This window comes from Streptomyces capitiformicae (assembly GCF_002214185.1).
GTDB classification, from domain to species: Bacteria; Actinomycetota; Actinomycetes; order Streptomycetales; family Streptomycetaceae; genus Streptomyces; species Streptomyces capitiformicae.
In genome coordinates this window covers 8187987-8303329 of the sequence record NZ_CP022161.1, presented here as the reverse complement: position 1 = coordinate 8303329, position 115343 = coordinate 8187987, and the positions used below count along the sequence as shown (strand labels likewise).

Here is a 115343-nt window from a genome sequence, read left to right as displayed (position 1 = left end):
ATGGGGGATGGGGGATGGGGGATGGGGGATGGGGGATGGGGGATGGGGGATGGGGGATGGGGGTGGAAAGCAGGGAGCGAGGATCAGGAGGCCGTCGGAGCGAACGAGAGCAAGCCGTCCACGGCGGTCGTCAGGCCACGCAGGACCGAGCCATCGGCTGTGAGCCGCACGGGGGCACGGGGGCCAGCGGGTACGGCGTCTCGAAGACGTGCGGGACACGGTGGGGGCGGCCTTGGAACTCGCCCACGATGCGGGGGCGGAGCTTCCAGGGATTGCCGGGGGCGGCGAAGGAGTCGGCGTCAAGGCTCCACGCCGGCTTCGCGGCGGAGCCGGGCGGCCGGGGGCCGTGACCGTCGTACGTGGCAGCACTCGCGGTGCCTTCAGCGCCGGGACCGGCGGTCTTCTCCGTGCCCTTGTCGTCGGCGGCGTCGGAGCGGCCGAGGCCGCACCTCGTGAGCAGCGTCGACGGGAGTGCCGACGCTGCTTCGCTGATCGGCGTGCGGCTGCGTGTTGTGCGCGCACGCGGCTTCGTTACGGCCCCGTTGGTCGGCATCCGACAGTCGTCCCCCGTGATCACGACATGACAGTCGGCTACCTTAGATCATGCCGTGATCTTGGTACGGGGATTTCACGGGACTCCACAGGATCTGCGCGAGAGCGCGGACCGGAGCCGGGGCAGGGAGGCCCTAGTTCAGCTTGAGGGCGTTGCAGTCGGCCTTGTAGTCGGACGTGCAGATCTCCTTGACGGTGTAGATCTCGTCGTCGATGACGGTGTCCTTGATGTTGTCCTTGGTCAGCGCGACCGGGGGGACCAGCTGGGACGGGATGTTCTTGGTGGTGGGGGAGTCGACGCTGTCCTTGGCGAGGGCGTCGAACTCGATGGAGCGGGCCTGGACCTTGGCGACGGCCATCTCGGCGGCGGCGTTCGCCTCCAGCGGGAACGACTTGTACACGGTCATGTACTGGTCGCCGGCGACGATCCGCTGCACCGCGTCCAGGTCGGCGTCCTGCCCGGTGACCGGCGGCACCTTGGAGACCCCGGCGGTCTTGAGCACGTCGATGACGGCACCGGCGATGCCGTCGTTGGCGGCGTAGACGGCGTCGATGTTGTCGAGGCCGAGCTTGGAGACCGCCTTCTGCATGTTGACCTTGGCGACCTTCGGGTCCCAGTCCGTGGTGTCGTACGTCTCGGAGATCGTCACGCTGTCCTGGAGCTCGGAGAGCGCGCCGTCCCGGAACATCGCGGCGTTGGGGTCGGAGACGGACCCGTTCATCATGACGATCTTGTTGGCGGCGCTGTTGCCGAGCTCCTCCACCAGGGCGCGGCCCTGCACCTGCCCGACGAGCTCGTTGTCGAAGGAGACGTAACCGTCGATCGGGCCCTCGGCCAGCCGGTCGTAGGCGATCACGGGGATGCCCGCCTCGTCCGCCGTCTGCACGGCGCTCGCGATGGACTTGGAGTCCACGGCGGAGATGATGATGATGTCGACCTTGTCGGCCACCATCTGTTCGAGCTGGGTGATCTGGGTCTCGGGGTCCTTCTCGGCGTTCGCGTACTTGGTGACGCCCTTGTTGTTCGTCAGCTCGGCGATCTTCTTCTTGATGATCGGGTAGTCGAACTGCTCCCAACGCTGGGCGTCCTTGTCCGGGAACAGCACGCCCACGGTGATGTCATCGCCCTTCGTGGGGCTCGCCTCGGCGCTGTCACCCACGTCCACGACCCCGCAGGCGGCGAGGGAGACGGCCGCGGCGGACGCGGCGAGGACAGTGGCGGTACGGCGCACGGTGGTGCGGCAAGCTTTACGCACACTGAGGGCGTTGCTGGTGTTAAGGGCGTTCACATCAAGGGCCTTCCGGGCGTGGGCGCATCACTGCGACCCATATGGCTGAAAGCCAACGCGGTGATAACCTCAGCGTCAAGGAGTAATCACTTAACGAGATGACAACAGCCTCGTGTGGTCTCGGTGTGAAGAGGGTAAAGCAAGAGGCTCACGGTTTCGCCGCGCGATCTTCACCCTGACACGAGCCAACGGCTGCCGCCGCGAACCGCTCTGCCCGAGCGGCCGCCGCGCGATTGCCCTTCGAGTACAAACGGGGTTCGAGCCGGCGGGGGGGGCGGGCCGCCTGGTCGGGGTCGGCAGGTCAGGGACCACGACCGGGCTCCACGACTAGGCTCCCGGGATGGACGCGGACACGACGACGGAGACCGGGATGATCTCCGTTCCCCCGGGCTCGGTGCCCCTATCCGACCGACGGACCCGACGGCAGTGGGTGGCCGATGTCACTTCCTTCCGACTCGCGGTGCATCCCGTCACGCGCGGGGAGTACGAACGCCTGCGGCGCCTGCGGGGCGGCACACCGACGACCGGAACACCGGCCGACCGGACCCCCGCGGTGAACATCTCATGGTGGGATGCCGTGCGCTTCTGCAACGCATTGTCGGAGCAGGAGGGATTGACCCCGGCATATGCCATAGCCGATACCGATGAGGAAGAGGGCGACTCGGTGGAGTGGTCGCCCTCCGCCGACGGCTACCGGCTCCCCACGGAGGCCGAGTGGGAGTACGCCTGCCGGGCGGGCACCACCGGCCCTCACTACGGCCCTCTCGACGACATCGCCTGGCACCGCGCCAACTCCGGCGAACACCTCCACGAGGTGGGCGGCCGCCGACCCAACCCCTGGGGCCTGCACGACATGCTCGGCAACATCTGGGAGTGGTGCTGGGACCTCTACGACCCCGACGTCTACGGCACCTACCGTGTCCTGCGCGGCGGCGGCTGGTTCGACGAGCACTGGAGCTGCCGGGCCGGCGTACGCAGACGGAGCCATCCGACGTTCCGGGTGGACGACGTGGGGTTCCGGGTGGCGCGGTCGGGGACGGGATGAGCATGTTCGTACCGGGGCGGGGACTATCTGCCGCGGCCCCGGTTGGGGTGGGGGCCGCCCGGTCCTTGTTGTGGTGCCGGTCCTTGTTGTGGTGCCGGTCCTTGTTGTGGTGCCGGTCCTCGTTGTGGTGCCGGTCCTCGTTGTGGTGCCGATCCTTGTTGTGGTGCCGATCCTTGTTGTGGTGCCGGTCCTTGTCGTGGTGCCGGGCGGGCGGGGCCGGTGCGCGGTGTCTCGCCCGGGGCCTGCGGCGTGGTGGGGTTGCCGGGGCGTGGCGTGCTGCGGGAGCGCGCGGCGGCGGCCGCCGAGGTGGGGGACGCCGGTGAGGCCTGGGCCGGTGGGGTGGGCGTGGTCCGGGACGTCGCGGCGGCGGCCGCCGATGTCTGGGACGCGGGTGCGTCCGGTGCCGTCGGGGTGAGCTGGGCGGCGGCCCGGGGGGTCAGGAGGGGGCGGGCCTGGTCCTCGATGTGGGCGAGTCTGGTCGGCCACTCGGGGCCGCCCTGGGCCCGGCCGGCCTCCCGCAGCCGTAGTTGGGTGGCGACGAAGGCATCGCTCTCGGCCGCCGTCCACGGCCGTACGCGCTCGGTGTCGAGGGCCTGGCGCAACCCCGGCGGGCCGGCCCAGTTCCCCGTGTCGTCCAGGGAGTTGCTGTAGCGGGGCTTGCTCTCGCCGCGCCGGTAGACGCTCGCCAGGTCGGCGAGGGCGCCTCGGTCCACCCGGTCGGCGAGTTCGCGGATACCGACGTACGACTCGTCGGCGTTCGCCTGCACGGTCAGCCGTCCCTGGCCGCGGTCTGCGAGCTGCTCGAAGTACCGGTTGACGATGCCCTGGTTGCTCATCGCCTGCGGCACGCCCATGAACAGGGCCTCGACGCGCGCGCCGGACTCCCGGTAGGCGCGCATCTTCTCCTCCACGGCCTGGGCGTTCTGCGAGGTCTCCTGGATGATCGCGTGCAGTCCGTGCTCACGGACGTACGCCTCGGCCTGGGCCATCCAGGCCCGCCCGTCGGCGCGGGTGTAGGCGGCCATGAGGGTGTCGTCCTGGGCCATCAGCCGGGCGTACTCGGGGTGGTACGGCTTGTAGAGGTCGCTGTCGACGTCCACGAAGCCGCCGTGCCGGTTGAGCACGCCGGCCACCATCTCGGTGACCCTGCTCTTGCCGGCGCCGGGCTGGCCCACCAGGAACACCACGGTGGGCGTCTGCTGCCCGACGCGGCCCGCCAGGAGGTCGGGGACGATGCGTTCGCGGAATATCCGCTGGTTCTCGGCGTCGGGCAGCCGGTGCCGCTCGACCTCGGCGGGGTCGATCACGCGAGACCCTCCAGGACTTCGCGCGCGACCCGGGCGTAGTGTGCGCGGGCCTCGGCGATCCGCTCACGATCGGCCGAGCGCAACTGCTCACGTTCCTTGGCCAGTCGGCCCTGCGCGGCCCGCGCCGCCTCGATGACGGCGGGGTCGGGGGCGTCCTTGGCCTCCTCCGCCGCGATGAGCGCGCTGTAGGCGCCGACAGCCCCGTTGACGGCCTCGACCGCCGCCTCGTAGGCGGCGGTCTCCTCGTTCGACCAGTCGTGGGGCTCCAGGTCGTGCGTCACCGAGATGCCGTTGTCCCGTGCGGTCATTGTTCCTCCCGTGTCCCGCTGTGTCCGCCGTGTCCGCCGTTTCCGGTGGTCATTCTGGGGGACGACGGGGTGCGGGGGGTGGGTTCCCGGGGGTGGGTTCCTGGGGCCGGGCCGGTACGTGGGGCTTGCGTGCCGCCGACCGTCCGCTCAGCCCTCGACGGCGCCCTCGGCCCACTTCCGCAGCAGGGCCTCCCGCTCCTCCCGCCCCGGCGTCCCCTCCCCCGCGTGGGCCCGGCCCCACTCCGCCAGGGCGTCCACGTCCGCCGTACCGGCCACGAACCGCTCCAGCAGGGCGACGGACAGGTCGTACTCGGACTGGACGTACCCGCCGATGGCCGGTGCCGCGTACGTGTCCAACTCGACGGTCCCGTCGGCGGTTTCGACATGCACCTCGAAAAGGCCCGGGAGGTCCGTACCGACGCCGACGACGTTGAGCGCCATGTCGACGGCAGTGCTGGCGAACAGCCGGGCGGAGGATCTGGCCCGTACGTCCCGCACGGCGACCGACCGGACCTCCGCCCAGCCCCAGTGACCTCTCTGATCCGTGCCGAGCCCCTCCAGTCCGTCCCGCGTCAGCCGCACCGCACGCGCGTACCCCTCCGGCTCGGCCCCGACGTACACCCCGCCGTCCTCGGCGATCCAGAACAGTCCGACCATGGCCATGCTTGCCTCCCCGGGAGCGGTGCGCTCGTAGACGTATCCCCTGATGAGACCTCGTTTCGGCGCGGATGGTTCAGCGGATGCCGTCAGTTGGGCCGACAGTTGCGTCAGCGGTCGCGGCCCAGTGCCGTCCGCAAGGTGATCCCGTGCCGGTGACGCAGACGTCGTATCTCCCACACGGACAGGGCCGTCACGGTCAGCGGTCCGCCGAGGAGGAAGGAGTACAGGACGGCGGGTGGGGCCGCCACGTCGGGGGTGTCGCCGAGGCTGAGGGCGAAGAGGGACCAGACGAGCAGGGGGGAGAGGAGGGCGGGGAGCAGTTCGTGGATGTCGGCCGTGCGGAAGCACGAGTTCAGGGCCATGAACGTGACCAGCAGGGTGGTGACGATGGAGATGAGCAGTACGACGACGCAGCCGATGGCTCCCAGGACCAACAGCGCCATGATGGCCAGGCCGGTGATCATCGTGCCGGCCGTCTCACCGAAGAACCCGAACGTGAGATCGTACCGACCGATGTCGTCGCTGGAGATGATCTCACCGCGCAGCGCCAGGACCATGAGCCAGCACAGCCCGACCCCGAGGACGATGACCCCGATCACGGTCAGCGGCCCGACGAGACGGCGTGCGTACACGCCCCCCAGCGGGGAGCGCGCCGCGAGGATGAAGAGCGTGATCCCGATGGCCCCGGCCCCCAGCAGGATGCCGCACCCCACCACCAGGTTCTCCAGCTTATCGAGGACGAACTCCTGCCGCCCCTTCCGCAGCGGATAGGCCATCACCAGCCATACGGTGGCGAGCAGCCCCAGCGCCGTACGGGCGCGCTGGAGCCAGGAGATGACCGGGTCCTGGACGAGACCGGGCCGGGACGGGGCGGTCAGCTTCATGATGCCGACGCCCAGGACCACCCAGATGTCGTTCAGCATGGGCCTGCTTCCACTTCTCATTCTCCCCAGGGCGGGCACGTGGCTGTGCGCTCGCCATACGACGACACCCAACCCTAATCGATCATGACCACGTCACACTTGCGTGCAGGGCGCACGCTGATGCAGGGAGGAATGCATTGGCGACAGCCTCTCCATCCGCCCAAGGGGCGCCGCAGGCCCACTCGCCACGACGTCACGAACGGCAGAGCCGACGACATGCGCGCCTCCCCCGACCTCGCCACCCGCTGGTGGGCCACCGCACCGGCGCGCACGGCCTTCTCCGTGGACAGCGGGCCTTGCTGCAACAGGACGATCCGCCGACGGCACCGGTCACCTCCACGAACGAGACGAGCGGACGAACCGCGCCCATCTCTCCCGCTGCCGACTGGAGTTCATGCCCACCCACCCACAACCAACCGATCACGTTCGGAAAGCGGATGACGTCCAAGGGACTTGGTCGCGCGGAGACGCTACTCGATCGCTGCTGTAGGACAACGCCGACGTTCGTCTGCGGGATCGATGTACGACGAGCCGGCGGAGGTGATCGTGCCCGAGATCTGGGCCGGGGGTAGACATCGGCAAGTCGCATCACCACGCCGTGGTGATCGATGCGGAGAGCGAGTGGCTGCTGTCCGTCGAGAGGGAATGCGTGGCGGCATCCCCTCTCGACGCCGGCCAGGATCCGAGAGACGGGGAACAGGACCCGGCGAGTCGCGTCAGCGACGCGCTCTCAGTTGCCGCCGACCTCGACCCCGGGCTCGTAGTTGGTCAGCACGCAGCCCTCGACGCTCGCCTTCTCCACGCGGTAGCCGGCCGGGGCAGAGAAGCCAGGCTCGCAGTTCAGGTAGAGGAACTGGAGCTGGTACAGGCCGCTGCGGACGCTCGGGTCATTGCTCTCCACCGCGATGTTCTCGCCGACGAGCAGCCTGCTCACGGTGGCCTTCAGGCGGTTGTCGTCCTTCAGGTCCTCCTGCTGGGCGGCCTTCGCCCGAGTCTGCAGGAGTTCCATGTCGTTCACCATGTCGAGCCAGTTGAGGTTGCGTGCGCGCTGCGCTCCACCGGGCTCCCCGCAGATCGCCCGGTCCCCGATGCCCCAAAGGCGGTGGTCACCGGTGATCACCGGCTGGTAGTCGATCGACTCGACGGCGAGGGAGACAGGGTCGGTCGAGTAGCTGGTGCAGTCGACGGTGTGCGGGTGCACCAACTGCTTCAACTCGGCCAGGCTCCCCGCGCGCGGCAGGCCGAGGCTTCCCGCGGGGGGCTGGCCCGGCTTCTCGGACTCGCCTTCCGCGTTCGGGTCCTGCGGGGTCTCGAAGTTGGGGCTGCCGTCCCCGCCGTCGCTCGCCACGAAGTCGCTCAGGACGCAGCCCTCGACCAGGGCCTTCTCCCGCTTGTAGCCCTCGGGCACGCTGGCCGTCGGGTTGCAGGTCAGGACGCGCAGGTCCGAGCGGGAGAGCTTGAGCGCCGTCTTGGTCTCGGTAGGCGTGACGGCAAAGTTCTTCCCCACGAGCACGCGGCTGAACAGGCCGTAGTTGCGGTCGCCGGAGGCGATCTTCGCCAGCACGCGCTGCTTGTAGCCCTCCTGGAACGCCTTCATGTCGGAGAACATGTAGAAAATGATCTCGCCGTTCTCGACGCGGTCGCTGCACACCCCGCGCTCGGTCACCGACCACTTGCCGACGGCGGTGAACTCGGTGAGCGGCAGTCGGCTGTCCTTCGGGTCCGTGCTCATCTGCTCACACGAGGCGTACCGCTGGACGTAGACCTGCGCCTGCTCGAGCGTGTCGGCGCCGGCGCCGCTGTCCGCAGTGGGGCTGGTCACGGCAGTCGCGCGGTCGGCGTCGGCGTCCTCGCAGGCCGTGATCAGGGAGAAGGAGGCAAGGGCGGCGGTCGCAGCGATTATCCGCTTGAGATGCATGGTTCGCTTCCGTCGAGGCGGTTTGACACCCGGGCAATGGCGTGAACATGCTAGGCGGAGGTGATCTTTGCGAGCCAACCCAGTACTGCCATTGCGGTTGGTGTGACGAGGCCGCAGGTCGCTGTGGCTTCGTTGTTGTAGTGGCGTGCCCGTGCTTGGTGTTGATGTCGAGGCCACGGATACCTCGACAAGCAGACGGTGCTGGGCACCGTCCCCTCGCTGGCCGACTGGGCGAGCAGGTGGGCAGACGAAGCTGGGCAGACCGCTCTCCCTGGGCGTCTTCGAGTCCGCCGGGCCCTTCTACGCGACCAAGCTCGGCCGCGCCCTGTCCTCCCACTTCAAGGACACCGACTGGATCATCCACCGCCCCGACAGACCGATGGCGTGGCGTACGCCCCAGTCCAGGATCACCGACCCCCTGCAGAGCGTCGCGCAGTCACACGATCGCAACCGCCCGTCGAGCGCCGCAGCTCGATCCATGTCCACGACGGCCCGCCGGAAGCCAGGCCAGGACCGGCCCACCACCCCGGTACGGATCCGCGCCCGGCCGCGAGGCTCGGCGCGGCCCTGATGGCCCCGACCCCCGCTGGGGCCGGGGTAGGCAGCCCAAGGCCCCTGCAACGTCAGTTCCAGCGGACCAGCGTTTCCCGGTGGTCGTCGGAGCCGTCAAGGGGCGGCTCCAGGTCCGCGACCTTCACGGGCTGGGCGACGGGGGAGTCCAGGTCGCCCTTGAAGAGCGTGACGGTGCCACCCTCGCCGCTGGAGAGGAAAGCGAAGCTCTTGCCGTCCGGTGAAGGTACCGGGGTGCTGTTGCTGCGGTCGTTGGCGGGGACCAGTTCCTTGGTCTCCGCGACGGAGGAGTAATCGGATGTGAGGGTGAGCTGCTGCAAGCCGCACACCAGGGTTGTGTCGTCGCGCCAGAACGCCGGATCACAAAGCTCCCGGCCGCTCAGGTCGTTATTGGTGATGTCGGTCAGCCTGTAGCCAGCGCCGCCCCAGCCCGACTTCACGTCCTCCGAGGCCGCTGGTCTCATCACCCAGGACATCGTCACTACCGCCACCGTCCTCGCGGCGAGCGGCTCCCCCCAGGCGCTGACACCGTCCGGCCAGGCCGTCGCCTTCCTGGCGGAAAACTTCGACACCGGCTCCATCGACACCGTACTGAAGCGTGTGAAAGTGAGCGCTACGCCCATCACAGTCCACGTGATCTGCGACAACCTCTCCGCCCACAAGGCGCCGGTGGTGCACAAGTGGCTGCTGGCACACCCCCGGTTCGAGCTGCACTTCACGCCCACGTACTCGTCATGGATCAACCAGGTCGAGCGGTGGTTCGCCGAACTGGAACGGCGCTGCCTCGAACGCGGCGTGTTCTGCTCCCTCGACGAGCTCAAGACTGCACTTGAAGACTGGATCAAGACCTGGAACGAGGACGCCCGGCCGTTCAAGTGGGCCAAGACGGCCGACCAGATCATCGACCGTATCTGCCGCTACTGCGGATCTCCGGACCAGGACACTAGTTCGGCCGCCCCAGTTCGGCGCTCTCGAAGGTCGTTGCAGTCTCCGCCGCATCGATCCCAAAGTTTGGGGAGAGCGCCTGCACCGCAGCCTGGTCGATCGGGTAGTTCGGACAAGGTCTTGAGCTTCTAACGTGCAACAGCGGTCGGCTCACCCGGCGAGCCACAACTCGAACCACACCCCCTTCGCGAACCGCCCCGCCCGCCCGTCCGCGACGCCCCACCCGTCCGCCATCTCCGCCACGAGCGCGAGGCCGCGCCCCCAGCAGGCGGCGCCCCCTCCGGCGGGCCGTACGAGCGCGGGAGGGTCCGCACTCTCGTCGAACACGCTCACCCGCAGCCGAGCGGGAGTGAGGCGGACGCGGAGCATGGCCGTGCCCTTGGTGTACAGGTGGACGTTGGTGACGAGTTCCGAGGTGCACAGGGCTGCGGGCGTGATCAGGTACGCCCGGCCGTGGGTGGAGAGGACGGTGCGGACGAAGTCCCGGCAGAGGCGGGGCGCGGTCGCGTCGGCGGGGGAGAACAGGCTGTATTCGTGGGTGAGTTGGGTGGGGCGATGGGCGGCACGGCGGGCTGGGTCCATGGGGGGCTCCTGACAAGGAGGGATGGGGGGGCGGGTCCCGCTGCTCGGCGATGGCGTCGCCCGCGTGCGGGTGCTCTGTCGGCTTACGGGCAGGGGAAGTCGGACGACTCCGAGGTGTTATCGGAACCGCACTCACCGTAGCGATACGGGGTTCTCGCGAGCAACCTATTCACCGCAGCCGGTGGACTAACCTCCCCCGACGGGGCAGACTTTGGGCCGATCGCCAAGGAGAACCCGTGGGACTGCGCACCACCATCAGTGAACGACAGCGGCGACTCGGCTTCGAACTCAAACAACTGCGCGAGCAAGCCGGATTGACCACGACGGACGCCGCCGATCGAATCAGCATGACGCGCGGGCAGCTGGGCCACATCGAAGCCGGCCGGACCTCGATCCTCACCGAGCGACTACTCGACCTCTGCCGCATCTATGGTTGCTCAGAGGAGCCCTATATCGAAGCGCTGGTCGCCATGTCCGAGGCCAGCGGCAAGGGCTGGTGGCGTGCGTACAGGAAGCACCTGGGGCCGGACCCCCTGAACCTGGCCGAGCTCGAATCAGAGGCCGTGGCGATCAGGACGCACGAGCCGCTGTTCATCCCGGGGCTCTTCCAGACCGAGGACTACACGCGCTCCATCTTCACCAGCCCCGACCTGGGTTTCACCAACATCGGGGAGGCGCTGAGGTTCCGCATGGAACGGCAGCACATCCTGACGCGCGACAACCCTCCGTCTGTGCACGCCGTCATCCACGAGTCCGCGTTGCACATGCGGTTCGGCAGCATCAAGGTCGTCCGGGAGCAGTTGCTGCACCTGATCGAGCTGGCACGGCTGCCGAACGTGACCATCCAGATCTATCCGTTCACGGCCCAGGCACACGCCGCCCTCACCGGCAACTTCGCCCATATCGTGCCCGCCAACCCGAGATTGGGCACCGTCGTCATCGAACAGCTCCTGGGCTCCCACTACTTGGTGGGACAGCCCCAACTTGAGGAGTACGGCTCCCTGTTCGACCGCATCGCGAAAAATGCCCTCGCACCCGTCGACGTATCGTTGGCCCCCGAAACACACTCAGTGAAGGACTCGCTGGCCCTTGTCCAGCATGTGCTCTACACCCTCTGAGGAGGCCATCGGATGCCCGAAGCGCACTGGCAAAAATCGTCGTACAGCGGCGGCCCCGAAGGTAACTGCCTCTACCTCGCCACCACCCCCGACGGAACGATCCGCCTCCGCGAGAGCGACGAACCCCGTGTCATTCTGACGACCGGTCCCCACGGCCTCGCCGCCCTCCTGCGGTACGTCAGGCCCGCTACAACCATTCGCCCCGTCCGGGAGTCGTGATCGTCGGCGGCCCTCGTCCGGTCGTCTTCGACCACGACCGAGGAGACCATGATCCCGGCCAGAGCCACGACTGCCGCAGTTGCCGGTGCCGTCGTGCTCAGCACCATAGGCGGCCTGTTGGCCGTGACAGCCACATCGGCCAGCGCGGCAGCCACGTGCAAGTCCCCTGTCTTCAAGCGGCAGTTCTACGGCAACACCTCCTTCTCCGGTACGCCGAAGAAGACCGACTGCGACACGGCCGTCAGCGAAGACTGGGCGACCATAGCCCCGGCCTCAGGGGTGCCCAAGGACAACTTCGGCGTTCGCTGGACCCTCACCCGGGACTTCGGCTCCGGCGGCCCCTTCACCTTCACGGCCGCCGCCCAGGACGGCATCCGTGTCTACGTCGACGGCGTACGGAAGATCGACCTGTGGAAGAACGTCACCGCCACGCGGAAGAAGACGGTCGACGTCAGTATCCCCTCCGGCAAGCACACCCTGCGCGTGGACTTCGCCCACTGGACGGGCTCGGCGCACGTTGAGTTCGGCTATTCGCCGCGGACTTCGGCCGCTGTCGACAAGGTCGCACCTCTCGCCCCGACCGGCACGTCGGCTACGTACGACAAGGCGACCGGCAGGGTGAGGCTGGCCTGGGCGGGGAACAGGGAACTCGACCTCGCCGGTTATCGGGTCTACAGGCGGGTGAAGGGTGACGACGGATGGAAGCGGCTCGCGCGTGTGACTGCCGCCTCGTACACCGACTCCCCGCCGGCGACCGGAGAGACGTACGTCTACGAGATCCGCGCATACGACAAGGCCGGCAACGAGTCGGCGGGCGGCGCCGACCGGCCGGTCACGACGGTTGACCGGACCGCGCCCTCGGCCCCGACGGGCGTCACGGCGACCGACGGTCAGCCGGGGGTCACCCTGTCCTGGAACCCCGTGCCGGGCGCGGCGCACTACCTCCTCCACCGACGCTGGGAGACCGACGCCATGGACGAACCCGTGGTCCAGGTGGCGAAGGTGACCTCGGCGGCCTGGCTGGACACCACCGCCAGGGAGCATCTGCTCTACAGCTACTGGGTCACGGCCGTCGACGCCGCTGGCAATAAGTCGGCCAAGTCGGAGCCCGGGTTGGTGGACCGGAGCGATCACGCACCCTCCGCCCCCCCGGGCTGACCGCGACGACCAAGGTGGCGACCGGCATCGAGCTGACATGGCGTGCACCCACCAGACCCGTCCCCGAGGACCTGTCGCGCTACCGGATCTACCGCGGCGACCGCCTCGTGGGCGAGGTACGCGCGTCGCAGCGCTCCTACCTCGACGACCGTGTCCGGCACAGCCGCGCCTACACGTACACCGTCACCGCCGTCGACACCATGGGCAACGAGTCCACCGCATCGGCGCCGGCCAACGCCACCGCCCCCGCGACCGGGCTCGCCCCGGCTGCCGTCACCGGTCTGACCGGTGTCGTCGTGAGCACCGACCTCCAGCTCACCTGGCAGCGCAGTCCCGAGGAAGAGAGCGTCGACCGCTACGAAATCCATCGTGGCCAACTCATCGACGGGGTCTGGCAGTACGAACAGTGGGACTCTGTCGGTTACGACTGGTTCGACGAGTCGGTGACGTACATCAGGGATCTCAGCGACGCACAGGGCGAGACCGTCCGCTGGGCCGTCGTCGCCGTGGACACCGACGGCAACTCCCGCTTGAGCAGCGGCGAAGAGTTCTCGTACGTCACGCTGACAGAGCCAAACACCCCCGAGGGCGAGAGCTAGTCACCACCACACGGCCCTCCCCTCCGTAACCGGGGAAGTGATTGGCAGTTCCGTCCCACCCCAGACCCCCGCAGCCCCCGGTCAGCGGCCCCGGAGCCGAGCCAAATCTGCCAATTACCGTCCCACGGACCTGGGGACCCTCAGCGAAGGCCCACAGTCCCATCCCTTATCCTCCCCGCTACGCGCAACAGCTTTCCCAGCAGCCCCACATGCGCTGTAGCGCCCCACTCCCCCATGCCGACACCGTTCGTTTCCGTCGTCCCCATGGGCCGAAAGGGCTGTAGTGATGACCGAGGGTATGACCGAGGGTATGACCGAGGGCTCTTCGAGACAGAGCGCGAGCGAACGCGCGAGGCCTCGGCGGAGGCGTGGCCTCGGGCGGGTGCGTACGACCGCCGTCGCCACCGGCGGCGCGAAGGGCAGCCTGGTGATCCGCGAGTCGTCGCTCCCGGCGGCCATCAAGGCGGCGCCCTACCAGGACTGGACCTCCGGCGGCACGACGTACTCCTGGAAGGACTCCTTCTTCCGCGAGTACGCCAACACCGGCGCCGTCTCGGTCGCCTCGGCCACGGAGAACCGCCCGCAGCTCACCGCCGAGGAGGCCGCCTCGTACGAGAAGGCCGACTATCTGGGCGACTGGACGCCTGACCTGGGCTGACCTGCCCACCCCGGATCACCGACGCGTCCCACGCGTCCCGTACAACCAAACGCCCCCCTCGTGCGTCTGATCGTCACCGGCGGTGTCCCCTCGCCGGTGACGATCGGCATCACGCACCGATCGGCATCACGCACTGAAGGACCTGAGAGACTTCATGACCTCAGCCAGACGTACGACGGCGACCGCAGCCACCGCCGTCGTGCTCGCCACCGCCGGCGGTCTACTGACCGCCGCCACCACGACGGCGAACGCGGCCGTCACCTGCGCCTCCCCCGTGTTCAAGCGGCAGTTCTACGCGAACACCACCTTCTCCGGTACGCCGCAGAAGACCGACTGCGACAGCGCGATCGACCAGAACTGGGGCACCGGCGCGCCCGCCTCCGGGCTGCCGTCCAACAACTTCGGCGTCCGCTGGACCGTGACCCGCGACTTCGGCTCCGGCGGCCCGTTCACCTTCACCGCCTCCGCCCTGGACGGCATCCGGGTCTACCTCGACGGCACCCGCAAGATCGACCTGTGGAAAAACGTTTCCTCGACCGTCTCCAAGACCGTCAACGTCACCATCCCGTCCGGCAGGCACACCCTGCGCGTCGACTACGTCAACTGGACCGGCTCCGCCAAGGTCAAGTTCACGTACACGCCCCGGACCTCGGCCACGGTCGACACGACCAAGCCGCTCACGCCGACCGCCCCGGCGGTGACGTACGACCAGGCGACCGGTGCCGCCAAGTTCACCTGGGCGAAGAACAAGGAGATGGACCTCGCGGGCTACCGGGTATACCGCCGGCTCAAGGGCACCTCGTTCGGCACCAAGCCCCTCGCGACCCTCGCGACGACCACCTCCACGTCGTACACGGACACCACGCTGCCCAAGACGGGAGACATCTACTACTACGAGGTCCGCGCCTACGACAAGGCCGGCAACGTCTCCCCGGGGACGGCCGACCAGGGTGTCACCACCGTCGACACGACCGCCCCGGCCGCGCCGACCGGCGTGGAGGACAACTGGGACATAGGGCTGACGACGGAGGTCGAGCTGCGCTGGGACCAGGTCGCCGCGTCCGACCTGGCCGGCTACCGCGTGTACCGGTCGACCACCTACCCGGTCGTGCTCCCCGAGGCCAACCTGGTGAGCGAGCGCGGGCAGTACGAGTCGTACTACTCGGAGACCCCGCCGGCCACCGGCGACTGGTACTACTACGTCGTCACCGCCGTCGACACACACGGCAACGAGTCGGCCGCCTCCGGCACCGCGATGTTCGAGACATGGGACAGGACCCCGCCGACCGTCGCCGCCCAGGACCTCAAGGCGGTGGACGGCGAGCACGACGTCACGCTGAGCTGGTCCTGGGACCAGACGTGGGGCACGGATACCACGTTCAAGGTCTTCCGGAACGGCTCCGCGATCGGCTCCAGCTACGGCACCTCCTTCGTGGACACCTCCGTCCAGCGCTCCACGTCATACACGTACACGGTCCGCGCCGTCGACGGCGCCGGCAACCTCGGCCCCGTCTCGGCCTCCCTGACGGTCGACCACGTCGGCGACTACACGGCCCCCGGCCCGGTCACCGGACTGACGGCGACCCCAGTGGAGAACGGGATCAAGCTCGACTGGGACGACAGCCCCGCCGCCGACGTCGCCGACTACCAGATCCACCGGGGCGTGTACGCGAACGGCGAGTGGACCTACACCGACATCAGCGACAGCCTCCCCTACGGCACCACGTGGTCCCAGAACCTCGACCGGATGCTGCCCGACGGCGAGAGCTACCGCTACAAGGTCGTCGCCGTCGACGGGGACGGCAACGCCCTCGACGCCGCCTCGGCCGAGGTCCCCACGGTGGGCGCCACCGAACTCGACATGCGGCCCACCGAGGCCACCCCGGGTGACGGGTCGCCGATCGCGTCCATGAACGTCGACGACTACGGCGTCCTCCTCGGCGCCGAGGGCATCCGGTCCATGGGCTGGGACTACAACGCCGAGCAGGACCCGAACGGCCCGGCGGCCCACTTCCGCGTCTACCGCTGGGACCCGGCCACCGCCGCGTACGTCAAGCTCACCGACACGGCGGACGCGAACACCTACTCGTACACGGACTCTCACGCGAAGGCCGGCACGACGCTCTTCTACCGGGTGACGGCCGTGTACGCGGACGGCACGGAGTCCGTGCCCGTCGGCGCCCACACGCTCACCTGACCACCTCACAGAGAGAAAGACCCCAGCGCCCCATGACTCCCGCCAGAATCGCGACGGCCGCCGCCCTCGCGGTCGCCACCGCCGCCGGTCTGCTGACCGCCACCGCCACGACGGCGAACGCGGCCGTCACCTGCACGTCCCCCGTCTTCAAGCGGCAGTTCTACGGCAACACCACCTTCTCCGGGACACCGAAGAAGACCGACTGCGACTCGAAGATCAGCGAGAACTGGGGCACGGGAGCCCCCGCCATCGGCCTGCCGAAGAACTACTTCGGCGTCCGCTGGACCGTGACCCGCGACTTCGGCTCCGGCGGCCCGTTCACCTTCACCGCCGCCGCGCAGGACGGCATCCGGGTGTACGTCGACGGCGTCCGCAAGATCAGCCTCTGGACGAACGTCTCCACCACCCAGAACAAGACGCTCAACCTCACCATCCCCTCCGGCAAGCACACCCTCCGCATCGACTACGTCAACTGGACCGGCGCCGCCAACGTCTCCTTCGCGTACGCGCCCCGCACGTCGGCGACCGTCGACACGGTCAAGCCGCTCGTCCCGACGGGCTTCTCGGTGGCGTACGACAAGACCACCGGCAAGGCCGAGCTGATCTGGCTGAAGAACAAGGAGATGGACCTCCGCGGCTACCGCGTGTACCGCCGCGCGGAGGGCGCTGCCTTCGCCGAGCCCCTGGTGACGACCACGGGGACGTCGTACACGGACGCCACCCTGCCGGTCACCGGCGAGACGTACCACTACGAGGTCCGCGCCCTCGACCTGGCCGGGAACGAGTCGACGGGCACCGCCGACCGGGCCGTCACCACCGTCGACCGGGTCGCACCCGGCGTTCCGCAGGGCGTGGACGTCACCGACGCCTCCGAGGCGGGCGGCATCCGCGTCGGCTGGGCGGCGGTCACGGGGGCGTCGTCGTACCGGGTCCACCGCGCGGCGAGCGCCGACGGCACCTACACCCAGGTCGGCACCACGGACCAGCTCTCCTACCGGGACGCGACCGCCGAGGTGGGCGTCACCTACCACTACCGGGTGACCGCGGTCGACGCGGCGGGCAACGAGTCCACGCCCTCCGCCTCCGTCAGCGGGCGGCGCCGGGACGACACACCGCCCTCCGCCGTCACGGGGCTGACCGCCACGCCGACCGAGTACGGCTTCGAGCTGAAGTGGGACGCCAACCCGACGCCCGACCTGGCCCGGTACGTCGTCTACGGCGGCGAACTCGTCGGCGACGAGGGGGAGAAGATGTGCTACGCGGGCGAGGTGGAGTGGCTGTCGGCCGACACCACCTCGTACGAGTACCAGACCGTCCCGGACGGCGAGGAGCGCTGCTTCTTCATCGACGCCGTCGACGACGACTGGAACTCCCACTACAAGTGGACCGGCGAGGCGAACGTCGTGGTCGCGACCGAGCTGAACACACTGAGCGAGCCGACCGGCCAGTGACGGGACGGTGACCGGGTTCGACGACACGTCCGTGGGCCGCGTCCAGCGGGGTGTCGCCGTGGAACGCGACGCCGGGTGCCCGCGTCCTTCTCATCGACAGCGGCTTTCCCCCAGCGAAGGACCACCGTATGCCGAAGGACCCAGCACCCCAGGCCGAGCCGGTCGTGGAAACCCTCGTGGTGGACGACCGGTTCGGTGAGATCTCCGTGCGGCTGGACGTCGTACGGGGCGAGGTCGTCGTGGCGGGGGAGCGGGTGCCCCGGATCGAGATACGGCGGGCCGAGGGGACCGAGGCGGAGGAGTACATCCCGGTCGGGACGCGGGACGGCACCCTGCTCACCCTCACCGTCGACGGCACGGACGCCGTCATCGAGCCCGCCAAGGGCCGGCTGACCCGGCGTTCGTTCCGCGTCGACGTCCGGTACGGGGAGCACTCCTGGCGTCTGGTCCCCAACTCCACGGACGACAGTGGTCTGTTCCGCGACGCGACGGAGCACATCGGGGACTTCTCCTCCGAGGGCGACGGCAGGGTCGTCGGGGAGTGGCGCGCGGACGCCGAGCCGGAGGCCCTCGACGCCGCCTTCGGCTACGCCCTCGCCGCCGCGTTCGGCACGGGCGCCGAGCCCACGTGGACGCTCACCGCGCAGGGTTTCGGCGACTTGTTCTTCTGACGGGCACACCACGCAAGGGGCCCTGCCGGTACCGGAAGTACCGACAGGGCCCCTTCGCTCGATGCGTCGCGTCAGTCCGACGTCTGCCGCCCCTTCGGCCGCCACACCACCAACGCGCTGCTCTGCTGCATCTCCTGGTACGGCACCAGGTCACGCCGGTACGACGCGTGCACCGCGGCCTCGCGCTGCCGCATCGCCGCGGCGGCGCCGTCGAGCGCGGCCTCCATCTCGGCGACCCTCGCCTGGAGCGCGGCGACCTGGTTCTCCAGCTCGATGATGCGCTTGATGCCGGCGAGGTTGATGCCCTCGTCCTGCGACAACTGCTGAACGGTGCGCAGCAGTTCGATGTCGCGGGCCGAGTAGCGGCGGCCGCGCCCGGCGGTGCGGTCCGGGGAGACCAAGCCGAGGCGGTCGTACTGACGCAGAGTCTGCGGGTGCAGACCGGAGAGCTGGGCGGCCACCGAGATGACGTACACCGGTGTCTCTTCCGTCAGCTCGTAAGGGTTTCTACGGCGGCCGTCCATCACACTCATGCTCCCTTCGCGGCCTGGAACAGCTCCGCCCGCGGGTCCTCGCCCGCGGTCGCCTCGCGATACGCCTCCAGCGCGTCACGAGCCTTCCCCGACAGGTCCTTCGGGACACTCACCTCGACCGTGATCAGCAGATCCCCGCGGGTGCCGTCCTTGCGGAAGGCGCCCTTGCCGCGGGCCCGCATCGTACGGCCGTTGGGGGTGCCCGGGGGCAGTTTCAGGGTGACCGGCGGACCGCCCAGGGTCGGGACCCTGACCTCGCCGCCGAGCGCCGCCTCCGGATACGTCACCGGCACGGTCACCGTGAGGTTGTCGTCCTTGCGGCCGAACACCGGGTGCGGGTCGACGTGCACGACCACGTACAGGTCGCCCGCGGGTCCACCGCGCTCGCCGGGCGCGCCCTTGCCGCGCAGCCGGATCCGCTGGCCGTCGGAGACGCCCGCCGGGATCCGGACCTGCATGGTGCGGGACGACTTGGCGCGGCCCGAGCCCTTGCAGATGTCGCAGGGGTTCTCGGCGATCAGGCCCCGGCCCTTGCAGTCCGGGCAGGGGTCGGTCAGCGAGAAGCCGCCGCCGGAGCCCCGCGCGACCTGGCCGGTGCCGACGCACGTCGGGCACACCCGGGGGGTGCCGTTGGCGTCGCCGGTGCCGGAACAGGCCTTGCAGGGCGACTGCGAGGACATCCTGAGCGGTACGGTCGCGCCCTCGATGGCCTCGGTGAAGCTCAGCGTGACCTCGGACTCGATGTCCTGGCCGCGCCGGGGCTGCACCCGCGTGGTGCCGGAACTGCCCCGGTTGAACAGGCCGCCGAAGACATCGCCGAGCCCGCCGCCGAAGCCGCCCGCTCCCTGGCCGCCCTGGGGGCCGCCGCCGAAGAGGTCGCCCAGGTCGAAGTTGAACGAGCCGGCGCCGGCGCCGGGTCCGGGACGGAAGCCGCCGTTGCCGAAGAGGGCGCGGGCCTCGTCGTACTCCTTGCGCTTCTTGGGGTCACCGAGTATGTCGTTCGCCTCGGAGATCTCCTTGAAGCGCTCCTCCGCCTTGGCGTTGCCCTTGTTGGCGTCCGGGTGGTACTCGCGGGCGAGCTTGCGGTACGCCTTCTTGATCTCGGCCTCGGTGGCATCCTTGGGCACGCCGAGGACCTTGTAGTAGTCCTTCTCGATGAAGTCCTTGGTACTCATCCTCGACGTCCCTCCTTCCACTCACCGTGCACGTCACCGTGCACGCCGTCGGCGTCAGCCCTCGTCCGGGCCACCGCTCTCCTTGTCGTCGGCCGTCTCGGTCTCTTCGGCCTTGACGGTCTGCGCCCCCGGCTGGGGCTCGGCCACGGCCACCCGCGCCGGGCGGATGGTGCGCTCGCCGATGCGATACCCCGGCTGGAGAATCGCCACGCACGTCGTCTCGGTGACATCGGGCGCGTAGCTGTGCATCAGGGCCTCGTGGATCGTCGGGTCGAAGGGCTCGCCCTCCTTGCCGAACTGCATCAGCCCCATCTTCGCCGCGACGGTCTCCAGCGACTCCGCGACGGACTTGAATCCGCCGACGAGTTCGCCGTGTTCCCGTGCGCGGCCGATGTCGTCGAGTACCGGCAGGAGCTCGGTCAGGAGGTTCGCGATGGCGATCTCCTTGACCTGGATCCGGTCGCGCTCGACCCGACGACGGTAGTTCTGGTACTCGGCCTGGAGCCGCTGGAGGTCCGCCGTGCGCTCACCGAGCGCCGTACGCACCTGGTCCAGCTGCGCCGTGAGGCCGGCCACCTGGGCCGCTGCCCCCGCGTCCCCGGCCGGGGCCGCCCCCTCCTGGGGGGCGGCCTTCGGCTCAGCGTCCTCGGAGCCGGAGGGGACGTCGGGCTGCTGCGGCTGAGCCGACTGCGGCTGCTGCTCGTCGAAGCCCGGGGTCTCCTCCGTCACGCGGCACCGTCCTTACGGTCCTCGTCTACGATCTCGGCGTCGACCACGTCATCTTCGGAGCCGCCGGCCTTGGCCCCACCGGCGGTGGCACCCTCCGGCCCGCCCGCGGCCTGCGCGGCCTGGGCGTCGGCGTACAGCGCCTGGCCGAGCTTCTGCGAGACGGCGGCGACCTTCTCGGTGGCGGTGCGGATCTCGGCGGTGTCCTCGCCCTTGAGGGCTTCCTTCAGCTCGCCGACGGCGGCCTCGACCTCGGTCTTGATGTCGCCCGGGACCTTGTCCTCGTTGTCCTTGAGGAACTTCTCGGTCTGGTAGACGAGCTGCTCGCCCTGGTTACGGGTCTCGGCGGCCTCGCGACGCTTCTGGTCCTCCTCCGCGTACTGCTCGGCCTCCTGGCGCATCCGGTCGACCTCGTCCTTCGGCAGCGAGGAGCCGCCGGTGACGGTCATCTTCTGCTCCTTGCCCGTGCCCAGGTCCTTCGCGGTCACGTGCATGATGCCGTTGGCGTCGATGTCGAAGGACACCTCGATCTGCGGGACGCCGCGGGGCGCCGGCGGCAGACCGGTCAGCTCGAACATCCCGAGCTTCTTGTTGTACGCCGCGATCTCGCGCTCGCCCTGGTAGACCTGGATCTGCACGGACGGCTGGTTGTCCTCGGCGGTGGTGAAGATCTCGGACCGCTTGGTCGGGATCGTCGTGTTCCGCTCGATGAGCTTGGTCATGATGCCGCCCTTGGTCTCGATACCGAGGGAAAGCGGCGTCACGTCGAGGAGCAGAACGTCCTTGACCTCACCCTTGAGCACACCGGCCTGGAGCGAGGCGCCGATGGCGACGACCTCGTCCGGGTTCACACCCTTGTTGGCCTCCTTGCCGCCGGTCAGCTCCTTGACGAGCTCGGCGACGGCCGGCATACGGGTGGAGCCACCGACGAGAACGACGTGGTCGATCTCGGAGAGGTTGATGCCCGCGTCCTTGATGACGTTGTGGAACGGCGTCTTGCAGCGCTCCAGAAGGTCGGCGGTCAGCTGCTGGAACTGCGCCCGGGTGAGCTTCTCGTCCAGGTGGAGCGGACCCTCGGCGGAGGCGGTGATGTAGGGCAGGTTGATCGAGGTCTCGGTGGAGCTGGACAGCTCGATCTTGGCCTTCTCGGCGGCCTCGCGGAGCCGCTGGAGCGCCATCTTGTCCTTGGCGAGGTCCACACCGTGCCCGGCGCGGAACTGCTGCACCAGGTAGTCGACGACGCGCTGGTCCCAGTCGTCACCACCGAGGTGGTTGTCACCGTTGGTGGCCTTGACCTCGACGACACCGTCGCCGATCTCAAGGAGGGACACGTCGAAGGTGCCGCCACCGAGGTCGAAGACGAGGATGGTCTGGTCGTCCTTGTCGAGGCCGTAGGCGAGGGCGGCGGCGGTCGGCTCGTTGACGATGCGCAGCACGTTGAGACCGGCGATCTCGCCGGCTTCCTTCGTCGCCTGGCGCTCGGAGTCGTTGAAGTACGCCGGAACGGTGATGACCGCGTCCGTGACCTTCTCACCCAGGTACGCCTCGGCGTCCCGCTTCAGCTTCTGCAGGATGAACGCGGAGATCTGCTGCGGGTTGAACGGCTTCCCGTCCAGCTCGATCTTCCAGTCGGTACCCATGTGACGCTTAACAGACCGAATGGTCCGGTCTACGTTGGTAACCGCCTGGCGCTTCGCGACCTCGCCGACGAGCACCTCACCGTTCTTGGCGAAGGCGACGACGGACGGCGTGGTCCTGGCGCCCTCGGCGTTGGTGATGACGGTGGGCTCGCCGCCCTCCAGAACGCTGACGACGGAGTTAGTCGTGCCCAGGTCGATGCCGACCGCACGTGCCATTTCAATTCCTCCAGCAATGACTTGAGTGGAACGGACTCAAGTGTGCATGACGCCTCCCGCTGGGTCAACAGAGCTGAGCCGAGGGGGCTCAACTCTTATGTTTTGCTTATACGCAAGGGGGGATTGACCTGGGGTTTTGCGTGGACTTCAGCCCGTCACCATCAGCCGTAGCGGAGCTTCTCCTTCGCGTGGAGCTCGTAGAGACCGAGGTCGCGGGCCTCGGCCACCACCGCCTCCACGAGGAGCGCGCCGAGGTCCGAGCCACGGCTGTCGGCCCGCAGGAAGAGGCAGTCCATGTGGAGGTGTTCGCGGCCCTGCCAGGTGGAGAGGTCGGGGCCGGGGTTCCGGGGTGTCGAAGAGGAGCGAGGCGAGGGCCTGTCGTCACATTCCCGTCGTCGCCCGGAGAGCGGCCCCGCGCCCGCCGCGGCAGCGGCTGATGTCCGCGGAGGCGCGTGCTCTCGGCGTGCCGGGCATACACCCTCGTACTGGATGTACTTGGGCTTTCGCCCGGTGCGGCGAGAGTGCATGCCGGGCGGCAGGCGGCAGGCGGGACTTTCGCGACACGCCCTAGGCGCTCTGCAAGGTCGGGGGCGGGCGGGGCGGCGCGTTCGTAGGCGGCGTGTTCGGCGGCCAAGTCGGCGATCCGGGGCAGGTCGGCGGGGCGGGCGGGGCGTACACGTGGGGCGGCGGTCACCGGAGGCTGCCCTCCAGGGTGTCGTTCTGCCAGGCCCTCAGGCGGTCGGCGATCGTCGCTCCGCCGTCGAGGACGTGGCGGGAGTAGGCGTCGCGCTCGTGGCTGATGACGGCGGCCTCCCAGACGCAGGGCGCGAGGCCGGTGCGGCCCGGGCGGAGTTCGTCGAGCCGCCCCACCGGTCCGGCGAAGATCGCCAGGTCGGCCATGAGCCCCTCGATCCACGTGTGGACGAGGACGTAGTCGCCGTCCCCTCCCGCGTGCACGATCAGTACGGCGAGCCCCAGCGACCCGCGCGTACGGCCGAGTCGGAGGTGCGCCTCGGCGATCCTCAGGGCGGCGTCCGCGTCCTGCTCCGTCACGGTTCGCCCCGGCGCCTCCAGGGCGTACACCTTGACCAGGTGACCGGCGGCCTCATGGGTGCCCAGGGGGCGTACGGGGCGATCGTGGTGCTCGTCCGACAGGGCGAGCAGCGCCTTCGTGTCCACCGCCGCGGGAAGCTCGTGATCGCGATCATCCATGCGGCCCATGATGAACGCGACACGCTACGCGGGGCCACGAGTTTGTCCGATACCCGGTCGCCAGCTCCGGCCCCCTAGGGCCTGTCGTCACCTTCCCGTCTGCCCCGCGACGCCATGCACGCTCCCCCACTCTCGACTCCGCTCGAGCGGGAGGGGCCCCCACCGCCGCACCGGGCACACACCCAAGTACATCCAGTACGTACGAGGGTGTATGCCCGGCACGCCGAGAGCACGCACCTCCGCGGACATCAGCCGCTGCCGCGGCGGGGGACATCAGCCGCTGCCGCGGCGGGCGCGGGGCCGCTCTCCGGGCGACGACGGGGATTTGACGAAGGCCCTAGCGATACGGGGCCGGAGCCCGGCGTACGGAGCCCTCAGCACCTCCCGCGCCCCCCGCACGCCCGGACGACATCGTGGACGGCCCCCGCGGCCGGGACATCGTGCGGGCGCCCCCGAGCCCGTACACCGGCACCCTCAGCAGCCCCGCCACGACGACCACCGCGACCCCCACCACCCACCACACCCCGCCCGCCTTCATCCACAGCATGTGGACGGCCACTCCGACGGCCACCGACGCGACCGCGCACACCCCCAGAACGACCACCACCCCCACCGGCGTGAGCCCCAACCGCCGCAGCCGGTGGGCGAGATGGTCGGGTCCGCTGCGCCACAGCTCGCGCCCGGCCAGCCGCCGTGACACCAGCACCAGCACCGCGTCGGCGGTCACCAGCGCGGTCAGCGCGAAGGGCACCGCGACGCCCACCCCGTGCTGCGCGGCGTACGCGTACACCCGTACGGCGCCACCCGCGAGCAGGAATCCCACGAACAGCGCCCCGCACTCTCCGAGAACGATGCGCGCCGGCGGCCAGTTCTGCATCAGGAACCCGGTGAGCCCGGCGGCCAGCACGCTCAGCAGGGCGGCGAGACCGTCGACGACCTCGGCGGCGGCGCACGCGCTGAGTGCGAAGGCGGTGACGACGCCGACGACGCCGAGGACGCCGTCGGAACGGCCGAGCCCCTTGAATCCGTGCACGACGAATACGACCCACACCACGCCCAGCACCCCACCGAGGACCCCGAGATCCTCGTACGGCATGACGTACGCGGCGGCCGCGACCACCCCCACGGCCCGCACCACGAACGGCAGCCGCCACAGATCCCCGACCAGCCCGAGCCCGGCCACCGCCACCCCGGCGACAAGCAGCCGCCCGCCCTCCTCCCCCAACGGCGCGAGCCCGGTCCGCTCCCCCGCCCACGCCACGGCCCCCACCGCACCGACCAGCGCCACTCCCCCGAGCAACGGCACCGGCCGCGCCCGACGCCGCTCGACGAACCCGAACCGCAGCGAGGGCGCCCGTACGACCGCCGCGAGCACGGCGGTGAGCAGCAGGGCGGAGGCGGAGGCGAGGATCCCGTACAGCACTGATGGAGGATATTCCGTTATGCCCAGATATAACGCGAATAACACGATCAGGTTTCACGACCGGGTTCAGGGAGCCCTCTCGCACGATCACGTCACGACCACTCAGGCAACCCTCAGCGACGCAGATCACCGCTCTCCTGACTACAGTGCGGCAAAAGAAGTGGGTAGTCTCAGACGGACTGCATAAGTTACCGCTTAGTAATGAGAAGTCGTCGCCTTCGAGGGAGACTCGAAGACGCACCCCTCGCAGGCCCGAGGAGCCCCCAATGCAACTCGCCGCGATCATCGTGTCGCTGGTTCTGACCGTGGTCGGCGTCGCGCTGCTCGCACGCGCCATCGGTCAGTTCTTCCGGTACTTCAAACTGGGCCAGCCGGTCCCGGCCGGCAGCCGTACCGACAACCCCTACCAGCGGAGCGTCACGCTGGTGCGGGAGTTCCTCGGTCATACGCGCATGAACCGGTGGGGCATCGTGGGCATCGCCCACTGGTTCGTCGCCGTCGGCTTCCTCACCCTGCCGCCGACCCTCGCGCAGGCCTTCGGCCAGCTCTTCAAGGCCGACTGGACCCTGCCGGTCATCGGCGGCTTCCTGCCGTTCGAGCTGTACATCGAGTTCATCGGCGTGATGACGATCCTGGGCATCGCCGTGCTGATGGTCATCCGCCTGCTGAGCCTGCCGTCGCGGGCGGGCCGCAAGTCCCGGTTCGCGGGTTCCAAGTCGGGTCAGGCGTACTTCGTCGAGTACGTCATCCTCACCATCGGTCTCGCGATCTACGTGCTGCGCGGCCTCGAGGGCGCCATCCACCACGTGGAGCACTACGAGGCCGCGTACTTCGCCTCGTACCCGCTGGTCCTGGCCTTCAAGGGGCTGAGCGTCCCGACGCTGCAGACCTTGGTCTACTTCACCGCGATGGTGAAGATCAGCACGTCGTTCATCTGGATGATCGTCGTCTCGCTCAACACCAACATGGGTGTCGCCTGGCACCGCTTCCTCGGCTTCCCGAACATCTGGTTCAAGCGGAACGCCGACGGTGCCACCGCCCTGGGCGCCCTGCAGCCGATGACCTCCGGCGGCAAGCCGATCGACTTCACCGACCCCGGTGACGACGACGTCTTCGGTGTCTCCCAGGTCGAGCAGTTCTCCTGGAAGGGCCTGCTGGACTTCTCCACCTGCACCGAGTGCGGCCGCTGCCAGTCGCAGTGCCCCGCCTGGAACACCGGCAAGCCGCTCTCCCCCAAGCTGCTGATCATGTCGCTGCGCGACCACGCGCACGCCAAGGCCCCGTACCTGCTGGCCGGTGGCGGCAAGACCATGGAGGGCGAGGAGAAGGCGTCGGCCGAGGCGTTGAAGGACGTCCCCGCCGCGGCTCTCGCGGAGGCCGAGCGCCCGCTGATCGGGACCGTCGAAGAGAACGGCGTCATCGACCCCGACGTGCTGTGGTCCTGCACCACCTGCGGCGCCTGCGTCGAGCAGTGCCCCGTCGACATCGAGCACATCGACCACATCGTCGACATGCGCCGCTACCAGGTGATGATCGAGTCCGCGTTCCCGTCCGAGGCGGGCACGATGCTCAAGAACCTGGAGAAGAAGGGCAACCCCTGGGGCCTGGCGAAGAAGCAGCGCCTGGAGTGGCTGAAGGAGGTCGACTTCGAGGTCCCGGTCGTCGGCAAGGACATCGAGGACCTGTCGGAGGTCAAGTACCTGTACTGGGTCGGCTGCGCCGGCGCCCTGGAGGACCGCGCGAAGAAGACCACGAAGGCCTTCGCGGAGCTGCTGCACATGGCGGGCGTCAAGTTCGCGATCATGGGCGGCGACGAGAAGTGCACCGGTGACTCCGCCCGCCGCCTCGGCAACGAGCCCCTGTTCCAGGAGCTCGGCATGGAGAACGTCATGGCCCTGAACATGGCGTTCGGCGAGGAGATGGACGACGACGGCAAGGTGACGGAGGAGTCCCGCAAGCCGAAGTCCGCCAAGAAGATCGTCGCCACCTGCCCGCACTGCCTCAACACCCTCGGCAACGAGTACCCGCAGCTCGGCGGCGACTACGAGGTCATCCACCACACCCAGCTGCTCCAGCACCTCGTCGACGAGGGCAAGCTGATCCCCGTCACCCCGGTCGAGGGCATCATCACGTACCACGACCCCTGCTACCTGGGCCGCCACAACAAGATCTACACGCCTCCGCGCGAGATCATGTCCGCTGTCCCGGGCCTGCGCCAGCAGGAGATGCACCGCCACAAGGAGCGCGGCTTCTGCTGCGGCGCCGGTGGCGCGCGCATGTGGATGGAGGAGCGGATCGGCAAGCGCATCAACAACGAGCGCGTCGACGAGGCCCTGTCCCTCAACCCGGACATCGTCTCCACGGCCTGCCCGTTCTGCCTCGTCATGCTCACCGACTCCGTCAACGGCAAGAAGAACGACGGCAAGGCCAAGGAGTCCATCCAGGTCGTCGACGTCGCCCAACTCCTCCTGGAGTCCGTCAAGACGCCGGTCCCCGACGTGGACGAGGACGAGGGCGAGCCCCCGGCGGGGGCGGCCGAGGCGGAGAGCACGCCGGAGCCCCAGCCGGTGAAGTAACCGACCCGTCTGTTGCTTGCGACGCCCCCGCGCTCGACCTGAGCGCGGGGGCGTCGGCGTTCACCCCGGAGAGGCAGGCGTTCTGGGCCTCATCGATTCAGCGCGCGATAGCGGTCGAACGCCTCCCGCGCGTCCGGTACGAAGGCCCGATCGCGAACTACGTCGACCAGCTCGGCCTCCGTCAGCCAGTCGTGCCAGGCGATCTCCGAGGAGTCGGGAGCCACCGGCTCCGTGACGACCACCTCGTGCAGCCCGAGCCAGTACGGGCTGATCGCCCCCGCGCACCGGTACTTGAACACGAACCGGGGCCGGACACGGACCCCCAGTTCCTCCGCCAACTCCCGTGCGGCGGCGTCCTCGTACGACTCGCCGACCTCCGTCGCTCCGCCGAGCATCCAGTTGAGGTGCCCGGGAAAGCGCGACGCGTCATCGGGCCGGCGGTGTACGAGAACCCGCCCGCCCAGATCCCGGCACACGACCGTCGCGATCCGGTGCAGCCATCCTCGCCGGATCGCCTCACCCCGGTCGACGACACCGAGCACCTCGTCCCGCTCGTCGACGCGTTCGACCAGCTCGATCCGCCCAGCCGACACGCGTCTTATTCCTCGGCCAAAAGTTCGACCAGTGTCCCGTGCACCTTGTCGAAGAAGGCGGGTCGGCCGCTCGCCGACTCCCGTGCCAGCACGTACAGCAGTTTGAGCTCATCGTTCACCTGAGCATCCAGGTGCCTCGATCCCGTTTCCTCTGCCCTCGTCCGGGTCCTGATGCTCTCGCTCTGCTCCTCGCTGGAGATGCGCAGGATGTAGGTGTAGGTGTCGTCGAAGACTCCCCCTTCCTGGATCGAGAAAATGAAGTCGCCGACGGTCGCCCGGTATGCGCCCTCCTCGTACGCTTCCCATGCCAGCCTCGCCGCCGTGGTGGCCTGCACCAGTTGCCCGGCTATCGCGTCACCCTTGTCCACTGCCGCCTCCTTCTCCGTCCCCGTCCCCGTCCTCGTCCCCGTCCTCGTCCCCGTCTCCGTCGCCATCGGCGCCGAAGATCCTCTCCGCCGCGTCCGTGAGGGGCTCGTCCTCAGGACTGTGGACCATGACGGACAGCTCGCTCTCCGGTGATGAACGGACCGCGATGGCGTCGTCGGTGTCGATGCCCTGGATGGCGTACGCCTCGTACACGGGGAGGTCCTCGGACGGGATGTCGGCGTCCGTGTCCTCCTCGCTGCCACCCGTGTCGACGCAGATCGAGTCCCGGGCCGTTCCCACCTCGGCGCCGAGCGTGTAGTCAACTTTGCCCACGTCGATGTACTTGCGGCCGTCGTGCTCCACGGCGAACGCGCAGGACGCCTCGCCTTCCCCGCCTCCGTCGCTCGTCGTGACCACCGTGCAGCCGGTGGCGAGTGGGAACATCACGAGGGACACCAGGGGCAGCACCAGGGTCGCCAGGGTGCCTCGTACGCCGTAATCGCTCATTGTCACGCCTCCTCGTCGTCGGCGGCGGTCGCCTCGTTCCGCAGACGCCGGGCCTCCGGAAAACGTTCGGGCCGACAAGGGAATCGGGCTAACAAGGGAAGAGGGCCCTGGTGCCCCACCGGTTCCACCCGCCTCGGAAATTTCTGGAAGTCCCGTACAACCCTCCCCCACCTCCAGCGGTCTCCTGTTCGCCGACTTCCCCGAGAACCCCGGGCGAACTCTGGGCAAAGCACAGGAGATTCCCGCATGCACAAGCACCTGCGACTCGCCCTCGCGACGGCCTGCGCGGCCGCGTTGACGGGCGGTCTGCTCACCTTCTCGGCCGCGAGCGCGACGGCGGCCGACTCGGTCCACCACCCCGTGGCGGACTTCAACGGCGACGGGTTCGGCGACGTCGCGTACTCCGCCGGTGGGGCCACCGTCGGCGGAAAGCGGAACGCCGGCCAGGTCGTCGCCCTGTACGGCTCGGCGAACGGCGTGACCTCGACGAACCGCACGACCTTCAGCCAGAACACCACCGGCGTGCCCGGCAGCGCCGAGAGCGACGACTGGTTCGGCTGGTCCAGCGCGTACGGCGACTTCAACGGCGACGGCTACGACGACCTCGCCGTGTCCGCGCCGACGGAGGACGTGTCCGGCGACACCGACGGCGGCACCGTCCTCGTCGCGTGGGGCTCCGCGAGCGGTCTGTCCGGCGCCACGACGATCAAGGACCTGGCGCCCTCGTCGCACGACCGGTGGGGCCGCTCCCTCGCCGCCGGCGACTTCGACGGCGACGGCACCGAGGACCTGGCGATCGGCAACTCCTCCAACGTCGTGTACGTCGTCGGGGACGGCATCTCCAAGTCCGGTTCGTTCGGCGACCAGTACGCCGTCAAGCTGGACATCCTCTCCGGCAAGGGCACCGGCGCGATCATGCTCACCGCCGGCGACGCCAACGGCGACAAGCGCACCGATCTGGTCGTCGACGGCTTCGAGACGGACAGCGAGTACGGCTACAACACCAACTGGTACGTGCCCGGCGCGGCCGACGGACTGGGCGCGGACGGCGGTGTGCGCGAGCTGAAGCGCGGCGTCATCACCGGCATCGCCGACATCAACGGCGACGGCTTCGGCGACATCGTCACCGGCCAGGACTGGGACCCGTCGAAGGACGGCAGCCAGCCCTCCGTGCCCGGGTCGTCCACCGGCGGCAAGATCCACATCCTCTACGGTTCCGCCACCGGCCCGGCCACCACGGTCGCCGTGACGCAGGACAGCGGCAACGTGCCCGGCTCCGCCGAGCGCGGCGACTTCTTCGGCAGCGAGCTGTCGCTCGGCGACATCAACGGCGACGGCAAGGCCGACCTGGTGGTCGGCGCCCCCGGCGAGAACCTGAACGGCGTCGTCAACGCGGGCGCCCTGACCGTCCTGTACGGCTCGGAGTCCGGGGTGAACACCACCTCTGGCTACCAGTACTTCGCGCAGTCCACCGCCGGCGTCCCCGGCACGGACGAGAGGGACGACCAGCTCGGCGGCGAGGTGAAGCTCACCGACGTCACCGGTGACGGCAGGGCGGACCTGACGGCCGGTTCGTACGGCGAGAACGACTACAACGGGTCGGTGCTCTACCTGCCCTCCAACGGCACGAAGATCACCACGACCGGTTCCCGTTCCCTCGCTCCGTCCTCGGTGGGCGTCTCCACGGACGCGTACCCGATGTTCGGCGCCAACGCGGCCAACTGACGGGGCTTGTGAACAGGGAGGGCGCGCTGGGGCGCGGCGTGCGAGTCGGCGTGCTGATGGCCGGCGTTCCGGGCATCCCGTGGGCGGTGCTCGCCCTGTTCGTCGGCGTGGTCGAACTGTTCGTGGGATTCGTGGGAGAGGACACCGGGCATGCCGTCCGCGCGCTCCGCTACAGCGGGCTGCTCCTGGGCGGCAGCCTGGTGGCCGGTGTCCTGATGGGCCTGGTCATCGGCGGAGGGCTGGCCCTCGCGTCCCGCGTCATCACCAGCTCATGGGGGCTCGCTCTCGTGGGAGCACTGCTGGGCGCGCTGGTCTTCCCCGCCGAGATCGTGGCCGTCGCGCTGGGCACGGACGCGGCACCCGCCCAGATCGGGGTGACCCTGCTGGCATGGCCCGTGATGGCGGTGGTGGCGGCCGTACACAGCCCCGACATCGCGGGCCGGACCCACGGGTGGGCATGGCTGTGGTCCCCGTGGCCGGGCCGACGGCTTCGGCGACGCTGACAAACCGGTGGCGGCCACCGGTGGCCGCCACCGGATAGCCGCCGTGGCCGCCACCGATCGCCACCACCGGACAGCCGCCGTGGGGGTGCTCGGCTGATCCCACCAACCACACCCGATTTCACCAACCTCAAGAATTAACCGAACACCCGTGCAACCCTCCCGTGCCACTATGGGTCTTCTGCTCGCACACCCATACGGCAGTTGGGCCCGCGCCCCACGTGGCGCGGGCCCTCCTCCCTCCTGGAGAACCCGTTGCGCACACGCCCGTTCCTCATGGCCGCAGGCCTGCTCGCCTCCGGTCTGACCCCGCTCGCGCTGGCCACGCCCGCGACGGCGGCCGTAGCCAAGTACACCGACGACTTCAACGGCGACGGCCACCGCGACTACGCGGCCTTCGCGTACGGCCGTGACCTCAACGAGAGCGAGGGCGGCGGCGTCCTCGTCACCTTCGGCACGGCGAACGGCCCCGGCACGAAGACCCAGTTCGTCTCGCAGGCCAGCGCCGGCGTTCCCGGTGCCGACGAGCCCGACGACTTCTTCGGCGAGGTCCGCACGGCGGCCGACTTCAACAAGGACGGCTACGGCGACCTGGCCGTCTCCGCGAACGGCGAGGACGTCGGCAAGAAGAAGAACAACGGCACGGTCACGATCCTCTGGGGCTCGTCGAAGGGCCTGTCCGGCGGCACCACCCTCCCCGCCAAGGGCGGCTCGGGCTTGGCCCGCGACTTCGCCACCGGCGACTTCAACGGCGACGCCAAGCCGGACCTGGCCCTGGTCCGCGACAGCAAGACGTACGTCTACCGGGGCGCGATCACGAAGTCGGGCGTGAAGGGCTCGGTGACCGTCCTGGACAAGGACGGCTCGTCCTTCTACTCCACAGCCGTGATCTCCGGCAAGGTGAACAAGGACGGCAAGACCGACCTGGTCATCATCGGCGACGTCGTGTACCCGGAGTACATCGCCTCGGACGCCTGGTTCATCTCCGGCGGCAAGGCCAGGCTCTACCCCGGCAAGACCCTGCGCATCGAGTCCGTCAAGGGCAACGGCGGCCAGACCGAACGCGGCGGAGACGGCCTGATCGCCGACTTCAACAAGGACGGCTACGGCGACATCGCCATCGGTACACCCTTGTACGACCGCTACAAGGGCCGAGTGACGCTCTGGTACGGCGCGTCCTCGGGCCCGTCCAAGTCCGCCCGCTTCACCCAGGCCACGAAGGGCATCAAGGACACCCCCGAGCCCGACGACGTCTTCGGCGCGTCCCTCTCCGCCGGCGACGTCAACGGCGACGGCTACCGGGACCTGGCGATCGGCGTGTACGGCGAGAAGCTGGGCACCCACGTCTACGCGGGCGCCGTCCACGTCCTCAAGGGCACCAAGTCCGGCCTGACGGCCACGGGTTCCCAGTGGTTCGCCCGCGACACGGCCGGCGTCCCGGGCGCGCTGACGTCCGACGACGTCTTCGGCGGCACGGTACGCCTCCGCGACACCAACCGAGACGGCAAGGCCGACCTGTACGTCACCGCGAACTACGGCTCGGTCCTGCTGAGGGGTTCCTCGAAGGGCGTGACGACGACGGGCGCCCAGTCCGTGAAGGGCGACATCATCGAGGGGATGCTTCAGCCGTAGCGCAGGGAACGTATGAGGGCGGCGAGCCCGCTGCCAGGTTGTCTGGATGACCGGCCCCGGGCTCGCCGCCTCGAATTGTTCGCCGTAACCCGTGGGGGCAGCCGAACAACCTGGTAGCGGCCAAGACTCGGACCGAGAGAGACCGAGGGACCGAGACGGACGCACACAGGGGGACACCATGACCGTATTGAGCCCGTTGCCGGCGGAGCCGCGCAGCAAGGGCGGTGCGACACGTGTGCTGGTCGCGGACGACCACGATCTGATCCGCGCGGGATTGTCCGCGCTGATTCGTGCCGACCCCCGCCTGCGGGTGGTCGGCGAGGCCGTGAACGGTGTGGACGCGGTCGCCAAGGCGGCCCTCACCGAACCCGATGTGATCCTGATGGACATGCGGATGTCGGAGCTCGACGGTGTGGACGCCTGCGCGCGCATCCTGTCGTCCGCTCCCGTGCGATCCCGGCCCCGCGTGCTGGCCCTGTCGGCCTTCGACACCGACGAGCATGTCCACGCCGCGCTGCGGGCGGGTGCCTCGGGCTTCCTGTTCAAGGACGCCCGCCCGGAGCAACTGCTGTACGCCCTGCACACGGTCGCCGCGGGGTACTGCCTCTTCCCGCCCAGCGTGGCGCGACGACTCGTACAGGCATACGCCCGTACCGGCAGAGACGGCGACGAGCCGCAGCCGGCTCTGGACCGGCTCACACCACGCGAGCTGGAAGTGCTGCGGCTCGTCGCCACCGGCTCCCGCAACAGCGAGATCGCCGCCCTGCTGACCGTGAGCGAGGCCACGGTCAAATCACACCTCAGCCGGGCGATGACGAAGCTCGGATTGTACAACCGTGCCCAGGCCGTCGTCCTCGCCTACGAGTGCGGACTCGTCGCGCCACGCCACTGCTGTCAGGACACGAAGAGCCTGGTCGGCTTCGGGAAGTCGGCCCGGTAGCTCTTGAGCTCGCGGATGTCGGACGGCCTGAGCTTGATGCAGCCGTTGGACTTGTAGTCGCTGTTCCCGTCCCAGCGGTACGGCTCGGAGCCGCCCGGCCGGCCGTTGGGCAGCATCTCGCTGTGGATGAACAGCTCGGTGCGCGGGGTGCCGTTGTGGCACTTGCGGTCGTTGAGCAGCCAGGAGATGCCGTTGACGCCGCGCGATCCGCCGTTGTGGTTGTTGTAGAACTGCTTGATCTTGTATGTCCCGTTGGGCAGCCACCCCGCGTTCCGCTTGCAGGGGTTCGTGCTGCCGTTCCCGGACCCGGCACGCCAGCTGTCGAGCGTGTAGGAGCGCGTGCGATCCGGGCTGATCTGCTGGACGTGGATCAGGCTCAGCCGTGAGTTCGACGGGTTGCTGCTGTTCTTCGCAAGTTGCGGTTGCTGGAGATTCTGAGGTCTGACGCGAGTTCAGACGTGTTGAGCGAGCAGGGCGATCACGGCGTTGAGGGCCATTCCAATGCCGATCCCCCCGACAGTCCAGCCGAGCGCCTTGGCGCTGTTGCGGGTGAACCAGTCGTTGATCCGCTGCAGGACTGGCTCGGCGCGGTCGTGCGCGGCGATGCGGACGACGCCGAGGAGGACTGCCGGGAGGATCATCACGACGCAATACCCGGCCAGCGCCCCGCCGATGACCTGCCAGGTCAGATCGGCGTTCGCGAGTAAGCCCACGGCCGCCAGGTAGGGCACCATGGTGACGATCTCCAGCGCCGTGGCCACCAACGCGAGGCTCATCAGGCCGCGCACGCCTCCGCCCCGCGTGTCCCGGCCGTCCAGACCTTCGCTGTCCGGCACGGCACCCGACATCGCCGCCGCCCGCCAGCGCTGCAGTCGGCCCGGTCTGCCCGCCCGGCTGCGGGCGCGTGCCTCCAGCCCGTAGCTCAAGGCGATGACGATGAAACCGAGGACGAGCTGCCCGATCCGCAGGTGCGTCGGGGCAACTTCGGCGAAGGCCGCCCGGACGGCCTCCAGCAACGCATCGGCCCCCAGCACCAGGAGAACGCCAACGCAAAAGTAGAACGTTGCCACCGTAGCCAGGTAGACGGCGATCCGGCCGGCGCGCACCCGCCCCGGGGTGAGCAACAGCCAGATGGGGATCAGCAGGGTGCCGAAGCTTGTGCTGTCCAGCAGCCCAAGCCCGGCCAGCGCCAGCGCCAGCGCCGCGCTCATCAGTCGAACAGCCGGTCAACGTAGGCGTCCAACGCGGCGATGATGCGGGACGCGTCGAACCCGTCCCCGGTCGCCGCGTGGTGCAGGCACAGCCCGTCCACGAACGCGACCAGCGCCGCCGCCTCCGCCTCGGTGTCGACACCCGCGGCGAGTTCGCCGGCCCGTTGCGCACCGCTCAATGCCTCCTCGACACCCCGCAAGAGCCGCACGGTAGCGTCCCGGTGAATCGCAGCCATGTCGGCGTCGGTAAGCGACGCCTGCACGAAGCTGAGCCAGACCCGCAGCTCGGCGCGCCTCTCGACCGTCAGCGGCAGGAACGTCTCCATCAGCCGCACGACGAACTCCCGGACCGGCGGCTCGACCGGGATGGCGGCGATGCGCTCCTCGGCGCGCCGGTAGACATACTCGATGCCGAACCTCAGCAGCTCGTCTTTTGAGGGGAAATAGCGCTGGACGAGTCCCACGGACACACCCGCCGTCCGCGCCACGTCAGCGAGGGTGGTCCGCACCAGTCCCCGTTCGGCGACCACGCTCATCAGCGCGGAGGCGACCTGGCCGCGTCTCGTGTCAGCGTCGGCGTGTTGCGTCATAAAAAAATAGTACCGCAATATTATTTTTAGGTTCATGGCGGCGATGAGGACGGTGGCTTCGAAACGGACCGCCAACTCTTCGTAGCGGGTGGCCACGGCCCGGTGCCGCTCGAGGCGGTTCATGCCGCACTCGACCGCGTGACGCTCGCGATAGTCGACCGGGTCGAACGCCGGTGGCCCGCCGCCCCTGGGGCCTTGCTTGCTGCGGTTGCGAGCCTGGTCGGCCTTGTCCGGGATGGTGCAGCGGACGCCGCGCGCGCAGGTAGGCACGATTGCGAGAGTGGCCCGGCGTGCTGCTGCACTACCCGCCCGTGACGGTGCACTGGAGCGCCCGTACGTGGCAGGAGCAGATGGTCAGGCGGGGCTGGTCCCTCGGCGTGGACGGGGCCTTCGGACCCCAGTCCCGGCGGGTGTGCCTCGCCTTTCAGCAGGAGAAGGGGCTCACCGTCGACGGGGTGGTGGGCCCGCGGACCTGGCGGGCGGCCTGGCGAGCCCCCATCACCCCCGGAACCGGCGACGGCGACGAGTCCCACAAGGAGGCTCCGGCCCGGCCCGGCGTCCTCTTCACGTACCCGCCGTACACCCGTCACCCCGGCGTACGGACGTGGCAGACCCGTATGCGGGAACGCGGCTGGACGATCGACACGGACGGCGTCTACGGCGCCCGGTCGAAGAAGGTCTGCCGCACGTTCCAGGCCGAGAAGGGCCTGACTCCGGACGGCATCGTCGGCCCCGCCACCTGGCAGGCCGCCTGGACGGCCAAGGTCACCTGACCGGTCCGTGACGCAGGTTCCGTATGAGGGCGGCGAGCCCGGCGGGGGTTGTGGTTATGACCTTGCCGGGCTCGTCGCTTTCGCGGAGGAGGGGGCGGTTCGCTTCGGGGGCGGCGATCTCAAGGCAGTTGGCTCCGTTCTCGTCCTGGGAGAAGGAGGACTTCTGCCAAACGAGCACCTCTGCCATGGGGCACCTCTCACAACTGTCGAGCCAGATCATGGATGAAGTCCCTTGACTCTACGACGCCGAGCGCGGCCTTCTGCACCTCGGCGATCCTTCGCCGGTACGTAACGAGCTGAGCCTCAGCGTCCAGGAAAGCACCCCCGTGCGGCGCGTCCAACAAGACGGTGTCCAACTGGGGAACAGGACCGTCCAGCAACAGAATCGGACTGCTGTTCCGGAAGCCGTCCCGGTCGAACGGCACGACACGCACACTTACTTGAGGCCGCTCGGACTGCTCCAGAAGGTGCAGCAGCTGCCGTCCGGCAACCCCCCGATCAGCCTTCCTGATCCGCAGCGCGGCCTCATGGATCACGACATCGCAGACGAAGTCGTCCCTGTCCAGGACCGCCTGCCGCCGAAGCCGGAATTCCACCCGGAGTTCCTGCTGCTCCTCGCTCATCTCCGACGGGGAGCCCGCGTAGAGCGCTCGTACGAACTCCGCGGACTGCAGCAGCCCAGGCATGTCGACGATCTCGAACGACCGCACGTACAGCGTGTGGTGCTCCAACGCCGCGAGGTCGAGAAACCCACGCCAGAGCAGCCCTCGGTACTCCTCCCACCACCCATGCACGCGCTCGGTCGCCATGCCCGCCAAAGCGTCGACGAGGGTGGCGTCACCGGCCTTGTAGTAGGCGGCCAGAAATCGCACCCGTTCCGCGCTCACACCGAAGCGGCCCATCTCGGTGTTGGAGAGCCTGCCCTCGTTGATCCCCGTCGCCCGGGCGGCTTCCCTCAGACTCAGCCCCGCCCGTTCCCTCAACTTGCGAAGCTCCTTGCCGAGGCGCTCCTGGCGAACAGTGATCACTGCCCTCGCGACCATGTGCCCATCCCTTCCCAGAAGTTGGGTTCACCATAGTGCGGGAACTACTTGCCCCGGATCAAATAGTTCCCCTACTGTCGGTTATGCGACGCACACGCTGCGGAAACACCGGGACGTCCCGGAAGCGCACCGCACCGCCCTGCCATGGCGGGCGCGGCAGAGCCACCGCCTGAGACCACAGCGCTCCCCACTCCTCCGTACCACCCCACCGGGAGACCCCCATGCCAAAAACCCACTGGGAGTACACGCTCTACGTCCCCCATGACCCCCGAGCCGTAGGTATCTGCCGCCGTACCCTCCGTGACATCCTCACCACCCATCACCTCACCGACCTCCTCGAACCGGCGGAACTCCTGGCCTCCGAACTGGTCACGAACGCCCTCCGCCACACCGACGGCCCGGCGGCCATGAAGATCAGACAGTCCGGCCCCGCCTTCCGCCTGGGCGCATGGGACACGGACCCCACACCGCCCACGATCACCACCGCCACCCCCACCAACACCTCCACCTCCGGCCGAGGCCTGCGCCTGGTGAACGCGTACGCGGACGACTGGGGCTGGTTCGCGGTGAACGGCGCGAACGGCAAGTACGTCTGGTGCGAACTCGGCACCAAGCCGGACTAGCGCTTGCAGGCGCACACTGGAAAGAGAAATCCATACGTCGCGAGCCGTGGAGGTGGGCCATGAGCACCCTCGAAAAACATGTCGACGTCGGAGTCCCGATCGACAAGGCCTGGGACAGCCTGCACCACGTGGAGAACTACTCACGCTTCGTGGACGGAGTACGCGACGCCCATACGGACGCGAAGGGCCGGGCGCATCTGTCCATCGAGGCCGGCGACCACACCCGCGAGGTCGACGCCGAGTACGCCGACGGCCCGGACAACCGTGTCCTGGAGTGGCACACCCGAGGCACCCCCGAGCTGATGGGTTCCTTCTCCCTGCTGCCGCTCGACAAGAACCACACCCGCGTCCAGGCGCGGCTGGAATACGACCCGGACACCGTCAGGGACACCTTCGGCGGCCCGAGAGGCTTCGCCCAGGCGAACGCGGTCGAACGGGTGGTCCGCAATGATCTGGAGCACTTCAAGAAGTACGTCGAACAAGGACGGTGAGTAACAGCACCCCTGGCGACCCTGGGGGGATATAACGCTTTGGCAGTGCGGGCTGTTGGTCGCGGGGGGGCGTGGCGAACAACCAGGTCCTGAACTGGAGGCGGGCGGCGCGGCAGCTGTGGCAGCGGCGTGGCATGTCTGCCTCCCCGTTCGATCGACTTGCTGAGCTGGTGAGTTGTGGTCAGCCAGCCGTGGCCGGTCAGTTGTGCCCGTTGAATTCCTGGTCGTGGAGCCGGTCCGGCGTCAGCGGGTTCATGGCGGTCGCGTCGCGCGGGACGATCTGGAAGCTCTGCCAGTGGACCGGCATGGGGGTCTGGTCCTCGTCGCGGGCGATGTGGTGGAAGCCGACGTTGACCCAGACGACGGGGCGCTTGAGGGTCTCGCCGCTCACGAACTTGGCCACGTCGTCCTTGCAGGGCGCGCCCTCGCCGACCGCGTCGACGTTGTCGCTCGCGTACTGCTCGCAGTCGTGCCACTGGGTGACATAGAGGTCGTGCCGGGTCCAGGGGTGCCGTACGTACTTGTCGGTGTGGTGCTGGACGATCTGCCAGGAACGCGGGTGGCCGTCCTTGTTCCGGCCGGCGGTGCTGACCACGCGCCACCAGCGGTCGTTGGTGTTGTCGCCCGCGAACTCCTTGGTCAGCTGCTTGCGGGAGGTGATGAGTCGCCCGTACCCGGTGTCGGCGTCCGTGCCGTTCGGCTTCGTGTCGTACTGCTCGACCTTCGACTTCCAGGACCCGTCCGGCTTGAAGTCGAGCTTCCACAGGACGCTGTGCTGATGGCTGAGCGCCTTCGCCGCGCCGCCCTTGCCGACCGGCCAGCCGGTGCCGTCGGAGGCGTCGAAGTCGCCGGGCGAGAGGTTGCCGGTGGCGCCCTCCTTGGCGGTGATCGTGCCGTCGTCGGAGAAGTTCCACTGGGTGACGTAGTGGTAGTAGGCGACCTTGTTGATCGTGTAGACGACCAGGTCCTGGCCCTGGGCGGAGTCGATACGCGGCCGCCTCTCCTCCACGTCCTCGCTGTGACCGTGGTACGCGAACCCGCGCGGCTGCGTCGTCACGCACAGCCCCTTCACCGTGCGCCGCGCGTCGCTGTCCAACTCCGCGACACGGAAGCTCCGCAGTTCACCGCCGGGGCAGTCGGCCGGCCTGAGCGGGAGCGCGCTGTCGCCGAAGTACTCCTGGGTGACGTCGTTGTACTCCTCCGAGCCGTCGTCGTACGGCACGTTGATCTGGGCGAGGGCCGCCCGGCCCAGCACCTGGATCGGCCGGCTCTCGTGGCGGGGCTGGTACGTGACGTCGGTCAGGACCAGGCCGGAGGTGGGGTTGTTGGCCCAGCACATACGCCAAGTCGTGCCGCTGGGCAGGGTTTTGGTGATGGCGGAGGCTCCGGTGCAGGCCGCGGCCGCGGTGGCCGCGGCCCGCTCAGCTCCGGTCTCGCCCGTCGGGGCGGCGAGCGGCGCGCCCGTGCCCATGACGGCGAGAGCGGCGCCGGTCAGGGCCAGGGTTCGGGTGAGGGACTTCAGGTTGCGGGACTTCGGTTTGCGGCGCATGGCCGGTGTTCCCCTTCTTGTCGTCGTACGTCGGGTCGGTCGTGCAGGCTGCGTGTGGTGGGCCCTCACGGCAGCCGGTGCGCCGTCCGGTCGCTGAGGTCGATCACGAACTGCCGGGTGTCGATCCACGGCCCGCCCGCCACCCGCGTGAAGAGCCGCACACAGCGGTGCGCGCCCGCGCAGTCCGCCAGCTCCTCGGCATGGCGCGGCGGGGTGTCGTACGTCAGCCCCTGAACCCGCAGTTTCCGGTCGTCGAGGAGCGGTACGCCGGTGGCGGCACGGAAGTCCTGCCGTACGCCGTCCCCGACCGGGCTCCCCAGCAGCACCTTGAGCGCCTCCCGCGCCTCCGGCCCGGCGGGCGGCGGCTGCACACCGCTCGCGGATCCGGTCTCGACGACTCGGCCGGAGGTGAGGTCGACGGTCTTCTTGACGGTGCGGTCGTCGCCGTAGTCGTAGAAGAGGAGCGTGACCAGGCGTTCGTCGGCGCCGGCGTCGGCGGACTCGGGCACGGCGGCGGTGAGGAACTGTGGGTCGCCGTCCTGACCCCGGACGTCCTCACTCATCGTGCGCAGGGGGCGGTCGGTGACGAGGGCGATGGCACGAGCACGGTCGATCTCGTCGTCGCTGAGGGGGGACTGGCCGGTTCCGGTGGAGCCGGGGTCCGCGACCGCCAGCGTGCCCTTGCCGGCCCGCTCGTCCCCCTGCGCGTTCATCGGCAGCGTGACGGCGACCATGGCGGCGGTCGAGGTGACGGCCGAGGTGACGGCCAAGGCCGTACCGGCGACGAGGCGACGCAGGGCGCTCCGGCGCGCCCCCTTACGAGCAGACGTCTCACGATCAGACATGTGGTCCCCCGTGGTGTCGTGTGAGTGATGACTCGGACACCTACGAGTTCAGCGACCACGAGGTTGTTCAGCAGGCCCCCTCCACCACGCCGAACAAAAACCGTTCGCGCGCACAGCCGAAAGCCGCCTTGTCTCCCGCGGGACGGCTCCCTACCGTGACCGGATCACGGGGATTACGGGGATCACGGGGATCACGGGGGAACGAGGGGACCGTAGAGCGATGGGGCGTCGAGAGAGGCCGCTGGACCCGACGGCGGGCCCGGTGGCGAGGTTCGCGTACGAGCTGCGCAAGCTCCGCGAGGAGGCGGGCGGCCCCACGTACCGCGAGCTCGCGCGACGGACGGACTACTCCCTCACGACCCTCTCCCAGGCCGCGTCCGGCGACCACCTCCCCTCCCTCCCCGTCACCTTGGCGTACGTGACTGCCTGCGGAGGCGACCCGGAGCACTGGGAACGCCGCTGGCACGAGACCTCGGCGGAAGTGACCGAACAGGCCCTCCGCGAGCCCGAGCCCCCGGACACGACCTCCCCGTACCAGGGCCTCGCCCGTTTCGAACCGACCGACCACGACCGCTACTTCGGCCGCGACTCCCTGATCGCCGACCTTCTCGCCCTGACCCGCGCCCACCGCTTCACCGCGGTCTTCGGACCGTCGGGAAGCGGCAAGTCGTCGCTGTTACGGGCGGGCCTGATCCCGGCGCTCCAGGTCGAGGCGGAAGGCGCGGGCGTGGCGGCCCTGCGCATCCTGACGCCGGGCGAACACCCGTTACGTACGCATGAGCAGGCGCTGAGCCCGAAGGAGAACTCCGCCGGCGACACGGTGATCGTGGTGGACCAGTTCGAGGAGGTGTTCACCCTCTGCCGCGCCACAGACGAACGAACCGAGTTCATACAGAGGTTGCTGTCCGCCCGCGCCCCCGACAGCCGCCTCCGCGTCGTCATCGCCGTCCGCGCCGACTTCTACGGCCGCTGCGCCGAACACCGCGACCTGGCCGACGCCCTGCGCGACGCCAACCTCCTCGTCGGCCCCATGACCCCCGCCGAACTGCGCGAGGCGGTGGTCCGCCCCGCCCAGTCGGCGGGTCTGATCGTCGAACGAGAACTGACCGCGCGTCTGGTGGCGGAGGTGAAGGACGAACCGGGCGGCCTGCCGCTCCTCTCCCACGTCCTGCGGGAGACCTGGCGCCGCAGGAAGGGCCGCGCCCTCACGCTGGCGGCGTACGAGGCGGCGGGCGGCGTCCACGGTGCGATCGCCCAGACAGCGGAGGAGATGTACAAGGACCTCTCCCCCGACCAGGCCGCCCTGGCCCGCCTGATCCTCCTCCGCCTGATCACTCCCGGCGACGGCGCCCAGGACACCCGCCACCCGGTCGACCGCGCGGAGTTGGACTTCGCGTCCCCCGCCGAAGTCACCGCCGTCCTCGACCGCCTGACCCGAGCCCGCCTCCTCACCCTCGACGACAACACGGTGGACCTGGCCCACGAGGCGCTGATCACCGCCTGGCCCCGCCTGTCGGACTGGATCGACGAGGCCCGCGACCGCCTCCGCACCCACCGCCACCTCACCGAAGCCGCCCGCGCCTGGGACGACCTGGGCCGAGACCCGGGCGCCCTCTACCGGGGCACCCGCCTGGCCACGGCGACGGAACACCTCACGGACGACGACTCCCTGACGAGGGTGGAACGCGACTTCCTCACCGCCGGCACCACCGCCCACACCGCCGACCTCCGCCGCCGCCGAACCCTCCTCACCACCCTCGCCACACTCCTCGCCCTCGCCCTCCTCGCGGGCGTCACGGCCTGGCAGCAGTCCCGGACGAGCGACCGCCGTCACGTGGAGGCGGAGGCCCGGCGGATCGCGGCGGTGGCGGACGGGATGCGGTTCGCGGATCCGGTCAAGGCGATGCGACTGAGCCTGGCCGCCTGGGAGCTGGCGGACACCAGGGAGACCCGGTCGGCGCTGTTGGCGTCCGTGGCCCAGCGTGAGCAGGGCTTCTTCACCGTCCCCGACGCCGCCGAGACCACCCCGCCGACCGAGGAGCGGCTGATCGACGACGGCAGCACGGTGATCTCCGTGTCCCGTGACAGCGTCCGCACCTGGGACCTGCGCACCAACCGACTCACGCACACCTACCGGGGCATCGGCTCCCTGCACGGCGACGACGACACGCAGAGCGGGGACGGCGACGTGGTGGTCGCCCCCGACGGCCGTACGCTCGCGCTGTTCAAGGAGGACGGCGTATATCTGTGGGATGTGCGCGCGGGCCGTCTCGCCGGCCGTCTCACCGACCGCTTCGTCGACGATGGAGCCGACGTCTCGACCTTCAGCCGGAGTGGCCGCACGCTCATGATGCCGATCGAACGGGCTTCGTCGATCGCCATCGAGGTCTGGGACGTACGTGAGCGCCGCCTGCGCATGAGACTGACGGACGCGACGGCCTTCAAGTCCCTCTCAGCCCTGGAGATCAGCCCCGACGACCGTCGGCTCGCCGTCTGCACCACCGAACGCGGCCCGGAGATCTGGGACATCGCCGAGAAGCGCAAGCTGTCCCTGCCCCGAGAAGAGGAACTAGACCCGAACGACTGCTCGGACGGCGGCCTCGCCTTCTCACCGGACGGCCGCACCTTCGTCCTGGCCACGGAATCGGAGGTCCGCCGCTGGGACCCCCAAACGGGCGAGGAGTTCGGACCGCTGTCGACCGGGCCGACGGACACACTCCGGTTCAGCGCGGACGGCGAGTTCCTCGCCACATCGAGTGTCGGACAGATCCAGTTGTGGCGCCTGTCGGCCTCGTACGCTCCGGTCTACCGCTACCCCTTGGTCAACGAACGGCCCGACCATCTCGAACTCGACCTCGCCGCCGGGTCCCTGCGCTACCGCGACAGCGATGGCCTGACGGTCCGCTCCCTGTGGCTCGGCCCGTTCGTCACCGCCCGCTGGCGCCAAAATCCCCTCGTCGAAGCCGAGTTGGCGCCGGACGGCCGTACCCTGGCCGTTCGTCCCGGCACGGCTCAGGGGTCGCGGATCCAGCTGCTCGACCCTCGCGACGGCCAGATCGTGGACACACCTTCGGCAGGCCTCTGCTACCCGGTCACCGCCCACGGCATATTCGCCCTGAGCGGCGAGTCCACCACCGCCGAAAGCGGGGATCCCGACACCATCCACGACTGTCTGACAGCGACGGCCTGGAGTGCCGACGGCCGCTACTACGCGTACGGCCGTCTCGAACCCGCGCCCTCCGACTCCCGCAACCGCTCTCCCGACTCCGACTCCGGATCCGATTCCGACACCACCGCAGTACGACAGCGGATCACCATCTGGGACGCCAGAGCTCACCGAACCCACGCGACGCTCCACCTTCCCGCCGACGCGGACGGCTACCCGAACATCGAGGACATCGCACTCAGCGCGGACGGCGGCACGCTCATGACGACCCGGAATCTGTCCGGAGGCACGGTGGAGGTGTGGGACATCCCCAAGTCCCCACAAGCCGGCAAGAACCGCCCCAGAAAGACGAAGACCCTGACCGGCATACCCAGCGGCCTCCTGGCGGTACACCACGACAAGGCTCTGGTAGTCGCCGATTCGGTGATCGCCGACCTCCCCGCAGGTCGGGTGACGGAGCAGGCACTCAACGAGAGAAGCCACGCCGAGGCTGTGGCCTTCTCTTCCGACGGCTCCTACTTCGCGGCCGGCGACGACGCGGGCCGGGTCACTCTCTGGGACGGCGACCTCCGCGAACGCCTTGGAGTTCTGTCCGGGACGTACACCGGTGCACTCGCCGAGACGGGTGAGCCGGTGACCGCCCTGGCCTTCTCTCCCGACAGCCGGATCCTGGCCGTGGCCGGTGACGCCGGAACCGTGCAGCTGTGGGACACAGCGTCCAGCCGCCGGCTCGGCTCGGCCCTGGCCACTCCGGGCGACCCCGTCTTCTCCCTCGCCTTCAGCACGGACGGCGACATCCTCTACGCCTCGGGCGGAAACGTCCCCCTCCAACGCTACGACCTCGCCCCCGCCCGCCTCGTCCAGCAGACCTGCACCCGAGCAGGCGGCTCCGGCCTCTCCCCCGCCGACTGGAAGACGTACCTCCCGGACATCCCGTACCGCCGCACCTGCTGAAGCCCGCCACCCCCGTGAACGCCCCACGCCCCCTGGACAGTCCAAGGACACCGCCCGCACCCTCGAAGGAACCGGAGCACGACACACACGCACAGCCGACCCCTCTCCCCACAGAAGGTGACGCCCCGTGAAGTTCAGCTACGCGATGCTCCCCGACTACCCCCTCACCGATTCCCTGGACTCCATCCAACTCGCCGACGAACTCGGCTTCTACGCCTGCTACGCCGCAGACGAGACCTGGCACAAGGACTTGTGGCTGCTCTTCGCCGCAGCCGCCACCCGAACCCACCGCATCCGCCTGGGCCCGAGCGTCTCCCCGGTGACGCTGCGGGAGCCGACCCTGATCGCCCAGGCCCTGGCCACGCTCGACGAACTCTCCGACGGCCGCGCCGAGGGCGTACTGTCCAGCGGCAACTTCGGCCTCCTGGCGCAGTACCGCATCGACTGGGCCCGCACCCGCCCCCTCTCCCGCGTCAAGGAAGCCCTGCACGTCGTACGCACCCTGCTGGACGAGGGGACCATCTCGTACGACGGCGAGTTCTTCTCCTACGACGGACTGTTCACCTTCGCCCGGCCGGTCCAAGGCCGGCTGCCGCTCAAGCTCGGAGCGATGCGCGGCCCCAAGTCCTTCGAGGCGGCCGGGGAGTTGTCCGACGGCTGCCATCACGCGCTGAGCTACACGCGAGAGGCGTACGACTACGCCGTACGGCACATCCGCGCCGGAGCGGAACGCGCCGGCCGGGACTGGCGGTCCCTGGACATCGGCGCCTGGGTCGTCTTCGCGACCGGCCCCGACTCCGCGGCCGCCAAGGACGCGGCCCGCAGCATGGTCGGCATCTACGCCTCCTCCATGCCCGAGGAACAGCTACGCCGCAACGGCGTGGACCCCGGCGAACTCAAACCGGTCATCGACGCCATCGCCGCCGGCGACCTGGCCCGCGGCATCGAACTGACCACCCCGGACATCGCCGAACGCCTCTCCGTCGCCGGCACCCCGGAGGAGTGCGCGGAGAAGATCCGCCGCGAGATCGCCCCCAGCGGCGTCAACCACATGATCTGCGCCCTCACCGACCGCACCCTCGTCAAGGCCTTCACCGGCCGCGACCTCCCGGAGGCGGCCGACGTGAACACCCAACTCCGCCTCATCCACGACCGGATCATGCCCGCGTTCGCCTGATGGGGATGACCTCGACTGCCCCGGTGGATCCATGGGGTCGGTTCAGGTCAGTGGGCCGCCTGCGGGCCCCGCCTACGGGCCCCGACTACGAGCCCCGCCTACGGGCCCCGCGTGCGCGCGAGCGCACCGGCGAAGATAATTGCTGATATCAGCCCAGCAGGCCCCATACACCCACACAAGGGAAAGTTGGCGATCCCCCATGGCTGAACACCCCCACGCCGCCCTCGTCCGCCAGGGCTACGACGCCTTCTCGCGCGGCGACATGGACACTATGCGCTCGCTGATGACCGGCGACTGCACACACCACGTCCCCGGCGACCACCTGCTGTCCGGCGACTACAAGGGCCAGGACAACTGCATCAACCTGTACCAGCGCCTCTTCCAGGAGACGGACGGCACCTTCAACGTCGAACTGGAACGCGTCCTCGTGGACGGCCGCGGCCACGCCGTCTCCGTGCACCGCTACACCGCCGAGCGCGGCGGCAAGCGCATCGAACAGAACGGCGCCCTCGTGTTCCGCATCGTCGGCGACAAGATGACGGACATCGACGAGTGCCAGGAGGACATGGACAAGGAGACGGAATTCTGGGCCTGACGGTCGGCACCACGACGGCCGGCACCACGACGGCCCGCACAACCTCGCACGATCTCCAGATGTCACACAGGTGAACGAACCAGAACCGAGCAGAACCCGTGTTCAGAACCCGTGTTCGGCCACCGACTTGGAGCCCTCGTGCGCAGACGGACGTACGCCCTGGCCATCGCCACGGCGGCCCTGCCCCTCACCCTGCCCCTCGCACCCACCGCAGGAGCCGCACCGCAACCCACCCCCACCCCCCTCACCAGCGACTTCAACGCCGACGGTTACCCCGACCTGGCCGTCGGCGTCCCCGACGCGACCGTGAGCGGCAAGGCGAGGGCCGGCTACGTGCACGTCCTCTGGGGCGGGCCGAAAGGCCTGGGCCGGCACGGCGGCATCCGCGTCACCCAGGCCACGCCCGAGGTCCCCGGCACCCCGGAGGCGGGCGACCGTTTCGGCGCCGCGGTGGTACTGGCGGACCTGAACGGCGACAGCGTGGCGGAGCTGCTGGTCGGCGCCCCCGGCGAGGACGTCACCGGCCGCGGCAAGGACGCGGGCGTGGTCATCGCGATCGGCGCGAAGAGCGCCACCCAGGGCCGCCCGGGCCCGGGCTCGAACGTCCTCACGGGTCCATCCCCCTCCTCCGCGTACGGCTGGTCGCTCGCCGCGGCCGACCTGACCGGCGACGGCGGCCGGGACATCGTGATCGGCGGCCGCGACAAGGTCGTGCTGCGCGCCGTCGTCGACGGTGGTGAGGATGTCGTCGTCACCACCGTCCTCGCCACCCCCATGGGCGGCCGTGCCCCACTCCTCGCCACCGGCGACTTCACCGCAGACAGCACGGACGACCTGGCCCTCGCCTTCCACACGATCAACGCTCCGTACACGCAGTCGCACGTACGGCTCTGGTCCTGGGACCCGGCCGAGAAGCGCATGGCCAACACCTGGAACTCCAGCAACGGCGCCGCCTCCGCCCTCGCCGTCGGCGACTTCGACGGCGACGGTCTGGACGACCTGGCCCTCGGCGAGTGCCGCGAGATCGCCGACGAGAACATCGACGACCCGTGCGGCCCGGAGTCGTACGCGAAGGGGGGCGGCATCCACATCAAGTACGGAAACGAGAACGGTTCCTTCGGCCTCCGCGCCCAGACCCTCAACCAGGACACGGTCGGCGTGTACGGCGCCGCCGAGGACGGCGACCGCTTCGGCGCCTCCCTCGCCGTACTCGACTTCAACGGCGACGGCCGCGACGACCTGATCGCCGGCGCCCCTGGCGAGGCCATCGGCACCCACGCCCGCGCCGGCGCCGCCACGCTCCTCCTCGGCCACACCACCGGCATCGTCGACCCGTACGGCGAGGCCACGTCCGTCCAGTACCACCAGAACCGCCCCCGCGTCCCCGGCACCGCCGAGCCCTCCGACGCCTTCGGCACGGCGATCGCGACGGGCGACCACGACAAGGACGGCACCCCCGACACGGCGATCGGCACGCCCGGCGAGAACACGAACTCGGGCGGCGTCTGGCTCTTCCCGAAGACCTCCACGACAGGCTCGTACGCCCTCACCCCGGCGAAGCTTGGCCTGCCGTCCCCGACGACGGCGTTGTCGTACGGCAAAACCCTGAGCAGCGAGGGTTCCTCCACCAGCCCCTGACCAGCCCCTGAAATCCCCAACACGCCCTGCTCACGAACCCTTAGGGGATGTCACAGCTCGGCCGCAAAGCCGGACCGGTTGCCCCCGGTCCGGCACACCACTCGCCGGGACCAGGTACGTTCGATGACGTGGCTGGATTCAGGATCGGACGCGGCCGGGACAACGGCGCTCCTCAAGCGCGACCGCAACACCCCCCGTACGGGCAGCAGGCCCCGCAGGCCGGCGGCCCGTCGTACGGCTATCCCCAGACGCCCCCCGGGCCGCCGTACGGCGGCGGCCGGGGCGGCGCCCAGGGCTGGCCCCAGACGAACGGCGGCGGGCCCCCCGGGAACTACGGCACCCGCGGAGCCCACGGGGCCCACGCCAATCACGGTGAGCCGGAGTACTTCGGCGACGACGGTTCGCACCCCGGAGCCGGCGCGGACCCGTACGCGGCCAACAACCCCGGCCACACCCAGGCGTTCTCGGTCGGCGAGGACCCGTACCACCAGAGCGAGCCCTACCGCGCGGGCCAGGCCCCGCCGGCCCCGCTCGGCCCGCGCCTGCCCTGGAAGGCCCTGCTCAAGGGGATCATCACCAGCCCCAACCAGACCTTCCTGGCGATGCGCGACTACGCGGTGTGGGGCCCCGCCCTCATCGTGATGTTCCTGTACGGCCTGCTCGCGGTCTTCGGCTTCGACACGGCCCGCGAGGACGCGATCAACGCGACGCTCTCCAACGCCGTACCGATCGTCCTGGTCACGGCCGTGACCATGGTGGTGAGCACCTTCATCCTGGGCGTGGTCACCCACACCCTGGCCCGCCAGCTCGGCGGCGTCGGCGCCTGGCAGCCCACGGTCGGCCTCTCCATGCTGATCATGGCCATCACGGACGCGCCCCGCCTGGTCGTCGCGATGTTCGCGGGCGGCGACGCCCCCTTCGTCCAGATCCTCGGCTGGGCCACCTGGGTCGCCGCGGGCGCCCTGCTGACCCTGATGGTCTCCAAGTCCCACGACCTGCCGTGGCCGAAGGCCCTGGGCGCGTCGGCGATCCAGCTGATCGCGATCCTGTCACTGATCAAGCTGGGCACGTTCTAACAGGAACGCACGTCTACGAGTGAGGGGCTCCCGGCGGTACGACGCCGGGAGCCCCTCCTCACGTACTCACACAACGACAGGTCTCTCAGGCATCGAGAACCTGCCCGGCCCTCTTGACGACCGGCGATTCGACGGACCAGGGATCGTTGGCCTTATGAGGGTCGTCGCCAGCGGTGAATAACCTCAGGTCAGCGACTCAGCGCACCTTCGGTGCGCGCCGGGGGCATGGTAAAACCCGTGGCGCGCTGGAGGTGCTTCTGTCTGCCCTGACGGCCATCTGCACGGGTGCAGCCTGTCGTCACCGTTCCGTCACAAGTAGTCGCCGCACGGAACCCTGGCGCTCTCCCGCCCTGTCTGCACTCACGTACCACGACCACGCTACCGCGGGGCAACAACCGACGACCGAAACCCGCGGACGAGACGACTCAGGGGGACGACAACATGCGGCACAGCAACGGCATTCGCAGGGCGGCTCTGGCGACGACGGCGGTCACGGCCGTCGCGGCGGCGGTGACCGGCATCCTGCCCGGCACTGCCATGGCGGCGAGCACCACCACCTCCACCCCGCCGCCCGCCTGCCCGGCCTCCGCCCTCCAGGTCAGCGCCCGTCAGGCCGCCCACCCACCCGTCGGGACCGGGACCGGGGCGGCGGTCGTGCAGTTCACCAACGTCTCCAAGAGGACGTGCGTCCTGAAGGGCCATCCGACGACGGTCGCGGGCGCCGGCAACGGCTCCCCCACCCACAACACCCCGCTCAAGATCACCACCACCGGCAGGGCGGCCACCGTGACGGTCCGGCCGCACGGCAAGGCGTGGGTGAAGCTGACCTTCGTCCAGGTCCAGGGGGAGGGCGACGGCTACTGCGTCTCGGGCAAGACCCCGAAGGCGTTTCCGACGATGGTCATCGGGCTGCCGCGCTCCGGGAAGCACCAGGTCGCCCTGAACGACGGGTGGTGGGCCGAGTGCGACAACAAGGTGACCGTCACCCCGGTCTTGGCGGTCAAGCCTTCCTGACCCCACCGTCCCCACAAATCGAGCAGCCTGCACGACGATCGCAACGCTCTGACCTGCTGCTATTTACGCGTAAGCCCCAAAGAAGTCGGGAACAGCGAGAAGGCCCGGCACAAGGGCCGGGCCTTTCCTGCGGACAGCGCAGCGAGGTCAGCGCCACACGGGTTCGATGAGACTCGGATCGAACTTGCGCCTCCCCCGCCCAGCGGGATGAATCAGTACGGCCGACAGGCTGTGCAGGATCAACGCTTGCTGACGCTCGATGGGCAGCGACCGAAAATCCTCGCCGATGTCGGCGGTCAGAGACTCGGCCTGCTGCCGTTCCTTGTTGAATCGCCCACGCTCCAGCTTGAGCTCATCCCGACGCCGCTCAAGATCCGGCAGGAGCATGAGCAGAGTCGAGACGGTGATCTTCTGAGCCTTCGCGGCCTGCGTCAGCTCAGCGAGATCGGCCTCGACGGCGGCCAGCTCTGCTGCTCTCGGCCACTGTTCGGCCGGGGCAACAGCACTGACGGCAGCTCTCTCCCGCTGCTCGGCAAGGACGAGGCTGATGATGAACTCGTCGACGGGGTCACCGACGCGCCCGACCTTGCCGCACCCTCCGTTCGTCACGGAGCATTGGTAGGTGAACTTGGCGGCCTTGGAGCCGGGCTTCCACTTCTGGTTGACCTGCCCTCGGATCTTGGTGTGACAGAGCCCGCACCGTGCGATGCCCGACAACAGGTACTTTCGTGCAAGCGTCCGGCCGGGATCCCGATCATGGCCCCAACGTCGTGCTTTAACGGGCAGGTCCACAGACTGCCCGACGCGCCGGAAGCTTACGGGGCCATGATCACTCGCGCCAAAGCAGCTCAAGGCCAAAGTCGCTCCGCCGACCTCTCGATGGCTGACTTCCGGCGGACCGGATGCGATGCTACGGCGATGGCGAACATCGGATCGATCGTGATGAACGTGTCTGACATCCGCCGTGCATCAGAGTTCTGGAGCCGGGCGCTCGGTTACGTGCCTCGCAACGGTCATGACGCGGTTCTGATGCCCTCAAGCGGCGATGGCCCACTCCTGTGGCTGGACGAGGAGGACAGAACACACATCGAACTATGGGCGGTCGATGCAGAGGAGCAGCGGGCCGAAGTCGAGCGACTCGTCTCGCTTGGCGCCAAGCGGGTCGATTGGAGCTACCCAGATGGCGCCAACTTCGTGGTGCTCGCCGATACCGAAGGCAACCTGTTCTGTGTGATCAACGCTGAGGGCAGCTGAGCAGCAGGCCGTGCCCACGTATGGACCGTCCAGTGCGCCAGTGCCGGGCGTACAGGATGAGTGCCCAACTGCGTGACAACGCAGAAGAACAACGACGGACAAGTACGCACACCTGTGGACCACCGCAGCAGGTGAGAGGCACACCGGCCCAAGGTCAGGCGCCCACACAAGTTGCTTCGGGACGAAGAGGTCACTGCTCAAAAAGGTTGCAACCTGTGAGGGGCCGACCGTTGATTCAGGCCCTCGGTCCAAACAGCCTCGGCGGCCCCAGAGTCACGCGCCCGGCCATCCAGAGTAATCGTCAAGACTTGTGGATCGGTTGATCTCAGTTTTGTTCGGGTGAGTTGATCGCGACGAGTTCGACTTCGAAGCCGTCGTCGTTCTCCATTGGTAGGCGGCGTAGTGCTGTCCGCCGCCGGCATAGGGATGCCGCTCGGGGAACATCAGGTGCCAGCCGTGTTGGGTGGCGCCGGCCGCCAGTCTCTCGACCGTGGTGGCGTCTTCGACGTGGAAGGCCAGGTGGTTCAGTCCCGGGCGGCAGCGGTCGTGCCTTTCGGCGGTGAGGGCCGGCGACTGCTCGATGACCAGGTAGGTCGGCCCGAGCTGCCAGCTGCGGCCGCCGTCCCAGCTCTGGAAGAAGGCGTAACCCAGCGCCTCCAGCAGCCAGCCGAGCGAGGCGAGCGCGCAATGCAGGTCCGGCACCCACAGCTCGACGTGATGCAGCGTGCCGTGCGACGGCCGGCTCATGCGGCGACCGCCTCGGCGCGTTCGAAGCGGGCCCCGGCCCGGACGAGGGCGACGAGGTGGGGTGCGTTCACGGCCCGCCAGCGAACCTGGGCGGACTCGACGAGCTTGAAGACCATGGCGAGGGCGGCGGTGCGGGAGCCGGCGCCGCGGATGACCTTGGTCCGCAGTCGGACGGTGGAGAACGTGGACTCGATGGGGTTCGTAGTCCGCAGTTGGATCCAGTGCTCGGCCGGGAAGTCGTAGAAAGCCAGCAGTCGCTCCTGGTCATCGGTGATCTTCTTGACGGCCTTGGGGAACTTCGCGCCATAGAGCTTGGCGAACGTTTTGATCGCTGCCTCGGCGCGGTCGCGGTCCTCGGCGCCTGTGATGTCCTGGATGGCCTTCTTCGCGCCCGGCTGCGCAGACTTCGGCATGGCGTCCAGGACATTGGCCGTTTTATGAACCCAGCACCTTTGCTCGCGGGTTTCGGGGAACACCTCGGCCAGGGCCTTCCAGAAGCCCAAGGCGCCGTCGCCGACTGCGAGGACAGGGGCGCGCATGCCCCGGCGGGCGCAGTCGCGCATCAGGTCGCCCCATGACTCGGCGGACTCTCGGTAGCCGTCCTTGAGGGCGACCAGTTCCTTGGAGCCGTCGGCGCGCACGCCGATGAGGACCAGGACGCAGGCTTTGGCCTCTTCCAGGCGGACGTTGAGGTGGATGCCGTCGGCCCACACGTACACGTAGTCGACCTCCGCAAGGTCGCGGTCCATGAAGGCGGCGTGGTCGGCCTGCCACTGCTGGGTCAGCCGGGTGATGGTTGCCGGGGACAGCCCGGCCGAGCTGCCGAGGAACTGCTCCAGCGCGGGCACGAAGTCACCCGAGGACAGGCCGTGCAGGTAGAGCAGCGGCAGCACCTCGCTGATCTTCGGCGACTTGCGGCACCACGGCGGCAGGATCGCAGAGGAGAACCGCTTGCGTTCGCCGGTCTCGGCATCGACGCGCTTGTCATTCACTCGCGGCGCCTTCACCTCGACCACCCCGGCCGCGGTGGTGACCCTCCGCGGCTTGTGGTAGCCGTTGCGGACGACCAGGCGCCGGCCCGTCTCATCCCGCTCCTGCTCCAACTCGGCTATGTAGGCGTTGACTTCGGCCTCCAGCGCGGCTGCGAGCATCCTCCTGGCGCCCTCGCGGACGATCTCGTCGATCAGGGAGCCGTTCGGCGTGGTGCCGTCGTCGTTGACTACGCTGAGCACGGGCGTGCCTTCCCGACCGGTGCTGCGAACACCGGCCTACTCGATGACCATCAGTCGATCACTCGGGAAGGTACGCCCTTCGCGTGCTCCCCGAGCTCGATCCACAGACATCCGAGCTTGCTAAGAAGTCAAGCCGCGAGCGTTACCGGCGCCGTGGACACGGCGGGGAACGCCTTGCCGACAATCACCACCGCGGACACACCGCTCTGAAAGGCCAACCACCCGCCAGCCGCGTCCCCAACCTCTCAGGGCAATACAGCTAGCGCTCGCCGGTGCACTGAACCCGGTACGGGCGGCCACATGCCCGTACCCGTCCGGCGCACGGGTACGGGCCCGGGACTCGTCACTCTTCGGCCCGCTCACCCTGCTGTGGTACGGCGTGACAGTGCTTCACCCCGTGCCCCGGCGGGGGCGGTACGTCCAGTGAGGGGTTGCGGTCGAAGAACCCGACCGGCTTCAGCGCGAACCCGACGTACTCACACGGCATGATGGGCCAGTCCTCCGGGCGTGGCAGATGCGAGGTGCCGAAGGTGTGCCAGAGCACCACGTCCGTGTCGGCCAGATCGCGTTCCTGCTCGATCCACCGGCCGATCCCGTCCCCGGGGTGCTGGTTCGGGTAGTCGCCGGCCGCGTGCTGTTCGTCCCGGCTGTACCGGGTCACCCACAGATGCGCCCGCGCGAACTCGGCCCGTCGCGCCAGGTCGCTCTCGGGCGCGGCCAGCAGGGTCGGGCCGACGAACGGGACCAGCTTGTAGGCGACGGGCTCGCCGAAGCGGTTGCGCACCCCGGGATTGGTGATCTTCCAGGTGCGCGCGGTGAGCGGGTCGCACATCCGGCGGCCGTCGCGTTCGTTGGTGATCTCCGTGCGGCGGGCGACGATCGCGTTTCCGTACGGGTTGTCCGGCCCCATCGGAAGGCCCACCGCGTCGACCTCCACGACCGTGTTGCGCGGCCCGTCGACCTCCATGTCCAGTCGCATGTTGAACAGGTGCTGGTGGTTCGGCGCGTCCAACTGGGGCGCCACGAGCGTTCCGTAGGCGGGTTTCTCGCCGGGGGCCACGGCCCGCGTCTGGACGATGCCGGTGAGCTTGGCTTCGAACTGGATCGTTCCGTCGAGGTAGAAGTACCAGAAGAAGCCGTACTCGTAGTTGCCGATCGTGTGGATCGACGACACGACGAGCCGCCGGGAACGCCTGACCTCCGCCTGCTGGACGTAGCGGAAGTCCCAGTGCTTCCAGAGGATTCCGTAGTCCTCCTCATGCAGACAGATGGCGTTGGTGACGGTGTGCGGGGTGCCCGACTCGTCGGCGAGCACCGCGTCGAGGTACCGGATCTCCCCGAGGCAGTCGCATCCGAGACTGAGCGAACCCACGGTCTTGCCCAGGCTGTACTCGCCCGCGTCGAAGACGTTCCGGAAGTAGAAGTCGTCGCTGGTGTCGCCGTAGGGCACCACCATCTCGCTGATGCCGGCCCGGTGCACGATCGGGCGCCGCCGCTCCCCGTCCTGGTAGGAGACATCACTGATGACGAGGCCCTCCACCACGTCGATGTGGGCGTGAAGTCGCCATCGCTGCCACTCGATCACGTTGCCGGACACCGTGAAGGAGGGTCCTTCGGGCTGGGTGATCTCGATGGGGCGGAGGTCGTCGCGCAGCGGTCCCACGCTCTGCGGGTCGTAGTTGCCGCTCTCCGGCGGAAGCGGCAGCGGATCCCCCTCCTGGATGGCCGCTACCGAACGGGCGTCGCAGTCGATGACGAAGACGAGGTTTCCGACGGGCCTGGCGTAGCCGTTGTCCGCGGTGAAGTGCCGGATGTACGCGCTCGCGCGGATCACGCGTCGTCGCGCGTCCACCCCCTCGATCGGCAGGGTGCCGGTCGACCAGGGGTCGAACTGCACCTGGGAAAGGTCGTCGACTCCGTGCCGTGCCAGGGCCTCCACCGCGGCCGGGTCGCCCTTCACGATCTCGTCGAGCGCCATCAGCTCCTCGATCATGATCGGCGGCTGCAGGCCCGGGAGGTGCTTGAAGGAGACCAGACTGTCGTCGGTGAGATCGACCCGGGCCTCGAACATGGCACTGGCCTCAGGGTCGTACACGACGAGGAAGGCCACGCGGGGGATCGGGCTCGAGGGGTCGTACGCCCGCACCTGCTCCTTGTCCGGAAGGTCCAGACGTATCAGCGGGAATCTGATCGCCTGTCGCCGAGCCTGAGCGGCACGCACCACGCCGACGGCCCGCTCCATCTCCTTGGCGCTCAGCGGATCGTACGGGTGCGCGGTGGCGGTGGTCACTGCCATTCCTCCTGCTGGTTGTGGGGAGTGCTGCGGAAGACACGAAAGAGCGGAGATCCGGGTGGTCTCACCGTCCGGTCAACTCTCCGGGAGGGCGCACGGGCTCGTCGGCGACGCCCTCCCGCCGGGTTGATCGTCGATGTACGACGAACGACCACGCCACGCCGAGTGCCCCCCAGAGGAGCAAGGCCCAGGGGACGGTATCGAGAGGGCTCTGCGCCTGGTAGACGGCGCCGAACACCCCGCCGGCCGCCACTGCTACACCGGCGCTTCCCGCGATGAGCAGTTTGGTTCGGCTGACATGGTTCCAGAGGCCCTTCACCCCCGCGGCACCGACGACGAGGTACATGATCGCCATGCCTGTTCCGCCAAAGCCGGCCATCCGGCCGAACGCCGACGACCATTGCGGCTGACCGGCCCCCTGGCCGAACATCCGGTCGCCCCCCACGCGCACACCGATGATGGCGACACACGAAACAGCGCCCATCAGTACGGCGCCCCATACAGGAGTAAGGAACCGGTGGTGCAGAACCGCCAGCTTCGACGGCAGTCGGCCACTGCGGGCCATCGAGAGCATTCCTCGAGTCGATGCGACGCCGACTCCGATTGCCACCGCGAGGATGTCGAGAATGATCAGGACCGCCAGGAAGTTTCCGAACGCGGCAGACCCGAACTCCCCACCGTACGAGAGCGTTTCCAGCGGGAAGACACTGTTCTTCCATGCCTCCGCGTCGAGGCCGAAACCCATGACCTGCGCGTAGGCCACCACCACGTAATAGACCCCGACGATGCCCAGCGACAGCATGACCGCCCGCGGCACATGGCGCTTGGGGTCCGAGGTCTCCTCAGCGAGATTGGCCGCCGACTCGAACCCGATGAACATGTTGATGCCGTACAGAACGCCGAAGAGAAGATTCAGACTCCCGACGGCGAAAGGATTGAAGGGTTCGACGGACCAGCTTGCGCCGTTCTGGCCGCCGCGGAAGATGATGAACAGCGAGAAGGCGAGGACAACGACCATGGCGCCCAGGGCGAGGATGAGTTGCGCCCGGATCGAGACGTGAACGCCCACCACGAGAATCGTGGTGGCGACGGCGGCGTATCCCAGGGACAGCGGCCACCAGGGCACGTCCACGGACATCGCGGTCTTGAGCCATGCCTGCGTGAATCCGCCGAGGACTAGGAATGTCGAGGCTCCCATAACCATCATGGCTCCGTAGTAGAGCCATCCGGCGATCACGCCGATGCGCGGTCCGGCGGCGTCACTCACATATTCGTAGAGAGAGCCGCACAGATGGATGCGCTTGGCGTACTGGGCGATGATCCATCCCACGCCGCACATGCCGATGCCCGCGATGATGATCGCGACCGGCGTGGCGACGCCGGCACCGCGTCCCGTGGCCGACAGACCGACGACCAGGGGCAGGAGGGCCGCGACCGAGAAGACCGGTCCCATGAAGCCGAGTGATTGAGTGAGGACGCCGATCAGGGACAGGCGGCCGTGGGCCAGGTTGGTGCGATCAGGGCTTGTCATCCCGATCAGCCTCCAGTTCACCACTGTGCGATATTCGTACATGGTGTACGTTTGTTGAGAGCACATCGTGTTGTGGCTTGTGGCGGGTGTCAAGGCCCGGCGTACACAAATACGGCCGCCCCCGCCGAAGTCCTTCGGCGGGGGCGGCGGTTGACCGGGGAGGAATGCGGGATGGGCGGCTCTAGCGCGGGCCCAGCAGGAACGCTCGGGCTGCTCGCGCGGCGGCGACCACTTCCGGCGTGGCCTCGTCGACGCGGTCTTGCCGGTGCGAGACGAACATGACGCAGGCGTCCAGTACGTCTCCGTCGCGGGCCAGCGGAGCGGCGACCGCGTGGGCTCCCGGTTCCACCGCGCCATGAGTGGTGACCCAGCCCCTGCGGCGAGCCTCACGGACGGCGTCCGAGTCGTCGTCAGCAGGCGCTCGTCCGGCCCGGATCGCACACGGTGCGGCCCCCCGGTCCAGCGGCTGGCGAGAGCCTTTGCGGTAGGCGAGGTGGTAGTCGGCGTCCTGGGGAACGGCCGTCGCCACGGCGACGACACAGTCCGGTTCCGGGAAGAACAGGATCGCCGTACCGCCGTACCGGTCCGCGAGCTGTTGCAGCAGTGGCTGGATGAACTCCGCGAGGGTGGGCCGCGAGGTGCCCGCAAGCGTGTGCAGTTCTCCCCCGGGGACGTACGCGCCGTCCGCGCTCTTCGCCAGGAATCCCTCCGCTGCCAGCGTGCCCGCGAGGCGGTGCACGACGGTCCGGTGGAGCCCTGTCCTGGAAGCGATCTCGGCGACCGTCAGGCCACGGGGCTGGTGAGCGACGGCTCGCAGGACGGCAAGTCCTCGGATGAGCGTCTGCGACGGTGGCTGGCTGGGACGCTTCGCCTTCCCCTCGCGCTCACCACCCGCTCCGTTCCCCGTGTCGTTCGCGGCCTCTGCCCGCACGCCGCCTACCACCTTCCGAGTTCCGCTCACGCGTTCAGCGTATGGCACGGGTCTGTTGGCCCCGGGGGTTGACGCCGGAGTCCTCCCATGCCAATGCTGTGCACTATACGCACGGACGGTGCGCATAGTGCACGGAGGAATTTCCATGACCCACGCCACCACCGTCTGGCAGGCGAACCGATCCGGCGGCCTGACAGGGGCCGAGGCCCTGATCGAGACCTCGCTCGCCGCCGGAGTCGACGTCTGCTTCGCCAATCCGGGGACCACGGAGATGCCCCTCGTTGCCGCGTTGGACTCGGTTCCCGGCACCCGCGCGGTGCTCGGGCTCTTCGAGGGTGTCTGCACCGGAGCGGCCGACGGCTACGCCCGGATCGCCGGCCGGCCGGCGATGACGCTGCTCCACCTGGGCCCCGGTTTCGCCAACGGCATCGCGAACCTGCACAACGCACGACGGGCCCACTCCCCCGTCTTCAACGTCATCGGAGATCACGCCAGTTGGCATCTCGTTCATGACGCTCCCCTGACCTCGGACATCGTCTCCCTCGCGAGCCCTGTCTCCGGCTGGGTCGGCACCGCGACCTCCGGCGCGGGCCTCGCCCAGCTCACCGCCCGCGCCATCGCGGCCGCCACCACCGCGCCCGGCTGCGGGGCCACGCTCATCGCCCCCGCCGACTTCCAGCAGCAGGTGCTCACGGCTCCCGTGGACGTGGAGTTGCCCGGCCCCCGGCTCAGGCGGGAAGTAGCGGCGGAGGTAATCGACCCGATCGCCGAGCGGCTGCGCGCCGGGGAGCGCGCCGTCCTCCTGCTGGGCGGTGCGGCACTCGACGAGCGCGGTCAACGGGCGGCTGCCCGGATCGCCGCCGCCACCGGGGCGGTGCTGTACAGCGAGACCTTCCCGGCCACCGCCGAGCGCGGTGGCGGCCTTCCGGACCTCGACCGGCTCCCCTATTTCCCGGAGAAGGCCGTCGAGGCCCTCGCCAAGGCTCAACTGGTCGTGCTGGCCGGCGCGTTGGAACCGGTGTCGTACTTCGGGTACGAGGGGATTCCCAGCCTGCTGACTCCGCCGGGCACCGTGGAGGTACTGAGCACTCCGGAAGAGGACGGCGCACTCGCTCTGGAAGTCCTCGCGGACACGCTCGGGGCTCCCGAGCCGACAGCACAGCCCCGAGCGGACGACGAAGGGCTCCCGGAAGGAGCGCTGACGCCGCAGTCGGTCGGCCGGATCGTCTCGGCGATGCTGCCCGAACACGCCATCGTCTCGGTCGAGGGCGGCACCTGCGGCTACCCCTTCTTCACCGCGTCGTCGCGCGCCGCCCGCCACACCACACTGACCAACACCGGCGGAGCCATCGGCCAGGGCCTGCCCGCCGCCGTCGGAGCCGCCATCGCCGCACCCGGCCGCAAGGTCGTCGCCCTGCAGTCCGACGGAAGCGCGCAGTACACCATCCAGTCGCTGTGGACGATGGCCCGCGAGCAGCTGTCCGTCGTCACCCTCATCGCCTCCAACCGCGCCTACAACGTGCTGCGCACCGAGCTCGGCCGGCACGGACAGAGCCGGCCGGGCCCCAACGCGACGTCGCTCACCAGCCTCGACGGCCCGGCCTTCGACTGGCCGGCGCTGGCCCGCGGCTACGGCGTGCCCGGCACACGGGTGGAGACGGGCGAGGCGCTTCGGCGCGAACTCGGCCACGCGCTCGCCGCCGGCGGTCCTCAGCTCATCGAGATGGCCCTGTGAGAGGAGCCGCCATGCACAGCGCAGCAGACCCGGTCACCGGCGCGGAGGAAGCGGTCAGTCGCTTCCTGGCCGAGCCGCGGACCATGTTCATCGACGGCCACTGGGTCGGGGCCCTGAGCGGCCGCTCGTTCGAGAGCGTCGACCCCGCCACCGGTGCCGTGCTCACCACCGTTCCCGACGGCGACGCCGCCGACATCGACCGGGCCGTCGCCGCGGCACGCCGCGCCTTCGACGATCCCGGCTGGCGGCGGATGAGCCCCTTGGACCGGGGCGCGCTGCTGAACCGTGTCGCCGACGTCATCGAGGCGCACGCCGAGGAACTGGCTCTGCTGGAGTCACGCGACAACGGCAAGCCGGTCTCGGTGGCGCGGGCCGTGGACGTGGGCACCAGTGTGAAGCTGTTCCGCTACTTCGCGGGCTGGCCGAGCAAGCTGGAAGGCAGCACGATCCCCGTCTCGCCGCGCGGCGGGCTGCGGGTGCTGAACTACACCACGCGGCAGCCGGTCGGCGTGGCCGGTCTGATCGTGCCGTGGAACTTCCCGGTGTCGATGGCCTGTTGGAAGCTCGCTCCCGCGCTGGCCACCGGCTGCACGGTCGTCCTCAAGCCGGCCGAGGAGACCCCGCTGTCCACGCTGCGGCTCGCCGAGCTGCTTCAGGAGGCGGGGGTGCCGGACGGTGTCGTCAACGTCGTCACCGGGCGCGGTGCCACGGCGGGCGCCGCCCTCGCCGCGCACGACGGAGTCGACAAGATCGCTTTCACCGGGTCCACCGAGACGGGCCGCGCCATCGTCCGCGCCGCCGCCGGGAACCTGAAGAAGGTCTCCCTCGAACTCGGCGGCAAGTCCCCGAACATCGTGCTTCCCGACGCCGATCCGCAGGCCGTCGCCGAGGCCGCCGCCCAGGCCGTCTTCTTCAACCAGGGCCAGGTCTGCACGGCCGGCTCCCGGCTGTACGTGCACCGCAAGATCTTCGACGACGTGCTGGACGCCGTCGCGGAGCGCGCCCGCGGCATCGTCGTGGGGCCCGGCAGCGACCCAGCCACCGAGATGGGGCCGCTGGTCTCCGCGAGACACCACGAGAGGGTCAGCGGATACATCGCCGCAGGCCGGGAGCAGGGCGCCCGGCTGGCGGCGGGCGGGGGGCGGCCCGACCTCGACGCGGCGTACGACGGCGGCTATTTCGTCCAGCCGACGGTGTTCGTGGCGCCCGACGACGGCCTGCGCATCGTCCAGGAAGAGATCTTCGGTCCCGTGCTGGCGGCGATGAGCTGGGACGACGTGGACGATCTGGTCGAGCGGGCCAATGACTCCCCCTTCGGGCTCTCGGCCGGCATCTGGACCTCCGACCTGGGCCACGCCCACCGCATCGCCGACGAACTGCAGGCGGGCACGGTGTGGATCAACTGCTACAACCTCACGGATCCCGCGTCGCCCTTCGGCGGATTCAAGCAGTCCGGCTGGGGCCGGGAGATGGGCCGGACCGTGCTCGACCACTACACCGAGGTCAAGAGCGTCTGGGTCAACCTCAGCTGACATCCGAGGGCTCTTGTCGCCGAAACACCTTGTTGCTGAAGCCCCTTATCGCCAATCGCCTCTGTGGGAGACACGCATGGACCTGGAACTGGGCGGCAGGACCGCCATCGTCACCGGCGGCAGCCTGGGCATCGGCAAAGCCACCGCCCTCGCACTCGCCGCCGAGGGCGCGACCGTCGTCATCACCGCCCGTCGGCTGCCCCTGCTGGAACGCACCGCGAAGGAACTCGAGGCGGAGACCGGCGGCCGGGTCGTCCCTTACGCCTCGGACACCAACGACACGGAATCCGTGCGCGCCATGGTGCGACGCGCGGCCGACGACCTCGGGCGGATCGACATCCTCGTCAATGGCGCGGCCGCCCCTTCCGGGCTGGTGCGCAACTCGGTCGAGGAAGCCGACCCCGAGCTGCTGCTGGCCGACATCAACACCAAGGTCGTCGGCTACTTCCGCTGCGCGCAGGCCGTCACCCCACACATGAAGGCGGGCGGTTATGGCCGCATCGTCAACATCGGCGGACTGACCGGCCGTTCCAGCCACGCGCTCTCCGGCATGCGCAACCTCGCGATCGTCCATCTGACGAAGGCCCTTTCCGACCAGCTCGGCCCGTCCGGCATCACCGTCAACACCCTGCATCCCGGTGTGGTGGAGACCGAGCACATCCACGAGCTCTACGAGAAGGAGGCCGCCAAGCGCGGCATCACCGCGGCCGAGGTCGAGGCGGACTTCGTCGCCCGCACACCGATCCGCCGGGTTCTGGAGGCGGACGAGATCGCCCAGACCGTGTGCTTCCTCGCCTCCCCCAGGGCCGCCGCGATCACCGGTGAGTCCCTGGGCATCGACGGCGGTCTCACACGCGGCATCTTCCTCTAGCCCACGACCACCACCCCCTCACCCCACCCGTTCGTTCCGCAGTTCCGAAAGGAAACCCACGACATGGAAGGCACCATCCTGGTCGCCACCGCGGGCCAGGGCGTCCTGCGATCCTCCGACGACGGCGCCACGTGGTCCCGTCTCGGGCTCGGGCAGGCCCTGGAGTTCGACGCCGTCGTCCGCTGCCTGGCCGTACACCCCGAACAACCCGACGTCGTCTTCGCCGGCGCCGACGCGGGACTCGTGCGCAGCTCCGACGCCGGCGTCACCTGGCAACGCGTCGACTCCCCCATGAACGACCGGACCATCTGGTCGCTGGCCATCGACCCCACCAACCCGGACACCATGCTCGCCGGAACCGGCGCCCCGGCCCGGGCCGCCATGTTCCGCACCACCGACGGCGGCGCGACCTGGGAGCAACTGCCCCCGGAAATCCCGGAATTCTGCGCGGGCGTCAACCGTCCCAGGATCCTGACCTGCGTCGTCGACCGCTACGAACCCAAGAACATGTGGTTCGGCATCGAGGAGGGCGGCCTGTGGCGCAGCGGTGACCGGGGCGACACCTGGGAGCGGATCGACGGCACACCCGCCACTCTGCCCCAGGGCGTCACCAACTCCGACATCCACTGCGTAGTCGTCCTGGAGGGGCCGCCGAAGACGATCGTCGTCGCCGTCGTCAACGCGCTCTTCGTCAGCCAGGACGACGGCGCGACCTGGACCCGCACCGACTCCCGCAAGACCTTCGGTATCTACTACACCCGCCTGGTCAAGCAGCTCCCCGGCACCAACGACCTGCTGCTCGGCATCGGCGACGGCACTCCCGGCACCACCACCAGGATCCTGCGCTCCGAGGACCTGGGGCACAGCTGGCAGGACACCGCCCTGGACACGCCGGCCAACTCGACCGTCTGGGCCTTCGGCACCCACGCCGCCGATCCGGAACTGGTCTTCGCCGGAACGAAGTACGGCCATCTCCTGCGCTCCACCGACGCCGGGCGCACCTGGCGCAAGGAGTGGCGCGAGTTCAGCGAGATAACCGACGTGACCTGGACCCCCGCAGTAGCACCCGCCCCGGAAGGACACTGACCATGGAGCCCGACGAGCGCGTACTCGCCCGGCACGAGGAGCCCACGCCGATCCCCGCCGATCCGCGGGACACGGTGAAACCGCGGGTGCGCCGCACCCATCTGTCGCTGTTCGTCCGCGACCCCGAGGCCTCGGCCAAGTGGTACGAGGATGTGCTCGGCATGGAGGTCACCGCACGCGGCCCGCAGTGGGTGTTCCTGTCCTTCGGCAAGAAGCACCACGACATCGCCCTGATCCGCGCCGAGGAGGGAGCCGACACCGGAGGCGTCGGCCTGCAGCACTACGGGCTGGAGGTGGAGGGCGACCTCGACGAGTGGCGGCGGCTGTACGGCATGCTCCTGGCCAAGGACGTGCCCGTGGTCAAGACCACCGATCACAAGATCGGATTCGGCCTCTACTTCACGGATCCGGACGGCAACCGCTTCGAGTTCTTCCACGAGACGGTCACCGACGACGAGGAGGGCAAGCGCATCCTCGGCCTCTACGGCGCCCCCAGCGAACCGGTGGACATCGAACCGCTCCGCGGCTAGCGCTGCCGCCCGTGTCCGCCCCGCCTCTTCCGGGACCCCGCCTCGCCCGTATCGCGTCCCCTTCCACTCCATGAGGAAACACCCATGCCCCAGCCCAACTTCGCCGGTTACCACATCCGCAAGTGGTTCACCCAGATCGAGGACACCCTCGCCAACGAGACAGGCGCCCTCGCGGACGGCGAGCCCGTACGCAAGATCGTCATCGCGGCGGCGATCCACAATCCCTACGCCGGACGGTTCAGCCAGGACCTCGGCGACATCGTCGCCGACTCGCCCAAGCTGGGCGAGGAGTTCGGTCGGCGGATCCAGGAGGCGGCCGGCGGCCTCGCGATCCAGAGCTACGGAAAGGCATGCCTGGTCGGCACGGCCGGCGAGTACGAACACGGCAACGCCTTCCTCACCGCCGTCTTCGCGGACCCGGTGCGCGCGGCGGTCGGCGGCGGGAAGTCCTGGGTGCCCTCGACCGGCAAGCGGGGCGGACCCGGTACCGTCCTCGACGTTCCGCTGGCCCACAAGGACGCCCTCTACGTCCGTTCGCACTACGACACCATCACGGTGAGCTTCTCCGACGCCCCGAACCCCGACGAGGTCGTGGTGGTGTTCGCGTTCGCCACGCGCGGCCGGCTGCACGCCCGGCTGGGCGGTATCCGCGCCGACGAGGTCCAGGGCCAGGACGGGCTGCACTGAGATGGCCACCGACACCACCCCGGTCGGGCGGGACCGCTTCCTCACGCTCAACGGGCTGCGCACCCACTACGTCGAGTGGGGCGACGAGGGCCGGCCCCCGATCGTCATGCTGCACGGCCTGCGCAGCTACGCCCGGACGTTCGAGCCGCTCGCCGAGCGGCTCGCGGACCGCTACCGTGTCCTGGCCCCGGACGCACGGGGGCGGGGCGACAGCGACTGGGATCCGAAGGGCGAGTACCACACGGAGTCCTACGTCGCCGATCTGGAGGAGTTCACCGACCGCCTCGGCCTGGACCGGTTCGTACTGCTGGGTCATTCCATGGGCGGCACCACCACGTACGTGTACGCCGCGCGTCACCCCGAGCGGGTCGGCGCGGCGGTCGTCGAGGACATCGGGCCCGGCTCGTCGCAGTCGGGTGAGGGAGCCGAGCGCATCAAGCGCGAAGTGGCGGGCACACCACGGGACTTCCCCTCTCGGGAGACGGCCCGCGCGTACTGGCGCGGCATCCGCCCGAACATCTCCGAGGACGCCCTGGACTCCAGGATGCGGCACACCCTCACTCCCGACGACGAGGGACGGTGGCGCTGGAAGTTCGACCTGGCGGGCATCGCGGCGGCCCGTCTCGACCCGGATCCGGCCCGGCAGGTGGATTTGTGGCCGTACGTCGAGTCCCTTCGGTGCCCGACCCTGGTCGTCCGGGGCGGGCAGTCGGACTTCCTCTCGGCCGCCACCGCGGCCGCGATGGCACGGCTCAACCCACGCATCAACACGGTGGAGATCCCTGGAGCAGGCCACTACGTGCACGACGACGCCCCGGAACCCTTCCTTCACCACTTCACCAGATTCCTCAGCAGCGCGGAGGCCGCCCGATGACCGAACCCGTCGAACACCACACCCAGGTGGCCGTGGTCGGCGCGGGGCCCGTCGGTGTGACGGTCGCCAACTACCTCGGCCTCTACGGAGTGCGCACCCTGCTGATCGACCGCAGCGAGGAGATCATCGACTACCCGCGCGCGGTCGGCATGGACGACGAGTGCCTGCGCAGCTTCCAGGGCATCGGCCTCGCCGACGAGATGCTCGCCGACATGATCCAGAACGTCCCGCTGAAGATGTTCGCCGCGAACGGCCACTGTCTCGCCGACATACGGCCGGACACCAAGGAGTTCGGCTGGCCCCGGCGCAACATCTTCATGCAGCAGCTCGCCGAGCACACCCTGCGCGCCGGCCTCGCACGCTATCCCCACGTGCAGCCCCTGCTGGGACACGAACTGGTACGTCTGGAGCAGGACGGAACCGAGGCACGGCTGCACGTCGTCGACCCCCAGGGCCAACGCGTCCTGGTGCACGCCGATTACGTGGTCGCCGCCGACGGTGGCCGCAGCACCGTGCGTGAGCAACTCGGCATCCCCTTGAGCGGAGACACCCACCCGCGCAAGTGGGTGGTCATCGAGTGCGACAACGATCCGCTCGACGCCCCGTACACAGGGCTGCACGGCGACCCGAAGCGCCCGTACGTCTGCCTGGACCTGCCCTACAACTACCGCCGCTGGGAGTTCATGCTCTTCCCCGGCGAGGACGCCGAGGCCATGCTCCGGCCCGAGAAGGTACACGAACTCCTCGCCGGGCACGTGCCCGATCCCACGGCACTCAACATCATCCGGGCCCGCGTCTACACGCATCACTCGCGTGTGGCCGACCGCTTCGTGGACGGCCGGATCTGCCTCGTGGGCGACGCCGCCCACCTCATGCCCCCCTGGGCCGGGCAGGGCATGAACACCGGCATACGGGACGCGACCAATGTCGCCTGGAAGCTGGCGGCCGTCGTCACCGGGCGCGCCCATCCGAGGATCCTCGCCACCTACGACACCGAGCGGCGCGAACACGCCCAGGCGATGGTGAAGCTGTCGGACGCCATCGGCCGGTTCCTCTCCCCGACGAGCCTCAGGGTGGCCCGCGCGCGCGACACCCTGGTGCGCGGACTCACCGTGGCACCCCCGGTCCGCAACTGGCTGGTGCACATGAGGTTCAAGCCCGTCCCCCGGTACACCGAGGGCATCATGCTGCACCGCGGGCGGCCGACGCGGAAGAGCTCACCGGTGGGCAGGATGCTCATCCAGCCGAGAGTCGAGACCGCCGACGGGCGGGTGCTGCCGCTCGACGAGACACTCGGCGAGTGGTTCGCCCTCATCGGCTACGGCACTGATCCGCTCGTCCATCTGGATCCCGACAGCCGTGCCTTCTGGGACCGCATCGGCACGCGCTACATCACCGTCGTCGAATCCCGCTCCGGCCGGTCCCGTACCGAGCGGCGCACGTCGACGACGGACTCGGTGACGGTGGAGGACGTCGACGGCGTCCTGCGGGACTGGTTCGCCCTGCACCGGGGCAGCGTCGCCGTCGTCCGCCCCGACCGGTATCTCGCGTCCCTGACCGAGCCCCGAGACCTGGCGACGGTGACCCACGCCTTCGAACGACTTCTCTCGCCGTCGCGGTCCACGGAGTTCAAGGACGCCTGGCGCTCGATGCCCGTCACGGAGGGAGAGGCGTCGTGATCATCGAGCAACGCGACTACCTCCTCAGACCGGGCGCGACGGCGCGCTACGTCCGGCTGTGGGAGCAGTACGGCCGCGAGCCCCAGGTACGGATTCTCGGCAACCTGCTCGGCTGCTGCACCACCGAGGTCGGCGAACTCAACACACTGGTGTACTTCTGGGGTTTCGAGAGTCTGGAAGACCGTGCCAAGAGGCGTGCCGAGCTGGCGGACGACGACGAGTTCGCGTCCTTCCGGGGCCACGTGCGTGAGCTGCTCGTGCGCCAGACCAACCGCCTCCTGGTACCCGCCACGCACGACATCCGTACCGCCCTGCACGAGGGAGACCGAGGATGACGGCCGACGAAGTTCCCCCGAAGGCCGCGCAGGAGTACATCGACGCCATGGCCCACGACCGCGGGTACGTCCTCGACTATCACAAGGTCATGGCGCAGCACGACTTCGATGTCCTGCAGGCGACGAACGGCCTGGTCGAAGCGGCCTATCTGAGGCCCCGTACCCTGGATCGCCGCACCAAGGAGCTGTTGTTCATCCTCAGCCTCACCGTGATGAGGGCCGACAAGGGACACATCCAGAGCCGCATCCGGGTGGCCCTGGACCTCGGGGTCACTCCGCAGGAGATCCTGGAGGCGATCGAGATCGCCCTCCCGGAGGCGGGAATCGTCGCGTTCCAGGCCGGGCTTGAGGCCTGGCGGGAGACCGTCGGTGCCACCGGCATCGAGCCGACGGTCGCCGCCCGGGAAGGCGGTTCCGGCACGACGGGGTGAGCGTGAGGGGGCACAGCCTGCGCCCCGGGACAACGCGAGGAGGGGTGGTCTCATCGAGACCACCCCTCCTGTGCGTAGCCGGGTCACAGGGCGGAGGACGCCTCGGGCACCGACTCCGTCTCCTGGTCGGCGGTCGGACGACCGGTGCCGTCCTGGCCGCGCCGTACGACGCCCAGAACGAGCCCCCAGACGAACACCAGCAGGACACCGAGCTCCAGGAGCAGGGCGGTGTCGCCGGAAGCGCTGATCAGGGTGGAGAAGTTGGCGATCGCCATGACCATGACGCCGAGCAGAAGCAGAACCGAGACGCTCGGCGCGATCAGCGTGTGCCACGGGCGGGTGTCCAGGCGAGTCCGCCGGAAGAAGACCACGATGGAGAGCGACATGAGGATGTACAGCACCAGCAGCGACAGCACAGCCACTCCCCCACCCCAGGTGAGCAGTGTCACCACCGGGTCCGCCCCGGCCAGGGCGAACGGCACGACCATGCAGAAGGCGAGCGCGGTCTGCACCAGGCCGGCGATGTGGGGCGCCCCGTGACGGTTGGTGTGCGACAGCCGGGTGGACAGGACCCCCGTGCCGCCGAGCGAGTGGAGGTAGCGGTTGATGGCGTTGTGGAAGGCGAGTATGCCCGCGAGCAGTGAGGAGGCCAGCAGGACGGCCATCGTGTCGGTGGCCCATGGGCCGAGGGTGTCGGTCACGGGCGCCAGTACCACCGCCGTGGATTCGCCGTTCTGCAGAGCGGCGCGGGCCGCGCCCGCCACGTTGTCCGCGCCGTGGTGACTGACCACCATCCAGGAGACGAAGCTGAAGAACACCGAGATCACGACGACGGACAGATAGGTCGCCCTCGGTACGGTGCGGGCGGGATCCTTGGCCTCCTCCGAGTAGATGGCCGCGGACTCGAAACCGATCATCGAGGCGATGGCGAAGGTCAGTGCCACTCCCGGCGCACCGGCGAAGAACGCGGAAGGCGCGAAACTGTCCGCGAGATTCAGTCCCTGTGGACCTCCGCCGGTCACGAACTCGTGGATCGCGAACGCCACCAGCAGCGAGCTTTCGGCCACGACCAGGACCGCCAGCAGCTTGGCGCCCAGCTCGATGTTGAGCGAGCCCAGGACCTGCACGACGAGCATCGTCCCCACGGCCCAGACCCACCATGGCAGGTCGAGGGAGAGGTGCTGCTGGAACAGATCCTTGACCACGACGCCGTACAGGCCGTACATGCCTGCCTGGGTCGCGCCGTAGCAGAGCAGGGCGCACTGCGACGCACCGACTCCGACGGTCCTGCCGAGCCCGCGTGACACGTAGGCGTAGAAGGCTCCCGCGTCCGTGACGTGCCGGCTCATGGTGATGAACCCGACGGCGAAGACGGCGATGACGGCGCCGACGACCAGGTACGCCGCCGGCGCTCCGCCGCCGTTGCCCAGGCCGAGCGGCACCGGCAACGTGCCCACGATCCCGGTGAGAGGGGCCTGCGCGGACAGGACGAAGAAGAGGATTCCGGTCACACCGACCGCACCACGTCGAAGGTGCGTGCGGTGTCCCGGATCGCGTGACTGCTGGGACAAAGGAACTCCTTGATGAGTGCGGACCGCGGCCCGGACGGGAAACGCCGCACGGGGAGGGGGCGCCCAGGCCGAGGTCGGCGCTTGGCCGAGTTCCCGTGTCGGCTCCTGGTGACCGCCGTCCGGATCTGTGGGGGACACTGTCCTGCGAACCGCGCCGCAGGAGGGTGCGCGGCCGTGCACGTGCTTTCGCCACTGCATGCACGGCAGCCCACCGGCACGCGCTCCGACGGCTCGTCCCTGAGGGCATGAATGTCCTACCGGACAAGGCGAGTTGACGGTACCGTTACGGTGCAGCACCGACCAGATGGAGCGCGTCCATGCGGACCGTCGTGACGACCGAGAACGTCTCCCCGGGCGAGCGCTTCGACTTCTGGGTCGACGAGATGTCCCGTCTGTTGTTCGCACCGCTGGACACCACGCGGACGACCACCGACGTCTTCCACGGCACGGCCGCCAGCGGCAGTGTCGGCACCCTGCAGCTGAGTTCACTGAGTGCGGGACCGTTACGCGTGCGCCGGACCGAGTCGCTGGCTGCCCGGCACGAAGAGGACTTCTACAAACTCAGCCTGCAGGTCTCGGGCACCGCGGTGATCGAGCAGGACGGGGTACACAGTCGGCTGACGCCGGGCGACCTGGCGCTGTGTGACACCTCGCGCCCGTACAGCTTCACCTACGAGAGTCGTTTCAGCACGGTGCTGGTGATGTTGCCACGCCCGCTGATCCCGCTGCGGCCGGAGACCCTGCGTGCCGTGACCGGGCAGAGGATCACTCCGGACAAGGGCGTCGGAGCGGTCGTGGCGCCCTTCCTGCGGTCGCTGACCGAGCAGAGCGCACACTGCTCGGGGCCCGAGGTGTCACGGCTGGCCGACGGGGCCGTGTCCCTGGTCACGGCTCTGCTGTGCGAGCGGCTCAACCGGACGACACCGGTGGCGCCCCATCTCGCGACCACGCTGCGCATCCGCGACTACATCGAACGCCATCTCGCCGACCCGGATCTCACGCCCGATGCCATCGCCGGTGCGCACGGAATCTCACGGCGTTATCTCTTCAAGCTGTTCGCGGAGGAGGAGATGACGGTCGCCGGCTGGATCCGCACCCGGCGGCTGGAGCACTGCGCCCGGGACCTGTCCGACCCTGCGACCAGGGATCAGCCGGTGGCCGCCATCGCCGCGCGCTGGGGACTCCTCGACAGTCGTCACTTCGCTCGCGTCTTCAAGGCGGCCTACGGCGAAACCCCCCGGGACTACCGGCGCCGGGCCAGCCTGGACCCGACGCCCGCGCCACCGACCCTGACCGGTGCCTGACCGCACAGCGCCCCTGCGAAACGGTTCGCGTCCGCCGCGGGAGCGTCGGGGACCGTGACGGTGCCACAGGCCTCACCGAACGACGCTCGACGAGTGGCCTGAGGACAGGTTTCTCCAATCCGTGCACACCGAGGTGGCCTGCCGTGCACGGACGTCGCCATGCGCGTCGCTCCGCGCAGGAAAGACCGCACCCGGGTCTGGACGGAGCACGTGCCGCCCGTTTTTTATCTACAGACGTTGAAAAAAAGCGGCAGTGGCAGTCGCTCCCCCGGAAGGAATGCGATGACCTCCCAGACCCAGCACCCCCTCGCGCCGCTCACGCCGAGTGAGATCACAGCAGCCCGCACGATCCTCGCCCAAGCCGGCCTGCTGGCCGACACCAGCCGCTTCGCCTACCTCGGCCTGGAGGAGCCGGAGAAGGACCGCCTGATGGCCCATGCCCCCGGCGACCCGGTCGACCGCCGCGTACGGGTCATGCTGCACGACACCGCGGGCGCTCCGGCCCATGACGTCGTGCTCTCCCTGACCCGCGGCGCCATCGACTCCGACCGGACTCTCGACGCCACCAAGGACGGTCAACTCCCCATCCTTGAGGAAGAGTTCGACCTGATCGAGGAGATCCTGGCCGCCGACGAGGAGTGGACGGCGGCGCTCAGGAGGCGCGGCCTCGACGGGTCGCTGGTGCGTGTCGCCCCGCTGTCCGCGGGGGTGTACGCGGACGAGTACCCCGACGAGTCCGGACGCCGCATCCTGCGCGGCCTCGCCTTCGTCCAGGAACACGCGAAGGACTACGCCTGGGGGCGTCCCGTCGACGGCCTCGTCGTCTACGTCGACGTGCTGAACAAGACCGTCGACCGGATCGTCGACACCGGCCCCGTTCCGCTTCCCGACGTGTCCGCCGACTTCGGCGACCCGGCCGTCACCGGCCCTCCACGCACCAGCCTGAAGCCCCTGGAGATCACCCAGCCCGAGGGCCCCAGCTTCGCCCTCGACGGCAACCTCCTGCGGTGGGAGAACTGGTCCCTGCGCATCGGCTTCGACGCCCGTGAGGGCCTGGTCCTCCACCAGATCGCCTTCCACGACCGGGACAAGGGGCGCGACCGCCCGATCATCCACCGCGCCTCGATCGCCGAGATGGTCGTCCCCTACGCCGACCCCTCGCCGGTTCGTTCCTGGCAGAACTACTTCGACACCGGCGAGTTCCTGATCGGCCGCATGGCGAACGCCCTCGAACTGGGCTGTGACTGCCTGGGCGAGATCACCTACCTGGACGCCGTCATCACCGACGAATCCGGTGCGCCGCGCACCCTCCCTCACGCGATCTGCCTGCACGAGGAGGACTACGGCATCCTCTGGAAACACACCGACCTGTGGACCGGCCGCGCCGAGACCCGCCGCCAACGACGCATGGTGCTCTCCTTCTTCACCACCATCGGCAACTACGACTACGGGTTCTACTGGTATCTCTACCTGGACGGCACCATCGAGTTCGAGGCCAAGGCCACGGGCATCGTCTTCCCCTCCGCCCACCCGGGAGGCGACTACCCCTACGCCGCCGAAATCGCTCCGGGACTCGGCGCCCCGTACCACCAGCACCTCTTCTGCGCCCGTCTGGACATGGCCGTCGACGGCTCGAAGAACCGGGTGGAGGAAGTCGACGTCGTACGGGTGCCGATGGGCCCGGACAACCCTCGGGGGAACGCTTTCACCCTGCGGCGCACGCCGCTGCGGACCGAGTCCGAGGCGCAGCGCTCAGCCGACATGAGCGTCGACCGTGTCTGGCACATATCCAACCCGGAATCGCTCAACTCCGTTGGTTCACCGGTCGGTTACACCCTGCATCCCGAGGGCAGGCCGACGCTGCTCGCCGATCCGGGCTCGTCCATCGCCGCCCGTGCCACCTTCGCGACCAGGCATCTGTGGGTCACCGCGTACGACCCCGCCGAGCGCTACCCCGCCGGCGACTTCGTCAACCAGCATCCCGGAGGCGCGGGCCTGCCCGCCTACACCGGCGCCGACCGGGCCCTCGACGGCCGGTCGCTCGTCGTGTGGCACACGTTCGGTCTCACGCACGCCCCGCGGCCCGAGGACTGGCCGATCATGCCCGTCGACCACACCGGCTTCAAGCTCAAGCCGACCGGATTCTTCGACCGCAATCCCACCCTGGACGTTCCTGCCCGGGTCGGCAGCTCCCATGGCTGCTGTGATGCATGAACTGCTCGCGGTGGCCGGCCTGGTGGCAGCCGCTGTCTGCCTGGCCGGTCACCTCCCCGGACCGGTACGCGGCTGGGGTCCGCACGCTGTCGTCACGCTGGTGATGGCGATCATGGTCGTACCGGCCGGACGATCAGGTGAGGTACTCCTGATCGGCGCAGTCGCCGCGGCGATGGCCTGTGTGTGGCGTGCGTGCGCCGGGTGCCCAGGGCGCGGCAGAGCGGCCGAGACGGCCGACCTCGCCGCGATGGCACTTCTGACGGCGACCACCTCACTCATGGGAACGGCCATGGGACACCACAATGCGGGTGCGGGTGCCGGGACGGGCGGCCTGGCGCCGCTCGTGGCCGGTTGCTGGGCGGTCACGCGGGCCGGGGGAATCATGTTCGCCCAACTGCGGGGACAGCACGGCCACATGGGTCGGCCCCAGGACGTCGGGGCCCTCCTCATGGTCGCGACGATGACCGCCATGGCATGGTGAACCGGCGTCGAAGGGAGCCGCCCCCGTCACCGGAAGGGAGAACCCACGCTCATGCCGAAGATCGTCGACCATGACGCACGCCGTCGTGAGATCGTCGCGGCGGTCTGGGCGCTGATCGCCCGCAGCGGGCTCGACGGCGTCACCATGCGCGATCTCGCCGCCGAAGCGGGGTACTCCAACGGTGCCCTCGCACCCTACTTCCGTGACAAGGACGAGATCCTGCGGGCGGCCTTCCAGTACGCCGTCGAGTGCACCGACGCCCGTGCCCGGCAGGCCATCGGTGACGCCACCGGCCTCGTCGCGCTGCGCCGCCTGTGCCACGAGATCATGCCGCTCGACGAGACACGGCTGCTGGAGGCCCGGGTGGTCGTCGCCTTCTGGGGCCGGGCCCTGCACGACCCGCGGATGGCGGCCGTCCACGCGAGCGCCCTGGACGAGTGGCGGCAACGGATGACCGGATGCCTGGCACAGGCCCGGGCGGCCGGCGAGGTCGCGGGTGGCGTGCCGGACGAGCAGAGCGCCGACACCCTGCTCGCCGCCCTGGCCGGCTTTCAGGTCAACGCACTGCTCATCCCGCACGCCACCACGCCGGCCCGCCAACGGGCCGCGCTCGAAGGCCTGTTGGCGTCCCTGTAGGCGCTGTCGGCGTACGGCCGGTATCGCCGGCGCCGCCCTCGTGGTGGTCGGGGGGCCTCGACGCCCGCCCCCACTGTCATACGGTCCGACCCGACGCTCAACGGGGGTGCCAGATGTCGTCCGGGCGCGCGCCGGCGAGCGTCGGTGCGGTGGCCAGTCGGCATCGGTGCCGAAGAGGAAGGGCGACTCCACGCAGGTGCGTGGCGCCGAAGGGTGAGTCGGGGGCGGCGTTGTCGAACCGGTGGGCGGGGACGCGGGCGACGGCCCCGGACCGACCGTCGTCGTGCCACTTCATCCGCAGGCCGACCACGACGATGCCCACCAGCAGACCCCAGCACAGCAGCACACCCGTACTGACTCCGCAGTCGCCGAAGCACAGCGGATCGGGCATCATGCCGTGGCCAGGAGCTGAGTGGCGGCCAGCTGTGCGTACAGCCGGTCCTGGGACACCAGTTCCTCATGGGTGCCCACGGACCGTACGCGTCCGGCGTCCATCACGACGATCCGGTCGGCGTTCGTCACCGTCGACAGGCGGTGGGCCACCACCAGCACGGTGGTCTCACGGGCCGCCTCCGCGACGACGTCCCGCAGCGCCAACTCGTTGACGGCGTCGAGCTGCGAGGTCGCCTCGTCCATGAGCAGCAGCCGGGGCCGCCTCAGCAGCGCACGGGCGATCGCGATGCGCTGCCGCTCGCCGCCCGACAGCTGGGAACCGCGGTGTCCCACCTCCGTCTCCAGGCCGTCGGGCAGGCGGTCGACGAGGCCGTCCAGCTTCGCCCGGACCAGGACGTCGCGGATGTCGTCGTCCGTCACGTCGGGCGCCGCGAAGACCAGGTTCTCGCGGAGCGTGCCGGCCAGCACAGGAGCGTCCTGTTCCACGTATCCGATGGCGGACCGCAGTCGGGGCAGTGACCAGTCCCGTATGTCCTCGCCGTCGACCAGGATGCGGCCGCCGGTCGTCTCGTAGAACCGCTCCAGGAGGGCGAAGATCGTCGACTTGCCGGCGCCCGAGGGACCGACGAAGGCGGTCGTCCCGGCACCCGGCGCCTCGAAACTCACCTGGTGATGGACGTACGGCAGGTCCGGACGGTAGCGGAAGGACACGTCCTCGAAGCGCACCGACGCCGGCCCCGACACCGTCAACTCGTCGGACGGGGCGGACCGCTCCACCTCAGGCTCGGTCGACAGTCGCTCCGCCTCGGTGATCCGGGAGATCGCGGCCGACCCCTCCTGGTACTGGGACACGGCGTCCACCAGCTGTGACACCGGATCGATCAGGTAGAAGAGGTACAGCAGGAAGGCCATGAGAGTGGACACGGGGATGTCCCCGGACGCCACCCGTGCCCCGCCGACGCCGAGCACCGCGAGGAACGACAGCTGTACGGCGAGGCCGACCGACGATTCCGCCAGGGACTCCCACTTCGCGCTCTTCACACCGTGCCGCCACGCCCGTCGTGCCGCCGCCTCCACCCGGGCGGTCTCCCGCTCCTCCGCGCCGGACGCCTTGACCGTACGGAACGCCCCGAAGACCCGCTCCAGCACGGTGGAGATCTCCCCCACCGCCTCCTGCGAACGCTCGGTGGCCCGTGCGATCCGGGGCATCACCAGGGCGACGGCCGCGCCGATCAGCACCATCACGCCGAGCGTCACACCGAGCAGTACGGCGTCCAGGACCGCCATCAGCACGATGGCCGCGACGAAGGCGACGGTACCGGTGGCCGCGGAGACGACCGCCCGGGTGGTGACCGCGCGCAGCAGCGTCGTGTCGGAGGTGACCCGGGACATCAGGTCGCCCGGCGGGATCCGTCCCACCTCCGCGAGCCGCAGTCGCAGCAGCCGCCCGATGAGGCTGCGCCGCGCGGCCAGGACGACCGACTCCGCCGTCCGTTCGAGCAGGTACACGCCCAGCGCCTCGACCGCCGTGCTCAGCACCACCAGCGCGGTGAGGGACAGCAGGATGACGGTGATGGTCTGACCGGACGCCAGCCTGTCCAGCAGCACCTTGGTGGCCAGTGGGCTGGAGCAGCCCGCCCGCCGCTCCGGCGAGCGCCAGGAGGAGACCGAGGGCGACGACCCACCGGTGCGGCCGGACGTGCGCGTACAGCGCCTTGAACGTCTCCCGCGAGGACAGAGACACAGCGCCCTTCGTCTCGGGGTCCAACGCGGTAGTCACGGGGTTCCTCTCTCTTCTACGGTCTGCCCAGCACCGCATCGGCGGTTCTGAGCACCAGGTCGTGATCGCTCGTCAGCTGGGGGCGCAGCCACAGCCCGCCGGCGGGTCCCGAGCGGCGGACGCCCGGGAACACGCTGATGTCCCGGCGGTCGACGAGGTCACCGGTCACCATCGCCAGCCGGATCTCCGGTCCGCCGTACGCGCTCAGGCACAGGTCCCACAGCGCCTCCCCTCCGGGGTGGCGTTCCGCCATCGCGTCGACCGGCAGGGCGACATGGAAGCCGCCGTGCCGGTCGACGGGGCAAGGAACGTCGACGAGGCGTCCGCTGTCCGCCCGGTGACGGGCCAGGAAGCGGTAGCGGTGAGCCCGCGCCGTCCTTCCGTGGAGCGCACCCGTCAACCGGATCGCCTCCTTGTCGACGTCGACCGAGGACACCTCGGCGTGCGCCGGCCGGAGCCAGGTGCGTACGGCGAGTCCTCCGTCCTCGGTCGCGTACGGGATCCATGTCCGCCCTCCCCCGTCCGCCGGCCGGAGGGACGCCGCATCCAGGAGGCGCGCCGTCTCGACGAGGCCGGCCCGGACCGGGCGCGACCTGCTGCTGTCCCCGCGTCGCAGGAGCACACGCCAGTCGGCCTCGGCGAGTTCCCAATGACGTGTGTCGAGAACGGCCCGCACGTTCCCGTCGCCCGCCGAACCGGACGGTTCGAGCGGAATCCGCGCAGCGTCGGCGACGGTCCCGTCGCGAGGCTCCAGGACCAGATTCCAGTCACCGAACGGCAGTTGACGCGCCGGCAGCTCGAAGGCGAGCGAGCCTCCCGGCAACACCCGGCAGCTGACCGAGACCGGCCGACCGGGTAGGGCGACGCCCAGGGTGGACAGCCGGGTTCGCCATCCCGACCCGGCCGCGGCCCGCGACGACCGATGGCCGTGCCTCGGCCGAAGCGCGGCGAAAAACGCTTCGTACTGCGCGGCGATGTGCTCGGGCCTGAAGCGCTCGGAGTTGCGCAGAGCGGCCCCGGCCATCCGCCCGCGCTCGTCCCCGTTCTCGATCAGGCGACAGAGGGCGTCGGCGAGCGCGTCCTCGACCGGCCCGTGGTCCGGGACCAGCAGGCCGTCCTCGCCATGCGTGATGATCTCGCGAGGCGCGTGGTCGCAGTCGGCGCTCACCACGGGCAGCCCACAGCTCATGGCCTCCACCACCGACATCCCGGACGGTTCCAGGCTGCTGGACGTCACGGCGAGCGCGCCCTTGGCCCACTCCGGTGCCATGGGCGTGCGGGCGCCCATCAGCAGGACGTTGTTGTGCAGGCCGAGCTCTTCGATGCGGCGCCGCAGCCGTGTCCGCTCCCGGCCCCGGCCGTAGATCCGCAGACTCCAGTCCGGATGCACGGCCGCGACCTTGGCGAACGCGCCCACCAGACGGTCGTGGCGCTTCATCGGTGTCAGCCGCCCGGCGGCCAGCACGACCCTCGACTCGCCGGTGGAGAGCTCGGTGGCGGGGGCGGGGCAGCAGACCGGGATGCTCGTCGTCCGTGTCCGGGCGCCGGTGAGCGCCGCACGGTGGGCGCGCTCGTCGGCCTCGGTGAGGGACACATGGGCGTCGAGGCGGGAGACGGCCGCGTCCAGATCCCTCAGCAGCGTGGTCCCGTGCGCGTTGCGGCCGGCGTGCTCCTGGCCGACGCGCAGATAGTCGGTGCGGCCGTGCTCGGCCAGGAAACAGACGAGGTAGGGGCGGGTGGCGATCACCACGTCGGCGTCCGTGCTCCGCAGGTACGCGGACAGACGGGTCTCGCCGAGCCTGCTGGGCGGGGTCCAGCCGGCGTGGACGGGATCGTGCGGGCACACGATTCCGGGCGATCGCAGATCCGCCTCCTCGACCGCAGTCCGCCGGGCGGCGGGTCGCAGGTCCACCAGCGCCCGCGTCCTCACGCCGTCCGGCTCACCGAGCGGCATCCGGTCGGCGGTCCGGTAGGAGGAGACGACCTCCACCTCGTGGCGTGCCGCGAGTGCGGCGGCGAGAGACGTCGTGGCGCGGACGGTGTCGCCGTCGGTGTAGGCGTCGTGCAACAGAAAGGTGATCTTCACGGGTTTCGTCATTCGCTCGGTGGGTCGCTTCCGCGAGGACCACGGCATCGCGAAAGGTCGTCACGGTGTACAGACGGAAGAGGCGCCGGCCTCAGGCACGCACGGTGGTCGCCCACCCGGTGCCGCGGCCGTGGTGCTCACTGTGTTCATGGACGGACTCCTCGTGGTTCTCGACCTGCACGTCCATCCCATCTCGTGGTGTTCGCACACTCACTCCGCCGACCAGCGGGGCCACCCCCGCCGACAGGCCGGACTCCCACCATCCGCAAGTCGGACCCGGGTACGGATCACGGCGCCCCGGACCGGATCGTTCTACGAGGGCGTGACCGGGCTCACCGTCCCCAGGCTGAGCCTGATCCGGTTTCACTCACGCAGCGAGCGCCGGGCGTTCCTCCGCGGTATCGGCGGCGCCTACGGCGAGGTGAACCGAAAGGCGGTCTACGAGCCGTTCGGCAAAGAGACCACCGGAATCTCGAACGGGCCATGTTCCTCTCGGCGTTCGCCGCCCTGCACGATCCCGCCTCCTGACATAGCGGCGCCCCCCGCGATATTCGAGTGCAGGTACGGGAGGGCTGCGTAGGGTGACGAGCGTGGACCCAGCTGACTTCTACACCGGCATCGTCGCGGAGATCTACGGACCGCTGAAGTCCGTCTCCCAGGATCCCGAGCCCTACGCAGCCTTCATTCAGCAAATTGGGGGGCCGGCGCTGGAGTTGGGGTGCGGAGACGGTGATCCTCTGCTCGAACTGCGCCGACGCGGCCTGGAGGTCGACGGCGTCGACTCCTCCTCGGACATGCTGGAGCGTCTCCGGCGCCGGGCAGACGAACAAGGCATCCGTGTCACCGTGTTCCACCAGCGTATGGAGGCGTTGAACCTGCCCCGCCGCTACCGGACGGTCTTCCTCGCCGGGCCGACCTTCACCCTGCTTCCCGACGACACCACGGCGCTCGCCGCCCTGCGCGGCATCCGCGCTCACCTGGCTGAGGGCGGCACCGCCCTGGTGCCCTTGTTCACCCCCGCGCCGACTTCAGCCGATCAGATCGGCCGGGTGCGTACGGCCGCCGCACCCGACGGCGCCGAGCTTCGGGTGTCCGCAGTCGCCGAGCAACGCGACGAGACGACTCGGACACAGACGACGCTTCTACGCTACGAACGGCACCACGGCTCAGACAGCACAGTCGTAGAGCGCCCCTGGCTCATGCACTGGTACTCCCAGGACCAGTTCGAGAAGCTGGCCGCGACCGCCGGCCTGGCCGTGACCGCGGTCACCGATCAGGACGGCGAGCCCGCCCCTGCCAACGACACCGACCTGCTGCACTTCCGACTCCAAGCCATGTGACTGAAGGTCGTCGGCGGGCGCCGGTCGACCGGCCGCCGGGTGGCGTGCCCGCGGAGCCGTCCGTCGGGCGGCTCCGCGTACGGCGCGCCTGGTTCAATCGGTGATGTACCAATCGTCCTTGAGGTACTCCAGGGTGTAGCTGCCGAGGTCGCTCTCGGAGAAGGCGGCGGAGGACCTCACCGCTTCGACTGGCATCTCGATCTTGTCGGGCGTGCGTACGATGATGCGCTGCGGGTCGACCGTCGCGGTTTGCAGGGCCTTCTTCTGCGCGGGGGAGATCATCTGGAACACGACGGCGTACGTCGACGTGCACGGGCCGAGCCCTTGGTCCTGTGCCTTCTTCGCGGCAGGCCCGGCCACTTCGCAGATCGTGTCGATGTCCTCATGGCCCAGGGCGTGGAGGTACTGCTCGTACCGCTGGATCGCGCCCTCCTTCGTCCTGGGCGCGGGCTGGTCGCCGGTCGGCTCGGCCGACGGCTTCTTGGTCCGAGCTGACACGGACGGCGTGGCCGACGGCTCTTCGGCCCGTGTGGACGCGGACGGCTGCGAAGACTTCACGTCCGTGTCCTCCTTCGTTTTCTCCGGACCGCACGCGCACGCCATCAGCGCCACACAGGCCGATACCGCCACGCTCGCCATCGTCCGCGCCCTCATTCGATCCCCTCATCACCAGCCGACGACACGTCAAGAGGTCACGCAGGATCCGGCGCAACGGTTCCGAGAAGGTCACTGCCCCGCCGCGCCGGGGACCGGCAAGACAGTGTGTCGGGCCCGGGCTGGGCGGAGGCCGGGCCCGACACCTGCGGTGCAGGTCTGATGGGCCCGGGCTTACCAGCGGCGCCCGGCGCCAGGACTCCTGCAGCTCCACCTCGTGCAGGCGGTCGCCGTCAGGGTTGTCGAGCGCATCGGTGAGGGTCTGTCAGTCCGGGCGCCCCAGAGGCTTCAGCTCGGTGACGACCACGGGCACGGCCTGGTGATGGTTGACGGCCCTGGATGCAGGTGGGCGTGGGCGAAGGGCAGCCGGCGGGCCTCGCAATGGAAGCCCAGCATCGCCTGGGCCACGGCACGGGTCACCAGTTACGCGTCGGTCAGCAGGGGCGGCCGTCCACGCCACCGCGAGGTCCTCAAGCGGTCAAGAGGGTGTCTGACTCGGTCGTCACAACCCGATGTTGGACACCCTCCCTACGTCTGCCTGTCAGGAAACGAGGCGACAGCCGCACATGCAGGTACTACCGTCGACGCGTGTACGAAGAATCTACTTCTCTGGCGTGGCGGCCGCTTGCCGTCGAGGACGCCAAGGCGTCGGCCGACCTCCTCAACGCGATCGAGACCGTTGACAAGATCGGCGAGAACTACAATGAGGAGGACACTCTCCAGGAACTGATCGACCCTTACGCAGACCTGGAGCGAGCGAGCCTCGCCGCCTTCGACGGCGACGTGATGGTCGGCTACATGAAGGTCCGCTACAAGCCGTCCGCGGAAGAGGTCCATCGGGTCCTCTTGGACGGCGGGGTCCACCCTGGGTACCGCCGCCGGGGTGTCGGCACCCGGCTCGTGGAAGCGGGAGTGGCGGCGGCGAAGGTGCTGCACGCATTGCATCACCCGACGCTCAGGCTCGTGGTCGACGTCCATAAGGGCGAGCACATCGCCGGCGTGGCGGAACTTCTCCGCTCCCAGGGCTTCGCCCCGTTCCGCTATTTCCAGCGCATGGAGCACCTGCTGGGAGACGCGCTCGGCGACGCGGCGATCCCCGACGGGTTGCAGGTCGAACCGTGGTCGGAGCGGAACGACGAGGATTTCCGGTTGATCCGGAATGAGGCGTTCAAGGACCACTGGGGTTCGACGCCGATGCCCGTGGACATGTGGAAGAACAAGATCACCAACCAGACGTTCAGGCCCGAGGTCAGCTTCCTGCTCCGGGATGTGGCGAACGGTGCTCCGGCGGGCATGCTGGTGACCATGAACTGGGAGGCCGATACGGTGGCCACCGGCATCCGCGACGCGCACTTCATGCTCATTGGAACGCTCCGGGACTACCGGAAGCGGGGGGTTGCCAGCGCGCTGATCAGACACGCGCTGCGGGCCGCCGCCGACCAGGACTACGACCGCGCCGTCTTGAGCGTGGACTCGGCGAACCCCTCCAGGGCGTTCGGAGTCTTCGAGAAGGCCGGCTTCATGCCGAAGATGCGGTATGTGCGCTGGGCGCTTGAGGTCTGACGGGCAGCAACTGTCGTTGACTGCCTTCCGGACGAGTGGTGCCGACGCGAACATCCTCCCGCTGCCGTGGCCGGCCGATGTCGCGCAGGGTGTTTCGGATCAGTGAGCACCCGCATCGTCGTCGACAGCGCCCCCTTGATCGACTGAGAGGGATTGCCTTCCCTCCCGAGCACTCCCGGACCGCGGCAGCCGGTCCGGGAGCAGCAGTCGTTCTTCCCCGGGCGCTGCACAGCTTGCCGCACGGGACGGACGTATCAGCTTGGCGCCGCCGGCGGCCGAGAATGTCCGGGAACCGACTCGATCACGTGGACCCGGTGCTCGTACGAGCGTGCGACCACGCCCTGCGGCCCCCGTCCGGCGCCGGGTCGGCCGGTCCGGGCAGCCCGGTGGGACCGGCTTCCGGGACCGGGCCTCCGAGGGCCGACTCGGTGCTCTCGCCGAGGAAGCCGCCCGACTGGTGCTGCCACAGCTTGGCGTAGGCACCCTCCGCCGCGAGCAGTTCCTCGTGGGTGCCCTGCTCGACGACACTTCCGCGGTCGAGGACGACGAGACGGTCCATGCCGGCGACGGTGCTCAGGCGGTGGGCGACCACGAGAGCCGTACGTCCCTCCATCAACCGCCACAGGGCGTCCTGGACGAGGATCTCGCTCTCCGAGTCCAGCGCGCTGGTCGCCTCGTCGAGCAGCAGGATCGGGGCGTCGCGCAGGATGGCCCTGGCGAGGGCGACGCGCTGGCGCTGGCCACCCGAGAGTTTGACTCCCCGCTCCCCCACCAGAGTGGCGAAGCCGTCAGGGAGTTGGTCGGCGAACTCCGTGACGTGCGCGGCCGCGGCCGCCGTGCGGATCTCCTCGTCGGTTGCGCCGGGCCGGGCGAAGGCGATGTTGTCCCGCAGGCTGCGGTGAAACATGGCAGGTTCCTGTGGGACGTAGGCGATCAGTGAGCGCAGGTCGGTCTGGCGCAGCCGACTGACGTCCTGACCACCGATCAGGATGCGTCCGTCGTCGATGTCCGACATCCGCAGCAGGAGCCGGGTGAGCGTGGTCTTGCCGCCGCCGGACCTGCCGACCAGACCGATCCGTGCGCCCGCGGGCACATCCAGGTCGAGTCCCTGGAAAATCGGCTTCGCACCCGTGTGGGCGAAGGTCACCGCCTCGAAGCGGATGCCTGTGTCCCGCGGTGCGAGCGGTTCGGGTTTCGTCGGGTCGAGCACGGTGGGCGGATCCAGCAGCAGCTCCGTGAACTGCGCGGCCTCGGTCATCGAGCCTTCCAGACGCCGGTAGATCTGGTTGAACTCGAACATGATCTGTGTGGCATTGGAGTAGTAGGTGAAAGCGACGACGATCTCCTCGACTCCCTGGCCCGACCCACCGAAGGCGATGGCGACGAACAGACCCAGCACGTTGGTCAGCACGGACATGGGGGCGATCAGGGTGTCGACGCGCAGATTGCCGTAGTCCCACGACCTCAGTGTCAGGCGCCGGGAGTCCGCGACACGGCTGCGGTGTTCGTCGGCCTCCCGCCGCTCGGCCGCGAACGCCCGGATGGTCTCCATGTTCATGAGGCTGTCGGCGACGTGACCGGAGACCCGGGCGATCGCCGCCTCACGGTCGTTGACGAGCCTTTGTCGACGACGGATCAGAGGCGTCGCGGCCACCACGGTCAGCGCGATCATCACAAGAAGGCCGGCGACAAGCATCGGTTCGTAGCTCCACAGCACCACGGCACCGAACCCCAGGGGGACGAGACTGCCCACGATCCGGTATGTCACTGTGTCGACGAAGTCCTCGAAGCGCTTACCGAAGCTGAGCACCCGTTTGGTCAGGGAGCCGGCGAAGTTGTCGTGGAAGAATGCCGCGTCCTTGGCGAGGAGTTCGTCCATGCCGCTCACGTACAGGTGTTCCATGCCGAGGGCGTCCACGCGGTTCAGGCAGTGCTGCCCGATCCGCCACACGGCCTCGGCGAGCAGCAGCGTCACACCGAAGCCCAGCACGTACGGCAGCGCCGAGCTGAGGGTGAGACCGCCGCCGTCGGCGGCCTGTCCTGCCAGTTTGGCGATCAGTAGGGGGGCGACGTAGCGGATGCCGATGTTGCCCACGGCCGGCAACAGCAGCGCGGGCAGGGCCAGCCGTCGTAGTCGCAGCAGTTCCCGGCCGTAGCGGCGCAGCGCCAGAACGACCGCGCTCCTACCCGGCGTGGGCCCTCGCGTATCTGTTGTCCCCATCACACTCCCGGAGGTTCGGAAGTCGGAAGTGTCCCGTCGAGGGGGGTTCCCAGTCCAGGCATTTACCGCGGACCGGCAAGAACCGGACACCGCTGCGTTCAGCGTATGCAGCGGACGCATCCGGTTTCCTGGCCGCCGGGAAGGCGGCGGGATCGACGGCGGGGGCCATTCAGCTGTCGTCCACCGTGGTGGCGAGAACCCTCGGGGATCCAGATAAGCGTTCTCCGGCGTGTACGCCTGGCCGTGGGGACAGTGCGTCCTTCTGACTCCGCGCGCGGAGTCATTGTCAAGAGTTGTGGATCAGTTGAGGTGGCTCAGGCTGCGCTGAGCTCGGCGCGCTCGACGAGCCGACCGCCTTCGACGCGGGCTCCGCCACGAACGAGGGCGACGACCTGAGGCGCGTTCACCGCTCGCCAGCGGGCCTGGGCGGCCTCGACGGGCTTGAAGGCCATCGCCAGGGCAGCGGTGCGGGAGCCGGTACGTCCTGGCCGTGCTCGCCGCCGGGGACATCTTCGACTGGGGCCCTCCCCGGCCCGCCGCCGCAAACCCGCTCCCACCGTCTGATCGCGGTGTACGGCAACAACGACGGCCCCGCCCTGCACGCCCGCCTCCCCGAGGTGGCCCATGCCGAACTCGCCGGTCCGCGCTCGGCCGTCGCCCACGGGACGGGCCCCGCGCGGGGCCGCGAATCCCGCTGCGCCGATCGCTTCCCCGGCACCGACGTCCTTGTCTTCGGCCACAGCAACATCCCATGAGACACGACCACGACCACGGCCACCGGACTCCGCCCGCTCAACCCCGGCTCCCCGACCGACCGCTCCACCACACCTACATGACGGCGACGGTGACGGACGGCGAACTGACGGACGTGACCCCGCACCTGACCACGTCGGCGGCGACCGCCGGAAGGACCTCACGCCCGGCAGGCCCCCGATCCGGGGAGCGAGCCCCGTGGTTCATGGTCGCGCCTTCTCACGCAGGTTCTTTACCGTGGGCCTCGTGCGACGATCAACCGGTTAACCTACCGGGGTGTTCACCGTGCCGGAGATCCGTTCGGTTGCCGAACACGCCAACGCCAACAGCCATCATGAGAGCGCAACTCGACAAGGACGCATACCTCTGTGACTGCCGATTTCGACCGTGACGCCGCCGAACAGTGGTTCAGAAGACGTGGGTTGCCGACCGTGGTCCAGGGGCGGCCGACCGGTCTGCTGATCAGGATCCTGCCGGCCGAGGTGGCCGTACTGGCCTGGCGTGGCGTCGGAACGGCGCTGTACCAGATCGACGGTGACTCCGACGCCGAATACGAGCGCATGATAGAGAACGACGCCTACGCGCTGCTCTACCTCACCTTGCTCGCCGGGCTCGTGGTGGCACCCGTACTCAGTGCCTGGCTGACCGCGCGCCTGACACAACGGTGGACCGCGGTCCGAGGACGGGGCGGCAGGACCGCGATCGTGGTGGCGGTTCTCTTCGTACTGGGGGCCCCAGTCGTGGGCCTGGCGCTGCCGCCCCACAAAGTCCCGTACGAGACGATGCTCGAACAGGTGGTGCTGCTGGCCGTGTTCGTCGCCGGTGCGCACTTCGGCGCGAGCTCGATCCTGGGGTGGGCCCTGCGAGCGGCCTTCCGACAGGTCTCCCGGCTGGGAGACCTGACCAGTCGGGCTCTGCCGCTGCTCCTGCTGTTCACCGTCTTCGGCTTCTTCACCAACGAGATCTGGCAGGTTGCCGCCGCACTGAGCCGCACGGAGATGTGGCTGCTCGTCGCTCTCTTCGCCGGGGTGGCGGTCCTCTTCCTGTGCGCGCGGCTCTCCGACGAGGTGCGCGACCTGACCGATTCCCACCAGGTCGGGCGGAAGGACTTCCAGAACACGCCGTTCGAGGCGTGCCTGGGGACGGCCGAGCCCAGCAGGCCGACGGTTCCGCTACGCCGGCTCGAGCAGGCGAACATGATCCTCGTCCTGGTCCTCACCCAGATGCTGCAGACCTTCGTCCTCTCCGCCCTCACCTTCCTGTTCTTCAATGTGCTCGGTGTCCTGTCCATACGGGACTCCGTGCTGCAGGCATGGACAAAGCACCGCTACAGCGGGGGCTCGCTGCTGGGATTCCAAGTTCCCTTTCCCGATGACCTGATCCAGGTGTGCCTGTTCATCGCAGCGGTGTCCGCGCTCTACTTCTCGGCGGCGGCGGTGACGGACGTGAACCACCGCCGTTCCTTCTTCGATCCGCTGGTACGGCACCTGGCGGTGAGCATGACCGCGCGGGACGTCTATCTGGCGGAACTGCGATCGAGCGATGATTCCCCGCAGCCGGCTGCGTCCACAGGATGAGCGCCGTGGTCCCGCCGTCGCGATACGTGCGGGTACACGGGCCGCCGGTGCGCCCGCCGCCTTCTTCGTGGCCCCGGGCTCGGGGCTCCCCGCCTCCGGGCCCGGGAGGACTACTGCGCCATCGCAAGGTCCGCGGCGCCGACCCGCTTGCCGCCGCAGCTGTCCAGGCTGCCGAGAACCAGCACACCGCCATTCCCGGCGAGAAGATCACCGCCCAGGTCGTGCACTCTCGCCAGGGAAGTGATGGCCCGCAACGAGAAGATCCCCGAGACAGCGCTCCGACAGCCACCCTGACCCGGCATTGCTGCCGTTCCGTTTCCCTGGACCGCCGTCCCGAATCGGACGTGCGTGTTTCCACGCATCCGGCTCTCCACGTGCCTGCCCGGTGGTCACTTCAACTGGCTGCTGGGGATGCGGCGGCTGACAGAATCAGTCCACGTTCACCACCTGCCAGAGCTGGCCGGCGGCGTTGGTGTCCGTCGTCTGGACGAGCTGAGCGCCCGCTGTCGTCGACGAGCCGGACACCGAGAGCAGCTTGCCGCTCTTCACATTCTTGATCTTGTAGTATCCGTTTCCGCTGGCGACCAGTGTCCGGTGCTGGTTCGCTCCGTTGTTGTCGGCCCACTGGATGACGGACGCGCCGTCCGCGGTGGAACCGTTGTTGACGTCCAGCAGTTTGCCGCTGTGCCGGCTGACTATCTTGAAACTGCCGTCACCCACCTCGACGTACCGCCAGTTCTGGTTCACGGCTCCGCTGTCGTTCCACTGGATGATGTTCGCTCCGTCGGAGGTGGATCCACTTGCGACGTCGATCGCCTTTCCGCTGTTCCTGTTGAGGATCTTGTAGTGGGCGTCCTTGAGAGGGAAGGAGACGTAGGCGAACGCGTCCAGTGCGCACACGGTGTTGGACGAGGCGGCCCAGGCCACGGCGGCACATCTCGACAGGACGCTGGAGGACTACCGCCGGGGGATCCAGCGACGCCTGTTCGGGTAGCGGGCCGGGGACGGGCCTGGACTTCCCGGCGCGTGGGCGCAGCGCCGGGGAAGACGAGCGCGGGCCCCGCACGACTGACGGGGCCGCAGGAGCCGGTGATGCGTGGCCGAACCCGCCTGTGACCGGTCGCAGAGGCTCAGGCACACCTAGGACCTGGCGGTGTGGACGGAAACACCTTCACCGTGCCCGGCAAGTACCCGTCCGCGGGCTCCACTGTCCCGGCCGGGACCGTCGTGTTCAACGCCCCCACGGAGGATGGACGCACGCGCGACTGGTGCTCGTGAACACTGGTCACATTGATGATCCGGCCGCCGTCCCCCTGGGCGATCATGCGACGGGCGGCGCGCTGAGCGCACAGGAAGGGCCCCACCAGATCCACATCGATGACCTGACGCACGATGCTGAGATCCAGGTCGAGGAAAGGCGTCATGGTGCCGGTCCCCGAGTTGTTGACCAGCACATCGATCCTGCCGAGCCGCTCGGTCAGCCGGTCGATGACGTCCGCGGCCTCCGGGCGCCGGGTGAGGTCGAGCTGCTCGATCTCGGCGCGGCGCCCCTTGGCGCGAACCTCGTCCGCCGTCCGTTGCGCCCCCTCCTGATCGCGGCGCCAGGTGACCCCGATGTCCATGCCGGACTCGGCCAGTCGAACTGCGGTCGCACGGCCGATCCCGGAGTCGGATCCAGTGATCAGGTCCACGGGAACGATGCGTTTCCGGGGCGGCGTACCGCGGTTCCATGACGGCTCCGGGTGAGCGATTGACGGCTCAACGGTGTCGGGCCCGATGACCGAGGACGGGCTGCGCGACCTGCCGTCCGGGTGCGGCCCCGCCCGTCAGTCATACCGAACCAGGATCCCCAGGCCGCACCCGCCCCCGCCAGGCGCCCGTCTCTCCCCCGCGCCTTTCGATGTAGTCCTTGAAGCGGCGTAGGTCACCCTTGACCCGGCGGTCGATCAGGCCAAGCATGTCCGCGCCCTTCTCGGCCATACCGGAGGGCTCGACGTCCATCGTGAGTTCCACCCGTGTGTGGGTGTCGTCCAGCCGCTCGAACCTGACCGACCCCCGCTGCCGGGGCTCGCCCTCGATGACGCGCCAGGTGATCCGGTCGTCCGGCATCTGGTCGACGATCTCGGTGTCGAACTCTCGCCGCACCCCGCCGATCTTGGTGGTCCAGTGGTTGTGCCGTTCGTCGAGCTGCCGTACCTCCTCAACGCCCTCCATGAACCTGGGGAACTCCTCGAACTGCGTCCACTGGTTGTAGGCGGTGTGCACAGGGACCTCGACGTCCACCGCTTCCTTTACCGTGCTCATCGCTTCCTCCTCGCTGTCGTTCCGCATGAACCCGGGTACCCGGGCACACAGGTCTGAAAGACCTGCTTGCAAGGGGTTCCGACCGCGACGGTCATCGAGGGAACGCTGCGGCTGACGACGCTGCCGGCGCCGATGACCGATGCTGGGCGCGATCATGACATCGTTGCCTGTGCGGAGTGGTGTGTGGTGGTACTCGAAGATCTGCTCGCTGCGGCGCCGCGGGCCCTGGAAGGCGGCTTCCGCCTCGGTGTGGACAAGCCCCTTGGCGATCCGGGCCAGGACTTCTTCCTCGGCGCGTCCCGGTCGAGCACGCGCATCCGGAGCCTACGTGCGCCGTGAAGGGACAGTGATCCCTTTCGGACGGCGGTCGTGCTCCCCACGCGTCCCACAGGCACCGTGATGCGGAGTCGAACCATCGGTCGTCGCCCCCTATGGGGAGGACATCGGCCTGGCGAAAGTAGCGCCGTGGACCCGCCCGGCAGCCTGGCTGCGGTCAGGCCACGATCCTGGCCGGCCACACCCGATCGCGTCGCTCATCCCCCGGTGACCGGGAACGTCATGGCCCGCACGCCGGGCCGGCCCGAAAGCCCGTCGGGAGGTGGTCAACGCGTTGCGTCGACGGAGAAGGCAGCGGCTGCGTCGACCTGTGTGCCTGCTTCTTCGTCGAGCCGGTCCACGAGGAGCATCGCGGCATCGTCCGCAAGGCGGCCCTGAGTGGTGTGGCGGATCAATGCCTGGTGCAGCTGTTCCAGGAACTCCGGCGGGGTGCGGGAGTACACCGCTTCCATGGCCTGGGGCAGGGCAAAGAAGTGGTTGTCGCGATTGCGGGCTTCGATCACGCCGTCGGTGTGCAGCAGCAGACGGTCGCCGGGTGCGAAGGAGTAGCTCTCCGGCTTGGTGGGAGGACCGGTGATGAAGTCTTCCAGGCCCAGCGGTGGCAGTGGTGAGCTGGGCATCAGCGCCTGGACCTTGCCCTGGCGCAGCAGCAGTGGGGGCGGATGGCCACGGTTGACCACCTGGACGACGCATGTGTCGGGTACCTGAGCCACGACCGCGGTGACGAAGTCCTCCACCTGGTCTCTCGCCTCGTCCTGGCCGACCGCACCCGGTGCGGCGCTCTCCCGTCTCAACGCAGCGGCGCAGCGATTCATCACCTCCACCAGGTCGTCCTCATAGTGGACGGCCTCCCGGAACGCACCCAGTACGACTGCGGCCAAGCGCACGGCAGGAAGCCCCTTGCCGCGGACATCCCCCACGATCATCCGAACCCCGTACCGTGTCTGCAGCGCCTCGTACAAATCACCGCCGATCTGCGCTTCCGTCTCAGCCGCGAGATACATGCTGGCCACCCGCACCGGGCCCAGCCGGGCGGGTACAGGTCGCAGGAGGACTTGTTGGGCTGCCACGGCGACCCGGCGAACCTGGTCGAGCTCGCTCTGCCGACGGGTACGCACGGCCTTGCTCATGGTGACACTGGCTATGGACACCACGAGGGCGGCCACGAGATTGCTGTAGACCTGGCCACCCCAGCTCTGGTGCAGGGTGGCCGTGATCAGGGTGACAGCCACAGCCCCGGTCGCTGTCGAGAGGGTGCCTTTCGGGCCCATCGTCAGCGAAGCCAATGCCGGCATCGCGGCGAGGATGGGACCGGTATAGATAACGTGTGCGGGCGAGAGCTCGATCCCCAGCGCCAGCAGTACGATCATGAACGGCACACATTGCGCGAGTCTCATGAGGGCTCGGCTATGGCCGCCCGCTACTGCTGGGCCGGATGAGCGGAAGAGCGACCGCATGGGTACAGCCTGCCTCGCTGAGCTTGGGTGTTCCACTCAAGGCCATCAAGGCCATCAAGGCCATCAAGGCCAAGCAGAGCGGTCGGACGGTTCGGATCAGGAGGACCGCAGGCGGAGGAACCGATCTACCCTCTGCCGTGTCTGGGCAGGCATGGCAAGCCTTCTTTTCGTGGCCCTGACCCTTGCGCCGTTCCTTGCGCCGTGCGTGATCGTCATTACTGCCGCGGCACTCGCCCGGCGGGCCTACAAGCGGTTGCCGGGCAGCGGGTGGCATCTGCCGAGCGTCACCACGTGCGGGCTGGTCGCGGTCATGGCCGGCGCGGCGGCGTTCGGCGCGTACGCGTGGGGTGTGATGTCGGCGTTCTACCTCCTGGACCCGGACCAATTGTGTGCGGCGCGCGGCCTGCAAGGCGATCACATCGTGACACGGGAGACACTGCCGGTCAGTGCACAGTGCGTGACATCGGACGGCGTGGGAAGCGAACTGGTGCCGGGCTGGGTGAATCCTGTGATCTACCTGGGGCTCGCGCTCTTCATGCTCGCCCTTGCGACAGGAACCACCACGGAAGTGCGCCGACGCCTCCCCCTGAGGTGAAACCGGTGCCCCTCCGGCGGCGGGGCCCGCCCGGCTCATCCGTCGTTCAGTCGCAGCAGTCGCAGCACTTGCACGGGTTGCAGCAGCCACCGCCGCCGCCGCAGCCGTCACCCGAGCCACCGCCGGAACCACCAGAGCCACCGGACCCACGACCGCCGCCGCCCGCACCGCCGGAGGAGCCGCCCGAGTTGCCGCCACCCGGGCCTCCGAACCAGCCGTCGCCTCCGGAACCGTCCTGGCCCGAGCCGCCGTTGCGGTTGCCCTCGCCGAACTGCCAGGGCTCTCCGTCGTCCTGGCCGGCGTCGTCGGTGCAGGTGCAGCAGTTGACGCACAACCCGCAATCGCGGCACAACCGGCGCCACTGGCCACACCGCCGGCACTGTCCCTCCTGCGGCCGGCCCGACGCCATCGAGACGCCCTCCGGGGCCGCGCCCGCAAGCGCCCCGACGCCGCAGGCCGTGCCCGTGCCGGTCTCCGAGGGCGATTCCGTCGCCGTACGGCGTCCCAGCCAGGGCAGCATGCGCGGGCTCCGCACCTGGTGGCGGTGCTGGTGGTGACGGTGCCGGGGGTCGAAGACGCGGTCGACGGCTCGTTCCAACTCGCCGCCCAGAAGCGCCCGTACCAGCCGCCCGTCGACGAACTCGGCCTCGGACAGGGCGAGTCGGATCCCATGGATGGCGTCGTCGCAGAGCCGGCGCACCTCAGCGCGGTCCACGCCGGTCACGGCGATCGGGTTCCACGCGCCGGACGCCTGGTCCGCGTCCAGGTCCTCCACCGCGTCCAGCAGATGCGCCAGCCGACCGAACAGACGTCCGGCTTCCGCCAGCGGTTCGGCGTTGCCCGGGCGGTCGGCGAGCACCGCCGTGTGCGCGAAAGCGGCGGCGGTTGCCGTCTCCGTGGGCTCCGTGACCGTCAGCAGCGAGCCGCCGGGGCCGGTCAACCGCTCGATCTCCGGCTGGCGTTCGACCGCGGCGAGCAGCACCCCGGTGTCGAAGCCGAGCCGTTCGCCGCCCGCGGCGCCCGCACGGTCCCAGCCGTGGGCGATCCGGCGTGCCGCCAGCGTTACCGGGCGGCGACCCAGCAGGCCGTCGCCGTCGGCGACATGATCACGTATCTTCGCCGCGGCCAGCACCAGCGACACCGTCGCCGCCAGCCGCGCGCCCTCGCCCTGCGCCACGTCCGCCGACCGCATCCCGCGCAGCGGGCACGGGCCGGCGCCTCGCCGCCAGTCGCCGGTACGCTCCGACTGCGCCTCGGTCAGCACCGAGACGATCAGGCCGTCGTAGTTGGTGGCCACCCGCGCGAACTGCCCGTACTCGCCGCGCAGCGCCAGGCACAGCCCACACAGATGCGCCATCCACTCGGTACGCATGCCCTCGCCCAGGCGATGACGGCATGGCCTGATGATTCCGAACACCGAAGTTCTCCCCCGTAGATACTTCCAAGATCGTTTGCGTGACGAACAACCAGGTCACCCGCGCGACAGCACGCTATGCGACGATCGACGATCTGCTCAAGGAGCGGCCGGACTCGGCGCCGTGGCGGCCGACGGCGAGGTGAAAGCCTCAGGTGTGGTGTCGGAGAGGCGGAGGCCGGCGGGACCCCGAGTGATCTGCGCCGGACCGCGGCGACGATACTGGCATCCGCACGTGCCCCTGCTCCCCGATGGACTCATGCCGACCTCCCCCACAGCCCGTCCCACGACTCCCGCCACGGTGTGGCCGGCTCGCGGCCGCCACGTCGGACCCGACGCGGAAGGCGTACTCCGTCGTACGCTGCGACAGCTCAAGGACAGCCAGGTCATCGACGACTTCCTGGAAGTGCCCGACGCCGGGGGCGACCTTCCCGAGCGGGTCTTCGAGGCCCGTTGGCGGGTTCCCGACGAGGTGACCGTACGCGCCCGGCTGAGCCTTGGGCCCGACCTGGGCGGCGGGCGGGAGTGGACCTTGCTCGCGGAGGCGGAGCAGCCGTGGGATCCGGCATGGCCGTCCCCTGTCACCCGGTTCTGGCCCGAGTACGGCGACTGGGACCACGACGCCGCCACAGGCCTGTCGCTGAGCAGGATCAACACTCTGCCCGAGGACGACAAGGACGCGCGGCGCCTGCTCAGGGACTCCGGCCACCACGGCGGATGGTGCGTCCACGTCGTCGTCCACGAGGCCATGACCACGGACCAGCATGGTCGGCTCCCCCTCGCGCGATGGCTGCCGCCGGGTCTGCGCCACCGCGTCGTGGAACACCGGGCGGCGCCGCATCAACTGCGGATGGTGAACTGGGCGCTGCGGGAGTTCGGCCTTGAGGTGCCACGCGGCGGTGCGGTGGTGCTGCCCGGCACCCCGGCCCCGTCCGGTTACGACTCCGAGGACTTCGCCGTACGCACCGTGTTCCTGGACGGTTCGGAGCCGGCCGACCTCGTCGCGGCGGTGACGCGGTTCGCCGCGCTGCCCCGGCCACTGCCCGACGGTGCTGACGACGCGCTCACCGCGCTGCGGGAGGACTGGCACCTCCTCACTCTCGAGGAGGAACTCGTCCAGCAACGGAAGCTGGTGGCGATGTACTCCGAGGCGCTGGAGTCCATGACCAAGTCCCGGGACCTGTACCGGGAGGCGGCCGAGCGCGCCCACGAGGCGCTCGCCGCCTACCGCGAGTCCGCCGAGGCCGCTCCCGCCGGACAGCAACCGTCCGGGACGACGCGCACGACGTCTCCGTTCCAGCAGCTGACGCGCACGCTGGAGCGCCTGAAGGACAGCGCCAAGGGTCTGCGCCCCGCCGGCACGGCCCAGGGCAACGAGGACACGGACACCCGGTCGGCCGACTCGGAGCGCTAGGGCCTGTCGTCACCTTCCCGTCGTCGCCCGGAGGGCGGCCCCGCGCCCGCCGCGGCAGCGGCTGATGTCCGCGTAAGCGCGTGCTCTCGGCGTGCCGGGCATACACCCTCGTACTGGACGTACTTGGGTGTGTGCCCGGTGCGGCAGCGGGGGCCCCTCCCGCTCATGGGGGCCCCTCCCGCTCGAGCGAAGCCGAGAGTGGGGGGAGAAGTCGAGAGTGGGGGAGAAGTCGAGAGTGGGGGAGCGTGCATGGCGTCGCGGGGCAGACGGGAATGTGACGACAGGCCCTGGGCCAGACCTACGCATCGGGCCGACCCTCTTCTCATGGCCAGCGGGCGGTGGCAACGCTCAGTTGCCCCGCCGCCACCCGTGGTGCACATGGCGGCCCAGCAGCGGGCCGCCGAACACCACGAAACCCACGCCGACGAGCCAGGCCTGGACGATCAGCACGGTGCCGACGGCCCCATAGGTGACGGCGTTGCTCACGATCAGCGGTGAGAACACCTGGTCCGAGAACCAGCGCAGGCCCCCCAGTCCCGCCATCGTGGCCACCGCGCCCGGGAACAGGGCACGCCATGGCACCCGCTCACCCAGCAGAAAGTGCTGGCCCCACCAGAAGAACAGCACCCCGAACAGCGAGGCGAGCATGAGCCGGATGACAGACTGCGCCAGCCCGTCCCGCAGCACCGCCCCGCTCTGCGTCTCGGCGAGCAGATAGCCCGTCAGCGCGGCGAGCCACACTACGCGGCGCCACACGTGGTGCCACGGACCCGCGGGCACCTCCCAGATCCTTTCGTAGCCGTTCTGCACACTCGCCGCGAAACTGACGCCGAACAGCGCCACGAGCAGCCCGCTCAGGGCACTCGTGGCGCTCAGCACCCTGCGCGGCGCGGAGAACAGTTCGCGCACCGCGTCGGCCGGGGGTCCGGACAGGCTCATCCCGTCGATCACCCACAGGGCGAATCCCCGTTCCCGGAAGGGGAGCGCCGCCGCGACGACGATCAGCAGCGGGACCAGGGTGACCAGGCCCAACGCGGAGAATCCCATGGCCCGATGCAGCAGTTCCAGGTCGTTGCCGTGCCGCCAAAGCCGTCCGACGGCCGAGTCGTGCCAACGGGCGCGCAGACGGTGGTGATGCGGCCGTGACTCCCGCGAAGCGCCGGAGCCGGAGGCGTCGTTCACGCGTGCCTCACTTCCCGGCGCGCTCGGAGGGTGCGTGGTGGGGTCATGGCCCAGCGGATGGTCCGGGTGAGGGCCTGGCCGGTGGGCCGTATGGCGAGGTCCTCGACGACCGGCACACGGGGCAGCCACAGCATGCTGCGGGCCCAGGGCGGGAGCAGGGCGACGGCGTTCGCGGCCAGGGCGCCGTAGAAGGGCCGTGCCGCAAGGGGCAGGGGAGGCTGGAACAGCAGGAAGCGGGCGGCATTCCTGGCCTGGGGTGTGGCGCGCAGTTCGGGCCGGTAGGCGATCAGGCGCTCGGACAGCTCGCGACGGTCGCGTGGTGGGTCGCTCACCCCCAGAGCCTCGGCGACGCGCGCGGTGTCGGCGACGTAGGCGTCGTAGCCGACGGCGTCCAGCGGGCGGGCTCCGTAGCGTTCGTGGGCGCGCAGGAAGCTGTCCGCCTCGGCGGCGTGCACCCAGCCGAGCAGGTGCGGATCGGCCGCGTGGTACGGCACGCCCTCGGCCGTCGTCCCGCGAATCCGTTCGTGGATGCCGCGGACGTGGTCGACCGCCCGCTGGGCATCCGCGGCGGTGCCGTAGGTCGTCACGGCCAGGAAAGTGCTGGTGCGCTGCAGTCGGCTCCATGGGTCGCCGCGGTAACCGGAGTGCCCGGCCACGGCCGCCATGGCGAGCGGATGGAGGGACTGCAGGAGCAGTGCGCTCAGCCCGCCGATGAACATCGAGGCGTCACCGTGGACCGTGCGGATCGGGCGGTCGGGTCCGAACCAGCGCGGTCCGGGGGTGTCGTGGATGCGGGCACGTGCCGCCGGTCCGTCGGGGCCGGCGACACGGCGGAACAGGGCCTGGCCCAGCTGTTCACGGACTACGGTCAGCACGGTCGGCCTCCTCTCTCCTACTGCCCAGTGTCCGACATACCAGAGCAAACCCGGACATGTGGCGCGGCTTGTCGACCGGTGATCGCGTGCCGTGGGCCCACGACCCGACGTGTCGCCTACGCGGCAGGGAGGCTCGTGTGCCGCAGCCCCAGCGGTCGGATGACGCATCGGTCGCCCAGCCCGAGCCTGCGGGGCGCCCGCTTCCGCAGGCTCGGGAAAGGCATCCGCCGGGGCGGGCGCCCTCTCAAGATCGCAGCTTGTTCCAACGCGGCGAACCAATGCGTTGACAGCGCCTCAGGCGGAGAACCGCCTCGCGAGGTCCCGGAGCCGTGCCACGGCCGTGGCCGCCTGGTCACCGGTGATGGTCGTACCGGGCATCCGACTCAGGCGCTCGACCTGGTCGGCGAAGCGCCGATACTCCCCGTGAGCATGCTCCCGGCAGGCGAGGCACGTGACACTTTCCGGACGGGCAGAGGTCATCGCGTAGGGCACCCGGTGTCCGCAACCGGTGGTGACGACGCTCGGTGCGTCGGGCACGCGGCCCAGCGTCGACGCGATCAGGTTACGGACGTCGGAGCCGGTCTGCACCACCTTCTGCTCCACGTGGATGTGTGGATCGGTCTTACTCATCCGCGTCCGCGCCTCCGTCCGCGTCGTTCCGGAACCAGGGTAGCGAGAGTGGCCGGGGCCGGGGGCCGCGTCGTCCAGGGCGGGACGGAGTGTGCACCACCACGCCGAGGATGGGACCGTGCTTCTGCGGCAACTCGAGCACGACATTGACCCGGCCATGGAAACGAGGGTCCTGGTTGCGCCGGATATCTGAGGCCCGGCTCCTCACGGCCTGAGTGGCCGTCAGCCGCCGAGGCCTTCCAAGTCGTCGACCATGTCCTCCAGTTCGTCGACCTGTCGCTGGAGGTCCTCCGCGTCCGGTGTCCCGGTGATGGTCGGATCAGGAACGGTGAGATCAGCCCGCTTGACGAAGGTGTCGGTGATGCCACCGGCCCAGGAGATCTTGATCTTGTCGCCGGACTCGTTGATCCTCAGTGTCCCCTGGGCGCGATCGGTGCCACATGGGAAGGAGATGTTCACCTCGGCCCCGAAGGTGACGCTGCCGTCACATTGGTTCACGGTCGGCAGCATGGCCTCGCCGTGCCGGATCCCGAGCGGGGAGAGGGGCGTATCGCCATCCGGGAACCACGTGTAGTCCAGCTCCGCCGACGTCGGATTCCGGAAGTTTCCTCCATCGGTGGCGGACCCGCTGCTCGCCGAGGCCGGGGCCGAGGGTGCCGCCGCACCTGACGCACTGTCCGAAGAGCCCTCGCAGCCCGTCAGCAGCGCGGCCAGTCCCAGAAACGCAGCCGTCCAGGCCGCCGCACAGGCGACGCCTCGTGGTTGTCTCCGCATGGATTCCCCCCTGGTTACCCGGTGTTCGAATTCCTCATGCCTCACTGAACCGACAGTGGCAGGAGGGCGAGGAGAGATCCATACCCAGCCGTTGTCCCGGACACAAGGTGCCGTGTCCGTACTGGTCAGGCTCTTGTCCGGGGGTTGTCCGGGACGCCGCGCGCCCCGCCCCGGGGCGCGGGAACGACCACTCTGCGGAGCGTGGTGCCAGGTATGGCTTGAACGGGTCGGGTCCACTGGGGAGTTGTCGGGTCAGGTTTGGGCTCCCATGCACTGTTTGCGGATGGAGAAATCTACAAACCTGGGAATTCACTGAGCATTCGGCGCTCAAATCCGTATCTGAGGACGCGTTTGAACCGTGCCGGAAGTCCGCCGGCTCCCGGAGAGTCCTTGAGAGGCCTGATGAGACGCAACACGCGAAAGAGATCGAACACTGCCCGCCGGGCGGTGGGCGCGGTGGCCGCGGTGGCCGTAGGCGCCGGTGGACTGGTGGCGGTCAACATCTACGCCTCGGCGGGCGAAACGAGCGCGTCGAAGGGCTCTGCCCAGACTCAGGCGCTCGCGGCCGGAACGTCCACCATCGACTGCCCCGACGTCGGCCAGCAGTTGACATCGGTGCCGGCCCAGGCCAAGGCGCAGGTCGACAGGGAACTGGCGCTTCTCGACAAGCAGATATCCGAGGCATACCAGCGCCTTTCCACCTCCCAGAGGGCGATTCAGCAGGATCCCAACTTCGCGCAGAACGCGATCGTGGGGCCGCTGAAGGACAAGCGGAAGGCGGCGATCGACCGGATCGCCATCGCCATCGGCCGTGTGGCCCCCAAGCCGCAGGGTCTTGACGCTTTGGCGGCCTGCACCCTGCGCGCCACCGGCAACCAGCCCACCCCCGGTCAGGGCGGCGGCAACAACCAGGGTGGCAACAACACCAACGCCGGAGCGACCGGCAACGGCCCCGTCGCCGCCGACTTCGTGGACATCACCAAGGTGAAGCCCAATGTGCGCACACCGGCCAGGTCGGCGAAGGCGTCAAAGGGTGTCTTCGTCAGCAAGTGCGGGGTCAACGCCAACAAGCTGTACAACAGCGACAACGTCATCGTCGCGCCCGGTGTCACCAACGGCGCACACCACATGCACGACTACATCGGCAACCAGGACAACGACGCCTTCTCGAGCGATCAGGACTTCGCCAAGGCCGGGACCAGCTGCCAGAACAAGGGCGACAAGTCGTCCTACTACTGGCCGGTGCTGCGGCTGCAGGACGGCACCAAGGAGTTCGACGCCACCAAGCAGGGCGGCGGTGCCGAGGGAAACACGGGCCGAATCCTGACGGCCAAGAAGGCCACCTTGAACTTCGTGGGCAGCCCCCGCGGCAAGGTCGTGGCGATGCCCAAGTTCCTGCGCATCATCACCGGTGACGCCAAGGCATTCGTCAACGGCACCGCCAACGCCAACGCCTCCTGGAGCTGCACCGGCTTCGAGAACAAGGTGCAGTTGAAGGACAAGTACCCCCTCTGCCCCTCAGGCAGCGACGTGGTGCGCACCTTCAAGTTCCAGAGCTGCTGGGACGGCAAGAACATCGACAGCGCCAACCACCGTACGCACGTGGCCTTCGCCGACGCGGGCGGCAACTGCCCGGCCGGCTTCAAGGCCATTCCGCAGTTGGTGCAGCGTCTCGTGTACGACGTGGACGCGCCCAGCGTCAAGGACAACGGCAAGAGCCGTCCGTTCTTCTCGTTGGACAGCTTCCCCGAACAGCAGCACAAGCCGGTCACCGACCACGGTGACTTCATCAACGTCTTCGATCCGAAGCTGATGAACAAGGCGGTTCAGTGCATCAACACCGGACGTAAGTGCAGCTGAGTCCGAGTACCGACTGGTGGGCGTCGCGCCGGCGACGCCCACCAGCATGAACGGAATGCCGCTGGGAGCATGCAGCGGACACAGGGTTGCCCATGCCGTCCATGAGAAGGCCGCGGCCCCTGGTTGGAGTTGGGCCTGGCTGCAGGCCCGACGGCTTACACCGGCGGCGCCGGTCCGGGTACCGCGCGGGGCGGAACTGAGTACGAACACTCAGGCCCCGCGCAGGATGCCCGCACACGATGGAGGTCATCCAGCGCCGCAACCCAGGGGGAACCACATGCTCAGCTCGCTCGCCGACGTTCTCGTACCCGCCGTCGGACGTCTCACGGTGACCGCAGATGACGGCGCGCCTCCGATGCCGGGCAGCATCATCGCCGCGAACCACACCTCGCTCGCCGACCCCGCCGTCGTACTCGCCGCACTGCACCGCCTGGGCATCCAGCCCGTCGTCATGGCCGCCGCCGGCCTGTGGCGCATCCCCCTGCTCGGCCGGGCCCTCGCCCGCGAAGGACACATCCCCGTGCACCGCAAGGACGAGCGCGCCGCCCGTGCGCTCGATCTCGCCGCCGCCGCGCTGGAGAAGGGCCGGCCGGTCCTGATCTACGCCGAAGGCGGACTCCCGCTCCGCAAGGACGCCGCCGAAGCCGCACCCGAGCCATTCCGCAGCGGCCTGTCCCGGCTCGCCGAACGCACCGGAGCACCCCTCGTCCCGGTCGGCCAGGCCGGCGCCCGCCGGGTCACCTCGGGCAACACGGCCAAACAGCTCGCCGGACTGGCCACCGCACCGCTGCGCCGCCCCGGCCTCCACGTCCACATAGGGGCACCGCTCACCCTGACCGGCAACCACGCCGCACGCACGACACAGGCACACCGCGCCGTGACAGCCGCCTGGCGCACCGCAGCCGCCCGCCTCCATGAACCCGCCGCGCTCGCCGCCTAGCAGCACTGTCGGCGTAGGGCCCCACGTGTGCCATGGTGCACCCGGTGAGGGTCCCAAGATCAGGACTGGGGCCTGTTCTGGCCCGTCTGCGGTATGTACATCGCCGGACCCGTGCAACGCGGTCAACCCCGCCGGGTCGGCCGGCTGCCGGCCGATCCGGCCGACGGCCCGATGACGGCCGGGTCGAACCCAGCCGCCGCACCATCGCCCTCGACGCCCACAGCACCCGGGAGCTGCACCGGCACGCCCGCGAACAGCGCGCCGAAGCCGCCACCGCCATCCACGAGGGACGGGAATGGCACGGTACTGCCTGAGCAAGCCGGCCTCGACGAACTCTGCCCAGGTAACGCGCTTGGTGCCGCTCGGCTGGGGCGTCGGCTGCGCCGCCACCGCTGGGGTAGTCGGCGCCGGGGCACGGCTGCGGCGCGGCACCTCACCGTGGGCAGCGTTACTCGGGCTCAGCGGCGTCCTCGTGGCAGTGGCCGTCGTGCTGTACACCGGCCGGGCCGCCGACTTCTTCCTCGTACAGATCGTCTCTCATGCCCTCAGCGCCACCGCATGGGCGCTGAGCATCGCCGGCCGGTGGCCGCTGCTCGGCGCGCCATCGTCGGCGTGGTCCTCGGCCGGCGCGCCGCCTGGCGACGTGCCGCGGCGCTGTACGCGCCTACAGCCTCGCCTGGGTCGCCCAGTAGTACCTGCTCCGCATCGCATCGCCGTGTTCGTTCCACTCTGGATCAGCGGCCACGTCGTCGCGCTCGGCGCCGCCCGCGTCGCGTTCATCCGGCCCTCGTCGCCGTCACTCTGACAGTGAGCCGGTGGCTTGTCCGCCGCTCCCTCCCGCCCGGCCACCCTGGTCTCCACCGGCCAGCCGATCAGACCACCTCCACACGCTGAACCGGCGGGCTCGGGACGGGCCAGCCGCCGTTGCTCAACCTCGACCTCCGCGGCTGCCATGGCATCGGCCTCCACCACCTGCTACACGAACGACGAGTTGCCACTGCTGGTTGGTCCAGCAGTGGCCCGGGAAGCCCGGGTCGAAGTGCAGCATGTGGCCGTACTCGCCGTCGGTGCGGGACGGGGCGAGAAAGCCCCGGGCACCGTAGAGGTTACGGGCGTTGGTCCGCCAGTGGGTGAGTTGGCCCAGGATCGGATCGAAGCAGCCCTGCATCGCGTCGCTGAGGTCGAGGATGTTGCCTCCGGCGACTTGCAGGTTGACGTTGGCGTCGGTGGTGAAGTCATCGGCCCAGGCGGCGTTCCACGAGCCGGCCCAGATGCCGGTCAGACGCGGCGGCAGCACCCCGCTGGAGCTGATGAACAGGTTGCGGCCGGAGTCGTAGAGCCGCTCCAGCAGGGCGATGTCGATGACGCTGCGGCCATCGCCAGAGCGGTACGCCGAAGGGCACCGCTGAGCCGAAGACCTGTCGATGTCACTGTGGGGCCTCCAACGAAAGGCTGGGCCAACTGGAGATGAAGGCGGCCGCTACTACTGCGGCCGCCTTCACACCTCTGCTTACGCTCGGGCCCAGCGTTGGTTGACGCCGGTGTGGCAGCTCCACACGATCACCGCAGCGCCGTTGGCGGTGCTGCCGCCGTTGACGTCCAGGCAGAGTCCGGTCTGGACGTTGCTGACGGTTCCGTTGGTGTTCACATTCCATTGCTGGTTCGCGCCACCGGTGCAGTCCCAGATCCGTACTCGGGCACCGGAGGCGGCGTTGCTCGGCACGTCCAGGCACCTACCCATCACCCGCAGGGTCTGTCCGGTCTGGGTGAACTGCTGGTTGAGGCCGGTGTGGCAGTCCCAGATGATCATCGGGGCGCCGTTGGACGAGTTGGCACTGCTGACGTCCAGGCATCGGTCGGCGGACTGGCTCCGCAGCCGGAATGTGGTCGGGTTCGGGGGAGTCGGGTTCGGGTCAGCACCCGTGAAGAAGCTCCAGATCTCTCCCTTGACCCAGCTCCTGGCGCCGCTCTCACAGCCGGCGCACCCGTCCACGGGGCCTTGCTGGTGACCTCCGTCGAACGCGGCCCAGACGACCGGATACCCCTCTCGGCAGCCCGAGTAGGCGGTGGTGATGTGGGTGCGGCTGCCCTGCGCGGGCTCCGGCGGGTTCTGGGGAGTACAGCCGTTGTTCCTGACGAACCTGTCCCGCATCCCGCGACCGGCGCCGATGTTGTCATTGATGCCGTGGATTCCCATGTACGCGAAGGGCTGGGTGCCCCCGCTGCACCCGCTGATCCCCCCAGGCGCGGCTATCGCGGCGACCGCACGGAAAACGTTCGGCCTGGCACATGCGAGTGCGTAGCTCATGGCTCCGCCGTAGCTGAACCCGAGGGCGAAGCGCTGCGTGGTGTCGACACAGAGGTCGTTGTCGATACGCCTGATCATCTCGTCGACGAAGGTCACGTCCTCGCCGCCGGAGTTGCCCCAGCCGTTGTTGATGCCCTGCGGAGCAACGAAGATCGCGCTGTTGTTCGCCAGTCGCCGGAGTCCGTAGTGGGCATAGACATCGCCATCGCTTCCGCCGCCGGCGACTTGCCCGGCGGTGCCACCCAACCAGTGGAATCCGAAGACCAGTCGATATTGGCGGGTGTTGTCGTAGTTCTCAGGGATGCTCAGGATGAAGGAGCGGCTTTTACCGCTGCTTTGAATCGTGTGCGTACCGTTCGTCAGTGTGGGGGCACGTCCGCATCCGGCAGTCCCCGCAAGGGTGGCCCCGGCGGTGGGCGACGTGCCGGCCGCAGCGCTGACTCCTGTCACGCCGGCCATGGCGAGAACGAGCAATGCCGCCAACACGGCTCGCCAGGAAAACAATCTGTGGATCGACATCATGCGACTCCCTCGCTGCTCGGTGACATGGCTCTCCCTGGTCGGTGGGGCCGCGGTTCGCCCTGGGGCTGGATGCGGTCGAGTTGGAATCGCTGGTGGGTGCTGCCGGTGGCTGCCCACTGGGAGATGCGGGCTCCGTCGGCGGTGGAGGCCTCCCACACGTCCAGGGCGAGGCCGCTGTGCCGGTTGACCAGACTGACCACGCCACCGCCGTGGTCGACTATCCGCCACTGCTGGCCGGCGGCGTTGGTGTCCGGCTGCTGGGTGATGTCGGCGCCGCTGCTGCTACTGGCGACGTGCAGGAACAGACCACTGTGCCCAAGCCGGATCTTGTAGTGCCCGCCGTCGGAGGGCAGGAACTCGAAGTGCTGGTTGAGACCGGCGGTGATCTGCCACTGGATCAGCCGCGCACCGGCGGCCGTGGACGCCCCGTTGATGTCGGCGGCCTTGCCGCTGTGCTGGGCCACCAGCCGATAGGCCACGCCGGCCTCCACCGGCCCCGACCTGAGTGCGGACGCTCGGTAGGTGTGGCCGGCCTGGCCGGCGAACTCGATGAGATCGGCCTCGAGCCGCTTCGGCTGGACCGGCTCGCCGCTCGATTCGTCCCGCAGTGTGAAGTCGCCGGCGAAGATCCGGCTGCGCACCCGGACGGCACCGGTTCGGTCGGGTGTGACGACGAACTCGATCCGGCCGCTGCTCCACTCGGCGCCGACGGTGTATCCGCCGCGGCCGCGCAGTCCGCTCACGCGCCCGGTGGGCCAGGCCGCCGGCAGCGCCGGCAGCACGTGCAGTTCGCCGTTGTGGCTCTGCAACAGCATCTCCGCGATGCCCGAGGTGGCGCCGAAGTTGCCGTCGATCTGGAATGGTGGGTGCAGGTCGAACATGTTGGGCGCGAGCCGGTCCGTCCGCACCAGGTCCCGGACCAGTTTGTGGGCCCGGGCGCCGTCCTCCATCCGCGCCCAGAAGTTGATCTTCCACGCGAGCGACCATCCCGTCCCGTCGTCACCGCGCAGCTCCAGCGTCCGCCGCGCGGCCTCGTGCAACTGGGGTGTCCCGCGCTTGGTGATCTGGTTGCTCGGATGCAGACCGTACAGGTGTGAGACGTGCCGGTGAGTCCGCTCGGTCTCCACCCAGTCGGCCAGCCACTCCTGGACATTGCCCCTGGAGCCGACCCGCGTCGGCGCCAGCCGGTCCCGGGCCGCCACTGCCTGAGCGCGGAAGGCGGCGTCCACGCCGAGGATTTCGCCGGCGCGGGCGACGCTGTTGAAAAGGTCGCGCAGGATCTGGTTGTCCATGGTGGGCCCCGCGCAGACGGTGGCGTTCGCATGGTGAGCGAGCTCCGGAGAGTTCGACGGGTTGGTGACCAGGTGTCCGAGCGTCGGGTGAGCGACCAGGGTGTCGAGGAAGAACTGGGCGGCGCCCTTCAGGGCTGGATAGTTCGAGCGGAGGAAGTCGATGTCACCGGTGAACAGGTAGTGGTCCCAGATCAGGGTGGCCAGCCATGCGCCACCGGTCTGCCACATCCCCCACTGCGCTCCGTCGACGACCGAGGCGCCCCGCCACGCGTCGGTGTTGTGATGCGTCACCCAGCCGCCGGCGCCGTACTGCGCCTGGGCCACCCGGGCGCCGGTCACGGTCAGGTCGTTGATCATGTCGAAGACCGGGAGGAAACATTCGGACAGGTTCGTCGTGTCGGCGGGCCAGTAGTTCATCGGCAGGTTGGCGTTGATGGTGAACTTCGAGTCCCAGGACGGAGCCATCTGGTCGTTCCAGATGCCCTGCAGGTTCGCCGGCTGGGTGCCCGGCCGCGAGGATGAGATGAGCAGATACCGGCCGAACTGAAACAACAGGGCGGAAAACTGCGGGTCGTTCACTTGCGCGTGCTGTGCGATCCGTACGTCGGTCGGCTGGTCGGCCGCCGTCGTACGTCCCAGATCGACCGACACCCGGTTGAACAGCGCCTGATAGTCGGCGAGATGCCGGCTGCGTAGTTCGTCGATGCCGACGTTGCGGGCAGCGTTGAGGCGGCTCCGCGCGATCCCCTGGTAGTCGCCGTCGACGTTCCGGAAGTTGACGTAGCTGGAGCCGATCGACACCAGCACCGTCACGCTGGTGGCGCTGGAGACCCGCAGCGTGCCGCCCGAGCTGCTGACCGTGCCGCCCGTCACGGCGGCGTTGGCCAGGGCGAGGAACCGGACCCGCCCGGCGATGCCCTCCATGGCGGCGGAGATGCCGTCGAGGGCGATCGTGGCCCCGTCCGGGCTGGACACCGTAGTCCGTTGTGGACTGTCGAATGTGGCGTTGAACGCGATGGAGTTGGCCCGGTCGGCCGTCAGCCGGACCACGATCACCTGATCAGGTGCGCTGGCGAACACCTCACGCTGGTACCGCACGCCGTTCAGCACGTAGGTCGTGGTGGCCGTGGCGGTGGTGAGGTCGAGCGTCCGGTTGTACTGCGACGCACCGGTGGCGCTGCCGAAGGAGAGCCGAAGGTTTCCGACCGGCTGGTAGGCCAGCTGTCCGGCGGGGCTGCCCAGCATCGTCTGATTGATCAGGTCCTGCGCCGGCCCCCACTGATCCGCAAAGACCCGCCGCCGGATCTCCGCGATGTTGGCCGCGCCGCGGGGGTTGGCGGAGTCGTACGGACCGCCGGCCCAGACGGTGTCCTCGTTGAGCTGCAGCCGTTCGGTGTCGACGTTGCCGAACACCATCGCGCCGAGGCGTCCGTTGCCGATCGGCAGTGCCCGCAGCCAGTCCGCGCCGGCCGGCTTGTCGTACCACAGGGCGAGGTCGTTGGCGGCCAGAACCTCCGGCGGCGCGGCCGAGCCGCCCCTGGCAGTGGCCGTCCACCCACCCGGCACGATCCCTGCTCCAGCCGCCGCCCCGGCGGCGAGAAACCGTCTGCGTGTCACCCCGGACATGTCGTTCTCCCTTCACGGACTGGAGCAGGTCACTGACTTTGGTGATGACAAACCGCCGGTGAGAAAGGCGACGGCCGTACGCTGTCTTCTCCGACGAGCCGCAGTCCGGCCACCGGCTGGGTGACCGGCCCTGCGCCGGCCTCAGTCCTTCCTCGCGAATGCGGCGTCGAACGCGGGGCGGCCGGCGCGTCGAGCGCCGGCTTCCGAACGAACGCCAGCGCCTCGGGCGCTCGGATCAGCCGGTCCATGCCGGCGTCCTCCCACTCGGCTGAGATCGGCCCGTCGTAGCCGATTGGAGGGCGTCAGCAAAGGACGGCGCGGGGTCGGTGCCGGCGGCCACCGCGGTCAGGAAGTCGCGCGTCTCATGGGTGAACGAGTGCTCGTACCCGATGACGTGACCGGGTGGCCACCAGGCCGACAGGCACGGATGGTCCGGCTCGGTGACGAGGATCCTGGTGAATCCCTGCTCGACCGCGGGCCCGGTGGCGTCGTAGAACTCCAGCTCGTTGAGGCGCTCCAGGTCGAAGGCGACCGCGCCGAGCGACCCGTTGATCTCCACGCGGAGCGCGTTCTTGCGCCCGGTGGCGAACCTCGCCGCCTCGTAGAACAAAACGACCTTTGAGCTGCAAGCAGACCGTCTACTGTGGCGTCGTTGTTGCCATCGGCTCGGCCGCGGCTGGCGGTCACCGTCCACCGTGTCCGCCGAGTCGGGCGTCGCGTCGCGCGTCAGTGTTCTGGGTCTGCCATCTCTGGTTGTCGCCGCCCCAGCACGCCCACAGCTGCACCTTGAAGGTGGCGGTGTTCGCGTCGAGGCAGAGGCCGGAGTGAACGCTGCGGATGGTGCCGTCAGCGCCCACCGTCCAACGCTGGTTGTCGCCGCCGTTACACGCCCACGTGCCGACCACGGTGCCGTTCGTCGTCCCGCTGTTGTACGTATCCAGGCACTTCTGGCCCCCAAGTGCGGTGATCTGTCCGCCGGCCGTCAAGGTCCACTGCTGACCAACCGTGTTGGCGCAGGCGTACACCTGGACCTGGATGTTCGCCGTGGTCCCGCCGGGGATGTCCAGACAGCGCCCGATGCTGACGTTGCGCAGCACGCTGGTCGGGGCCGGGACGTCGCCATCCAAGCCCCAGCCGTATCTGAGGCGCTCGCGGCCGCTGGCGCTCGGGGTGCTGAGCGTGAGGTTGGTGCCGGTGCCGTGCAGTTTCTGCATGGCATACCAGTCGTCGCCTTGGCCGGCGCGTATCTTCCCGCCCAGCCCGGGCCAGTAGATGGAGCCGATCTGCAGTTCCCGGAGCACCGTGGTGGTGGCCCGGAAGTAGCGCACGAAGTTGTCGGTGCTGCCGGCGTCGTGGTAGTTGAGCCCGGTATCCATCGGCGCGCCGAACTCGTCGACGACAGTGCGGTCGGCGCAGGAGCCGATCGCGTTCCGCAGGTATGCCACCCACTGGTCGTAGGTCTTCGCGCCGCTGAAGAACGTGTAGTGGTGCAGCGACAGGAACGTCCCGTCAAGGCGGCGGTCGGCGCACATGGACTTGATGTCAGTGTTCAGGCCGGCGCCGCTGACGAAGATGCGGTTCCGCGGAATCGACGGGTGGCTGCTGATCCAGTTGCTCACCACGTTCGCCCACTCGCCGGCGCTGTGCCCGCCCGGTTCGTTCATCGGCTCGAAGTAGACGAGGCTGTTGGTGCCGTACCGGGCAAGCACGGTGTTCCACATGGTGTCGAAGGCGCTCGGGTTGACGATGCGACCGCCGCGGGCGGCCACCCCGTCGTCCCAGTAGGAGAGGACGACCTTGAATCCCTTCGCGGTGGCTGCGTCTATCGCACCCGTGTACGCGCTCCACCAGCTCGTCCCGACTGTGTAGGTGTTGATCGGGAGCCGAACGGTGTTGGCGCCGAGGTTGTTCTCGAAGCCGGCGTAGACGGCGTTGGCTTTCGCCACGACCGTCTGGTAGCTGTCGGAGCCGCTCAACCCGTGCAGGACCAGCGGTCCACCGTGGAAGTTGTCACCGAGCCGGGCCCAGTTGACGCCGCGGAACTGGGCAGTGTCGGCGGCGGCCGGCGAGGCGCTCTGGTGCTCGACGACCGCGAGCGCGCTGCAAGCGGTCAGGATGCAGGCGAGCGCCCGGGCGAGGTAGCGCCGGCGATGGGTGTGGGGCATGGTCGTGCCTTCCCGGATGGCGGTGTGGTCACGTCTGCGCTGTGCAGGATCTGTTGAGTTGGCCGCCTGCCGGCAGCCGGCCGAGCCGGCGCGGAGCTTGCCCTCTCCGCGCCGGCCCCCTCCCAGATCGCTCGCGCAGCGGGCATGTCAGCGTCATGCCGCTGCCGTGGCGCCTGGAAAGCCTCGTTCCCCGGATTCGCCCGGATCTCCGGTCAGCAGGTGGAGTTGGTCTGGGTGAGTAGCCCCATCCGCCACGGCAGGGAGATGCAGTCGCCGCCGGCGTTGGGGTCCATGCCCTGGTACAGGAACGGCAACTGGCACGGGTTCAACGGCACGGTCTGGTCGTTACCGGCCCGGATCAGCCCCCCGTGGCTGAAGTCCCGGGTCCACGCCGGGCCCGAGAACGTCACGTTGTTGGAGCGGGCGAGCGGGCTCGACTCCGTCGCCAGGTGTGGCGTCCACGAACCGCCGAGGCTGCCCGAGGTGAACGCGGCGCCGCCCGGTAGCCGCGGCCGATCGGCGTCGCGGTGTCCAAGGTGGACGCCGCGTCGGCGGTGCCCGTGAACAGCGGCACCGTGCCGGCCGCGACCAACCCGGCTGACAGGGCTGACAGCAGGGGCAGGATCGCTCGGGCCCGAGGCCGCCGCGGCGGATCAGCCGAGTGCACGCATTCGTTCATCACCGGCACCTTTCGAAGTCGGAGCCGCCTCACTGTGTGAGCGCCAGCAATCCGTAGATCGCTTCTGGCTTCCGCTTTCACAGGTCATGAATGGGGAACGTTAGGCGTCGACGACTAGAAGATAGGCAGATTGTCATGGTCCATTCAAGAGGGGAACCGTTGATATATGTGGGCCTGAGCCGTCGTGCAACTAACCGGAGAAGCGGGACTATTGACGGCCACTCCTCATAACCTTTTCAGGCGGCGAATTGGAGTGACGGACGCGTGTAAATCGCGGCAGTTTTCGTTATCGGCGGCCGGCTTGAACAGTCGCAGTCGCCGTAGTGCCGAAAAGCACGGCGCCGCCGCCGAACGCGAAAACTTGGGTGCCGACTCGAGCGGCCCTCAGGCGAGTTGGCCGAGTAACCCAGCCTTGACGCCGGCAACCGGCCCGGAGCCGACCTCGGCCGACTCGGCTCCCCTCACGACGGCATTCTCGGTCGCCCCGGCGAGCGCAGGTTTGTCGAGCACCGTGGCCGACCGCGCCAGCGGGACGGGGAGCAGCGCCAAGGCGACGATCAGCCGCTCAAGGGGTAGCAGTTCGTCGGCGGCCCGGCCGCAGTCCGCACAGGATCGGGTGTGCCGGGTGATGCGCTTACGCCACAGCGTGCTCGGTACGCCGTCCCAGCCCCCCAGCGCGGCGGTCAGCTGTGGGCACCGGGGGCTGGCTTCCAGCGCGGCCACGAGTGACCGGCTCAGCTCCAGCTGGTTGCGCATCCGCTGGACGCGCACACCCGCGTGAGCCACGCTCGTTCCCAGCGCCGCCGCGAGCTCCGCCCTCGTCAGCCGGCCCGCGGTCTCCAGCCACCACAGCGACAGCAGCGCCCGGGCGTCCGGGTCGAGCCATCGACTGGCGCGTACGGTCTTTCGGCGATGACCGGACAGCTCGACGAGGATCAGGGCCAGGTTCTCGGCGTCGGCGTCCGGCGGGTCGGTCATCTCGTCGAGGGGGGCCGTCCGTTCGGCGTCCGCCTGCCGCCGGTGCAGATGGGTGCTGATCTGTCGTGTCGCGATCGTGGCCAGCCAGGGCCGGAAGCACTCCGGGGCGCGCAACGTGCGCAGCTCAGGAAGTGCCCGCAGCATCGTCTCCTGCACCACGTCGTCGACGTCCGCAAGCTCACCCAGTGCCCTGCGCACGATCGCGTATACCAGCGGCAGGTACGTCGCGGCCAGGTCGTCGAGCGCTCGTGGATCGCCGGCCTGTGCGGCGACGACCAGGCTCGTCTCGTCGGCTCGCATCACGAGCCCATACACGTTGCCTCGGGCAAGGCCGCCCCAGGTGCCGCGCACGTCGCCACCCTCGGGTTCGCACGCACGATCGGCTCGGGCGCGGCCGGCTGGTAATGCTTGGCGGCTCATAATCGCCCCAGCCATCCGCCATCAACGGGAAGAACGATGCCGGCGACATGGTCCGACGCCGGGGAGGCGAGGAACACCGTGGCCCCGGCGAGATCGTCGGCGCGTCTGAAGCGACCGGCCGGGATCCGGCCAAGGATCGCCTGGTTGCGCTGGGGGTCCGCGCGTAACGCCTCGGCGTTGTCGGTGGCGATGTAGCCCGGTGCGATGGCGTTGACGTTGACGCCGTGCCCGCCCCACTCCTTCGCCAGGGCCGGCGCCTCGGCGACCCGGCTCTCGATCTCGAGGGTGTGGGCCCCGCGGTGGACAACCGCTTTCATCGATCCTCCATCCTCATGGTGTCGAACGTCCCTTCCGCGGTGGATCGGCATGGTCCAGGGGTGACCGCGAGCAGCCGCCGGCCGGCCTGCTCCGGCCGTATGTGCGGTCCGTCGGGTGCGTGTGCCGTTCGCTGACGGGCCGCGGTCATCACCGTTTCGTCGATCCGGATGCCCAGGCCCGGCGTGTCGCCGAGCACAAAGGCGCCGTCCTCGACGTGCAGGTCCATCGCGACGCCGGTCGGCGGTTGCAGGCCCTGCAGTTCGCTGACGAGGTGGTTGGGCACCGACGTCGCGGCGTGCAGCAGCGCGACAGTCGTGTTGCCGATCGGGCTGACCGGCAGGTCGTAGGCGTGCGCCAGCGCGGCGACACGCAGGAAGTGGGTGACTCCCCAGACCGCGGCCGTCTGGACGATGTCGACGCCTCCCGCCGCGATCAGCGGGCGGAACTGCTCGAGGCCGGTGAGGTTCTCCCCACTGGCGACCGCCGTCCGTACGCCACGGCTGACAGCGGCCAGGCCGTCGGCGTCCCAGCGCCGGACCGGCTCCTCGATCCAGGTCAGGTCGAGTGTGCGTTCCAATTCACCGACGTGGCGTACCGCCTGCTTGCGGCTCCAGGACTCGTTCGCATCCAGCATGAGCCCTGGCCGGGTCCCGTGCGCAGCCTCGGTCAGTACCTCGCGCACGAGCAACAGCCGGTGCCGGTCACGCTCGATGTCCAGGCCGCCCTTGAGCTTCGCCACCCTCAGCCCGCGTTCTGCATAGACCTGGTACGTGGCGACGAGCTCGTCGTCGGTGAGGCCGATGTCCAGGCCGGAGGCGTAGGCGTGAACCATGCGGTCGTTGCCGCCGAGCAACCGCCACAGCGGCTCACCCACGGCCTGTGCCTTGATGTCCCACAACGCCGTGTCGAACGCGCCGATCGTGCCGAAGACCACGCCGGCATGCCCGGCTTTGAAGGTGTGCCGCAGCATGCGGTCGTAGAGGGCGGTCACCGCGCGCGGGTCCTGGCCGTCGATGGCGGCGAAAATCACCTCGGCTTCCACGTGCGGTCCCAGGCCGACTCCGGTGATCCCCTCATCGGTCTCGACGATGACGACCGGCACGGGCACGACGCCGTCGACGTAGACGCCGTTGGCGTCACCGACAGGTCGACCCCATTGCTGGACCGTCGTCAGGGTTCTGTACCCGGTGATGCGCATGCGTCAGCCCTTCGTCGCGCCGGCCGTCACGCTGTCAGCGATCTGGCGCTGCAGGAACAGGTAGGTCACCAACACGGGTAGCCCGGCGATCAGGACACCGGCTGCGGAGGTGGGGATGTCGGCGGAGTACTGGCCGCGCAGTGAGGTGATGCCCACCATCAGGGTGCGATGGTCGGCCGACGGCATCATCAGCAGCGAGATGAGCACGTCGTTCCAGCAGAACAGCGCGTTGAGGATGCCCACCGACAGCAGTGCCGGCGCACCCATCGGCAGCATGATTCGCCGGTAGACGCCGTACAGGGTGTTTCCGTCGATCCGTGCGGCGTCGACGAGCTCGGTGGGCACCGCTCGGTAGTAGCTCGTCATCAAGAAGACGGTGAACGGCAGGAACTGCGCGACGTAGGCGAGGATCAGCCCCGGATAGGTGTCGATGAGACCGCCGCCGGCCATGATCCTGGCCAGCGGCACCATGATCACCTGGAACGGGATGAACAGTGCCGCGAGGCAGACCAGAGCCAGCGCGGACGAGCCACGGAAGGGCACCTGGGCCACGGACGTACTCGTCCAACGGCAGAAGGGAGTCCGCGCGGTCACGGATCTGCCCGCCGCCGTTGAAGAGCATGACGTCCGGCCCCTTGCCGGCTTGGATGGCGGCCCCGAGCAGGGTGTAGTACTGCTCGAACGGCTGCGCGACGAACTCGACCGTCACGCCGGGATGCCGCTTGGCGAAGTCGGCCTTGGCCTTCTTGACGTATGAGGACGCTGTGGCATCGCCGGACTCCCAGCCCCAGACGACGAGCTTGCCCTTCGAACCACCGGACGCCGAATCCGGGTCGGAGGCGCTTCCGCAGCCGGCTAAGACAACGAGCCCGGCAACCAGGGTCGCCGACCCCAGTGTTCGCTGCTTCATTGCTGCCCCACTCTCCTGAGGTGGCCGGCTGTCCGGCGATTGAGGTTGAGGAGGAACGCAACTCGTATGACGTATGTAACTCGTATGACGTATGACGTCAACAGGGATGCCGTATAGTGGGCGAGCATCCGTGGTACGGCACGGGTCCCGGGGGGTGTCGTGACGGCAGTACCGCAGTCATCCGCAGAGGCCTCCGAGGCCCCCGCCTGGAGCCGGCGCCCGGCGAACCTCGCCGCCGCGGTCACGGCTGAGCTGGTGGAGCGGATCGTCCGTGGAGTCCATCCGTCCGGTTCGCCGCTCCCCCCCGAGCCCGTGCTCTGCGAGACCTTCTCGGTCAGCCGCACCGTGGTCCGCGAGGCGGTGAAGATACTTCAGGAGAAGGGGCTGGTGCAGGTCCGCCAGGGCGCCGGCACGATGGTCACCCCGCCGGCGATGTGGAACATGCTTGACGAGCTGGTCCTCGGCGCGACCATCGCCGAAGACGAGAGCCTGGCCATCCTCGATCACCTCGTCGCGACCCGCCGCGTGCTGGAGTCCGATATGGCCAACGTCGCCGCCCGCCTGGCGAACGCCGAGCTGATCGACCAGCTACGCACTCTGGTGGAGCGGATGGATGAGCTCGTCGACGACCCCGCTTCGTACAACGAAGAGGACCGGGCGTTCCACGACACCGTCATGCAGGCGTCGGGGAACCGCATCGGCCGTGCCGTGGTCCGTTCGCTGGAGCGCCAGGTCATCAACTCCGCCCGTTACATGGGCCGAACCGGCCGCGCCTTCTGCGTCGCGTCCAACCACGGCCATCGGCGCATCTACGAGCGGATCGCCGCGCACGACCCCAAGGGTGCGGCCGAGGCGATGTTCACCCACATCACCGAGGCGTGGGTGGTGCGCCGCAGCGGGCCGGGCGAGCCGACCCGGCTGCGGCGTTAGAGGCGACTGACGGGTCCTGCCGCGAGCGAGGCCGATGCCATCGCAGCGCAGGTGGTCATCTCCTGGTGGCAGTTGATGGCCACCTCGTTCGCCGACCACGAGTCGATGTGGTCGAGATAGCAGAACATCGGCTTGCAGCCGGGCCGGCAGCCCGCTGGCGGACGGGTCCTGCAGCTCGACGTTCGGGCCGCCGGCCAGCGAGCCCGCTGGCGGGTTCGGCAAGGCAGGATCAAGGCGGACGTCCCCGGTCAGGTCGAACGCCGTCGAGAGCACAATCGCGTTGGTGACGACAACGCTGCTGGTGCTGCTGACGACTTCACCTGTCCGGGCCCTGGCACACCCCGCTGAACGACCGGAAAGAGCCAGAGTCAGCGGCATTGCGTCCAGGGGCTCGCGCGACGAAGGGGAGGGACCGGCAGGGGCCGGCGGCGTGCCGCATTCAGCACGTGTCCACAGATCCACCGAGGCGCGGTGGGGCCCGCACCCACTCGGGCCCCGCTGCCGGCATCCGCTCCTGTCCCCAAGGAGCGGATAGGCGTTGACTCCGCTATCGCAGTGCCCACTGCTGGTTGGTACCGCCGTGGCAGGACCAGAGGGTGATCCTGGTGCCGTTGGCGGTGCCGCCGGCGTTGGCGTCGAGGCACAGTCCGGACTGGACGCCGGTGATGGTGCCGTTGGGGTTGACGTTCCACTGCTGGTTGTTCTGGCCGTTGCAGTCCCAGATGATGACCGGGGTGCCGTTGGCGGTGCCGCCTCCGCTGGCGTCGAGGCACTTGTTGCCGTGGACGGTCAGTTGTTTGCCGGCGGTGTAGGTCCAGGTCTGGCCGGCTGCGCCGGTGCAGTCCCAGAGTTGGATCTGGGTGCCGTTGGTGGTGCTGGAGCCGGGGACGGTCAGGCAGCGGCCGGACTGCGCGGGTCTGCCACCAGATGTACGCCACCAGCAGGGCCAGCAGGACGCCCATCAGCAGGGCGACCGGGTCGCGGCGTTGCACCCTGTGCGCGCTCACGTCACGAGCCCCCCTTGTTGGCGTTGTACAGCTGGATCGCCAGCAGCAGCACGGGCACGACGAGACTGAAGAAGATCAGGCGGCGGTCGCTCTGCCGCTGCTTGTCCTTCTCCTCGGCCTGCTGCTCCAGCTTCGCGACGCGAGCGACGAGGGCGGTGTGCCGCTCATCCTGCGCCTGCTGCCCGAGGCGGAAAATCTCCGCGTCGACC

General features: G+C 69.2%; 103 protein-coding genes and 15 pseudogenes (1 of these 118 only partly in view). 53 read left to right on the top strand and 65 right to left on the bottom strand.

Features of this window, described 5'->3' with window-relative positions:
- Positions 1–130: 130 nt before the first annotated feature.
- A complete protein-coding gene (locus tag CES90_RS37345) occupies positions 131–553 on the bottom strand; it encodes a hypothetical protein (protein ID WP_189787674.1) in 423 nt (140 codons plus the stop codon).
- 133 nt (positions 554–686) lie between these two features.
- The gene (locus CES90_RS37340; RefSeq protein WP_232791354.1) at positions 687–1808 is read right to left on the bottom strand and encodes a sugar ABC transporter substrate-binding protein; all 1122 of its coding nucleotides are present in this window, start codon (positions 1806–1808) and stop codon (positions 687–689) included.
- A 373-nt stretch (positions 1809–2181) separates the two neighbouring features.
- On the opposite strand from CES90_RS37340, the gene CES90_RS37335 reads away from it, so the two are divergent.
- Positions 2182–2886: a formylglycine-generating enzyme family protein gene (locus tag CES90_RS37335; protein ID WP_189787676.1), complete on the top strand. Its 705-nt coding sequence runs from the start codon at positions 2182–2184 to the stop codon at positions 2884–2886.
- A 23-nt stretch (positions 2887–2909) separates the two neighbouring features.
- Here CES90_RS37335 and CES90_RS37330 read toward each other — a convergent pair whose 3' ends face one another.
- From CES90_RS37330 to CES90_RS37310, 5 genes are all read right to left on the bottom strand, one after another.
- The gene (locus tag CES90_RS37330; RefSeq protein ID WP_189787677.1) at positions 2910–4193 is read right to left on the bottom strand and encodes a zeta toxin family protein; all 1284 of its coding nucleotides are present in this window, start codon (positions 4191–4193) and stop codon (positions 2910–2912) included.
- Positions 4190–4501, bottom strand: a complete 312-nt coding sequence (locus tag CES90_RS37325) for a hypothetical protein (protein WP_189787678.1) — start codon at positions 4499–4501, stop codon at positions 4190–4192. The genes CES90_RS37330 and CES90_RS37325 overlap by 4 nt, the downstream gene beginning before the upstream one ends.
- Before the next feature lie 147 nt (positions 4502–4648).
- Positions 4649–5164, bottom strand: a complete 516-nt coding sequence (locus tag CES90_RS37320; protein ID WP_189787679.1) for a hypothetical protein — start codon at positions 5162–5164, stop codon at positions 4649–4651.
- 104 nt (positions 5165–5268) lie between these two features.
- A complete protein-coding gene (locus CES90_RS37315) occupies positions 5269–6084 on the bottom strand; it encodes a hypothetical protein (protein WP_189787680.1) in 816 nt (271 codons plus the stop codon).
- A 730-nt stretch (positions 6085–6814) separates the two neighbouring features.
- Positions 6815–8002, bottom strand: a complete 1188-nt coding sequence (locus CES90_RS37310) for a hypothetical protein (protein WP_189787681.1) — start codon at positions 8000–8002, stop codon at positions 6815–6817.
- A 145-nt stretch (positions 8003–8147) separates the two neighbouring features.
- On the opposite strand from CES90_RS37310, the gene CES90_RS50380 reads away from it, so the two are divergent.
- Positions 8148–8573 (top strand): hypothetical protein, encoded by a 426-nt coding sequence (locus CES90_RS50380; protein WP_232791353.1) that lies wholly within the window; start codon positions 8148–8150, stop codon positions 8571–8573.
- Positions 8574–8625: 52 nt separating this feature from the next.
- Here the strand turns inward: CES90_RS50380 and CES90_RS37305 are convergent, their stop codons facing one another.
- Positions 8626–9144: a TolB-like translocation protein gene (locus CES90_RS37305; protein ID WP_189787682.1), complete on the bottom strand. Its 519-nt coding sequence runs from the start codon at positions 9142–9144 to the stop codon at positions 8626–8628.
- Here CES90_RS37305 and CES90_RS37300 point away from each other — a divergent pair.
- Positions 9035–9649 carry a transposase gene (locus tag CES90_RS37300; RefSeq protein ID WP_332836434.1) on the top strand — a complete coding sequence of 205 codons (615 nt, stop codon included), beginning with the start codon at positions 9035–9037 and terminating at the stop codon, positions 9647–9649. The two genes, CES90_RS37305 and CES90_RS37300, sit on opposite strands and share 110 nt — an antisense overlap.
- 18 nt (positions 9650–9667) lie before the next feature.
- On the opposite strand, the gene CES90_RS37295 is transcribed toward CES90_RS37300, so the two are convergent.
- Entirely contained in the window at positions 9668–10099 is a 432-nt protein-coding gene (locus CES90_RS37295) for an ATP-binding protein (RefSeq protein ID WP_189787683.1), read from the bottom strand.
- Positions 10100–10335: 236 nt separating this feature from the next.
- On the opposite strand from CES90_RS37295, the gene CES90_RS37290 reads away from it, so the two are divergent.
- The 8 genes from CES90_RS37290 to CES90_RS37255 all read left to right on the top strand — a co-directional run bounded on the left by CES90_RS37290 (position 10336) and on the right by CES90_RS37255 (position 18170).
- Positions 10336–11217, top strand: coding sequence for a helix-turn-helix domain-containing protein (locus CES90_RS37290; protein WP_189787684.1), 882 nt, complete (start codon positions 10336–10338; stop codon positions 11215–11217).
- Between the two features lie 12 nt (positions 11218–11229).
- Entirely contained in the window at positions 11230–11436 is a 207-nt protein-coding gene (locus tag CES90_RS37285) for a DUF397 domain-containing protein (RefSeq protein WP_189787685.1), read from the top strand.
- A gap of 48 nt (positions 11437–11484) precedes the next feature.
- Positions 11485–12594: a fibronectin type III domain-containing protein gene (locus CES90_RS37280; protein ID WP_189787686.1), complete on the top strand. Its 1110-nt coding sequence runs from the start codon at positions 11485–11487 to the stop codon at positions 12592–12594.
- 14 nt (positions 12595–12608) lie between these two features.
- Positions 12609–13193 (top strand): fibronectin type III domain-containing protein, encoded by a 585-nt coding sequence (locus CES90_RS37275; RefSeq protein ID WP_189787687.1) that lies wholly within the window; start codon positions 12609–12611, stop codon positions 13191–13193.
- Between the two features lie 382 nt (positions 13194–13575).
- Positions 13576–13851, top strand: a complete 276-nt coding sequence (locus CES90_RS37270; RefSeq protein ID WP_229914391.1) for a PemB family protein — start codon at positions 13576–13578, stop codon at positions 13849–13851.
- A gap of 154 nt (positions 13852–14005) precedes the next feature.
- Complete coding sequence (locus CES90_RS37265; protein WP_189787688.1) at positions 14006–16048, top strand: fibronectin type III domain-containing protein; 2043 nt, start codon at positions 14006–14008, stop codon at positions 16046–16048.
- 32 nt (positions 16049–16080) lie between these two features.
- A complete protein-coding gene (locus CES90_RS51705; RefSeq protein ID WP_189787689.1) occupies positions 16081–17499 on the top strand; it encodes a fibronectin type III domain-containing protein in 1419 nt (472 codons plus the stop codon).
- 128 nt (positions 17500–17627) lie between these two features.
- Positions 17628–18170, top strand: a complete 543-nt coding sequence (locus tag CES90_RS37255; RefSeq protein WP_189787690.1) for a hypothetical protein — start codon at positions 17628–17630, stop codon at positions 18168–18170.
- Positions 18171–18241: 71 nt separating this feature from the next.
- Here the strand turns inward: CES90_RS37255 and CES90_RS37250 are convergent, their stop codons facing one another.
- The 7 genes from CES90_RS37250 to CES90_RS37225 form a co-directional block, all read right to left on the bottom strand.
- The gene (locus tag CES90_RS37250; RefSeq protein ID WP_189787718.1) at positions 18242–18694 is read right to left on the bottom strand and encodes a heat shock protein transcriptional repressor HspR; all 453 of its coding nucleotides are present in this window, start codon (positions 18692–18694) and stop codon (positions 18242–18244) included.
- A 5-nt stretch (positions 18695–18699) separates the two neighbouring features.
- Positions 18700–19878 (bottom strand): molecular chaperone DnaJ, encoded by a 1179-nt coding sequence (gene dnaJ / locus CES90_RS37245; protein ID WP_189787691.1) that lies wholly within the window; start codon positions 19876–19878, stop codon positions 18700–18702.
- Between the two features lie 54 nt (positions 19879–19932).
- The gene (grpE, locus tag CES90_RS37240; RefSeq protein WP_189787692.1) at positions 19933–20607 is read right to left on the bottom strand and encodes a nucleotide exchange factor GrpE; all 675 of its coding nucleotides are present in this window, start codon (positions 20605–20607) and stop codon (positions 19933–19935) included.
- A complete protein-coding gene (gene dnaK / locus CES90_RS37235) occupies positions 20604–22460 on the bottom strand; it encodes a molecular chaperone DnaK (RefSeq protein WP_189787693.1) in 1857 nt (618 codons plus the stop codon). Before dnaK ends, grpE begins: the two co-directional genes overlap by 4 nt.
- A gap of 161 nt (positions 22461–22621) precedes the next feature.
- The gene (locus CES90_RS50370; RefSeq protein ID WP_308437929.1) at positions 22622–22756 is read right to left on the bottom strand and encodes a GNAT family N-acetyltransferase; all 135 of its coding nucleotides are present in this window, start codon (positions 22754–22756) and stop codon (positions 22622–22624) included.
- Between the two features lie 394 nt (positions 22757–23150).
- Positions 23151–23672, bottom strand: coding sequence for a hypothetical protein (locus CES90_RS37230; protein WP_189787694.1), 522 nt, complete (start codon positions 23670–23672; stop codon positions 23151–23153).
- 337 nt (positions 23673–24009) lie between these two features.
- A complete protein-coding gene (locus tag CES90_RS37225) occupies positions 24010–25095 on the bottom strand; it encodes an MraY family glycosyltransferase (protein WP_189787695.1) in 1086 nt (361 codons plus the stop codon).
- Positions 25096–25361: 266 nt separating this feature from the next.
- Here CES90_RS37225 and CES90_RS37220 point away from each other — a divergent pair, with 266 nt between their 5' ends.
- Complete coding sequence (locus tag CES90_RS37220) at positions 25362–27671, top strand: heterodisulfide reductase-related iron-sulfur binding cluster (RefSeq protein ID WP_189787696.1); 2310 nt, start codon at positions 25362–25364, stop codon at positions 27669–27671.
- Positions 27672–27760: 89 nt separating this feature from the next.
- Here CES90_RS37220 and CES90_RS37215 read toward each other — a convergent pair whose 3' ends face one another.
- From CES90_RS37215 to CES90_RS37205, 3 genes are read right to left on the bottom strand one after another with little or no spacing between them, the layout of a single operon-like run.
- Entirely contained in the window at positions 27761–28264 is a 504-nt protein-coding gene (locus CES90_RS37215; RefSeq protein ID WP_229914392.1) for an NUDIX hydrolase, read from the bottom strand.
- Between the two features lie 5 nt (positions 28265–28269).
- Positions 28270–28632, bottom strand: a complete 363-nt coding sequence (locus tag CES90_RS37210; protein ID WP_189787697.1) for a hypothetical protein — start codon at positions 28630–28632, stop codon at positions 28270–28272.
- Positions 28619–29137, bottom strand: a complete 519-nt coding sequence (locus tag CES90_RS37205; RefSeq protein ID WP_189787698.1) for a DUF6281 family protein — start codon at positions 29135–29137, stop codon at positions 28619–28621. The genes CES90_RS37210 and CES90_RS37205 overlap by 14 nt, the downstream gene beginning before the upstream one ends.
- A 246-nt stretch (positions 29138–29383) precedes the next feature.
- On the opposite strand from CES90_RS37205, the gene CES90_RS37200 reads away from it, so the two are divergent.
- The 4 genes from CES90_RS37200 to CES90_RS37185 all read left to right on the top strand — a co-directional run bounded on the left by CES90_RS37200 (position 29384) and on the right by CES90_RS37185 (position 33934).
- Positions 29384–30862, top strand: coding sequence for an FG-GAP-like repeat-containing protein (locus CES90_RS37200; RefSeq protein ID WP_189787699.1), 1479 nt, complete (start codon positions 29384–29386; stop codon positions 30860–30862).
- 38 nt (positions 30863–30900) lie between these two features.
- Positions 30901–31365: a hypothetical protein gene (locus CES90_RS37195; protein ID WP_189787700.1), complete on the top strand. Its 465-nt coding sequence runs from the start codon at positions 30901–30903 to the stop codon at positions 31363–31365.
- A gap of 273 nt (positions 31366–31638) precedes the next feature.
- Complete coding sequence (locus CES90_RS37190) at positions 31639–32994, top strand: FG-GAP and VCBS repeat-containing protein (RefSeq protein WP_189787720.1); 1356 nt, start codon at positions 31639–31641, stop codon at positions 32992–32994.
- 178 nt (positions 32995–33172) lie between these two features.
- Positions 33173–33934: a response regulator gene (locus CES90_RS37185; protein WP_189787701.1), complete on the top strand. Its 762-nt coding sequence runs from the start codon at positions 33173–33175 to the stop codon at positions 33932–33934.
- On the opposite strand, the gene CES90_RS37180 is transcribed toward CES90_RS37185, so the two are convergent.
- The 4 genes and pseudogenes from CES90_RS37180 to CES90_RS52490 form a co-directional block, all read right to left on the bottom strand.
- Positions 33889–34290, bottom strand: a complete 402-nt coding sequence (locus tag CES90_RS37180; protein WP_268257067.1) for a L,D-transpeptidase family protein — start codon at positions 34288–34290, stop codon at positions 33889–33891. The genes CES90_RS37185 and CES90_RS37180 overlap by 46 nt on opposite strands.
- Positions 34291–34386: 96 nt before the next feature.
- Positions 34387–35145, bottom strand: coding sequence for a GAP family protein (locus tag CES90_RS37175; protein ID WP_189787702.1), 759 nt, complete (start codon positions 35143–35145; stop codon positions 34387–34389).
- The gene (locus tag CES90_RS52495; RefSeq protein WP_456300565.1) at positions 35145–35681 is read right to left on the bottom strand and encodes a TetR/AcrR family transcriptional regulator; all 537 of its coding nucleotides are present in this window, start codon (positions 35679–35681) and stop codon (positions 35145–35147) included. Before CES90_RS52495 ends, CES90_RS37175 begins: the two co-directional genes overlap by 1 nt.
- An 87-nt stretch (positions 35682–35768) precedes the next feature.
- Positions 35769–36012 (bottom strand): annotated as a pseudogene (locus tag CES90_RS52490) (IS5 family transposase); the annotation flags it as partial.
- 73 nt (positions 36013–36085) lie between these two features.
- Here CES90_RS52490 and CES90_RS37160 point away from each other — a divergent pair.
- Positions 36086–36508, top strand: a complete 423-nt coding sequence (locus CES90_RS37160; RefSeq protein WP_444545339.1) for a peptidoglycan-binding domain-containing protein — start codon at positions 36086–36088, stop codon at positions 36506–36508.
- Here the strand turns inward: CES90_RS37160 and CES90_RS37155 are convergent.
- Both CES90_RS37155 and CES90_RS37150 read right to left on the bottom strand, forming a co-directional pair.
- Entirely contained in the window at positions 36501–36695 is a 195-nt protein-coding gene (locus tag CES90_RS37155; RefSeq protein ID WP_189787703.1) for a DUF397 domain-containing protein, read from the bottom strand. The genes CES90_RS37160 and CES90_RS37155 overlap by 8 nt on opposite strands.
- 10 nt (positions 36696–36705) lie before the next feature.
- Positions 36706–37551 (bottom strand): helix-turn-helix domain-containing protein, encoded by an 846-nt coding sequence (locus CES90_RS37150; RefSeq protein WP_189787704.1) that lies wholly within the window; start codon positions 37549–37551, stop codon positions 36706–36708.
- Between the two features lie 221 nt (positions 37552–37772).
- On the opposite strand from CES90_RS37150, the gene CES90_RS37145 reads away from it, so the two are divergent.
- Positions 37773–38174 (top strand): ATP-binding protein, encoded by a 402-nt coding sequence (locus CES90_RS37145; RefSeq protein ID WP_189787705.1) that lies wholly within the window; start codon positions 37773–37775, stop codon positions 38172–38174.
- A 59-nt stretch (positions 38175–38233) separates the two neighbouring features.
- Entirely contained in the window at positions 38234–38665 is a 432-nt protein-coding gene (locus CES90_RS37140) for an SRPBCC family protein (protein WP_189787706.1), read from the top strand.
- Between the two features lie 199 nt (positions 38666–38864).
- On the opposite strand, the gene CES90_RS37135 is transcribed toward CES90_RS37140, so the two are convergent.
- Both CES90_RS37135 and CES90_RS37130 read right to left on the bottom strand, forming a co-directional pair.
- The gene (locus CES90_RS37135) at positions 38865–40214 is read right to left on the bottom strand and encodes a copper amine oxidase (RefSeq protein ID WP_189787707.1); all 1350 of its coding nucleotides are present in this window, start codon (positions 40212–40214) and stop codon (positions 38865–38867) included.
- A gap of 65 nt (positions 40215–40279) precedes the next feature.
- Positions 40280–41059 carry a hypothetical protein gene (locus CES90_RS37130; protein ID WP_229914394.1) on the bottom strand — a complete coding sequence of 260 codons (780 nt, stop codon included), beginning with the start codon at positions 41057–41059 and terminating at the stop codon, positions 40280–40282.
- A 220-nt stretch (positions 41060–41279) separates the two neighbouring features.
- Here CES90_RS37130 and CES90_RS37125 point away from each other — a divergent pair, with 220 nt between their 5' ends.
- From CES90_RS37125 to CES90_RS37100, 6 genes are all read left to right on the top strand, one after another.
- Complete coding sequence (locus CES90_RS37125) at positions 41280–45179, top strand: nSTAND1 domain-containing NTPase (protein WP_189787708.1); 3900 nt, start codon at positions 41280–41282, stop codon at positions 45177–45179.
- A 127-nt stretch (positions 45180–45306) separates the two neighbouring features.
- Positions 45307–46356 (top strand): LLM class flavin-dependent oxidoreductase, encoded by a 1050-nt coding sequence (locus CES90_RS37120; RefSeq protein WP_189787709.1) that lies wholly within the window; start codon positions 45307–45309, stop codon positions 46354–46356.
- Positions 46357–46555: 199 nt separating this feature from the next.
- Complete coding sequence (locus tag CES90_RS37115) at positions 46556–46951, top strand: nuclear transport factor 2 family protein (RefSeq protein ID WP_189787710.1); 396 nt, start codon at positions 46556–46558, stop codon at positions 46949–46951.
- A gap of 138 nt (positions 46952–47089) precedes the next feature.
- The gene (locus tag CES90_RS37110) at positions 47090–48589 is read left to right on the top strand and encodes an FG-GAP and VCBS repeat-containing protein (protein ID WP_229914395.1); all 1500 of its coding nucleotides are present in this window, start codon (positions 47090–47092) and stop codon (positions 48587–48589) included.
- Between the two features lie 47 nt (positions 48590–48636).
- Positions 48637–49665: a Yip1 family protein gene (locus CES90_RS37105; RefSeq protein ID WP_189787712.1), complete on the top strand. Its 1029-nt coding sequence runs from the start codon at positions 48637–48639 to the stop codon at positions 49663–49665.
- 441 nt (positions 49666–50106) lie between these two features.
- Positions 50107–50679 (top strand): DUF4232 domain-containing protein, encoded by a 573-nt coding sequence (locus tag CES90_RS37100; RefSeq protein ID WP_189787713.1) that lies wholly within the window; start codon positions 50107–50109, stop codon positions 50677–50679.
- A gap of 147 nt (positions 50680–50826) precedes the next feature.
- Here CES90_RS37100 and CES90_RS37095 read toward each other — a convergent pair whose 3' ends face one another.
- Complete coding sequence (locus CES90_RS37095; RefSeq protein ID WP_189787714.1) at positions 50827–51471, bottom strand: hypothetical protein; 645 nt, start codon at positions 51469–51471, stop codon at positions 50827–50829.
- A 126-nt stretch (positions 51472–51597) separates the two neighbouring features.
- Here CES90_RS37095 and CES90_RS37090 point away from each other — a divergent pair, with 126 nt between their 5' ends.
- Positions 51598–51933: a VOC family protein gene (locus CES90_RS37090; RefSeq protein WP_189787715.1), complete on the top strand. Its 336-nt coding sequence runs from the start codon at positions 51598–51600 to the stop codon at positions 51931–51933.
- A 325-nt stretch (positions 51934–52258) separates the two neighbouring features.
- Here CES90_RS37090 and CES90_RS37085 read toward each other — a convergent pair.
- From CES90_RS37085 to CES90_RS37065, 5 genes and pseudogenes are all read right to left on the bottom strand, one after another.
- Positions 52259–52680, bottom strand: a pseudogene (locus tag CES90_RS37085) (VOC family protein).
- Entirely contained in the window at positions 52677–53912 is a 1236-nt protein-coding gene (locus tag CES90_RS37080; RefSeq protein ID WP_189787716.1) for an IS256 family transposase, read from the bottom strand. Before CES90_RS37080 ends, CES90_RS37085 begins: the two are co-directional and overlap by 4 nt.
- A gap of 343 nt (positions 53913–54255) precedes the next feature.
- On the bottom strand, positions 54256–56202 hold the full coding sequence (locus tag CES90_RS37075) for a primary-amine oxidase (protein WP_208921529.1): 1947 nt from the start codon (positions 56200–56202) through the stop codon (positions 54256–54258).
- 67 nt (positions 56203–56269) lie between these two features.
- Positions 56270–57778, bottom strand: a complete 1509-nt coding sequence (locus CES90_RS37070; RefSeq protein ID WP_208921528.1) for an APC family permease — start codon at positions 57776–57778, stop codon at positions 56270–56272.
- A 139-nt stretch (positions 57779–57917) separates the two neighbouring features.
- Positions 57918–58697, bottom strand: a complete 780-nt coding sequence (locus CES90_RS37065; RefSeq protein ID WP_208921527.1) for an IclR family transcriptional regulator — start codon at positions 58695–58697, stop codon at positions 57918–57920.
- 115 nt (positions 58698–58812) lie between these two features.
- On the opposite strand from CES90_RS37065, the gene CES90_RS37060 reads away from it, so the two are divergent.
- From CES90_RS37060 to CES90_RS37015, 10 genes are all read left to right on the top strand, one after another.
- Positions 58813–60402 carry an acetolactate synthase large subunit gene (locus CES90_RS37060; RefSeq protein ID WP_208921526.1) on the top strand — a complete coding sequence of 530 codons (1590 nt, stop codon included), beginning with the start codon at positions 58813–58815 and terminating at the stop codon, positions 60400–60402.
- 11 nt (positions 60403–60413) lie between these two features.
- Entirely contained in the window at positions 60414–61934 is a 1521-nt protein-coding gene (locus CES90_RS37055) for an aldehyde dehydrogenase family protein (protein WP_208921525.1), read from the top strand.
- A gap of 76 nt (positions 61935–62010) precedes the next feature.
- On the top strand, positions 62011–62805 hold the full coding sequence (locus CES90_RS37050; protein ID WP_208921524.1) for an SDR family NAD(P)-dependent oxidoreductase: 795 nt from the start codon (positions 62011–62013) through the stop codon (positions 62803–62805).
- A gap of 63 nt (positions 62806–62868) precedes the next feature.
- Entirely contained in the window at positions 62869–63891 is a 1023-nt protein-coding gene (locus CES90_RS37045; protein ID WP_208921523.1) for a WD40/YVTN/BNR-like repeat-containing protein, read from the top strand.
- A 2-nt stretch (positions 63892–63893) separates the two neighbouring features.
- Positions 63894–64421 carry a VOC family protein gene (locus CES90_RS37040; RefSeq protein WP_208921522.1) on the top strand — a complete coding sequence of 176 codons (528 nt, stop codon included), beginning with the start codon at positions 63894–63896 and terminating at the stop codon, positions 64419–64421.
- An 84-nt stretch (positions 64422–64505) separates the two neighbouring features.
- Positions 64506–65108: an amino acid synthesis family protein gene (locus CES90_RS37035; RefSeq protein ID WP_208921521.1), complete on the top strand. Its 603-nt coding sequence runs from the start codon at positions 64506–64508 to the stop codon at positions 65106–65108.
- 1 nt (position 65109) lies between these two features.
- Positions 65110–65982 carry an alpha/beta fold hydrolase gene (locus tag CES90_RS37030; RefSeq protein ID WP_208921520.1) on the top strand — a complete coding sequence of 291 codons (873 nt, stop codon included), beginning with the start codon at positions 65110–65112 and terminating at the stop codon, positions 65980–65982.
- Positions 65979–67661: a bifunctional 3-(3-hydroxy-phenyl)propionate/3-hydroxycinnamic acid hydroxylase gene (locus CES90_RS37025; RefSeq protein WP_208921519.1), complete on the top strand. Its 1683-nt coding sequence runs from the start codon at positions 65979–65981 to the stop codon at positions 67659–67661. Before CES90_RS37030 ends, CES90_RS37025 begins: the two co-directional genes overlap by 4 nt.
- Positions 67658–67996, top strand: a complete 339-nt coding sequence (locus tag CES90_RS37020) for an NIPSNAP family protein (RefSeq protein ID WP_208921518.1) — start codon at positions 67658–67660, stop codon at positions 67994–67996. The genes CES90_RS37025 and CES90_RS37020 overlap by 4 nt, the downstream gene beginning before the upstream one ends.
- Positions 67993–68427 carry a carboxymuconolactone decarboxylase family protein gene (locus CES90_RS37015; protein WP_208921517.1) on the top strand — a complete coding sequence of 145 codons (435 nt, stop codon included), beginning with the start codon at positions 67993–67995 and terminating at the stop codon, positions 68425–68427. The genes CES90_RS37020 and CES90_RS37015 overlap by 4 nt, the downstream gene beginning before the upstream one ends.
- 83 nt (positions 68428–68510) lie before the next feature.
- On the opposite strand, the gene CES90_RS37010 is transcribed toward CES90_RS37015, so the two are convergent.
- Entirely contained in the window at positions 68511–69938 is a 1428-nt protein-coding gene (locus CES90_RS37010) for an APC family permease (RefSeq protein WP_232791352.1), read from the bottom strand.
- Positions 69939–70315: 377 nt separating this feature from the next.
- Here CES90_RS37010 and CES90_RS37005 point away from each other — a divergent pair, with 377 nt between their 5' ends.
- The 4 genes from CES90_RS37005 (at position 70316) to CES90_RS36990 (ending at position 74633) form a co-directional block, all read left to right on the top strand.
- Positions 70316–71302, top strand: coding sequence for an AraC-like ligand-binding domain-containing protein (locus CES90_RS37005; protein ID WP_208921515.1), 987 nt, complete (start codon positions 70316–70318; stop codon positions 71300–71302).
- A gap of 282 nt (positions 71303–71584) precedes the next feature.
- The gene (locus CES90_RS37000; RefSeq protein WP_208921514.1) at positions 71585–73516 is read left to right on the top strand and encodes a primary-amine oxidase; all 1932 of its coding nucleotides are present in this window, start codon (positions 71585–71587) and stop codon (positions 73514–73516) included.
- Positions 73497–73997, top strand: coding sequence for a hypothetical protein (locus tag CES90_RS36995; RefSeq protein WP_208921513.1), 501 nt, complete (start codon positions 73497–73499; stop codon positions 73995–73997). The genes CES90_RS37000 and CES90_RS36995 overlap by 20 nt, the downstream gene beginning before the upstream one ends.
- A 51-nt stretch (positions 73998–74048) precedes the next feature.
- On the top strand, positions 74049–74633 hold the full coding sequence (locus CES90_RS36990) for a TetR/AcrR family transcriptional regulator (protein WP_208921512.1): 585 nt from the start codon (positions 74049–74051) through the stop codon (positions 74631–74633).
- A 97-nt stretch (positions 74634–74730) separates the two neighbouring features.
- On the opposite strand, the gene CES90_RS36985 is transcribed toward CES90_RS36990, so the two are convergent.
- The 3 genes and pseudogenes from CES90_RS36985 to CES90_RS36975 form a co-directional block, all read right to left on the bottom strand.
- The gene (locus CES90_RS36985) at positions 74731–75027 is read right to left on the bottom strand and encodes a hypothetical protein (protein ID WP_208921511.1); all 297 of its coding nucleotides are present in this window, start codon (positions 75025–75027) and stop codon (positions 74731–74733) included.
- Positions 75024–76806 (bottom strand): annotated as a pseudogene (locus tag CES90_RS36980) (ABC transporter ATP-binding protein). The gene CES90_RS36985 and the pseudogene CES90_RS36980 overlap by 4 nt, the downstream one beginning before the upstream one ends.
- A gap of 16 nt (positions 76807–76822) precedes the next feature.
- On the bottom strand, positions 76823–78892 hold the full coding sequence (locus CES90_RS36975; RefSeq protein ID WP_208921510.1) for a glycosyltransferase: 2070 nt from the start codon (positions 78890–78892) through the stop codon (positions 76823–76825).
- 590 nt (positions 78893–79482) lie between these two features.
- Between CES90_RS36975 and CES90_RS36970 the strand changes: the two genes are divergently transcribed.
- A complete protein-coding gene (locus tag CES90_RS36970) occupies positions 79483–80232 on the top strand; it encodes a class I SAM-dependent methyltransferase (RefSeq protein ID WP_208921509.1) in 750 nt (249 codons plus the stop codon).
- A 93-nt stretch (positions 80233–80325) separates the two neighbouring features.
- On the opposite strand, the gene CES90_RS36965 is transcribed toward CES90_RS36970, so the two are convergent.
- Positions 80326–80790 carry a hypothetical protein gene (locus CES90_RS36965; protein ID WP_208921508.1) on the bottom strand — a complete coding sequence of 155 codons (465 nt, stop codon included), beginning with the start codon at positions 80788–80790 and terminating at the stop codon, positions 80326–80328.
- 438 nt (positions 80791–81228) lie between these two features.
- A pseudogene (locus tag CES90_RS52485) lies at positions 81229–81360 on the bottom strand (IS982 family transposase); the annotation flags it as partial.
- A 114-nt stretch (positions 81361–81474) separates the two neighbouring features.
- Here CES90_RS52485 and CES90_RS36960 point away from each other — a divergent pair.
- A complete protein-coding gene (locus CES90_RS36960; RefSeq protein WP_208921507.1) occupies positions 81475–82449 on the top strand; it encodes a GNAT family N-acetyltransferase in 975 nt (324 codons plus the stop codon).
- A gap of 301 nt (positions 82450–82750) precedes the next feature.
- Here the strand turns inward: CES90_RS36960 and CES90_RS36955 are convergent, their stop codons facing one another.
- A complete protein-coding gene (locus CES90_RS36955) occupies positions 82751–84670 on the bottom strand; it encodes an ABC transporter ATP-binding protein (RefSeq protein WP_208921506.1) in 1920 nt (639 codons plus the stop codon).
- A 314-nt stretch (positions 84671–84984) separates the two neighbouring features.
- Positions 84985–85146: pseudogene (locus CES90_RS36950) on the bottom strand (IS256 family transposase); the annotation flags it as partial.
- Between the two features lie 66 nt (positions 85147–85212).
- Between CES90_RS36950 and CES90_RS36945 the strand changes: the two are divergent.
- From CES90_RS36945 to CES90_RS52480, 3 genes and pseudogenes are all read left to right on the top strand, one after another.
- A pseudogene (locus CES90_RS36945) lies at positions 85213–85550 on the top strand (metallophosphoesterase family protein); the annotation flags it as partial.
- Positions 85551–85791: 241 nt separating this feature from the next.
- A complete protein-coding gene (locus CES90_RS36940) occupies positions 85792–87000 on the top strand; it encodes a hypothetical protein (protein ID WP_208921505.1) in 1209 nt (402 codons plus the stop codon).
- Between the two features lie 113 nt (positions 87001–87113).
- A pseudogene (locus tag CES90_RS52480) lies at positions 87114–87273 on the top strand (IS110 family transposase); the annotation flags it as partial.
- Positions 87274–87429: 156 nt separating this feature from the next.
- Here CES90_RS52480 and CES90_RS36930 read toward each other — a convergent pair.
- The gene (locus CES90_RS36930; RefSeq protein ID WP_232791351.1) at positions 87430–87900 is read right to left on the bottom strand and encodes an RICIN domain-containing protein; all 471 of its coding nucleotides are present in this window, start codon (positions 87898–87900) and stop codon (positions 87430–87432) included.
- Positions 87901–87907: 7 nt separating this feature from the next.
- Here CES90_RS36930 and CES90_RS50360 point away from each other — a divergent pair.
- Positions 87908–87994, top strand: a pseudogene (locus tag CES90_RS50360) (GntR family transcriptional regulator); the annotation flags it as partial.
- Positions 87995–88256: 262 nt separating this feature from the next.
- Here CES90_RS50360 and CES90_RS36925 read toward each other — a convergent pair.
- A pseudogene (locus CES90_RS36925) lies at positions 88257–88691 on the bottom strand (SDR family NAD(P)-dependent oxidoreductase); the annotation flags it as partial.
- 139 nt (positions 88692–88830) lie between these two features.
- Positions 88831–89304 carry an SRPBCC family protein gene (locus CES90_RS36920; protein ID WP_208921503.1) on the bottom strand — a complete coding sequence of 158 codons (474 nt, stop codon included), beginning with the start codon at positions 89302–89304 and terminating at the stop codon, positions 88831–88833.
- A gap of 66 nt (positions 89305–89370) precedes the next feature.
- Here CES90_RS36920 and CES90_RS36915 point away from each other — a divergent pair, with 66 nt between their 5' ends.
- Complete coding sequence (locus tag CES90_RS36915) at positions 89371–89643, top strand: hypothetical protein (RefSeq protein ID WP_208921502.1); 273 nt, start codon at positions 89371–89373, stop codon at positions 89641–89643.
- A 263-nt stretch (positions 89644–89906) separates the two neighbouring features.
- On the opposite strand, the gene CES90_RS36910 is transcribed toward CES90_RS36915, so the two are convergent.
- A complete protein-coding gene (locus CES90_RS36910) occupies positions 89907–91010 on the bottom strand; it encodes a PP2C family protein-serine/threonine phosphatase (RefSeq protein ID WP_232791350.1) in 1104 nt (367 codons plus the stop codon).
- A gap of 256 nt (positions 91011–91266) precedes the next feature.
- On the opposite strand from CES90_RS36910, the gene CES90_RS36905 reads away from it, so the two are divergent.
- Positions 91267–91692, top strand: coding sequence for a hypothetical protein (locus CES90_RS36905; protein WP_232791349.1), 426 nt, complete (start codon positions 91267–91269; stop codon positions 91690–91692).
- A gap of 46 nt (positions 91693–91738) precedes the next feature.
- Here CES90_RS36905 and CES90_RS36900 read toward each other — a convergent pair whose 3' ends face one another.
- Positions 91739–93109 carry a DUF5685 family protein gene (locus CES90_RS36900; protein ID WP_208921499.1) on the bottom strand — a complete coding sequence of 457 codons (1371 nt, stop codon included), beginning with the start codon at positions 93107–93109 and terminating at the stop codon, positions 91739–91741.
- Positions 93110–93365: 256 nt separating this feature from the next.
- On the opposite strand from CES90_RS36900, the gene CES90_RS36890 reads away from it, so the two are divergent.
- Positions 93366–94520, top strand: coding sequence for a hypothetical protein (locus CES90_RS36890; protein WP_208921498.1), 1155 nt, complete (start codon positions 93366–93368; stop codon positions 94518–94520).
- A gap of 348 nt (positions 94521–94868) precedes the next feature.
- On the opposite strand, the gene CES90_RS36885 is transcribed toward CES90_RS36890, so the two are convergent.
- The 4 genes from CES90_RS36885 to CES90_RS36870 all read right to left on the bottom strand — a co-directional run bounded on the left by CES90_RS36885 (position 94869) and on the right by CES90_RS36870 (position 97981).
- Complete coding sequence (locus CES90_RS36885) at positions 94869–95702, bottom strand: YhjD/YihY/BrkB family envelope integrity protein (protein WP_232791348.1); 834 nt, start codon at positions 95700–95702, stop codon at positions 94869–94871.
- Positions 95699–96577, bottom strand: coding sequence for an oxygenase MpaB family protein (locus CES90_RS36880; RefSeq protein ID WP_208921497.1), 879 nt, complete (start codon positions 96575–96577; stop codon positions 95699–95701). The genes CES90_RS36885 and CES90_RS36880 overlap by 4 nt, the downstream gene beginning before the upstream one ends.
- A 294-nt stretch (positions 96578–96871) precedes the next feature.
- Entirely contained in the window at positions 96872–97207 is a 336-nt protein-coding gene (locus CES90_RS36875; RefSeq protein WP_208921496.1) for a hypothetical protein, read from the bottom strand.
- Positions 97208–97429: 222 nt separating this feature from the next.
- Complete coding sequence (locus CES90_RS36870) at positions 97430–97981, bottom strand: hypothetical protein (protein WP_208921495.1); 552 nt, start codon at positions 97979–97981, stop codon at positions 97430–97432.
- 402 nt (positions 97982–98383) lie between these two features.
- Here CES90_RS36870 and CES90_RS36865 point away from each other — a divergent pair, with 402 nt between their 5' ends.
- The gene (locus CES90_RS36865; RefSeq protein ID WP_208921494.1) at positions 98384–99841 is read left to right on the top strand and encodes a DUF1996 domain-containing protein; all 1458 of its coding nucleotides are present in this window, start codon (positions 98384–98386) and stop codon (positions 99839–99841) included.
- Positions 99842–100118: 277 nt separating this feature from the next.
- Complete coding sequence (locus CES90_RS36860; RefSeq protein WP_208921493.1) at positions 100119–100781, top strand: lysophospholipid acyltransferase family protein; 663 nt, start codon at positions 100119–100121, stop codon at positions 100779–100781.
- A 122-nt stretch (positions 100782–100903) separates the two neighbouring features.
- On the opposite strand, the gene CES90_RS36855 is transcribed toward CES90_RS36860, so the two are convergent.
- Positions 100904–101083 (bottom strand): hypothetical protein, encoded by a 180-nt coding sequence (locus CES90_RS36855; protein ID WP_208921492.1) that lies wholly within the window; start codon positions 101081–101083, stop codon positions 100904–100906.
- On the opposite strand from CES90_RS36855, the gene CES90_RS52140 reads away from it, so the two are divergent.
- Entirely contained in the window at positions 101077–101586 is a 510-nt protein-coding gene (locus CES90_RS52140; RefSeq protein WP_408646622.1) for a DUF3159 domain-containing protein, read from the top strand. The two genes, CES90_RS36855 and CES90_RS52140, sit on opposite strands and share 7 nt — an antisense overlap.
- A 123-nt stretch (positions 101587–101709) precedes the next feature.
- Here CES90_RS52140 and CES90_RS36845 read toward each other — a convergent pair whose 3' ends face one another.
- The 12 genes and pseudogenes from CES90_RS36845 to CES90_RS36790 all read right to left on the bottom strand — a co-directional run.
- On the bottom strand, positions 101710–102138 hold the full coding sequence (locus tag CES90_RS36845) for a glycosyl hydrolase family 95 catalytic domain-containing protein (RefSeq protein ID WP_408646662.1): 429 nt from the start codon (positions 102136–102138) through the stop codon (positions 101710–101712).
- Positions 102139–102291: 153 nt separating this feature from the next.
- A complete protein-coding gene (locus tag CES90_RS36840) occupies positions 102292–103548 on the bottom strand; it encodes an RICIN domain-containing protein (RefSeq protein WP_232791427.1) in 1257 nt (418 codons plus the stop codon).
- A gap of 59 nt (positions 103549–103607) precedes the next feature.
- Positions 103608–106529: a glycosyl hydrolase family 95 catalytic domain-containing protein gene (locus CES90_RS36835; protein WP_208921489.1), complete on the bottom strand. Its 2922-nt coding sequence runs from the start codon at positions 106527–106529 to the stop codon at positions 103608–103610.
- A 141-nt stretch (positions 106530–106670) separates the two neighbouring features.
- Positions 106671–106822 (bottom strand): annotated as a pseudogene (locus tag CES90_RS50355) (sugar phosphate isomerase/epimerase); the annotation flags it as partial.
- Positions 106822–107133: pseudogene (locus CES90_RS36825) on the bottom strand (gfo/Idh/MocA family oxidoreductase); the annotation flags it as partial. The pseudogenes CES90_RS36825 and CES90_RS50355, both read right to left, overlap by 1 nt.
- 79 nt (positions 107134–107212) lie before the next feature.
- Positions 107213–108694, bottom strand: coding sequence for a ricin-type beta-trefoil lectin domain protein (locus CES90_RS36820; RefSeq protein WP_208921488.1), 1482 nt, complete (start codon positions 108692–108694; stop codon positions 107213–107215).
- 212 nt (positions 108695–108906) lie between these two features.
- Positions 108907–109173: pseudogene (locus CES90_RS36815) on the bottom strand (non-reducing end alpha-L-arabinofuranosidase family hydrolase); the annotation flags it as partial.
- A gap of 584 nt (positions 109174–109757) precedes the next feature.
- Entirely contained in the window at positions 109758–110702 is a 945-nt protein-coding gene (locus CES90_RS36810; RefSeq protein WP_232791346.1) for an RNA polymerase sigma factor, read from the bottom strand.
- Between the two features lie 65 nt (positions 110703–110767).
- Positions 110768–111022 (bottom strand): annotated as a pseudogene (locus CES90_RS36805) (SDR family oxidoreductase); the annotation flags it as partial.
- A 62-nt stretch (positions 111023–111084) separates the two neighbouring features.
- Positions 111085–112287 (bottom strand): mandelate racemase/muconate lactonizing enzyme family protein, encoded by a 1203-nt coding sequence (locus tag CES90_RS36800; RefSeq protein ID WP_208921486.1) that lies wholly within the window; start codon positions 112285–112287, stop codon positions 111085–111087.
- Between the two features lie 3 nt (positions 112288–112290).
- Positions 112291–112839: a carbohydrate ABC transporter permease gene (locus CES90_RS36795; protein ID WP_232791345.1), complete on the bottom strand. Its 549-nt coding sequence runs from the start codon at positions 112837–112839 to the stop codon at positions 112291–112293.
- A 52-nt stretch (positions 112840–112891) separates the two neighbouring features.
- Positions 112892–113197, bottom strand: a pseudogene (locus CES90_RS36790) (ABC transporter substrate-binding protein); the annotation flags it as partial.
- A 159-nt stretch (positions 113198–113356) separates the two neighbouring features.
- Between CES90_RS36790 and CES90_RS36785 the strand changes: the two are divergent.
- The gene (locus CES90_RS36785; protein ID WP_208921485.1) at positions 113357–114127 is read left to right on the top strand and encodes a FadR/GntR family transcriptional regulator; all 771 of its coding nucleotides are present in this window, start codon (positions 113357–113359) and stop codon (positions 114125–114127) included.
- A gap of 547 nt (positions 114128–114674) precedes the next feature.
- Here the strand turns inward: CES90_RS36785 and CES90_RS36780 are convergent.
- A pseudogene (locus CES90_RS36780) lies at positions 114675–115028 on the bottom strand (RICIN domain-containing protein); the annotation flags it as partial.
- 107 nt (positions 115029–115135) lie between these two features.
- Positions 115136–115343, bottom strand: partial view of a hypothetical protein gene (locus CES90_RS36775; RefSeq protein ID WP_189781286.1) — the 3' portion only. The gene runs 104 nt beyond the window's last position; the window shows 208 of its 312 coding nt (coding positions 105–312); the start codon falls outside the window, past its right edge — the gene reads right to left on this strand; the stop codon is at positions 115136–115138.

Bases quoted from the DNA above. Each gene is read 5' to 3' on its own strand.
- CES90_RS37030 (WP_208921520.1), top strand. From the start codon at position 65,110: ATGGCCACCGACACCACCCCGGTCGGGCGGGACCGCTTCCTCACGCTC.
- CES90_RS37280 (WP_189787686.1), top strand. From the start codon at position 11,485: ATGATCCCGGCCAGAGCCACGACTGCCGCAGTTGCCGGTGCCGTCGTG.
- CES90_RS37205 (WP_189787698.1), bottom strand. From the start codon at position 29,137: ATGAGCGATTACGGCGTACGAGGCACCCTGGCGACCCTGGTGCTGCCC.
- dnaK (WP_189787693.1), bottom strand. From the start codon at position 22,460: ATGGCACGTGCGGTCGGCATCGACCTGGGCACGACTAACTCCGTCGTC.
- CES90_RS36920 (WP_208921503.1), bottom strand. From the start codon at position 89,304: ATGAGCACGGTAAAGGAAGCGGTGGACGTCGAGGTCCCTGTGCACACC.
- CES90_RS37130 (WP_229914394.1), bottom strand. From the start codon at position 41,059: ATGTCTGATCGTGAGACGTCTGCTCGTAAGGGGGCGCGCCGGAGCGCC.
- CES90_RS36990 (WP_208921512.1), top strand. From the start codon at position 74,049: ATGCCGAAGATCGTCGACCATGACGCACGCCGTCGTGAGATCGTCGCG.
- CES90_RS37345 (WP_189787674.1), bottom strand. From the start codon at position 553: ATGCCGACCAACGGGGCCGTAACGAAGCCGCGTGCGCGCACAACACGC.
- CES90_RS37115 (WP_189787710.1), top strand. From the start codon at position 46,556: ATGGCTGAACACCCCCACGCCGCCCTCGTCCGCCAGGGCTACGACGCC.
- CES90_RS36870 (WP_208921495.1), bottom strand. From the start codon at position 97,981: ATGCGGAGACAACCACGAGGCGTCGCCTGTGCGGCGGCCTGGACGGCT.
- CES90_RS52495 (WP_456300565.1), bottom strand. From the start codon at position 35,681: ATGAGCGTGGTCGCCGAACGGGGACTGGTGCGGACCACCCTCGCTGAC.
- CES90_RS36890 (WP_208921498.1), top strand. From the start codon at position 93,366: ATGCCGACCTCCCCCACAGCCCGTCCCACGACTCCCGCCACGGTGTGG.
- CES90_RS37320 (WP_189787679.1), bottom strand. From the start codon at position 5,164: ATGGCCATGGTCGGACTGTTCTGGATCGCCGAGGACGGCGGGGTGTAC.
- CES90_RS37045 (WP_208921523.1), top strand. From the start codon at position 62,869: ATGGAAGGCACCATCCTGGTCGCCACCGCGGGCCAGGGCGTCCTGCGA.
- CES90_RS37040 (WP_208921522.1), top strand. From the start codon at position 63,894: ATGGAGCCCGACGAGCGCGTACTCGCCCGGCACGAGGAGCCCACGCCG.
- CES90_RS37050 (WP_208921524.1), top strand. From the start codon at position 62,011: ATGGACCTGGAACTGGGCGGCAGGACCGCCATCGTCACCGGCGGCAGC.
- CES90_RS37335 (WP_189787676.1), top strand. From the start codon at position 2,182: ATGGACGCGGACACGACGACGGAGACCGGGATGATCTCCGTTCCCCCG.
- CES90_RS37150 (WP_189787704.1), bottom strand. From the start codon at position 37,551: ATGGTCGCGAGGGCAGTGATCACTGTTCGCCAGGAGCGCCTCGGCAAG.
- CES90_RS37265 (WP_189787688.1), top strand. From the start codon at position 14,006: ATGACCTCAGCCAGACGTACGACGGCGACCGCAGCCACCGCCGTCGTG.
- CES90_RS37145 (WP_189787705.1), top strand. From the start codon at position 37,773: ATGCCAAAAACCCACTGGGAGTACACGCTCTACGTCCCCCATGACCCC.
- CES90_RS37160 (WP_444545339.1), top strand. From the start codon at position 36,086: ATGGTCAGGCGGGGCTGGTCCCTCGGCGTGGACGGGGCCTTCGGACCC.
- CES90_RS37315 (WP_189787680.1), bottom strand. From the start codon at position 6,084: ATGCTGAACGACATCTGGGTGGTCCTGGGCGTCGGCATCATGAAGCTG.
- CES90_RS37090 (WP_189787715.1), top strand. From the start codon at position 51,598: ATGGCGAACATCGGATCGATCGTGATGAACGTGTCTGACATCCGCCGT.
- CES90_RS37125 (WP_189787708.1), top strand. From the start codon at position 41,280: ATGGGGCGTCGAGAGAGGCCGCTGGACCCGACGGCGGGCCCGGTGGCG.
- CES90_RS37100 (WP_189787713.1), top strand. From the start codon at position 50,107: ATGCGGCACAGCAACGGCATTCGCAGGGCGGCTCTGGCGACGACGGCG.
- CES90_RS37025 (WP_208921519.1), top strand. From the start codon at position 65,979: ATGACCGAACCCGTCGAACACCACACCCAGGTGGCCGTGGTCGGCGCG.
- CES90_RS37295 (WP_189787683.1), bottom strand. From the start codon at position 10,099: ATGGACCCAGCCCGCCGTGCCGCCCATCGCCCCACCCAACTCACCCAC.
- CES90_RS36840 (WP_232791427.1), bottom strand. From the start codon at position 103,548: ATGGCCGGCGTGACAGGAGTCAGCGCTGCGGCCGGCACGTCGCCCACC.
- CES90_RS37005 (WP_208921515.1), top strand. From the start codon at position 70,316: ATGCGGACCGTCGTGACGACCGAGAACGTCTCCCCGGGCGAGCGCTTC.
- CES90_RS50370 (WP_308437929.1), bottom strand. From the start codon at position 22,756: ATGGACTGCCTCTTCCTGCGGGCCGACAGCCGTGGCTCGGACCTCGGC.
- CES90_RS51705 (WP_189787689.1), top strand. From the start codon at position 16,081: ATGACTCCCGCCAGAATCGCGACGGCCGCCGCCCTCGCGGTCGCCACC.
- CES90_RS37155 (WP_189787703.1), bottom strand. From the start codon at position 36,695: ATGGCAGAGGTGCTCGTTTGGCAGAAGTCCTCCTTCTCCCAGGACGAG.
- CES90_RS37060 (WP_208921526.1), top strand. From the start codon at position 58,813: ATGACCCACGCCACCACCGTCTGGCAGGCGAACCGATCCGGCGGCCTG.
- CES90_RS36820 (WP_208921488.1), bottom strand. From the start codon at position 108,694: ATGCCCCACACCCATCGCCGGCGCTACCTCGCCCGGGCGCTCGCCTGC.
- CES90_RS36910 (WP_232791350.1), bottom strand. From the start codon at position 91,010: ATGATCGTACTGCTGGCGCTGGGGATCGAGCTCTCGCCCGCACACGTT.
- CES90_RS37325 (WP_189787678.1), bottom strand. From the start codon at position 4,501: ATGACCGCACGGGACAACGGCATCTCGGTGACGCACGACCTGGAGCCC.
- CES90_RS37185 (WP_189787701.1), top strand. From the start codon at position 33,173: ATGACCGTATTGAGCCCGTTGCCGGCGGAGCCGCGCAGCAAGGGCGGT.
- CES90_RS37310 (WP_189787681.1), bottom strand. From the start codon at position 8,002: ATGCATCTCAAGCGGATAATCGCTGCGACCGCCGCCCTTGCCTCCTTC.
- CES90_RS36955 (WP_208921506.1), bottom strand. From the start codon at position 84,670: ATGGGGACAACAGATACGCGAGGGCCCACGCCGGGTAGGAGCGCGGTC.
- CES90_RS36865 (WP_208921494.1), top strand. From the start codon at position 98,384: ATGAGACGCAACACGCGAAAGAGATCGAACACTGCCCGCCGGGCGGTG.
- CES90_RS37220 (WP_189787696.1), top strand. From the start codon at position 25,362: ATGCAACTCGCCGCGATCATCGTGTCGCTGGTTCTGACCGTGGTCGGC.
- CES90_RS36800 (WP_208921486.1), bottom strand. From the start codon at position 112,287: ATGCGCATCACCGGGTACAGAACCCTGACGACGGTCCAGCAATGGGGT.
- CES90_RS37230 (WP_189787694.1), bottom strand. From the start codon at position 23,672: ATGGATGATCGCGATCACGAGCTTCCCGCGGCGGTGGACACGAAGGCG.
- CES90_RS37200 (WP_189787699.1), top strand. From the start codon at position 29,384: ATGCACAAGCACCTGCGACTCGCCCTCGCGACGGCCTGCGCGGCCGCG.
- CES90_RS37070 (WP_208921528.1), bottom strand. From the start codon at position 57,778: ATGTACGAATATCGCACAGTGGTGAACTGGAGGCTGATCGGGATGACA.
- CES90_RS36860 (WP_208921493.1), top strand. From the start codon at position 100,119: ATGCTCAGCTCGCTCGCCGACGTTCTCGTACCCGCCGTCGGACGTCTC.
- CES90_RS37140 (WP_189787706.1), top strand. From the start codon at position 38,234: ATGAGCACCCTCGAAAAACATGTCGACGTCGGAGTCCCGATCGACAAG.
- CES90_RS36985 (WP_208921511.1), bottom strand. From the start codon at position 75,027: ATGATGCCCGATCCGCTGTGCTTCGGCGACTGCGGAGTCAGTACGGGT.
- CES90_RS37015 (WP_208921517.1), top strand. From the start codon at position 67,993: ATGACGGCCGACGAAGTTCCCCCGAAGGCCGCGCAGGAGTACATCGAC.
- dnaJ (WP_189787691.1), bottom strand. From the start codon at position 19,878: ATGAGTACCAAGGACTTCATCGAGAAGGACTACTACAAGGTCCTCGGC.
- CES90_RS37255 (WP_189787690.1), top strand. From the start codon at position 17,628: ATGCCGAAGGACCCAGCACCCCAGGCCGAGCCGGTCGTGGAAACCCTC.
- CES90_RS37250 (WP_189787718.1), bottom strand. From the start codon at position 18,694: ATGGACGGCCGCCGTAGAAACCCTTACGAGCTGACGGAAGAGACACCG.
- CES90_RS37105 (WP_189787712.1), top strand. From the start codon at position 48,637: ATGTCACAGCTCGGCCGCAAAGCCGGACCGGTTGCCCCCGGTCCGGCA.
- CES90_RS37175 (WP_189787702.1), bottom strand. From the start codon at position 35,145: ATGAGCGCGGCGCTGGCGCTGGCGCTGGCCGGGCTTGGGCTGCTGGAC.
- CES90_RS37285 (WP_189787685.1), top strand. From the start codon at position 11,230: ATGCCCGAAGCGCACTGGCAAAAATCGTCGTACAGCGGCGGCCCCGAA.
- CES90_RS37000 (WP_208921514.1), top strand. From the start codon at position 71,585: ATGACCTCCCAGACCCAGCACCCCCTCGCGCCGCTCACGCCGAGTGAG.
- CES90_RS36995 (WP_208921513.1), top strand. From the start codon at position 73,497: ATGGCTGCTGTGATGCATGAACTGCTCGCGGTGGCCGGCCTGGTGGCA.
- CES90_RS36835 (WP_208921489.1), bottom strand. From the start codon at position 106,529: ATGTCCGGGGTGACACGCAGACGGTTTCTCGCCGCCGGGGCGGCGGCT.
- CES90_RS36875 (WP_208921496.1), bottom strand. From the start codon at position 97,207: ATGAGTAAGACCGATCCACACATCCACGTGGAGCAGAAGGTGGTGCAG.
- CES90_RS37190 (WP_189787720.1), top strand. From the start codon at position 31,639: ATGGCCGCAGGCCTGCTCGCCTCCGGTCTGACCCCGCTCGCGCTGGCC.
- CES90_RS52140 (WP_408646622.1), top strand. From the start codon at position 101,077: ATGGCACGGTACTGCCTGAGCAAGCCGGCCTCGACGAACTCTGCCCAG.
- CES90_RS37035 (WP_208921521.1), top strand. From the start codon at position 64,506: ATGCCCCAGCCCAACTTCGCCGGTTACCACATCCGCAAGTGGTTCACC.
- CES90_RS37055 (WP_208921525.1), top strand. From the start codon at position 60,414: ATGCACAGCGCAGCAGACCCGGTCACCGGCGCGGAGGAAGCGGTCAGT.
- CES90_RS37135 (WP_189787707.1), bottom strand. From the start codon at position 40,214: ATGCGCCGCAAACCGAAGTCCCGCAACCTGAAGTCCCTCACCCGAACC.